The sequence below is a fragment of the Bradyrhizobium sp. GW821-FHT13H05 genome, from assembly GCF_058804065.1.
The window spans coordinates 524815-633895 of the sequence record NZ_JBXAPO010000003.1; the positions used below are offsets into that span (position 1 = coordinate 524815).

Here is a 109081-nt window from a genome sequence, read left to right on the forward strand (position 1 = left end):
GGCGATGCGCGAAGCCTAGCAGCGCGCCGCGCCTCCGAAAAGTCAGGCGACTGCGCGGCCGCCGAAGAACGGCGTCAGCGTGGCAGAAAGGCCATGCGCGCGGTTCGAGGTGAAAATCATCTCCGCGCTGGATTGCACAACGTTGCCCGTGGGCGGACCGAGCAGATCGGAGACGCGGCGGGCAATGGCGGGCGCCGGATCGATCCATTCCACCGGCCAGGGCGCGAGCTTCTTCATCCGGTCGAGCAGCAACGGGTAATGCGTGCAGGCCAGCACCACCGTGTCGGTGCGAGAGGTCGGGTCGTCGCCGACGAAGCAGGGGGTGAGCTCGGCGAGGATATCGCCGTCGCTGATCGGCGTGCCGCCGAGTTCAGCTTCAGCCAACGAGGCCAGTTCGGGCGAGCCGACCAGCGTCACCTCGCAGCCGAGTGCGAAGTCGCGGATCAGGGCCCTGGTGTATTCGCGCTTCACCGTGCCCTTGGTGCCGAGCACCGAGACGCGGCGGGTCTTCGACTGCGCGCAGGCCGGCTTGATCGCCGGCACCGTGCCGACGAAGGGCAGGGAATAAGCGGCGCGCAGATGCGATAGGACCAGGGTGGAGGCCGTGTTGCAGGCGATGACGGCGAGGTCAGGATCATGCGTACCGATCAATTCACCCATCAGCGGCACGACGCGGGCGATGATTTCGTCCTCGCCGTGGTGGCCGTAGGGGAAGAAGGCGTCGTCGGCGACGTAGACGTAATGCGCGTCCGGGCGCGCGGCCACGACCTCACGCAGCACCGTGAGCCCGCCAAGGCCGGAATCGAACACCAGGATCGTCGGGGAGTCTGTCACGTCGTTACCCTAGCCCGTCATGGTTACCATTCGGTTTTTGGGGCGGTTTTACGGCGAGGCCGCCCGACGCCAGTTTGGAACGATTCAATTTCACGATTGCCGCATGTTCCCGCTATCAGCTGGGATGTTGCAGTGCGGACGGGGACGTATCCGCAAAATTCCGGAGGGCCGACATGATCAGAAATACTGGTAACGGCTGGGGCAGCGTTTCCCGCTGGTTGCACTGGATTCTGGCGCTGGCGATCCTCGGCATGATCGGCTTCGGCTGGTGGATGAACCACATCCCGGCGCGGCCCGACCGCTTCTTCTACCGCTCGATCCATGCCGATATCGGTTATCTGATCCTGCTGCTGACCGTGCTGCGCCTGGCCTGGCGCCTCATCAACCCGACGCCGGCGCTGCCGCCTGAGACCTCTCGCTGGCAGAAGATCGCGGCCCATGTCAGCCACGGCGCACTCTATCTCATCGTGATCGTGGTCGCGATGCTGGGCTGGGCGCATTCCGGTGCGCGCACGCCCAACTATTCGGATTTCTTCGGCCTGTTCAACGTGCCTCAATTCACCTCTCCGGACAAAGCGGCGGCTGGGGCCTATGAGGACCGACACATCCTCTTTGCCTATGTGCTGCTCGCACTGATCGCGGTTCATGTCGTCGCCGCCCTCTGGCACCACTTCATCCGCCGCGACCGTGTCGTGGCGCGGATGGTGACCGACGAGGCGGGGTAGGGGGCAAGATCGATCTTGGTGTTGTGGCGGCGCGTTTCTATCGACGCTGTCATGCCCCGGCTTTGACCGGGGCATCCAGTACGCCGCAGCTTCTCCGTATCCTCGCACTGCCTCTGGAATACTGGATCGCCCGCCTTCGCGGGCGATGACAGCGAGATTGTGGTGCGCTCGCAATGACGGGGTATGATGCAGCATCGCGACTGATCCAATTTACGATCGCAAGGAGACGTCATGCTCACCGTCCATCATCTCGGTAAATCGCAGTCCGAGCGCATCGTCTGGCTGTGCGAAGAGCTCGAAATCCCCTACGAGCTGAAGCGCTACGCACGCGATCCCGTGACGATGCTGGCGCCGCCCGACTACAAGGTGCTGCATCCGATCGGGGCGGCGCCGGTCATCACCGACGGCGAGCTGGTGCTCGCGGAATCAGGCGCCGTGGTCGACTACATCGTTGCAAAATATGGCAACGGCCGACTCGCGCTCGGTCCCAATGATCCCGCCTTCGCGCAATTTCTGTACTGGCTTCATTTCGCCAATGGCACCCTGCAACCCGGCATGGGCCGGCTGATGATCCTGAACCGGCTCAAGATCGCCGAGGACAATCCGACTCTGCTCGCGATAAAGGGGCGCCTCGATCGGGCCTACGATCTTCTCGACGGAAGGCTTGGCGAGGCCGAGTATCTTGCGGGCAGCGCTTTCACGACCGCCGATATTATGACGGCGTTTTCGCTCACCACGATGCGCTACTTCCAGCCCTATGATCTCCAGCGCTGTCCGAACGTGGTGAAATATCTCGGCCGGGTCAGTGCACGGGCGGCCTATCGGCGTGCGATGGAGAAGGGCGATCCCGGCATGGCGCTGCTCCTGAGATGAGCGGGGGTCACGCGATCCTGTTCGTGCTGGGAGTCCGCGCCGCGTTCAATTGCTTCTGCAAGCGATCGATGTTCTGCAGCAGGCGCTGGCTGGTCAGCACGAGGAAGTAATAGCCGAACTGCGGGTCCTGGAAGTAGATCTCCAGCAGCCGGTCATAGGTGATCGTCAGCACCTGGCCGTCTTCGATGCATTCGATCGTGCCGGTGCGGCGGTTGTCCGGTGTGAGGAAGCCGAGCTCACCCATCAGCGCGCCGGGCTGAATCTCGACATTGATCTCCTTGACCAGGAATTTTCCGGTGACCGTGAGGAGCATCTCCTTGGCCGGATCGCCCAGCTTGAACAGCGTGTCGCCACGGCGATATTTGCGCTCGGTCATGAACGGCTTGAGCCACTCGATCGACATGTCGCCTTCGGCGGCATGGCGCGCCTTCTTGACCAGCTTCAGCATCTGCCGCAGGCGCAGGGCGTTAATCGGAAGCAGCAGCAGATAGAGCAGGAACGTTGAGACGTTGGCGGACAGCGCGCCGAACACGGCGAAGAAGGCGCAGCCGACCATGTTGGCGACGCGCAGGGGCACCATCGTCCGCATCAACAGGGTGGCAACGAAGAAGCCGGCGCCGACCGCGGCGAACATATTGGCGAGTGTGATGTTGCTGACGAAGATCTCCAGCATCCGATTGAAGATCGCGTCGTAGGTGACGTTGTTGGGATCGAGGCCCATCTGGACCAGGATCTTCGCGATCCTGAGGTTGTCCGTTGCCGCATCGAGAATGCGGTCAAGGATCGAGGAAATGTCTGCGCTGCCGGACGGCATGGTACTAACCCCGCGTAAGGCCTTCAGTCCTGGTCGATATTCGCGACACCTATAGCCGAAATCGAATGACGACCGCTTGAAATGAAGCCTTTGGCCGCCATGCCGCAAGAGGCAAATTTTAGCCTGATCGGGCGTTTCGGCAATTGCCCGTTGGTTGCGCGTATGACCTTGGTGCGCCCGTGATTCGGGGCCGCCGGGGGCGGGTTTTGGTATCGTGGGCGGACGCTGGGCGCCCCGGCGGGGCGGGGCGCGGGCCGATGTCTGCCTTACGGCTTGGTGGCGGGCTGGATCACCTGTTGCTCGACCAGGCCAAGGTGCCCGGGCAGCGAACCGGCCCGCAGCAACATGGCGATGCTGCTCGCCTCCTCCAGGGTGAAATTGCCGGAGATCTGGCCGGAGCCGCCGGTAATGGGCTCGCGGATCACGGGGGCCGAGATCACCTTGCCGTCGAGCACGATGGCGAAGGGCTTTCCGATGTTCTCCTCGGTGATGTGGGCGAAGCGCCGCGTACCACGGCCGTTGAAGCGGAACGAGGCGATCGGGTCCTTTGTGGCGCTCGCAAACCCCGGGCCGGCGTAGCTGATGTCGTCGCCGTCGAGCGCGCTGTCTTTTGCAACGAGATAGGGGCGCTTGTCCTTCAAGCCCAGCAGGACCTCCGTGCCCACGGGCGGCGTGCCGGATTGCGCCTGCTCGGCCGGCATCGAGACGTCGATCAGGCGGAAGCTGACCTTGACCTTCGTGGCGAAGATCGCGGTCACGTGTTCGGGCTCCATCATCCCAGGCAGGAAGATGCGGATGCGGTCCGTCCCGTCAGGCTGGACACTGGCGAGCTTGATACCGGCGTCCTTGAGGCGCTGCTCGATCATGACAATGGCGTCTTCGACGAGGTCGTGCAGCCGTGCGGCGGATGCGGCATCGGTCGGTTTGAGCCCGACCAGTCCGTCGCCGCCTTCGGTCGTGGCGAGCGCATGCGATGGCAATCCCTCCGCGGCCGAGGCGAGCTTGCGCTTCAGCTCTTCGCGGCCCTTGGCGTCCGCGATCTTCACCTCGACGCCGCCGTCGCGGATCGCGAGACCGGAAAAGGCGATCTTGCCCTCGCGCAGGGTCTTGTAGACGTCGTCACGCAAGTCCGTGACGACGCTCTCGCGCAAGCCGTCGCCGTCCACCTTGTAGATGATGCGCGATCCGCCCAGCTTCTCCATCTTGTCGCCGATGAAGGCCGCGATCTTGGCGCGCATTTTGTCGAGCTGGCCGTCCTCGGCGAGCGCTGCGTGGGGGAAGGCGATCGCCGATGCCATGATCATCGAAGTCATGGCGAGGACGGCGTTCAGCCGCGTGATCCGGTCCCGCAGGGGCTTGGTCATGGTGTCCTCGCACGTCGCGGCCGGGGCATGGCTGGCAATCCTGCCGCCAGTCCTTGGTCCTGTGATCGCGCGAGGAGGTTCAATCGGCCGGCCGCCGCAAGCGATCCCGGGCCGGACGGTTGCGGGACAACTGGCGCCGGTTCTCCGGCCGAAACGCCCTAGACCACCCGCTCGGTGTGAACGCAGCGGCAATCCATCTCATAGTCGAGGCCGACGACCGGGGGCCGGTTGAAATGCCAGGTCACGCCGTGGCGCGCCGCGCCACGCCGCCCCAACTCGCTGGCAAGGAACGGGTGGATGTCATGCACGGTATAGACCTGGACGCCTGTGGTATCGCGCCAGGTGCCGCCAAAGGCGCTCATCCGCCGCTCCATCTCGCCGAGGACGTATTTCGCCTTCTCCAACATGCCCTCAGGGCTGGTGTCGCCCAGCCGCACCGTGTGGTCGCGATAGTTCGCCTTGCCTTCGACGGATTCTCCGCTGCCGGCGACGACGAAGGATGGTGCTGCATCCTTGGCCGGAACGGTGAAGGAGAATGCGTGAAAGCTCGGCTCAGCGGGCGGATCGATCTCGGGACAGACATTGCTGCGCGCCACCGGATTGACGCCGTCCTTCATGATGCCCCATTCGATCAGGGTCTTGATGTAGATCTCGTTGAAGGCCTTGAACCCTTCTTCGGTGAATGGCGCGGGCGAGCGCAATTCGCAGGCGCCGAACGCGGTCAGCGGACGGCGGGCCTGTTTCAGGATTTCGGCGATGCGTTCGAAGCCCGCCTTCAGTGGAACTGGATTGGCGAAACGTACGCGCTCGATCGAGAAACCGGGCAGGGCGGCGATGCCGCAGGAATACTGGCTGACGCCCGGCATGAAACGGTAGCCGCTGTTGGGTGCTTCGACGGTGCTGATCATGATGCCTCTTTGACCTGAAGGGATCGACGGGGTGGTGGCGCGCTCACTCGCTCACTCATTCCAGGAGCACGCCGAGATAGGCGTCGCGCACGATGGGGTCTGCGAGCAGCTCGGTGCCCGATCCCTCGCGAACGATGCGCCCCATGTCCATGACGAAGGCGTGGTGACAAAGATCGAGCGCGGTGGTGACGTCCTGCTCGACCAGCAGGATCGACATGCCCTTGGCATTGAGGGCGCGGAGCGCGGCCACGAGTTGCTCGACCAGGAGCGGCGAAAGTCCGAGCGATAATTCGTCGATCATCAGCAGGAGAGGCGCGCTCATCAGGCCGCGACCGATGGCGCACATCTGCTGCTCGCCGCCCGAGAGCGTCGCGGCGGCCTGGCGACGCCGTTCGTGCAGCCGGGGGAAGGTGGCGTAGACCTGGTCGAGATCCCGCGCGACCGCGGTTCGGCCGTCCTTGCGCAGATAGGCGCCCATCAGCAGGTTTTCCTCGACGCTCATGGCGCCGAACAGCCGACGTCCTTCCGGCACATGCACGATGCCGTGGCCAAGGATATCCGCCGCGCTGTCGCCGGTGAGATCGCGGCCCTCCGAGAAGCAGTTGCCCGCGGACATCGGGATCAGGCCGGAGAGCACCCGCATCAGGGTGGTTTTGCCGGCGCCGTTGGAACCGATCAGCGCCGTGATCTCGCCGCGACGCACCGCGATGTCGATACCCCAGAGCACCTGGATCTCGCCGTAGCCGGCGCACAGCCCCTTGGTCTCCAGGATCAGCGAGCTAGCCATGGCCGGCGCTCCGCTGCGCGTATTTCTGTCCGAGATAGGCTTCGACCACGGCCGGATTGCTGATCACCTCGCGCGGTGCGCCGTCGGCGATGAGCGTTCCGTTGTGCAGGACCACGATCCTTGTGCAGACGTTGAGCACGACCTTCATGAGATGCTCGATCATCACGATGGTGATGCCGCCGGCCGCAAGCTCGTGAATCAGCCTGGTGGCGCGCTCGACCTCGGCGCTGTTGAGGCCGGCATTGACCTCGTCGAGGAACAGCAGCTTCGGCTTCATCGCCAGCGCCTTGGCGAGCTCGAGCCGCTTGCGCATCGCAAGGGTGAGCGTGGCAGCCGGCTGCGAGGCCTGCGCCTCGAGCCCGACGAAGGCAAGATGTGCGCGCGCCGCATCGCGCGCCGCTCTCAGGCTCGCGCCCGGCTGCGAAAACAGCGCGGCGGCCGCGACGTTGTCGAGCGCGGTGAATTCGGAGAAGGGCTGCACGATCTGGAAGGTGCGCGACAGGCCCAACCGGGCGGCTTGATAAGTCTTGATGCGGGTGATGTCGCTGCCGTCGAACGTCACGGTGCCGGAATTGGCGGGCGTGACACCGCAGATCGTGTTCACCAGCGTGGTCTTTCCGGCGCCGTTCGGGCCGATCAGGCCGAGGACTTCACCTGTTGCGACCGACAGCGTCACGTCGCGCAACGCCTGCAGGCCCGAGAAGTGGCGCGACACGCCATCGAGGCGGAGAAGCTCAGACATGCTTCACCTTCCGCCAGAGACGGTCGGCGCGCAGCGAGCTCAATCCGTGCGGGAGGAACAGGAGCAGGAGCACGATCAGCAGGCCGAGCACGCCGGTATGGATCTGGATGTAGTTGCGCCAGACCACCTCTTCGAGGCCAAGATAGAGGAACGCGCCGCAGGCGACGCCGAGCGGAGAGCCGAGGCCGCCCATCAGTGCCATGACGATCGGCTTGACCGAATAGAGCACGTCGAACACATCGGACGGATCGATGTAATGGACCCAGGCGGCATAGATGCCGCCGGCCGCGCCGACGAAGCAGGCCGACAGGCCGAAGGCGGCGGCCTTGTAGAGCGTGGTATTGAGCCCGACCATGCTGGAGGCGGTTTCGTTCTGCCTGATACAGGCGAGTGCGAAGCCGAGCTTCGAGCCACCAACGATGATCGCCATCAGCGCCGTCGCCAGCAGCACGCCCCACATCGCGAAGAAGAAGAAGGTCGCCTCCGCCATGACGCCGGAGCCGGCGGCGAGCGGGATGTTGAGGCCCATGCCGCCGCCGGTGAGATCGGTGGCGTTGTTGACGAGCTCGCGCAGCACTTCGGCCAGCGACAGGCTGGCGATGGCAAAATAATGCCCGCGCAATCGCAGCAGCACGGCGCCGAGCGCCGCGGCCGCGACGAGCGCACTCAGTACGGCAAACGCGACCGCCGCCCATAGCGGCCATCCCAGGCCGAGCAGGACGCCGGCGGCATAGGCGCCGTATCCGAAGAACGCGGCGGTCGCGAAGGACGGATAGCCGGCGAGCCCGCCGACGATGTTCCAGGACAGTGCCAGCACCGCATAGAGGCAGGCGATGGTCCCAAGCCGCAGTGCATAGGCACCGCCGAACAGCGGCAGCGCGGCGACGGCCGCGATCAGAACCAGCAGCGCAATGTTGCTCCGGGTCATTCAAAGCCCTTCCGGCCGACCAAGCCTTGCGGCCGCAGCACCAGGAAGACGATCAGCAGGACGAAGGACAGCGTGGTCGCATGCGACGGGCCGAGGAACGTCGATCCAACGCCCTCGACCAGCGCCAGCAACAATCCGCCGGCGAGCGCGCCGGAGACGCTGCCGAGGCCGCCGAGCACGCAGACCACGAAGGCCTTGCCGAGATAGGCCGACGACGTCAGCGGCGAGATCGGGAAGATCAGCGCCATCAGCACGCCGGCGCAGCCTGCGAGCGCAGCTCCCAGGCCGAAGGCGATGGCGTAGATCGAGGGCACGTTGACGCCCATCAGCACGGCGGCGTCGCGGTCGAGCCGTACCGCGACGATGGCACGGCCGATCCGCGAGCGGCGCAGCAGCAGATAGAGCAGGCCGGTCAGCGCGAGTGCGGCGGCGGTTGCGATCAGCCGGTCGACCGGCACGACGACGTCGAGGATCGAGACCGACCCGAGCGACGGCGTCAGCGTCAGCTTGCGGTAGTCGGCCTTGAAGAAATAGATCATCGCATTGTTGAGGATCAGGTCGAGGCCGAAGGTCAGCGTCAGCGTCACCAGCACGGGCGCCGTGATGACGCGGTTGAGGATCAATCGCTGCAGGAGATAGCCGAGTACGAAGAATAGCGGTGCCGCGACGATGACGGCGTACCAGGGCGAGATGTGCAGGGTGTTGTAGAGCCCGAGCGCCAGATAGGCGCCGAGCACGATGAAGGAGCCGTGGATCAGGTTGATGACGTTGAGAACACCCCAGACCAGCGAAAAGCCGATCGCGATGCAGGCGTAGAGACAGCCCAGAACGAGCGCGTTGATCAGGATCTGGGCGGCTTGCATGAGCGGTGGCCGGGCTCAGTTCACGCCGATTTTCAGATCGCCCTGCTGGATGGCCTGCGGAAACAGCACCACGGGCTTGCCGCCCTGAATCTGGAAGACCGGCGGATCGAGCGAGTTGATCTGGCCGTTGGCGCCGAACTTCACCGGACCGAAGAACGTGACGACATCGAGCTTGGCGAGCTCGTCGCGGACCTTGTCGCGGTCGAGCGAGCCGGCCTTTTCGATCGCCATCTGGAACAGTGCGCCGCACAGCGCGGCGGAGGCCTGGCCGTAATCGGGCTCGCTGTTGTACCTGGCCTTGAACAGCTTCACGAAATTCGCGGTCGTGCCGAAGATGTCCTTGCCGTCATATTGCTCGGCGGGATGCCACCAGGCGGCGCTGGAGACGTTCTCGGCCGCTGGCCCCAGCGCGTCGATGAATTCCTGATAGGCGGGGCCGGCAATCATCGTGACGACCGGTGCCTTCATCTGCTGGTCGACCATCTGCTTGCGCACCAGCAGCAGGTCGTTGGTGTAGCCGGTCACGAAGATCCATTGCGGCGCCAGCGACTTGATCTGCGACAGCGCGGCGGAGTGATCGAGCGTGCCGATCGCATATTTCTCGGAGTAGACGACCTCGTAGCCTTCCGCCTTCGCCGACTTCTCCATCTCCTGAGCGATCGCGAGCGGAAACAGATCGTTGCGCGCGAGGATCGCGACCTTCTTCACATCGGGGGCCTTGGTCTTGATGATCTTGGTCAGCGGGGTGGTGAGCGTGTCGTTCGGCGTGAAGGTCCCGAACAGATATTTGTAACCCTGGTCGTAAACCTGCGATGACGAGGCGGTCGCCGCGAGTGTCGGCATCTTGTATTTCTCGGACACGGTGCTGGCTGCCTTCGCAGCGCCCGAGCCGAACGGGCCGAACATGAAGTTGACGTTGTCTTGGGCGATCATCTGCTCGGTGGCCTGCACCGCGCGCGGCGTGTTCGACTGATAGTCGGCGTAGACGATCTGCACCTTGTACTTCTTGCCGCCGACCGAGATGCCGCCGGCCTTGTTGGCCTGCTCGGCCCAGAGATCGTAGCCCTGCTGCTGCTTGACCGCTTCGGGCGCCAGCGCGCCGGTGATCGGCAGCGGTGCGCCGAAGCGGATGACGTCCTCGGCGGTGGCCGGCGAAATCTGCGTTCCCAGCGCCAGCACGGCGGTGCTCAACGACACCAGGCGAACGCGGCGAGCAACCCACGACTGATTCATCTCAGGAATTCTCCATGGCGGTCTCTCTGCGACCGAGCATGGCAAATCCACCATTCGAATTAAAGCATTGAAATTAGAGGTCTTGGGTCGAATAATTAGAACGCTAGCCAGCGGTTGCTACGCCCTTGGGCACTGGTTCAGTGGGAAACCCCGTCATGATTGAGTCCGCCGCCATCCGCTATTTCCGCGAAGTGACCGAAAGCGGCTCGATCAAGCAGGCCGCAGCGGCGCTCCGGATCGCGCCGAGCGCCATCAGCCGGCAGGTCCAGGCGCTCGAGGAGGAGTTGTCGGTCAAGCTGTTCGAGCGCGGCGCGCGCGGCATGGTGCTCACTGATGCAGGCCGGCTGCTCTATCGCTATGCAGTCGAGAACCGCCACCAACTCGACGGCATCCGCGTCAAGGTGCAGGAATTCGAGTCGATGCGCCGCGGGCAGGTGAAGTTCGCGGCGGTCGAGGGCATGGTGACGAACTTCCTGTCCAATTTCGTGATCGACCTGTCTGCGGATTATCCGGGCATCTCGACGTCGATGACCGTGGTCGGTTCGCGCGCCGTCGCCGACATGGTCAGCCGCAACGAGGTCGATCTCGGCCTGGTGTTCGGACGCGCGCCGCGGCGTGAGCTGATCGAGCTTGCGCGCATGCGCCAGTCGCTGTGCCTGATCGTGTCGCCGAAACATTCCCTGGCCTATCGCGAGAGTTGTTCGGTCAAGGAGCTTGCGGGTCTTCGTGTGGTGGTGCCCGATCCATCCTTCGGCATCCGCCAGGAGATCGACCGCGCTTGCGCCAACGCAAAGGTGCGATTGGAGATCTGCAACGAGACGAACTCGCTGGCCTTTGCGCAGACATTGGCTGCGCGCACCGATCTTGCGACCTTCCTGCCACGCGACACCGCGATGTCCTCGATCGAGGCGGGGCTGCTGGTTGCCGTACCCCTGCGCGACAAGCGGCTGGAAGCGACGCAGGTGACGCTGGTTCAGCTTGCCGGCCGCAACATGTCGCCCTCGGGCCGGCTGGTGGCGGACCTGCTGGTCGGGCGGATGAAGGCCTCGCGAGACTGACGCTTCGTCGCAGGCGGGCCATGGACGAACGCCCAATCATCCATCATTGTGTCCGTGCTCGACCGGCCATCGGTCGGGGCCTCGCCTGAACCAAATGTCAAAAGACAAAGGGGCGGGGCAATGAACAGAGGGAGGACGGAATTCCATGGCGGGCATCCACGCGCTCGATCGGTTCATCGGCAGCGACTACCCCGAGCTTTTGACGGACGAAGAGGTTCGAGCCTTCGAGCAGGTCCCTTACGCCGATCGCGTCGCGGCCGAGAGCACCTATGACGCCATCAGGCTCGGTGCGGCGCGCAATCCCGACGGGGCCGCGATCCAATTCCTGCAAAATGCCGATCCGACCGATACGCCTGTCGTGGTCACCCATCGCGATTTCGTCGCCCGCGTGACACAGGCCGCCAATATGTTTCACGCGCTCGGCGTGGGCAAAGGCGACGTCATCAGCTTCATGCTGCCGCTGGTGCCCGACGCCTTCGTGACGCTGTTCGGCGCGGAAGCCGCGGGTATCGCCAATCCTGTCAATCCGCTGCTCGAGCCGCACCAGATCGCAGAGATCCTGGAGGCCGCGAACACGAAGGTCCTGGTAGTGCTTGGGCCGATGCCGGGCACCGACATCTGGCAGAAGGTCGAGCAGATTCGCCCGCAGCTGAAACATCTCAAGGCGATCGTGCAGGTCTTTGGTGGCGGAGATCCCGCGAAGGGCATTTTTGCCTTCAACGATCTCATCAAGCAGCAGCCGTCAGATCGGCTGGTCAGCGGACGCAAGATTCTCGGCAGCGACATCGCGGCTTATTTCCATACCGGCGGTACCACCGGCACGCCGAAGCTGGTGCGGCACACTCATGCCAATCAGGTCTATCAGGCCTGGGCGCTCAATCTGTTGCTGAAGTCGAAACCGGGCGCCAACATGCTGTTCGGCATGCCGCTGTTTCACGTCGGGGGATCACTGACGCAGGTGCTGCTGACGTTGTCGGCCGGCGGCTCGCTGGTCGTGCTGTCGCCGAGCGGATGGCGCAATCCCAATTCCGTCAAGAACATCTGGGGGCTGGTCGAGCGCTATAAGCCCGAAGCACTGTCGAGCGTGCCGACGGTGCTGGCCGCGACTCTCGCGGTACCGCCGGGCAACGCCGACATCTCCAGCCTGAAATATGCAGCTGGCGGTGGCTCGGCGATCCCCGTCGCCGTGGGCTCGGCGATCCAGGACAAGCTCAAGCTGCCGGTCGTCGAGGTCTACGGCATGACCGAGACCTCGAGCGTGCACACGCTGGCCTATCCGTCGCGGCCGATCCGGCTCGGCTCGGTCGGCCTTCCCATGCCTTACGCGCGCGTGCGCATCGTGCAGCTCGATGCCGACGGCCGCCTGATCCGCGACTGTAAGCCGGACGAGATCGGTGTCGTCATCATGGCCGGGCCCGGCGTGTTCGGCGGCTATCTCAACGACGAGCACAACAAGGCCGCCTTCGTCGACGAAGTCTGGGTCAATTCCGGCGATCTCGGACGTCTCGATGCCGGCGGCTACCTCTGGATCACCGGCCGTGCCAAGGACCTCGTGATCCGCGGCGGCCACAACATCGATCCGGCGCCGATCGAGGAGATCATGTTCCGCCATCCTGCCGTCGGCTTTGCCGCGGTGGTCGGCCAGCCCGACGCCTATGCCGGTGAGCTGCCGGTCGGCTACGTGCAGCTGAAGCCGGGCGCGACCGTCGAGCCGGGTGAGCTCGAGACGTGGGTGCGCGAGCGCACGCCGGAGCGTGCGGCCGTTCCGGTGCAGGTGATTCCGATCGATCCGATGCCGGTGACCGGCGTCGGCAAGGTGTTCAAGCCGCAATTGCGCTGGGACGCCGCGCAGCGCGTGTTCACAAAGGTGCTGACGCCGCTGATCGAGCGGGGCATCGACTGCAAGGTCAAGGTCGGCGCCCACGGCAGCCACGGCTCGATCGCGACCGTGACGCTGGCGGGCTTGCCCGCGGACCAGCGCGAGATCGTCGCCGGCGAGGTACACGCGTTGCTGGCACCGTTCGTGATGCGGCACGAGGTGGTGCAGGCGTAGGCGAGGGCGCGCGACACGAGGCTTGCATGCCTCGCCACAAGCGAGCATCATCCCCTCAAAAAAAGGGGGGAAATCGATGCTCCAAGTCTCGCGCCGCCGCCACCTTCAGCAATTGTCGGGTGTGTTCGGAGCCGCTGCGCTGTCGGGGTGGTCAAGGTCCGCATGGGCTTCTGAGGCGGACATCCCGCCCGAAGGCATCGGCAAGGGCATCCAGCACATCTCCTACAGCGACATCGGCGGACGTCCCGACAGCGTGCAGGTGATGTTCAACCGGCAGCACATCTATGTCGGGCACATGTTCAGCGACGGCGTGACCATCCTGGATGCGTCCGATCCGCGTGCGCTGAAGCCGGTCAGTTTCTTCACGGCGGGGCAATACACCCGCACCCACCATTTGCAGGTGGCGGAAGACATGCTGCTGCTGGCGAACGGCGCCAACATCGTCGCGATGCAGTCCTACGACAACATGCGCGGCTATTTCGAGAACACGCTGGTCGACAGCATCACCAAGGCCAAGAAATTCCGCTGCGGCCTCTCGATCCACGACATCTCGAAGCCCGGTGAGATGCGCGAGATCGCGTTCCTCGAAATGCCGGGCTTTGGCATCAACCGGCTGTGGTGGCCGGGTGGCCGCTACGCCTATGTGTCAGCGCATTTCGACGGGTTCACCGACCACATCCTCTGCGTGGTCGATCTCAAGACCATCACGAAGCCGGAGATCGTCGCGAAATGGTGGCTGCCCGGCATGAACCGCGCGGCCGGCGAGCCGGCGACGCCGAAGGGCAAGCGCTTTGCGCTGCATCACATGATCACGGCAGGGGACCGCGGCTATGCCGCCTGGCGCGATGGCGGCTTCACCATCCACGACATCAGCGATCCCGCCAATCCAAAGCTGCTGTCCCACATCAACTGGTCGCCGCCGTTCGCCGGCGGCACGCATACGCCGCTGCCGCTGCCGAAGCGGCAGCTCGCGATCGTCGCGGATGAAGCGAATGCGGATCAATGCGCCAAGGGCCTGTTCCACACCTTCGTGCTCGACGTGCGCGCGCCGCAAAACCCGGTGCCGATCGCAACCCTGCCGACCCCGCGCGACCGCGATTTCTGTACGAACGGTACTTTCGGTCCGCATAATCTGCACGAGAACCGCCCGGGCTCGTTCCAGAGCGAAGAGACGATTTTCGCGACCTACAACAACGCCGGCGTCAGGGTGTTCGATATCAGGGACGCCTTCGCCCCAAAGGAGATCGCGTACTGGGTGCCGCCGACACCGAACAAACTCATCGACCCCCGCCCGAACGTCGCACTCGCAGCCAAGACCTGTGACGCCTATGTCCGGCCCGACGGGCTGATGTTCGTGTCCGACTGGAACGCCGGCATGCACGTGCTGCAATATCAGGGATGACGGTGTCGCAGGGTGGGTTAGCCGAAGGCGTAACCCACCCTACAAGACCGGTGCTAGCCCGCCGGCATCCGCGTCTCGATCAGGCGCACCCAGAATGAGGCGCCGTGGCCCAAAATGTTGTCGTTGAAGACGTAGGACGGGTGGTGGCATTCGTTGCCGTCGCCCATGCCGACAAGGACCATTGCGCCGGGACGCGCTTCCAGCATGAACGAGAAGTCTTCGGCGCCCATCATCGGAATGAACTTGTCGTTGACGCGCTCGGCGCCGACGATGTCGCGGGCGACGTCGGCGGCGAGGCCGGCCTCGCGCGCGTGGTTCATCGTCACCGGATACATCCGCGTGTATTTCGTCTCGGCCGAGCCGCCATAGGCGCGCGCGATGCTGTCGGCGACCTCGCCGATGCGGCGCTCGACGAGATCGCGCACCTCAGGATCGAGCGTGCGCACGGTGCCGCCGAGCTCGGCTCTTTCAGGGATGATGTTGAAGGCCGTGCCGGAGTGGAATTGCGTGATCGAGATGACGGCCGATTTCAGCGGATCGACGTTGCGCGCGACGATCGACTGCAGTGCGCCCACGATCTGCGAGCCGATCAGCACGCTGTCGACCGATTTGTGCGGACCCGCGCCGGCGTGGCCGCCCTTGCCGTGGACGATGATCTGGATGTTGTCGGAGGAGGCCAGCATCGCGCCGGGGGTGGTGGCGAAATGGCCTTCGGGCAGGCCCGGCATGTTGTGCATGCCGTAGACCTCCTGGACGTTCCAGCGCGTCATCAGGCCGTCCTCGACCATCGCCTTGCCACCGCCGCCGCCTTCCTCGGCGGGCTGGAAGATCACGATCGCAGTGCCGTCGAAATTGCGCGTCTCGGCGAGATATTTGGCCGCGCCCAGCAACATCGCGGTGTGGCCGTCATGGCCGCAGGCGTGCATCTTGCCGGGGACTTTGGAGGCGTAAGGCACGCCCGAGGTCTCCATGATCGGCAGCGCGTCCATGTCGGCGCGCAGGCCAATGGTCTTGCCGGAAGCCGAGTTGCGGCCGCGGATCACGCCGACCACGCCGGTGCGGCCGATGCCCGTGACCACCTCGTCGCAGCCGAATTCGCGCAGGCGCTCGGCAACGATGCCGGCGGTGCGGTGGACCTCGTAGAGCAGCTCCGGGTTCTCGTGGAAGTCATGGCGCCACGCGGCCATTTCGTCGGAGAGAGCGGCAATGCGATTGACGATGGGCATGAGGTGGATCCGTTTCTTGTTCGTAGGGCGGGTCAGCCTAGCGTAACCCGCCGCTTCGCGGAGGGGGAGGCCGAAACAGGCGGCGGTGCGAGGTAGCGGGGAATGATGGCCTGCTATCGGCCCTGACGCGGCGGCCCGGGCCGGGACCGGAGGCGGGGGCACAAAAATTAACTGTCAATCACGGATCATTGACTGACAGATATTGAAATCTGTCAGCGAGACGTGTATATCCGTCCTCGGACGCTCCGATTGGGCGTCCCGTGGTCATCCCTCCCGGGGAGCCCGAGGTCCGTAACAAGCTGGATCGAGGGTCGTAATTTTGGGGTGGGGACCGCGGACGAATGGAGACTTAAGACTATGACGACCGAAATCATCAATCTCACCGGAACAATTGGGCATTGGCTCAATTTGCTGGTGGCGCGCCAGATCGCGGCGCAGGCTGCAAAACTGCCTCATTAAGGCGAGAGCTTTCCGAAACGACCGGTGAAGGGCGCTTCGGAGATAGCGCCATCGCCGGTGAACCCTGAACGGGAACAAGGTGCTGGCATGAATGAAGCCGTTATCCTGACGCCGGAGCGGATCCTCGAAGTCACCGAGGACGTCTTGCGGCGCTACGGACTTGCCAAGGCCACCGTGGTTGACGTTGCGCGTGCGCTCGATGTGAGCCACGGCAGCGTCTATCGCCATTTCCCGAGCAAGGCTTCGTTGCGCGAGGCCGTCGCCAAGCGCTGGCTCGACCGCATCGACGCCCCGCTCTTGGCCATCGCCAAGGAGCAGGGCGCGGCGCCTGACAGGCTCGATCGCTGGCTGCGAACGTTGTTCGCCGCCAAGCGTTCGCGCGTGCTCGACGACCCCGAAATGTTCGACACCTATCTGACCCTGGCGCGCGAGGCCTGCGCGGCGGTCAAATGTCACAAGGACACCATGATCGACCAGATCGCGGCGATCCTGACCGATGGCGTGGCGCAGGGTGTGTTCGCCGTGGACGACGTCAAGACCACCGCGCGTGCGCTGTTCGATGCGACCGTCCGCTTCCACCATCCGGCCCATGCCGACGAGTGGAAGGATGCCGATTTGCCGGCGCGCGTCGATGCGACGCTCGCCCTGGTGCTGCGCGGATTGAAGGCGTAGACCTCGGCTGTTTCCGTCATGGCCGGGCTCGTCCCGGCCATCGTCCGGCTACACTCCCACTAGATCCTCGTCAGCCCGCAACTCGCCGCCAGCCGTACCAGCTGCGCATCCGTGCGCGCGCCGGTCTTGGTCTTGATCAGATAGTGATAGTTCTGCACCGTCTTCACACTCAAATTGAGATGCGTCGCGATCTGCTCGGTGGTGGCGCCGCCTGCGAACTGGCGCAAAATCTCGATCTCGCGCTCGCCCAGCTGATCCAGTGCAGAGCCCGCTGACAAACTGTCCTCGGCCAGAATATGCGCGATGTCGTCGCTCATGGCGCGTTCGCCGCGGGCGACGCTGCGGATCGCGTTCACGACGGCTGACGGTTCGCTGCTCTTGGTAACGAAACCGCTCGCACCGGCGCCGAAGGCGGCTTTCACCAGCACCGCCTCGTTGTGCATGGTGAAGACGAGGATGCGCGCCCGTGGACTGCGCGCGCGGATGTTGCGGATCGCTTCCAGCCCGCTCGCGCCGGGCATCGAGATATCCAGCAGGACGACATCAGGGTCGTGCGCCTTGAAGGCACCATAGGCATCGGCGGCGTTGTCGGCTTCCGCCACGACATGCAGATCGCCCTGGCTCTCCAGCACGCGCCGGTAGCCTTGCCGGACGATCGGATGGTCGTCGACCAGCAGCACGGAGATGCCTGTTGCCGCGACATCGCTCATGTCGGTCTCACGCGGCAAGCGGGATGGTGGCAGCGACGCTGAGGCCACCTCGCGCGGGGAGGATCGACAGCGATCCGCCGGCCGCCGCGACGCGTTCGCGGATGCCGGTGAGCCCGAAGCCGGTCGACTGTGCGACGCGCTCCGCATCGCCGCCACCGTCGTCCTCGACGCGGATCAGAAGCGCATCGTCTTCGCCCGCGCGCCGCTCGACGCGCAACGAGATTTCGCGCGCCGTGCCGTGCCGGACCGCATTGGTCAGGCATTCCTGCGCGACGCGATAGGCGGTCGTGGCAGCCGGTCCGCTGATGTCGGTGAGATCGCCCCTGAGATCGAGCTGAATCGTCGGCCGCGCCGCGCTCTGCGAGCGCCAGCTGTCGACGAGATTGACGAGGCTGGCCTCGAGCCCGAGCTCCTCGGGCAGGGGATTGCGCAGGCGCTTGAGCGCATCGCGTAGCGAGGCCATCAGATGATGGGTGGCCTGTGAGATCATGCGCGCGTCCTGCGCGATGCCGCTGTCTTTACTCTCCTTGGTGCTCGCCGTCTCGATCGTGTTGGCGAAGGCGAGGATGGCGGAGAGGTTTTGCCCGAACTCGTCGTGCAGCTCGCGGGCGAGCGCGCGGCGTTCATCGCCGCGGATCTCGATCAGGCGCCGCGTCAGCGCCGCGCGCTGTTCGGTCGCTTCCTCCAGCCGGCCGCCGAGTTCACCAACGGCGTTGCCGATCATCGCAAGCTCCATCGAACGGAAGCGCGGCAGTTTTGTGCGATATTGCCCGCGCGCCATGCGCTGGAGCGCGGCGACGATGGTGCGCGCCGGAGCCAGCGCATGGGCGATGGCGAGCGAGGCCAGCAGGGCGATCGCCGCCGCCATCAAAAGCGCGACGTCGATGACGTTGAGGATGTATTCCCAGGCGAGCGAGATCGCCGCTGTGGCATCCGGCGTCGCGACGACGGTCCCGGCCGTTGCGGCGCGCGGACTGACCGGCCGCACCACCTCGGCGTGGCTGCCGAGGAAGATCGGCACGATGGAGGCGAACCAGCGCGGCGGTGCCTTGCCCAGCCCCTCGCTCTGGCCGCAGAGCGGCTTTTCGAATGCGATGGCCGGCTGGAACTCGACGCAGACGCCGGGCGAGATCAGCTTCATCGTCTCCAGCGTGCGCCACTCCGGAACCGGCAAGAGCTGCTCGCGCGTCCTGCTGCTGCGCAACAAGAACTCGTGCCAATACAGCGCCTGAAGCGCCTGCGCGACCCGCTGCGCCGAGGCCGCGGTCGCCCGGTCGACGCTGCGATAGGCGTCGAACGTGGCCCACACGGTCGCTGCTCCCAGGCACAGCACCACGATGAGAAGCAGACGGGCGACAAGCTGAAGCACGAGGCGCATGCGATCACCCTCAACGTTTGCTAAGGTCAGCCTAACAACGCCGCCGCGCCTTGCCAATTGCAGGGAATGGCAGGATTGCAGCTCGGGCAAATTTCCCAAGCCGGATTGGGCATGGGTCTTTGGACCGGGCGTGGCGGCTTTGATCTAATCGGGGTGGAATAAGGCCAGGAGCAGCGCAGCATGAGTTCGATGACGATTGGACCGATGGCCCGGCAACCAGCCGACCCGTCCGAGCGCAGCGCATTGCTGTTCTGGATGATCTTCACCGGGCTTTCGGTCTTCGCCGTCGTGCTGCTGTGGCGCTTCGGCCTGATCCGTCTGATGCTGACCTCGGACCGGACCTACATTTCCAGCGTGATCGCGCTGCTGTATGTGCTTACCTGCGGCCACTGCTTCCTGCGCACGCGGGCGATTGCGCGTGAAGGCGCGGCGGCCCAGCGCTGCCGGGCAGTCCTTGCGGCGCCCGACGGCAGCAAGGTGCTCGATGCAAGCGCGACCGCGCTGCCGCGCGGGCTGGTGCGGGATCATATCGACAGCCTGGTGACCAAGGCCGCTGCGCAGGATTACCGGCCGGTCGACCAGACGCTGCTGCTGCGAACGCTGGCCGACCGTCTGCGCGGCTCCAACGGCTTCGGCGCCTTCGTCTCGGATACGCTGATGAAGCTCGGCCTGCTCGGCACCATCATCGGCTTCATCATCATGCTGGCGCCGATCGCGGGGCTGGATGCCGCCGACAAGGTCGCGATGCGCTCTTCGATGGGGCTGATGAGCGACGGCATGGCGGTCGCCATGTACACGACGCTGGCGGGCCTGGTCGGCTCGATTCTGGTCCGCATCCAGTACTACATGCTGGATGCCGCGACCCAGAGGGTGTTTTCGGATGCGGTGGTCCTGACCGAGACCTATGTGACGCCGGTCCTGGAGCGCAAAGGCGCCGGAACCCCGTCATGATGGATGATTTCGGTCTCTACCCGCGCGAGGAGCCGTTCGATCCGCTAGGCGTGATGCTGTTCAAGGCGCTCCAGGTGATCGCTTTCCTGTTCTTTCTCGCGCTGCTCGCGATCTCCCCGGATGCGAAAGACGGCAAGATCGACTCCAAGGCGGAGTTCATGATCACGCTGGACTGGCCGGACAATCACCCTGACGATCTCGACCTGTTCGTGCAGGACCCCGCCGGCAACATCGCCTGGTATCGCCACCGCGAGGCCGGCTTCCTGACGCTCGACCGCGACGACCGCGGCGGGGCCAACGACTTCATCATGGTCAACGGCAAAAAGATCGCCTCGCCCATCCGCGAGGAGATCGTCACCGTGCGCGGCATCGTCGCCGGCGAATACACCGTCAACGTCTCGCATTTCGTGGCCACGACCGGCGAGCCGGTGACGGCCAATGTGAAGGTGCAAAAGCTCAATCCGACCGCGCAGGTGGTCTTCGACAACAAGTTCACGCTCGACCACACCGGCGACGAGAAGACGGCGGTGCGGTTCCGGCTCGATGCGGAAGGCAAGGTCGTCAACGTAGACCAGCGGCCGAAATCGCTGCTTGAGACGTTCCGCAGCAGCTGGCGCAACGGCGCCGATCTCGACCCAAGGACCGGTGTGAGCAAGAACGCTGCGAGGGTGCGCCGTGACTAGCCTGCAAACCGTCATCCTCACGCTGTCGGTGGCCTATGCCGTAATCGGCGCGCTGCTGCTGGTCGTGCTGGTCTATGCGCGTCTGCACTGGTCGTTCAAGGCGGTCGCGGTGGTCGTGACCAGCGCCTTCTATGTCGTCAGTTTCTCGGAGATGCGCGGGCTGCTCGGCTGGGCCAGCACGGATAGATTGCCCGCGTCCTTCAAGCTGCTGAAGGCCCGCATCGTCGAGCCGCATTCGCTGGAGGGCGATCCCGGCTCGATCTATCTCTGGGTCGAGCAGCTGGATGAGGACAATCGCCCGAGCGGCATCCCCCGGGCGTTCCGCGTGCCCTACAATGACAGGCTGGCCGACAAGACCCATGCCGCGGAGAACGAGATCGCGCTCGGACATCCGCAGGGCGGCCGCGCCGCGGATTTTGGCGGCGGCGACGGCAGTCTCATCGACATGGTCCGGGAATATGTGACGCCCAAGACGATCATGGAGACCACCGGCGGCGATTCCTCGACCGGCGAGTTCGTGGCTCCACCGGCCGGCGCGCAAGGCGCGGTGTTCACCCCGATTCCGCCGCCCCGGATGCCGCCGAAGGACGAGCAATAGGGTCTTCACCATCGCGGCAGAGCCGTGCTGGTAAACCGTCCCACGCTGGCGCATCTTCTTGACCTCCCTCAATTTGGCCTTATCGGCTTCCAATAAGAATTTGAGGGTGGAGGGTGCGTGCTTCTCGCGGTTTTCTCGGATATCCACGGCAACCGGCAGGCGTTCGAGGCCTGCCTGAAGCTTGCCCGTGCGAAAGGCGCGGAGCGGTTCATCCTGCTCGGCGACTTCGTCGGTTATGGTGCCGATCCGGAATGGGTCGTGGATACCGCGATGGAGCTGGTCGCCCAGGGAGCCGTTGCGGTGCGCGGCAACCATGATGAGGCGGTCAACAACACGACCGAAAGCATGAATGCCGAGGCGCAGATCGCAATCGAATGGACCCGCGGCCGGCTCGACATTGCGCAGCGGCGGTTCCTGGCCGAATTGCCGATGCTGGTGCAGGACAGCGATCGCCTGTTCGTGCATTCGGAGGCCTCCAGCCCCCAGCGCTGGACCTATGTTCGTTCGACCGCGGACGCCGCCAAGAGTCTGATATCGACGCCCGCCCACGTCACCTTCTGCGGCCACATCCACCGGCCCGCGCTCTATTCGATGTCGGTGACGGCGAAGATGACGAGCCTCGTGCCCAAGACCGATGTCTCTGTCCCGCTGCTGCGCGGGCGGCAATGGCTTGCGGTGCTCGGCTCGGTCGGCCAGCCCCGCGACGGCGATCCCTCCGCGGCCTTCGTGCTGTTCGACACGGTCTCGTGCCAGATCACCTATTGCCGCGTGCCCTATGACATCGCGGGCGCGGCGAACAAGATACGTGAGAACGGCCTGCCACCCTGGCTCGCCGACCGGCTGTCGCAGGGGCGCTAGAGGCCGATGCCGAAACCCCTGGTCAAGTCAGGCGCGCAGATCGACGGCTACACCATCGGCGAATGCGTCCATGCCGGCGGCATGGCGACGTTGTGGACGGTGACCCATCCCGGCATCGACGTGCCGCTGCTGATGAAGATTCCGCGGGTGTCTGAGGGCGAGGACCCCGCCGCGATCGTCTCTTTCGAGATGGAGATGATGATCCTGCCGCGGATCGCAGGCCCGCACATACCCTCGTGTTTCGGCACCGGCGATTTCGCTCACCAGGCCTATGTCGTGATCGAGCGCATTCCGGGCACCACGCTCTACAAGCGGTTGCCGGATTTGCCGCTGCCTTACGAGGAGGCGCGGCTGCTGGTGTCGAAGATCGCCGCCGCGCTGGCCGATCTGCACCGGCAGAACGTGATCCATCACGACATCAAGCCGAGTAGCATCATGTTCCGCGAGAGCGGCGAGGCGGTGCTGATCGACTACGGCCTGTCGCATCACAACCATCTGCCTGATCTGTTGCAGGAGGAGTTTCGCCTGCCTTACGGCACCGCGCCTTACATGGCGCCGGAACGGCTCTTGGGCGTGCGCGACGATCCGCGCAGCGACCTGTTCTCGCTCGGCGTGCTGCTCTATTTCTTCACCACAGGCGAGCGTCCGTTCGGCGAGGGCGAGACGTTGCGCGCGATGCGGCGCAGACTGTGGCGCGATCCGCATCCGCCGCGCAAGCTTCGCGCCGACTATCCGCTCTGGCTCCAGGAGGTGGTGCTGCGCTGCCTCGAGATCGAGCCGGAGTGGCGCTATCCGACCGCGTCCCAGCTCGCCTTCGATCTCGCCCATCCGGACCAGGTCAGGCTCACGACGCGCTCGGAGCGGATGAAGCGCGATCCGCTCGGCATCGCCTGGCGGCGCCGCTTCAACCAGGGCGTCATGCAGCCGCGCGCGAAGGCCGATGTCGCGGCTCAAATCGCATCGAGCCCGATCATTGCGGTTGCGCTCGACACGGTGGAAGGTGCGGCGGAACTGAACGAGGCGCTGCGCGTCACCACCGAGCGCATTCTGGCGACGCTGCCCTCGGCACGGCTCGCCTGCGTCAACGTGCTGAAGCTGAACCGTATCGCCATCGACAAGACGCTGGACGAGGAGGGCTCCAACAAGCATATCGACCGCCTGGTCGCGCTCCGGCATTGGGCGACGCCGCTCAAATTGGATGAGAGCCGGCTGACGGTTCATGTGCTGGAGGCGATTGATCCCGCGGCGGCGCTGCTGGAGTTTGCCGAGATGAACTCGGTCGACCATCTCATCGTCGGGGCGCGGCAAAATTCGTTCAGGCGTACCTGGCTCGGCAGCGTCTCGGCGAAGGTGGCCGCAGAGGCGACCTGCACCGTCACCGTGGTGCGGCCGCCGCGGATGGCTGCGGCGAAACCAGACGCCGGCGTGGTGTGGGGCTAGAGCGTTTTCGAGCGAAGTGGAAACCGGTTCGCGTAAAGAAAACGCGTCAAAACAAAAACCTGGAGCCTTTCCCGTTCCGATTCTATCGGGACGGGAAAGGCTCCAGGAAAGATCAGGCCGCGTGCGCGGTGTGGCCGGTGCGCTTGCGGCGGATGGGCCAGGAGAATTGCGGCCCGGGCTCGCCGTGATCCGCGCTGCCGCCGAAATACTGGATGATCTCGCGGCAGGGCTCGCAGTTGAACAGGTTACGCGACGCGGATGCCTTGGTCATTTCCTTCAGGCAGTTCGGGCAGTGCGGTTTCATCAGCTCAAGTCCGGAAAAGAATTTCAATGCCGGCGCGGTGACCGGAACGGGTGATCCAGGTCCGCCGTCTCGGCGCCGGGATCGTCGCGCATCTCGCCTTCGGTCCGTTCGAGCCGGCCGAAGAAATAGTCGAGGTCCGGATGCGGGCGCCGCGGGATGCGGCACCTGCGCTTCGGCTGACGTTTCACGATTGCGATCCGCATGGGCGTCAAGCCCGGAAGCGGTCGCGACGGAGGTTACGCGCCGAACGCGCCGGGACCTGCACCGGTCCGGTCGATGGGCCAAACACAACAAACGCACAAAAACCGATCCACAACGCCACGCCAGTCCAAACCAGGGTCGTCGTCATGATGTGCTCCCGCGAAAACAGGCAGGAATCACTTGCAGTGATTTGCGCGAATCAGGGAAGCCCGGAGGAGTACGGACCTACGTTGCAATTTTAGGCATTGCGCGGCGAAACGCCCCGTAAGAACCGCAGATTTGCGGGCGCCGATGTGGCCTTCAGATCGCTTCGCCGCGTGCGCCCGCGGCGGCGTTGCGGATCGCGGCAATATTGTTCTTGTAGGCTTCCTGCGTGCCGCCTTTGAACACGGAGGTGCCGGCGACGAAGGCGTTCGCACCGGCCGCGGCCAGGGGACCCGCGACGTCGGGGCCGACGCCACCATCGACCTCGATGTCGATCGGACGTCCCGCCGTCATCGCGCGAATGTCGCGGATCTTGCCGATCGCGGAGGGGATGAAGGCCTGGCCGCCGAAGCCGGGATTGACCGACATCACCAGCACGAGGTCGACGAGGTCGATGACGTATTCGAGCACGCTGATCGGCGTGCCCGGATTGAGCGAGACGCCGGCCTTCTTGCCGAGTGCGCGGATCGCCTGGAGCGAGCGGTGCAAATGGGGACCCGCCTCCGCATGGACCGTGATGTGGTCGCAGCCGGCCTTCGCGAAGGCCTCGAGATAGGGGTCGCAGGGCGAGATCATCAGATGTGCGTCGAAGATCTTCTTGGTGTGCGGGCGCATCGCCTTGATGACGTCGGGGCCGTAGGAAATGTTCGGGACAAAATGCCCGTCCATCACGTCGAGATGGATCCAGTCGGCGCCGGCGGCATCCACCGCGCGCACCTCTTCGCCGAGCCTGGAGAAATCCGAAGCCAGGATCGAGGGCGCGATGGCCAGGGGGCGGGGGGCGAAGGCTTGGGTCATGGCGCTGTTTCCCGTGGCGGCCGAACGACGACTGGGCCTCGCCTAACATGGGCCTCCGTGGCGGGCAATGCAGGAGCGGCGCGCTTCCTGTGGGCGGAAATTTCTGCCGCGACCGGCATGAATTGCCGGTGTTCCCGAGCCCGGCAAAGCGCGGCGAATGCGGATTTCATTGAGCTTTTCGCGCTGGCACGTCGCTTGCTGACTTCACTCCCAGAGCATTGACCGCGGCATGCCGCATCGGTTGGAGTTGTGCAATGTTGTTCGCCCTTGGTGCCGTCTCGAGCGCACTTGATGCGATCCAGTCGCTGACGAACTCGAAATCGTCCTCGTCGACCCAGAAGACGGGGTCTTCGCAAAGCGCGCCGACCAATCCGTTTGCGATCGACAGCAGCAGCAACAGCACGAGCGGCGGCGCGACCTCGTCGGTCAATTCAGGCAATTGCGCGCAGATTGCGCCGGAGACGATGAGCGCGTTGATCGCCGCGCAGAGCCAGTCGTCGGACGCGACCGGCAGCGCCACGACCTCGACCTCGTCGAGTTCGACCTCCTCGACGTCGACGAGCCGGGACGCGGCGCTGAAGGACCTGTTCTCGCAGATCGATGCGGACGGCGACGGCAACATCACCAAGTCCGAATTCGAGAACGCGCTCGGCGCCGGCGGCACCAACACCGCGCAGGCCGACGACGTGTTCTCGAAGATGGATTCGAATTCCGACGGCAGCGTCAGCCTCGACGAGATGTCGAAGGCGCTGAAGAGCGGTCACCACGGCCACCATGCTCATAGCGCGAGCGGTTCGGGCGATACCTCTGGCAGCGGCTCGGATTCGTCCTCGTCGTCGTCGAGCGGCGGGTCGACCTCGACCACGACGACCGCCGCAGACGGCTCGACCACCACCACCGTCACCTATGCGGACGGTTTCAAGATGTCGACCACGGTCCCCGGAGCCTCCAGCTCTTCGAACGGATCGGGCGCCGGCAATTCGGCCTACGATCTGTTTGCGCAGTTGATGCAGCGGCAAGGCGGGCAGGGGCAAGGCGCCTCAGCGGCTGCCGGCTCGTCCATGTCGATGAGCGTGTGACGCCTAACCTCTCCCGGCGAATGAAGCTGTCATGCCCCGGCTTGTCCGGGGTATCGACTACGCCGCGGCCTCTCGGTCCAATCAGGTCTGTCTCTGGACTACTGGATCGCCCGGTCTTCGCCGGGCGATGACAGCCGACGTGTGGTAGGAGGCGCGCTCACGCCGCCCCGAACCGGTCCTTCCACGACGGCAGTGCACCGGGGAACGGCAACGCCGTTGCGTTGTAGACGCCCCGCGCGATCGCGCGCGCGACCACGTTGGCGGCGATCGTGCCGAGCTCGGTGAGGCCGACCAGCGGCTCGATCGGCTTCTCGCAGGTCGCAGCCGCAAACAGCACGTCGCCGTCGGTCGGTGCATGCACCGGATAGATCGCGCGGGCGAAGCCGGTGTGGGCGATCATCGCCAGCCGCTTGGCCTGGGGTTTGGTCAGCACCGCATCGGTGACGACGGCGCCGATAGTGGTGTTTTCGCGTGCGCTCGCCGCGGGACCACCCTTGATGCGCATGCGCAGCATGTCCTCGGTGAATTTGTCAGGCAGGCCGCGTCCGCCGAATTCGCCGTCCAGCTCGAACGGCGCTGCCCAGAACCACGGCCCGTTGCCGACGGTGACACTGCCGACCGCGTTGACAGCGACGATTGCCGCGACCTTCACGCCATCAGGCGTCACCGCCGAGGCCGAGCCGAGCCCGCCCTTGCACGTCGCGGTGGTGGCGCCGAGGCCGGCGCCGACGCTGCCGATCGCGAAGTCCGTGCCGGCGGCGGCGGCCGCGGCGTAGCCGAGGTCGCGATAGGGCGAGAAGCGTCCCCACGCCTTGTCGCCGCCATTGAGGAGATCGAACAGGATCGCGCCCGGCACGATCGGGATCAGCGCTTCGCGAACCCGGTAGCCGCGGCCCTGCTCGGCGAGCCAGGCCTGCACACCGCCGCCGGTATCGAGGCCAAAGGCGGAGCCGCCCGACAGCGCGATCGCATCGACCCGCTCGACCGTGTTGGCGAGGTCGAGCAGGGCGTCTTCGCGGGTGCCCGGTCCACCGCCGCGCACGTCGATTGCCGCGACGGCCGGCTGGTCGAACACGATCGCGGTCGCGCCGGTACCGATTTTCGCATCTTCGGCATGGCCGACGCGGACGCCGGCGATATCGGTCAGCAGGTTCTTCACGGCGACGATTCCTTCACGCTCGGTTTGCGATGCGACGGGCTGCATTATCCGTCGGCGGATGTGCCCGTCAACGGCGACGGCTGAACGCGCAATCCTGGCTTGACGCTGCAGTCAGGCTCGAACAATCTAAGGATGTTGCGAGACGACTGCGCCAGCCGTCCATGGGATGGAGTCTTCAGGATGCTGACTTGTCTGGTCGATGCACTGCGCTATTTGTTGCCTGCGATCAGCTTCATCGGCCTCGTGGTCGGGGGCATCGCCTACGTCACGAACCAGCCTTATCGCGACGAGATCGACCATGCGCTCAAGGGTGGTGTCAAAGTTCCGGAGCGAATGCTGCCGCGGGGCTATAATGCCGAGCAGTTTCGGGAGGTGAAGGAGCAGCTCCGCAACGCGCCCGCCGGTGATCGGCAGACGCTGCTCGATGTCTATGTCAGCCCGGTCCTGTACTGGAACGATATCGTGTTCGCAGTGGCGATAGCGGTGTTCTCGGCCTCGCTCTGGCTGTGGGCCCTGCTGCAGTTCGAGCCAGCAGGCTTTGTGAAGTGGCTCGTGATCGTCTTCGCCGTCAGCAGCGTGGTGTACGGCATTGTCGATGTGGCCGAGGATGTCATGCTCGCCCGGTTGTTCGGCCAGTCCACGGTCTCCGACAATGAGGTAGGCCTTGCGAGTGCGCTGACGCAGGCCAAGATGGTCAGCATGGTCGTTTCCGCCGCCGGTGGGCTTGCCTTTTCCGTGCTGCAAGTATTGACGCCGCACAAGACGTTCGAGCGGGTCAACTCGCCAGCGCCGTCCTGAGCATCTTGGCGAGCTCGGACTTGCGGTAGGGCTTTGCCAGCAGCAGCACGCCGGAATCGAGCCGGCCGTGATGGACGATGGCATTTTCCGTGTAGCCCGAGGTGAACAGCGTCTTCAGGTCGGGGCGCCGCCGGGCCGCCTCGTCGGCGAGCTGGCGGCCGTTCATGGCGCCCGGCATGATGACATCGGTGAAGAGCAGATCGATTTCCCTGTCGGCATCGATTATGACGAGGGCTTCGGCCGCATTGGCGGCTTCGAGTGCGGCGTAGCCGAGGCTCTTGACCTGGGTCACGACATACTGCCGCACCAAAGCGTCGTCCTCGACGATGAGGATCTTCTCGTCGCCGCCAGTGACGGGCGCGTTCTGGAGCGCCTCGTACTCGGTCTCTTGCACGCCCGTCGAGCGCGGAAGGTAGATCTTCACGCTCGTGCCGTGGCCTTCCTCGCTGTAGATCTTGATGTGCCCACCGGATTGCTTGACGAAGCCGAACACCATGCTGAGGCCGAGGCCGGTACCCTTGCCGACCTCCTTGGTGGTGAAGAACGGATCGAACACCCGGTCGATCAGCTCAGCGGGAATTCCGCTGCCGGTGTCGCTGACCGCGATCATCACGTAATTGCCGGCGACGACGTCGGGGTTCATGCTGGCATAGCCGTCGTCGAGGAAGACGTTGCGGGTCTCCAGCACCAGGGTGCCGCCGTCGGGCATGGCGTCGCGCGCGTTGAGCGCGAGATTGAGGATCGCGGTGGAGAGCTGGCCCGGGTCGACCAGGGTCGGCCAGGCGTCCTCGGTCAGCTGCGGCATGATGGTGATCTGCTCGCCCAGCGTCGGATGCAGCAGCTTGGCGGCCTCGAGCGCCAGCGCATTGACGTCGATCTCGCGCGGCTGGAGCGGTTGCTTGCGGGCGAAGGCAAGCAGATGCTTGGTCAGCTGCGCGCCGCGCTCGGCGGCATCGTCGATCAGCTTGGTGATGGCGGCAAGCTCGGGCCGGTCGGCCACGGCATCCGCCAAGATGCCGATCGTGCCGGTGATGACGGTCAGCACGTTGTTGAAGTCGTGGGCGACACCGCCGGTCAACTGGCCGATCGAGTCCATTTTCTGGACCTGCCTGAGCTGGGCCTCGGCGGCCTGCTTTTCGGTCAGGTCGCGGCCGATGAAGAAGTGGCGCTTCACGGGCTCCGACCAGGTGCCCATCCAGTTCAGTGTCACCTCATGCCCGTCGCGGTGGTAGTAGCGCGCCTCGAAGCTGCGCTTGACCGCGCCGCGCCGCGCCGCGCGCATCTCGCCCCGGGTCTTCTCGAGATCGTCGGAGTGAATGAACTCGGTCGCGCTGTGCCCAACCATGTCGTCCGGACTATAGCCGAGAATGGCGGTGACGCTGGGGCTGACCTGGATGAAATTGCCAAATCCGTCGGTGACAAGGATCAGGTCCTGCGAGGTCTCGAAGATGCGTTGGCGCTCCTCGATCTCGCGATTAAGCGCCGATTCCGTTCGCTTGCGTTCGGTGATGTCGCGGGCCACCTTGGACGCGCCGATGATCTTGCCGTCGGTCGCCCGCAGCGGCACCTGGCTCAGCACGACGTCGATGGGCTGACCGTTCTTGTGCAGCCGTATCGCCTCCTGCTGGTCGATGACCTCGCCGTTGCGGGTGCGGGCCAGATTCTCGGCAACGTCGTCACGCTGATCGTCCGGCATGATGATGTCGATGGGGCGGCCGACTGCCTCGTCGGCCGAGTAGCCGAAGACGCGCTCGGCCGCGCTGTTCCAGGTCGTAATGGTGCCGTCGAGCGACTTGGTGATGATGGCATCGTTGGAGGATTCGACGACGGCGGTGAACAGCCGCTCGCGCTGGACATGATAATCCCGTTCCGCGTCAGATCGGCGCTTCAATGCGTCGACCATGCCCGCCGTCTGCGCCTGCAGGCGGACATTCTCGATCAGCAGCACCGCGAGCACGAAGGTCGCCGCGCAGAGGCCGTAGAGGCGGCCGGCATAGAAGCCGAGATCGAAGCGGGCGACGTTGACGATCGCCGAGAGCGCGATGTCGAACAGCCAGGCGCACATCACCACCATGAGCCAGACGTCGATCACCGAATGCGGCTTGCGGAACCAGAGCGAGACGAGCGCGGCAAAGCTCAGCGACCAGACAAAGGAGACGACGCCGATCATGGTCGGCGAGTAGTGGCCGTCGCGCAGCAGGACCGGAAGCAGATCGTGCTGGGCGGTGACGATCCAGGCGAAGATGGCCATGGCAACGATGACGCCGCACACGCTGGCATAGATTGCCTTCGTCGTCGTGCCGCGGATCCTGGCGCCACCATCGGCCTCCTTCTGCCAGGCATAGCCCAGCACGAACAGCGGGAAGCCGGTGTGCCAGATCATGTAGAGCCAGACCGTGGTCTGCCGGCCCGCGCCGAAAAGCCCGGCTGGCGTGAAGAGACCGGGGAAGGTGAGAGCATGAACCACCGCCGCCGCGGCGGTGAACAGATAGCCGGTCGCGAGCCACAGCAACGCCCGGGTCCGCAGGACCGCAAACTGCGACAGCAGCAGCACCGCGGTCACGATATCGCTCACGGCGAGGGCCGCTTGATAGCTCGCGACGAAGGCGGGGACGGGCGGGAGCGGGGTACCGGCGAAGGGAACGGCGAATGCGAACAGGAGCGAGGACAGGCCGACGATCGCCAATGCCGCAGTGCGGTCGGTCGCGGTGGCCGGCAGGGTCGAAAGGAAAGTGCTTCGGTCGATCGTCGCGGGCACGTCCACCTCTTGCAGGCCGGTCTTCGCCATCTTTGCAGACTTCATCGGGATCCCCGCCGTCCTTGCTCCATGGTAGCGGGTTCTGGGCTCGCATCCTGAACGCTGCGGCCGCGACTCAACCGAAGGTTACAGCTTACTTAATTTTGGTGGGAACACGGAATAGGGATCGGGTAAGATGCGCTTTACTGGACGGTGCCATAATGCCCTTCCGCCGTCGTGGGTTCCAGGTTTGAATCATCCGATTTTGATATCAATATCCGGGAGTTGTTCCCAATGCCCCGCGTTCTCATCATCGACGACCAGAAGGACGTCCGCGCGATGGTCGCGATTGTGCTTCGGGTCAATCATTTCGAAGTCGTAGAGGCGGAAAGCGGCGCCGCCGGGCTGAAAGCCTTCGACGACGGCCCGTTTGACGCGGCGATCGTTGATATTTTCCTTGGCGACACCAGCGGCGTCGACGTCATCGCGAGCCTGCGCGAACTCGCGCCGGCGCTTCCTGTCATTGCGGTGTCCGGAATGACAACACTGGATTTCATGGAACAATCGCCTCACCTCGCCAACGTGGTGTGCCTGCAAAAGCCGTTTCGGCCGAACGATCTGCTGCAAGCGCTCCGGAAGGCCCAGGCCGCTGCAGGCGGCGAGCTGCCCGCAGCCGTCTGACCCTTGCCGCAAGACAAAACGCCCCGGGGCATGCCCGGGGCGTGGTGATGATTGGATCGCAGCTGAGGCCCGCAAGCGTCAGGTGCCGTTGCCCTTGATCTCCGCGTAGCCGCCCTTGGCGTCCCATTTGTAGACGACGTAGTCGAGCTGCTTGATGTCGCCCTTGGCGTCATACTCGATCGGGCCGATCACGGTGTCCCACTTGCCGGCCTTGATCGCCGCCATGACCTTCTTGGCGTCGGTGGTGCCGGCCTTCTTGGCCGCCTGCGACCAGACCTGCATCGCCGCATAGGTGTAGAGCGTGTAGCCTTCGGGGTCGATGTTCTTGGCCTTGAAGGCGTCGACGATCTTCTTCGCGGTCGGCTTGTTGCGCGGATCGGGGCCGAAGGTGAACAGCGTGCCTTCGCCGGCGGGGCCGGTGATGGAGGCGTACTCCTTGTCGGCGAGTGCGTCGCCGGCCATCAGGATGGTCTTGAGGCCCTGGTCGCGCATCTGACGCAGGATCAGGCCGCTCTCCTGATGGTAGCCGCCGACATAGACGAGATCGATATTGTCACGCTTCAGGCGCGAGACGATCGCGTTGAAGTCCTTGTCGCCCTTGTTATAGGACTCGTACATCTTCTCGGTGATGCCGGCCTTGTTGAGCGCCTTCTTGGTCTCGTCCGCAAGACCCTTGCCGTAGGTGGTCTTGTCGTTGAGGATCGCGATGTTCTTGCCCTTGAAGTTCTTGGCGATGTACTGCGCCGCGACCAGGCCCTGCTGATCGTCGCGGCCGCAGACGCGCGCCACGTTCCAAAGCCCGCTGTCGGTGAACTTCGGGTTGGTCGAGGCCGGGGTAATCTGGAGCACGTTGCCGTCGGCATAGGCCTCCGAGGCGGGGATCGACGACGACGAGCAATAGTGCCCGGCGACGAACGGCATCTTCGCGCTGGCGATCTTCTCGGCGACCGAGCGTGCCTGCTTCGGATCGCAGGCATCGTCCTCGACGGAGAGCGCGAGCTTCTTGCCGTTGACGCCGCCGGCGGTGTTGATGTCAGCCACGGCCATCTCGGCGCCGTTCTTCATCTGGCGGCCGAAGGCGGATTCGCCGCCGGTCATCGGGCCTGCGACTGCGATCGTGACATCCTGCGCGAATGCCGCGCTCGACAGCGCGATCGACGCGCCGAATGCCAGACCGATGAGCTTCAGTGATTTCATGAGATACCTCGCGGGTGGTCGCCTGTGGACGTTGCCGGGCATGCCCGGTTCAAACCGGCGCCATTCTTGAATGAATTCGAGGAGAAGTCACCGGCAAAATACGGGCATTGGCGGAGATATCTCGCCACATTCCGCCGCATATGGCCCCACTCAGCCGTGCCGGCCGCCTTCCAGATAGGCGGCGCGAATCTCGGGGCGCTGCAGCAACTCGGCGCCGGTGCCGGCCAGCGTGATCAGGCCATTGACCATGACATAGCCGCGATGGGCGAGCTTGAGCGCGTGGTTGGCGTTCTGCTCGACGATCAGCACGGTCAGGCCGTCCTGCCGGTTCAGGGCGCGGATCGCATCGAAAATCTGGCGCGCGATCAGCGGTGCGAGCCCGAGCGAGGGCTCGTCCAGCAGGAGCAGGCGGGGACGGCTCATCAAGGCGCGGCCGATCGCCAGCATCTGCTGCTCGCCGCCGGAAAGCGTTCCGCCGCGCTGGGCGAAGCGTTCCTTCAGCCGCGGAAACAGCGAGAACACACGCTGGAGCGTCGCTTCGCGTTCCGCATCCGTGCATTCGGTGGCGTCCGCCCCCATCTGGAGGTTTTCCGCCACGCTCATGCGCGGGAAGATGCGCCGGCCCTCCGGCGATTGCGCGATGCGCAGATGCGCGATCTCGTGGGTGGGAACATCGGTGATGTCGCGGCCTTCGTACAGGATCTGGCCGGCACGGGCGCGCGGCTTGCCGAAGATCGTCATCATCAGCGTCGACTTGCCGGCGCCGTTGGCGCCGATCAGCGCCACGATCTCGCCGGCATTGATCTCGACGTCGACGCCCTTCAGCGCCTCGATCTTGCCGTAGGCGGCGCGAAGGCCGCGGATCGCGAGCAGGGGATTGGGCGACGTCACGACCCGCTCTCCATCACGGCCACGGCTTCGTCCTCGTCGGTGCCGAGATAGGCGGCGATCACCTTGGGATCGTCGCGGACCGCGCGCGGTGATCCTTCCGAGATCTTGACGCCATGGTCCATCACCACGATGTGGTCGGAGATCTCCATCACCACCGACATGTCGTGTTCGATCAAAAGGATCGAGGTGCCGAGCTCGTTGCGGATCGAGAGCAGCAGCTCGCTCAGAGCGGCGCTCTCGCGCGCGTTGAGGCCGGCGGCGGGCTCGTCCAGGCACAGCAGCGCAGGTTCGGTGCACATCGCGCGCGCGATTTCGAGCCGGCGCTGGTCGCCATAGGCGAAATTGCCGGCGGCATCGTCGGCGCGGTCGAGCAGGTTGACCCGCCTGAGCCAGTCGGTGGCGAGATCGATCGCGCGCTGCTCGGCATCGCGATAGCTGGGCGCGCCGATCAGGCCGAGGAAGGTGAGGCCGGAGGCCCGCATCAGGGCGTTGTGCTGCGCCACCATCAGGTTTTCCAGCGCGGTCATGCCTGGAAACAGGCGGATGTTCTGGAAGGTGCGCGCCACCTTGGCCTGCTTGGCGATACGAAAATCGTTCAGCTTCTCCAAGGCGATCGTCCGGCCGTCGTCATGGGTCAGGCGAATGGTGCCGCCGCTCGGCTTGTAGAAGCCGGTGATGCAGTTGAAGACCGTGGTCTTGCCGGCGCCGTTCGGCCCGATCAGCGCGGTGATCTTCTTTCGCTCGGCCGAGAGCGACAGGTCCTGCACGGCGACGATGCCGCCGAAGCGCATGGTCAGCCGGTCGACGCTGAGAATGGTGTCGCCGCTCATCCGTGCCCTTCCTTGACGAGGTCGGAGGAGATCGCCTGCGCCTTGGTCAGATACACGGTGGGGGCACGGTGGCCGATCAGGCCGCGCGGCCGCCAGATCATGATCAGCACCATCGCCATGCCGAACACCAGCATGCGGTAGGTCTCGAGGCTGCGGAACAGCTCGAAGCCGCCGATCATGGCGAGTGCGGCGAGCGCCACGCCGAGCTGCGAGCCCATGCCGCCGAGCACGACGATGGCGAGCACCAGCGCCGATTCCTGGAAGGTGAAGGATTCCGGGCTGATGAAGCCCTGGCGGGTCGCGAAGAACGCGCCGGCAAAGCCGCCGAACATCGCGCCGGTCGCAAACGCCGTGAGCTTCGTCGTCGTGGTGTTGATACCGAGCGCGCGGCAGGCGACCTCGTCTTCGCGCAGCGCCTCCCAGGCGCGGCCGATCGGCAGGCGGCGCAGGCGGATCGTCACCCAGTTGGTGAGCAGCGCCAGCGCCAGGATCAGATAGAACAGGAAGACGATGCGGTGGGTCGGCGAGTACTCGATGCCGAGTTTTGCGGCCAGCCCGTCGTCGCTGTTGTCGAGCGGGATGCCGAAGAAGGAGGGGCGGGGTATGCTGGAGACGCCGTTGGGACCGCCGGTGAGCTCCTGCCAGTTGATGATGACGAGGCGGATGATCTCGCCGAAGGCGAGCGTCACGATAGCGAGGTAGTCGCCGCGCAGGCGCAGGACGGGGAAGCCGAGCAGAACGCCCCAGAACGCGGCGAGGATGCCCGCCAGCGGCAGGCAGACCCAGAACGACCAGCCGAAATTGGTGGCGAGCAGCGCGTAGGAATAAGCACCCACCGCGTAGAATGCGACGTAGCCGAGATCGAGCAGGCCGGCGAGCCCGACCACCACGTTCAATCCCCAGCCCAGCATGACATAGGTGAGCACGAGGATCGCGAGATCGAGGATGTAGCGCTGGTCGTAGAAGATGACAGGCACCAGCAGCGTGAAGACCAGAAGGGCCGGCGCGAGATAGCGGCCGACGAACGACATGCCGCTCTGCACCGCCGGCGGAATGAGCTTCTCGGTGCCGGTCGGGCCGATCCATTGCCGCAACAGCTCGATCACGATCGAGCCGCCGAACACTGCGGCGACGAGAGCTGCGACCTCGCCGAAGCGGGTCCAATAGGTGAGCTGGCCGTCCGAGCCCGCCTCGGTGCGGATGCCGACCATCAGCGAGAACAGCACCAGCGCGATCAGGGCGTTGATGAAGGCGGTCTTCAGGAGGGCGGGAATGCCCGTTGCAGGTTTGGCCGTATTGGTCGGGGGAGCTGTCACGCGCGACCGTCAGACTTTTTCGACTTCGGGACGGCCGAGCAGGCCGGTCGGCATGAAGATCAGCACGACGATCAGGATCGAGAACGCGGCGACATCCTTGTACTCGACCGAGAAATAGGCCGACCAGAACGTCTCGATCAGGCCGATCGCAAGCCCGCCGAGCATGGCGCCCGGCAGCGAGCCGATGCCGCCGAGCACGGCCGCGGTGAAGGCCTTGATGCCGGCGACGAAGCCCATGAAGAAGTCGACCAGGCCGTAATAGAGCAGGTACATCAGGCCGGCGACCGCGGCGAGTGCCGCGCCGATCACGAAGGTCATGGAGATGGTGCGGTCGACGTCGACGCCGAGCAGCGCGGCCATGGTCTGGTCCTGCTCGCAGGCGCGCATGTCGCGCCCGAGCCGTGTGCGCGAGACCAGCCAGGTGAAGATCGCCAGCAGCACGATGGTGGTGATCACCACCATGATCTGAATGTTGGAGAGCTGGATCACGAAGCCGTCGGCGCTCTCATGCAGCGTATAGCCGCCGGTGATGAGGGGCGGGATCGGCTTGACCCGGGCGCCTTGCGCCACCTGCGAATAGTTGGTCAGCACGAAGGACATGCCGATCGCCGACAGCATCGGGGCAAGGCGGAAGGAATGCCGCAGCGGCCGGTAGGCGATCCGTTCGATGGTCCAGCCATAGAGCGCAGTGATCGCCATCGAGACCAGCAGCACCACGAGCAGGATCACCGGGATCGCGGTGAGGCCGGTCGAGATCAGGAGCAGGAAGGTGATCAGCGCAATGAAGCCGCCGATCATGAAGACGTCGCCATGGGCGAAGTTGATCATGCCGACGATGCCGTAGACCATCGTGTAGCCGATCGCGATCAGGCCGTAGATGGAGCCGAGCACGAGGCCGTTGATGAGCTGCTGGGCGAAATAATCCATAGACTGCCGTTACCCAAACTTGACGCGGCTCAAAGGGAGCTCTTGAGAGAGAGTTCTTGGGCCCCGGCAGCCCTTGAGCGTTCTCCTTGTTTTGTAACAGGAGGGAACTGGCGGCTGCAACTGGCCATGCCTCGGCATAATGGCTTGTACAGAACTCATTTGGTTACGGAGGTCATGTCGGGGTTCCGCAGGCGCGAGGAACCGGGTTCCGCGTAGCAACCAAATCCGATGCCGGTCGTTAGCTCCCCTCTGACGTCCAACAAGGGAGTTTCCCGAAATGACGAAGCAGCAGAACCAGAATCCGGGCCAGCAGACTCAGACCCCCGGCCAACAGCGCCCAAGTCAGCAGCCAGGGCAGCAGCAGGGCGGCGGCCAGAAGCCCGGACAGCAGCAGCAGAACGATCCGATGCGCCAGGGCGACCGGCCCGGCCATCAGCAGGGCGGCCAGCGCGGCCAGGACGACTAGTTAGGGAACCCAGGCGTGAAGAGTGAGCGGGCCCCGCCGAGAGGCGGGGCCTTTATCCTGGGCAACTGCTTTGACCGCGCCGCCGCCGGGGCGGTTAACGTAAACAAAGGGTTTAAATTGCCGCCACAGTCTGATGCGAGTTAGCTCCCCGCAAAGCCTTCCCTGGAAGGCGCGTGGCAGGCGAAGCGGGAAGCGGCATGTTCAGGAATTGGCGGATCGGCTCGGTCAACGGCGTGCTGCTGGCGGCCTATTTCATCCCGGTCTGGACGCTTGTGGCCTTCAACATCTTTGTCGCACCGGTGCACGGCCTCTACGAGCGCCCGAGCGTCGCCGTGGCGCTGTTCCTCAGTGATGATCTCCAGATGGCAGGGATGGACACGGTGCGTGCCGCCTGGCTGCTGGCCCTGGGCCGGCTGACCGTGGTGGCATTCTTTGCGATCTACCTCGCACTTCTGTGCCTTCCCCGAACCCGCAAGGGTGGCGGCAGCGACGAGGCGCTCGGCATTGCGCTGGCGATCGGCAGTGCGATCTCGTTTGCCAGCATGGTGATGGCCTCCAAGGTCGGCGAGATGGCCGCGCTCCGGCTGCACGCCACCGAGCTGCTGCTCCTGCTCGGGGCCGCCATCGTCGTGGTGATCGAGAAGCCCGCGGCGGCGCCCAAGATCATCCAGACGACCGTCGACGCCACCGCGCCGCTAGCTCTTGAGCAGGCCGAGCTCCTGCACAATCGCTGAGGCTTCCTTGACGGCGTGGTTCGCCGCCGGCACGCCGCAATAGATCGCCTGCTGGAGCAGGATTTCCTTGATGTCGTCGGGCGTGAAGCCGCCCTCGGCCAGCGCCGCGCGCACGTGCAGGCGGAATTCGTCCCATTGCCCTAGCGCGACCATGGTGCCGATGACGAGCACTCGCCGCGTGCGCTCGTCGAAATGCGGCCGCGTCCAGATCTCGCCCCAGGCGTAGCGGGTGATCATGTCCTGAAAATCGGTGTTGAACGCATTGCGGCCCGCGATCGACTTGTCGACCCAGGCATTGCCCAGCACCTTTCGGCGTACGTTCATGCCGGCGTCACGGCGCTTCTGGTCGTCCATGGGCATCCTCTGGTCAAAATGACGGTCACGCCAATCTAGCGTACCCCCGCCGCAGCCGACAGCCCGTTGAGGCGAGGCTCACGTCTTTCGGTGCCGTTCTATCTGCGGTAGTATCGGCCATTGCACGCGCCTGAGGCCTTCATTGCGAGGGAGTGAATTGCCATGGTCGAGACCGTCCCCGGCTATACTGTCATGTTCAACACGGCCGACGATTATCACGAGCTGAACGCGGGTGCGCACCGCAAGCCGCCAAAGGTGCTGAGCGCACCTGCGCTGGTGTGGCATCTGGCCTTCTGGACCAACTTTCAGGAGCCTGGGCGTGGTCGGGAACAGCCGGTCAATCCGGAATGGGCGCCGAACAAGCGGCCCAGGGAGATCAACAAGGCCCTCGACGGCTTCGTCCGGCAGCTCTGGATCGGGCTGGAAGCAAAGCTCGGCAGGCCGGTCGAGGTCACGCCTCGGATTGACGGCGTCAACCTGCTGTTCGGCAGCGCCTACCGCAAGCCACTGGACGACGACGTCAAAAAGGAGCTCACGCGGCGCCAGAACGACATCTTCGCGAGTACCAACCGCGTCGTCAGCCTGCAATTCGTCTGGCGATCGCTCGACGTCACGATCCGCTTCGAGACCCGGGACGAGTATTTCACGATGTCGGTCTTCGTCGAGCTCGATCGGCTGCGCAGCGGCAAGTCCACCGACATCGACGAGCTGAACGAGACGGTGGACCAGATCAAGGCCTATCTAAATCCGAGCCTGGCTCCCGTCCCGGCCCCCGCTAGCGGCGACCCGGCGTCGCCACCGCAGCCGGTCGACGATCTCATCAGGGACATCAACCGCTATGCGTTCCACAAATTCTGGCGCGACTTCGATGATGAGGTGCTGTCGCTTGGCGGAGCCTTCCGCGACGACGCTGTCTTTCAGAGGGTCTGCGCGGACTTTCGTGGCTTGATCGCCTCCGAGCAAACCGTGCGCTTTGCGGATGATCGCTTCTTCAAGTTCAACGGACCGCCGAGCTGGGGCGCCGAGGCCAAGCAGATGCTGCTGCCCCTGATCCAGCACCGCGTCCGTGCCGATCACACGCGCTACGAATGTGCCGTCAACTACATGCTCGACGGCCGCGCGCTGTATCTGAGCACGCTTGGTCCGCAATTGCCCGGGATTGCGGACGACGAGCGGATTCCCGTCGAGTTCATCGTCTATGCGCACCAGTGGGTCGACAACAGGACCGTGGTCAACAAGTGGCAGCTCGGGCGCCTGGTCAGCCAGATCCTCCAGCTTGGCACGTTCCGGCTATGTGCCCTCAAGGACGTCAAATGGCTGCACAATGCCGGGCTCGAGCTGGCCGCTCTGGAGGAGGCCACCCAGAGGGCGCGCCGCGCGATCGCGCGAACGGAGACATACGAGACGCGCGCGAGCCAGAACGCCCAGGTGACCGCGGCCGAGCGGAATCGTGCGGCCATGAACGAGATCGCCATGGCCCATAAACGGCTCAACAACATCACGGGCAGATTTCTGAGAAAGACCGGCAGCGGTCCGCTCTACCGGATTGAACGGTCCCGCTACTACGTGCGGCAGTTCGAGGACAATGTGAAGCTGTTGCGCATTCTGCGTCTCGAGGGCGATCAGCCCTATGACCAGTTCATCCGGCGCCGGCTGGGCCCCGAGTTCGATTTCATCGACCGGCTCGGTGTCCGCTACGAACGGGCAACGGCGAGCATTGTCAGTCTCGACCAGAACTACCTCTCGATCACGCAGAACTCGCTGGTGGAACGCGCCACCAAGATTGACGAGGACACGAATTCGATTCAGTCAGAGATCGGAGAAATCCAGCGTTGGGGTGAGTTCATCCTGCTCGCCGCCCTGGTGCCATATTATGTCTCCCACCTGTTCGTCTTGATCAAAGGCGAGCAATGGGCGGCAGCTTCGTCAGCGACTGAGCTGATCTGGTATTTCTTCATTTTGGTCGCAGCGCTTCGCATTGCCGTGCAGGTCCTGAAAACCTGGCTGTTGATTCCGGTCGCGGTCGTCCTTTGCAGCGCGGGGCTGACTTTGTCGGGCTTCTTCCTGATCGAACTCCGCAAGCCAGGGGCACACGCACCACCGAGCTCGGAGATTTCAACACATTCTGCTCCGAAATCGGCAGATCAAGACGTCGGGACGCGCGATCTGTTGCAGAATATCCTCGACGCTCAGCGAGAGCAGAAGCAGCTCACCAGTGAACAGCTAGACGTTCTCCGGCGGCTGCTGGCACCAGCGCAGGCGGACAATCCGGCAGAACCAAAGCCCGCGCCGTCGCAGCTTCCAGCGCAGCAGCCTTCCACCGAGCCGCGTTAGGAAAAATCAGCGCTGCGTCAGGAAGCCCACCACCGCGTCGGTGAATGCGTGTGGTTGCTCGACGTTCGAAATGTGGGCGGCGTCGATGATGGTCATGCTGGCGCCGGGAATGCTGGAGCGGATCAGCTCGCCTGCCGAGATCGGCGTCGCCATGTCGTGGCGGCCGGCGATGACCAGGGTCGGGCTCTTGATCTTGGGGAGCAGCTCGCGCTGGTCGAGCGTCGAGAGCGCCTCGCAGCAGGCGAGATACCCCTCGACGGGGGAGGCGAGCAGCATCGCCTTCATCTTCGCTGTGATGTCAGGTTCGCGCTCGCGGAAATCCTGCGTGAGCCAGCCTGCGATCACGGCATCGGCCACCGCGGCGATGCCGCCCTTCTTCACCGCGTCGATGCGTTCCAGCCATTTGGTCGGCTCGGCATAGTAGCAGGAGGTGTTGGCGAGGATGAGCTTGCCGAACCTTTCAGGCGCATTGGCGCCCAGCCATTGCCCGACCATGCCGCCCATCGACAGGCCGCACCAATGCACCTTCTCGATGTTGAGGTCGTCGAGGATCGCCAGCACGTCGCGGCCGAAGCGCTCCATCGTGTAGGGGGCGGGCGGCACGTTCGACTTGCCGTGGCCGCGGCGGTCGTAGCGGATGACGCGGAAGATCTGCGTCAGCGCCTTCATCTGCGGCTCCCACATCTGCAGCGTGCAGCCGAGCGAGTTGGAGAGCATCAAGGTCGGCCCGCCGTCGCGGCCCTCGACGGAGACGTTGATCAGGCAACCGTCGGCATCGATCATGGGCATGCTGGCGTCTCCGTTTTATTTCCGCTCAAGGCTGCTTTATTCGCGGTCGAGGCTGTCGAGCAGCCGGTTGATCAGGGCCTGGGAAGCCCCTTGATAGGCCATCGGCTCGAACAATGCCGCAATTTTCTCCGGCGGAAGATGCGCAGTGACCTGCGAATCGGCTGCGAGAATTTCGCGCAGATGCTTTTTCTCGGCAACCGCACGCTTGCTCGCGGCCTCGACCAGATGATGCGCATCGCTCTTGCCGATCTTATCGGCCAGCGCAAAGGTGACCGCTTCCGCCATGATCAGCCCATGCGTCGCATCGAGATTGCTGCGCATGCGCGCGGCGTCGACATCGAGCCCCTCGGCGATGTCGACGATGGCGGCAAGCGCGCCGGAGGTGACCAGCATCAATTGCGGCAGCGTCGGCCATTCCGCGTGCCAGGGGCCGGCGCTGCGCTCATGGTCCTGCACCTGGGCTGCAAAAATCGTCGCGGCGAGCTGCGGCGCCATGGTTGCACAGCCCAAAGCGCTCGCGGCTGCGACCGGATTGCGCTTGTGCGGCATGGTCGAGGAGCCGCCGCGGCCTTCGCCGGCGGGCTCGAACGCTTCGCCGACATCTGTCTGCATCATCAGCGAGACGTCGCGGGCGATCTTGCCGCAGCTGCCGGCGAGGATCGCGAAGGCCGAGGCTGCGTCGGCGATGCGGTCGCGGTGGGTGTGCCAGGGGGCCTCCGGCAGCGGCAAGTCGAGCTCCTGCGCCAATCGCTCGGCGACCGCGAGCCCCTTATCGCCAAGGGCCGCGAGCGTACCGGCCGCACCGCCGAATTGCAGTGCGAGGCCCTCGCGGCGTATCCGCCGCAGGCGGCAGCGTGCACGCGCAAGACTTGAGGCATATTCGGCGGCCTTCAGGCCGAACGGCATCGGCAGCGCATGCTGGAGCCAAGTCCGCGCCACCATCGCGGTGTTGCGATGGGCGCGCGCCAGTGCGGCAAAGCCCTTGATGGCGCGGCTGAGGTCGGCGTCCAGCGCATCGATGCCGGCGCGAAGGGTGAGCATGGTCGCGGTGTCGATGACGTCCTGGCTGGTCGCCCCCCAATGCACGTAGCGCGCAGCCTCCGCATTGGCCTTCGCGACGTTGGCGGTCAGCGCCTTGACCAGCGGAATGGCCAGGTTGCCCGATCGCGTCGCGGCCTCGGCCAGCGCGGCCAGGTCAAAGCTATCAGCCTTGCAGGCAGCCTCGACCGGGCCCACCGCGGACGCGGGAATCACACCAACGGCGGCCTCGGCCCGGGCCAGAGCTGCCTCGAAATCGAGCATGTTCTGGAGGGTGGACCAGTCGTCGCAGACGGCGCGCATGGCCGCGCTCGAGAGCATCGGCGCGAGCAGGGGGGAGAGGGCTGTGCTCATGTTGCGCGCGACCTAACCACCATGCCCCGGCTGTGCCAATCCCAAACCGTCCGCACAAGACTTTTTGCAGGTGCGAATATGCATTGCACGTGACCCGGGCCTGCCCTTTCCTTTGCGGCTCCCGTGCGTTACTTGAGCATCCCCACCTTTTACGATCCCCGGAGGCACCCCATGGCCATGACAATGAACGGCGAAGTCCAGCTTGCGGCGCCGCGCGAGGCCGTGTGGGAGAAGCTCAACGACCCCGCGGTGCTGAAGGCCTGCATCCCCGGCTGCGAGGAGCTGGAGAGGACCGAGGATGGCGGCTTCCGCGCAACGGCAAAAATGAAGGTCGGGCCGGTGTCGGCGCGCTTCAAGGGCAAGGTCACGCTCTCTGATCTCGACCCGCCGAATGGCTACAAGATCTCCGGCGAGGGCGAGGGCGGCGTGGCCGGCTTCGCCAAGGGCGGCGCGGTGGTCAAGCTCGCGGAGAAGGACGGCGGCACGCTCTTGTCCTACGAGGTCGAGGCGCAGATCGGCGGCAAGTTGGCGCAGCTCGGACAGCGCCTGATCAACGGCACCGCCAAGAAGCTGGCCGACGAGTTTTTCGCGAACTTCGCCAAAGCTGTACAAGGCTAGCGGTACAGGGCTGAAACCTATCGCCTTTCGGCATGGCGCCTTGCGTCCGAGGTGATGTTGCCCCGAGCCATAATGGCCCATATGATGGGTTGGAATAATTATAAGAACCGCTTCGACGGGACCCGTCGGGGCGCTGATAGAGAGTGCTTATGGCAAAAATCTCCCTCATCGTGAACGGCAATCCTGTGACGGCCAACGTCGATCCCCGCACGCTTCTGGTGCAGTTTCTGCGCGAGAATCTGCGGCTGACCGGCACCCATGTCGGCTGCGACACCTCGCAGTGCGGCGCCTGTGTCGTGCATCTCGACGGCAAGGCCGTGAAGTCCTGCACCACGCTGGCCGTGATGGCCGACGGCCACGAGGTCAAGACGATAGAAGGGCTGGCCGCCGACGGCGCGCCGCTGCATCCGATGCAGGAAGCCTTCCGCGAGCACCATGGTCTGCAGTGCGGCTTCTGCACGCCCGGCATGATCATGACCGCGATCGACATCGTCCATCGCAAGGGCAATGAGCTCGACGACCATACGATCCGGGAAGAACTAGAAGGCAATCTCTGCCGCTGCACCGGCTACCAGAACATCGTCGCCTCGATCTCCGCCGGTGCCAAGGCGATGGCGAAATCCGATCTCGCCTAAACCGCGCGCGCATTCTGCGATCAGGACATTCAGATGTACGAATTCAAATATCATCGCCCCGGGACCGTGCGGCAGGCTGCCAACCTCCTGGTGAAGAACGAAGACGCCAAGCTGGTCGCCGGCGGTCACACGCTGATTCCGGTCATGAAGCAGCGCCTCGCCAGCCCCCCGCATCTGGTCGACCTCTCCCATATCGAGGGGCTCAACGCGATCGAGATGAAGGGCCGTGCGCTGGTGATCGGTGCCACCGCCAAGCACGCTGAGGTCGCGACCTCCGCCATCGTCGGTGAGGCGATCCCGGCGCTAGCAAGTCTTGCCGGCGGCATCGGCGATCCGGCCGTGCGCCACAAGGGCACGATTGGCGGCTCGCTCGCCAACAACGATCCAACCGCCGACTATCCGGCTGCGGTGCTCGCGCTCGGCGCCACCATCGTCACCAACAAGCGCCGCCTCAAGGCCGAGGAGTATTTCCAGGGCCTGTTCACGACCGCGCTGGAAGCCGACGAGATCATCACCAAGGTGATGTTCCCGCTGCCGAAGAAGGCGGCCTACATCAAGTTCCGCAACCAGGCCTCGCGTTACGCTCTGGTCGGCGTGTTCGTGGCACGGCGTCCGTCGGACGTGCGGGTCGCCGTAACAGGCGCCGGCTCGGAAGGCGTGTTCCGCGTCACCGCGTTCGAGGAGGCCCTGAAGAAGCGCTTCGCCGCGAAGGCGCTCGACGGCATCGAGGTGCCCGCGGACGGCCTGAACAGCGACATCCACGGCAGCGCGGAATACCGCGCGCACCTCATCGGGGTGCTGACCCGGCGCGCCCTCGACGCCGCCAATGCCAAGGAATGACTGGGCCTGACCAACTGGCCCATTACCTGCCCCCGGTGAGGGCGTAGCGAGACTGGCTCTTTCATGACTCTCACGGCCTTGCCGGCATCGGTCGATGCGATGCTCGAACTCCTGACGTCGCGCGGCTATCTGGCCGAGCGGTCGCTGGCGACGGTGACGTATCTCTCGCTGCGCATGGGGCGGCCGCTGTTTCTCGAAGGGGAGGCCGGCGTCGGCAAGACCGAGATCGCAAAGGTGCTGTCGGCGGCGCTGGGGCGAAAGCTGATCCGCCTGCAATGCTACGAAGGCCTCGACGTCTCCTCCGCGGTCTACGAGTGGAACAGCGCGGCGCAGATGATCGCGATCCGGATGGCGGAAGCCGCCGGGGACACCGATCGCGATCAGCTCTCCAGCGACATCTTCGCCGACCGCTACATGATCAAGCGACCGCTGCTCCAGGCGCTGGAGCCTGATGTCGCCGGGCCGCCGGTGCTGCTGATCGACGAGCTCGACCGCGCCGACGAGGCGTTCGAGGCGTATCTCCTGGAAATCCTCAGCGACTTCCAGGTGACCATTCCGGAATTTGGCACCGTGAAGGCGCCGCATCCGCCGATCGTTATCATCACCTCCAACCGCACCCGCGAGATCCACGACGCACTGAAGCGGCGCTGTCTCTACCATTGGGTCGACTATCCCGCAGCCGAGCGCGAGCTCGCCATCGTCAAGTCACGCGTGCCCGGCATCTCCGCAAAGCTGTCGCAGCAGGTCGTGCGCTTCGTGCAGGCGCTGCGCAACCAGGACTTCTACAAATCGCCTGGCGTCGCCGAGACCATCGACTGGGCCACCGCGCTGTCGGAGTTAGATGCCCGCTCGCTGACCCCGCAAGTGGTCGGCGACACGCTGGGCGCGCTGCTCAAGTACCAGGACGACATCACCCGCATGCAGGGCGACACCTTGCAGAAGGTGCTGAAGGAAGCGACGAGCGATTAGCCGTCATTCCGGGGCGCGCGTAGCGCGAACCCGGAATCCATTGTGCAGCGATGGTGGATGAATAGATTCCGGGCTCGCGCCCAAGAGGCGCATCCCGGAATGACGACCGAGAGTGTTGAACCATGGCCATCAACCACCTGGCGCCCGAGCAGACCGAGCAGTTCGCCGACAACATCGTCGGCTTCGCTCGCGCGCTGCGTGCGTCGGGCATGCCGGTCGGGCCGGGTGCCGTCATCGATGCCATGAGCGCGCTGCAGGTGATCGACATCGGCAACCGCGCCGATGTCTTCACCACGCTGGAGGCGATCTTCGTCAAGCGCCACGAGCATGCGCTGATCTTCAAGCAGGCCTTCAACCTGTTCTTCCGGGCCTCGGAAGAGTGGAAGCACATGCTGGATTCGGTGCCGCTGCCGGAGCAGGCCAAGAAGAAGCCGCAGGCCGGCTCCCGCCGCGTGCAGGAGGCGATGTCGCAGCCGCGCATGACGGAGACGCCGCAGCACCAGGAGCAGGATCTGCGCCTGTCGGTCTCCGACAAGGAGATCCTTCAGAAAAAGGATTTTGCCCAGATGAGCGCGGCGGAGATCACGGAGGCGCTCCGCGCCATCGAGCGGATGCGCCTGCCGCAGGCCGAGCTTCTGACGCGCCGGCATCGACCCGATCCCCATGGCCTGCGCATCGATTTGCGCCGCACGCTGCGGGCATCCTTGCGCACCGGCGGCGACATCATCGACATCCATCGCCTCGGTCGCATCGAGAAGCCGGCGCCGATCGTGGCGCTGCTCGACATCTCGGGTTCGATGAGCGAATACACCCGCCTGTTCCTGCATTTCCTCCATGCCGTAGGGGACGCTCGCAAACGCGTCTCGGTGTTCCTGTTCGGCACCCGTCTCACCAACGTCACCCGGGCGCTGCGCCAGCGCGATCCCGACGAGGCGCTGGCGAGCTGCTCGGCCTCGGTCGAGGACTGGGCCGGCGGTACACGAATCTCGGCCTCGCTGCACAACTTCAACAAATTGTGGGCGCGGCGCGTGCTGAGCCAGGGTGCCATCGTGCTCCTGATCTCCGACGGGCTGGAGCGGGAGGCCGATTCCAAGCTCGCTTTCGAGATGGACCGGCTGCATCGGTCCTGCCGGCGGCTGATCTGGCTCAACCCCTTGCTGCGGTTCGGCGGCTTCGAGGCCAAGGCCCAGGGTATCAAAATGATGCTCCCGCACGTTGACGAATTCCGCCCGGTACATAATTTGAGTTCGATCCAGGAGCTGATCACGACGCTCTCCCGTCCGCTGCCGCCGCATCACCGCAGCCTGATCCGTTCCGCAGCCTGAGAGGCTTTAACCATGCTCGATCGCGACGAGGATATCCTGAAGGCGGCGGAGGACTGGCAGAAGGCCGGCCGTGGCGTCGCACTGGCGACGGTTGTCGAGACCTGGGGCTCGGCGCCGCGCCCGGCGGGCTCGAGCCTCGTCATCAACGACCAGGGCACTTTCTTAGGGTCGGTCTCCGGCGGCTGCGTCGAGGGTGCTGTGGTCACCGAGGCCATGGACGTGATCGAGAGCGGCAAGCCAAAGATGCTGGAGTTCGGCGTCGCCGACGAGACCGCCTGGAATGTCGGGCTGTCCTGCGGCGGCACTATCCGCGTCTTCGTCGAGAAGGTCGGCTAGCCGTGAAGCTCGCGATTTTGCACGAACTCAATGCCGAACGCGTCGCGCGCCGGCCGGCGATCCTGGTGACCGACACCGAGAATGGGGAGCAGCGCCTGGTGAAGGCTGCGGATTTCGCCAAGGACCCACTGCGCGCCGAGCTGGAAAAGCAGCTTCGCATGGGCAAGAGCGCCAATGTCGAGGCCGGCGGCAAGAAGCTGTTCCTCAACGTCTACGCGCCGACCGCAAAGCTCGTCATCATCGGCGCGGTCCATATCAGCCAGGCCCTGGCGCCGCTGGCGCGCTCGCTCGGCTATGACGTCACAGTCGTCGATCCCCGGACGGCCTTTGCGAGCCCGGAGCGCTTCCCTGATATTCCGCTCGTTGCCGAATGGCCCGACACCGCGCTGCCGCCGCTCAACGTCGATGCCTACACCGCCTTCGTCGCGGTGACCCACGATCCCAAGATCGACGATCCCGCGCTGCTGCATGCCTTCGAGCGCGGATGCTTCTATATCGGCGCGCTCGGCTCACGGAAGACGCATGCCAAGCGCGGCGACCGGCTGCGGGCGCAGGGAGCGAAGGATACCGACATCGCGCGCATCCACGCGCCCATCGGCCTTGCGATCGGCGCGGTCTCGCCGTCCGAGATCGCGGTGTCGATCATGGCCGAGATCACGGCGGTGCTCCGCCTGCCTCCCAAAGAAAAAGAAGAAGCGGCATGAAGTTCGGACCGGCGAGCCCCAAGGATGCGATCGGCGGGGTGACCGTCCACACTCTGCGCCAGGGAGCGCTGGTGCTGAAGAAAGGCACGACGATCGGTCCCGCCGAGGTCGAGGCGCTGACGCGGGCCGGCATCAAGGATGTCGTGGTGGTGCGGATGGAGGAGGGCGACGTCTCCGAGGACGTCGCAGCCGCCAGCATCGCGCTGGCCGTCGGCGGCGAGGGCATCCATGTCGAGCGCGCCTTCACCGGCCGCGCCAATCTGTTTGCCGCGCGTCCGGGCGTGCTGGTGATCGACCGGGCCGCGGTGGACCGCATCAACAATATCGACGAAGCCATCACCTTTGCCACGCTCACCGCCTACAAGCCGGTGGTCGAGGGCGAGATGGTCGGCACCGTCAAGATCATCCCGTTTGGTGTTGAAGGACGTCTGCGCGATGCCGCGGTAGAGACGGCGGGCCGCGACGTGTTGAAGATCGCGCCTTACGTAATCAAGCGCGTCGGCATCGTCTCGACCCTGCTGCCGGGCCTCTCGTCCAAGGTAATCGACAAGACGCTGCGCGTCACCGCCGAGCGGCTCGCACCGGCCGGCGCCGAGATCATCGCGGAGCGGCGGGTCCAGCACGAGGAACGCGCGCTGTCGGCCGCGATCAAGGAATTGCTCGGCCTCGGCGCCGAACTCGTCATCGTGTTCGGGGCGTCCGCGATCGCCGACCGCCGCGACGTGATTCCGGCTGCGGTCACCGGGATCGGTGGCGAGATCGAGCATTTCGGCATGCCGGTCGACCCCGGCAATCTGCTGCTGATTGCCCGCGCCGGCGGCGTGCCGGTGCTGGGCGCGCCGGGCTGCGCGCGCTCGCCGGTCGAGAACGGGTTTGACTGGGTGCTGATGCGGCTCCTGGCCGGCATCAAGGTGACGCGTGCCGAACTGATGGGCATGGGCGTCGGCGGCCTGCTGATGGAGATCGTGACGCGCCCGCAGCCCCGCGCGACGCCCGAGATCGAGGGCAACAGCCGGGTCGCGGCCATCGTGCTCGCGGCGGGCCGTTCGACCCGCATGGGCGGGCCGAACAAGCTGCTCGCCGAGCTCGACGGCAAGAAGCTGGTGCGGATCGCGACCGAGCAGGCGCTGGCCTCCAAGGCATCCGAGGTGATCGTCGTCACCGGCCACCAGACCGAGCTGGTCGAGCAGGCGCTTGCAGGGCTGAAGGCGCGTTTCGTCAAGAATCCGGACTTCGCCGGCGGTATCGCAAGTTCAGTCAAGGCCGGCATTGCGGCCGTGTCTGAAGCGTGCGACGGCGCCGTGGTATGTCTCGGTGACATGCCGCTGATCGACGCCGGCCTGATCGATCGTCTCATCGACGGCTTTGCGCCGGATCGCGGCAACCTCATCGTCGTGCCCGTCAGCGACGGCCGCCGGGGCAATCCCGTGCTGTGGTCGCGGCGCTTCTTCAAGGAGTTGATGACGCTCGACGGCGATGTCGGTGCGCGGCATTTGATCGCCAGGCACACCGAAGCGGTCGCCGAAGTGCCCGTCGACGGCGAGGACGCCTTCCTCGACATCGACACGCCGCAGGCGCTGGAAGCGGCACGGCGGGGATGACGTGTCGTAGCTCGGGGTGGACAAAGGCTCGTAGCGCCGTGCCCGCCCTACGAACCGATGTCTGCCGCTCGACTATTTCTTGGTATTCGACAGTTTCTCGCTGGCGGCCTTCAGATTGACGCCGCTCTTCGTCAGCAAGGCCTTGTCGCCCGTGGTGAAGGTGAACGTGTCGGCGCCGACGCTGACACCATTCCATGCGATCTCTTCGGCGAGCGACAGGTACCACATCCCCTGAAAGCCGGAATTGTTGTTGAGCTGCCCGGTCCAGACGGCCGTCGAACCGCAGCCGACGAAGTTGACGCTGAAGCTGATCGCCGTGCCCGTATTGCTGGATGCGAGCCAACCCGTCGCGCCCTGCGGCTGGCCCTGGTCGCAGCTGTTCGCCGCGTTGTTGGTGTAGGTCCCGGAAAGCGCTCCCGTATTCGAATTGTAGCTGGTGATGGCCAGCTTCGAGCCGTACTGGTTCGTCCAGATCCAGCTGACTGACTGCGCCTGAGCCGATCCGACCAGGCACGTCGATATGAGCATTCCCAAGAGCATTCCGTTGCTGTGACGCATGGTCGTTGCCTCCGGCTCTTCGCTTGGAGCTGATACCCCGTAACCACTCTAAATAAAGCGATTGAAAAATACAACTAAAAGATGCATTCGATCGCACATTCGACGGAGCGCGCTTTTCAATCACTCGTTCACCAAGTGGAAACGGTCCCGCACTTAGAGTTCCCTCCACCTGCCTTGGGGGGAGGGGTTTTCCATGACGTCGAACGTCGTCGCGCGCCGTTGCGCGATGTTTTTCTTTGCACTGTCCATTTGTGTCGCGGGCGCTCGCCACATCACCGAAGCGCATGCCGCCGGTGCCTTTGCGGTCGGCAAGTGCGGCGCCTATGGCCAGGCGTTTGATTACGGCGCCGAGCACGAGGCCCGTGCCGCGGCGCAGAAGCAGTGCAAGGGTGATTGCACCACCGTCACGATGAAGCGCGCCTGCGCCGCGATGTCGGTCGATCTGTCCAATCCTTGCGGTGCCTATGGCTATGCGGTCAAGCCGAAGATCTCCGCCACGCTCAATGCCGCCACGCGCGAATGCTACAAATATGGCGGCAAGGAATGCGTGATCCGCGCCTGGGCCTGCGACGCCAAGGGCTGATTCCTCTTGCCGTCATTCCGGGGCGTCGCGTAGCGCCGAACCCGGAATCTCGTGCAATAATCTCCAGATTCCGGGTCTGCGCCTGACGGCGCATCCCGGAATGACAGTTTGTGGAGACATGCATGCAGTTCGACACCAAGATCGCCGTGGTGATCCGCACCGATCTTCAGGCCTGGCAGAAGCTCAACGTTGCGTCCTTTCTCACCAGCGGCATTGCGGCCGCGTTTCCCGAATGCATCGGCGATCCCTATGAGGACGCCTCGGGCACGCAATATCTCTCGCTGATCGGCCAGCCGATCCTGATCTATGGTGCCGATGGTCCGGCGCTGACGCGCGCACTCGACCGTGCGCTCACGCGTAGCGTCAAGCCGGCGGTCTATACCGAGGACATGTTCAGGACCACGCATGACGCTGCCAATCGTGAGGCGGTGAGGGCGGTGGCGCGCGCTGACCTCAATCTCGTCGGTCTTGCGATGCGCGCCGAGCGCAAGGTGATCGACAAGATCGTTGACGGCCTCAAGTTCCACGGCTGACGCGTCTTCGCGCCTGGCGCCACGTCGTCATCGCGATGTCACGATCGCGCGAGCGCTGCGCAAACATTGTGCGGTTTGATTCCAATCAAGGGTGCTTCGCGCGGCCTCGCTAGTCTGCCTTGCGTAATGCAAAGGAGCAGACCGATGCCGACCATGAAAGCCGCAATCGTCAGACAATTCGGCAAGCCGCTGGTGATCGAGGACGTGCCGGTGCCGCAGCCCGGACCCGGCGAGGTCCTGGTCAAGGTGAAGGCGTGCGGCGTCTGCCACACCGATCTGCACGCGGCCTCCGGCGACTGGCCGGTGAAGCCGGTACCGCCCTTCATCCCCGGCCATGAGGTTGCCGGCATCGTTGCCGCGCTCGGATCCGGCGTGAAGAATCTGAAGGTGGGCGATGCCGTCGGCGTCGCCTGGCTGCACGATGCCTGCATGGCTTGCGAATATTGCGAGACCGGCTGGGAGACGCTGTGCGAGCACCAGCACAACACCGGCTACAGCGTGAACGGCGGCTTCGCCGAATATGTCATTGCCTCGGCCGCCTTCGCCGCAAAACTGCCGGCGACGATCGATTTTGCCGGCATCGCGCCGATCCTGTGCGCGGGGGTGACCACCTACAAGGGCCTGAAGGAGACGGAGGCAAAGCCCGGCGAATGGGTCGTGATCTCAGGCGTCGGCGGGCTCGGCCACGTCGCCATCCAGTACGCCAAGGCGATGGGGCTCAAGGTTGTGGCCGTTGATATCGCCGAGGACAAGCTCGCGCTCGCGCGCGAGACCGGCGCCGATCTCGCGGTCAACGCGCTCGCGGCCGATGCCGTGGACAAGGTCCTGGCGGCAACGGGAGGCGGGGCGCACGGCGTGCTGGTGACGGCGGTCTCGACCGCTGCGTTCGCACAGGCGCTGAAGATGGTCCGGCGCAAGGGCACTGTCAGCCTCGTCGGCCTGCCGCCTGGCGAATTCCCGACGCCGATCTTCGACGTCGTGCTCAAGCGCATCACCGTGCGCGGCTCCATCGTCGGCACAAGGCGCGATCTGGACGAAGCCATCGCATTCGCCGCCGACGGCAAGGTCAAGGCCGAGGTGACCAAGGTGCCGCTCGCCGAGATCAATAACGTTTTCGACCGGATGAAGGCCGGCAAGATTGACGGCCGCATGGTGCTGGACTTTGGCTAGCGCGTCACGAAGGCGGCATGCCCGCGAATTTCGGTAAGCTTGGATCGAGGCGATCCCACTCATGTCCGCGCGCGGCGTAGGTGACCACTTGCGGCTTGTAGCGGGCGGGCTCGTCGAGGCTTGCGGCGCGGATCGTGAAGATGTCGGGCATCGCCGCGAAGGTCAGGTAAACCGGCAAGCCGCACTGCGCGCAGAAGCCGCGCGTCTTCACGTTGCCGCTATCGCCGACCATGTCCCAGTGTTTTGCGTCGCCCGTCACGGTGACGCCGGCGCGTGCGAAGGTCATGTAAGAGCCATGGCCGCTGCCGCTTTCCCGCTGGCAGTCCCGGCACTGGCAGTGGTTGCTGAACAGGGGCTCACTGGCAATCGAATAGCGGATCGCACCGCAGGCGCAGCCGCCGGTATAGGGCTTGTCCATCGCGATAACTCCTCAGCTGTCTTCGCCGCTGATTTCGTCGAGCTGGCGGACCACCTTCTTCCAGCCGCCGCTCATGACCGTGTAGGCCGACTCGTTCCTGGGCAGGACGAAGCCGGCATGAACCAGCTGAATTCGCGTGCCGGCCTCGACCGGGGTGAGGGACCACGTCACGATCGTGTCGAGCGGCGCGCCGTAGCCGGCGTTGCGCGCGTCTCCGCCCTTCCAGGCGTAGACGAGGCGCCTGTTGGCCACGACTTCCAGAACCCGGCAATGAATTACGCCATCCCAGTGACCGCCCGGTTTGGTCTGGAACGTGAAGTCCTTGCCTTCGACGGCTTCAAAGCCAGTCGGCTGCATCAACCAGCGCGCAATCAGCTGCGCACTGGTCAGCGCCTTCCAGATCGTCTCGGCGGTGTGAGGGAAGACCTCGTCGATGACGATGTCTCTGGTTTCAGCGTTCAACGCGGCAGCACTCACGGATCGATCTCCTTCAAGAGGTCACGCAGGTTCTGGAAGCGCTCGCGCCAGAAGACGCCGTAATGATCCATCCAGCTCACCAGCGGCTCGAGTCCTTCAGGCGCAGCGCGGTAATAGACGTTGCGGCCCTCGGCGCGCTCGGCGACGAGGCCGGCCTGCTTGAGCGACTTCAGGTGCTGCGAGATCGCGCCCTGTGTGACGCCGCTGCCGCGGGTCAGCTCGGCGACGCTGATCTCCTTGCTCTCGAACACGCGCTCGAATACGGCGCGGCGGGTCGGATCGGCGAGAGCACGCATCACGGTGGTGACGGGATTTGCGGCGGTTTCGATCATGTCGATAAATTAGTGGTAGCTAATGCATTAGTCAAGACTAATTCAACAGGCCGGCTTTGCGTGCTCGCTTCTCGATTGACTATGACTGACTGGTCAGTCATAAATTTATCATGACCAAGAAGCCAACCAAGTCCGTGACGTCATCCGCCAGCAGCGAGGGAGCGCCCGTCTCGAACCGAGCAACGCGCGCGGCCGAGCGGCGCGCGGCGATCGTGGAGGCTGCGATGGAGGAATTCATCGCGCGCGGCTTTGCCGCGACGCGGCTTGATGACATCGCCAAGCGCGCGGGCGTCGCGAAGGGCACGATCTACCTGCACTTCAAGGACAAGGAATCGATGTTCGAGGAGCTTGTGCGCATCGTCATCGTGCCCGTGGTGGCGCGGCTGACTGAACTGCCGCCGCCGGCGGGCTCGGTGCGCGACCTCGTTGAGGCATTTGCCGGCAACTTCCTGAGAGAGGTCATCGGCACCAGGCGCGGCGATCTCGTGCGCCTGATCGTGGCGGAGGGGCCGCGCTTTCCCTCTGTCGCTGATTTCTATTACCGCGAGGTCGTCTCGCGCGGGATCGCCGCCATGCGCGCGCTGATCGAGCTCGGCATTGCCCGCGGCGAGATCCGCGAAAAGGACCTTGCCCGCTATCCGCAGATCCTGGTCGCGCCGGCGATGATCGCGGTGATCTGGCAGAGCCTGTTTGCGCGGCACGCGCCGCTCGACGCGCAGGACATGCTGCGCGTCCATCTCGATTTGATCTTTGGCGAACGGAGGACGACATGAGGTCGTCGCGAATAATTTCTGCATTTCTACTGGTCGCTGTGCTGGCAACCGGTCTGGCCGGCTGCAACGAGAAGCGCGATCCCGGCTTCCAAGGTTGGGTCGAAGCCGACATGATCTTCGTGAGCCCGGATGAGGCGGGCCGGGTGACCAAGCTCAGCATCCGCGAGGGCGACGAGGTCAAGGTTGGCGACGCCCTCTATTCCGTCGACGACGACCTCCAGCTTGCCGATCTCAACCAAAACAAGGCGACGCTCGCCAACGCGCAGCAGACCTATGACCGCGCGGCTTCGCTGAGCAAGACCGGTTCGGGCACGCAAGCCAATCTCGACTCGGCCGTCTCCGCCTTGCGCGTCGCGGAAGCGCGGGTGGCGACGTCGGAGACGCGGATGGCGCGGCGCAAGGGCTTTGCGCCAGTGGCCGGCACCATCCAGCAGATCTATTTCCGCGAGGGCGAGATGGTGGCGGCGCAGCGGCCGGTGCTCTCGATCATGCCGCCCGGCAACATGAAGCTGCGCTTCTTCGTGCCGGAGACCGAGCTGCCCAAGCTTGCGATCGGGGACACCGTGCGGATCGCCTGCGACAATTGCGCGGCCGATCTCACCGCGAAGATCTATTTCATCGCGACTTCGGCCGAATACACCCCGCCGGTCATCTACAGCCTCGATGAACGCAACAAGCTGGTCTACCTGATCCAGGCGCGGCCCTCGCGTCCCGACGCCTTGCGCGTCGGGCAGCCGATCGACGTCTATCTCAATCCAAAGACACCGGTGGCGGACAAGCGATGAACGGCGGCGGCAACGACATCGCGATCGACGTCAAGGGCCTGACCAAGTCGTTCGGTGGCCGCGAGGTCGTGCACGATCTGTCAATGCAGGTGAAGCGCGGCTCGATCTATGGCTTCCTCGGGCCGAACGGCTCGGGCAAGACCACCACCATCCGCATCCTCTGCGGCCTGCTCACACCCGACAGCGGCGAGGGCACCTGTCTCGGTTATGACATCCGGCGCGATGCCGACAAGATCAAGCGCCAGGTCGGTTACATGACCCAGCGCTTCAGCCTGTACCAGGACCTGTCGGTGCGCGAAAACCTCGAATTCGTCGCACGCCTCTACGGCCTCTCCGACGCGCGCGGCGCCGCGCGCGACATGATCAAGCGGCTCGGGCTCTCGGGCCGTGAGGAGCAGCTCGCTGGCGAACTCTCGGGCGGCTGGAAGCAGCGGCTGGCGCTCGGGGCCTGCACGTTGCCCAATCCGAAATTGCTGCTGCTGGACGAGCCGACCGCCGGCGTCGATCCCAAGGCGCGACGCGATTTCTGGAACGAGATCCATGCGCTCGCCGCGGACGGTCTCACCGTGCTGGTCTCGACCCACTACATGGACGAGGCCGAACGCTGTCACGAGATCGCCTACATCGCCTATGGCCATCTGCTGGCACACGGCACGGTGGAGGACGTGATCGCGAAATCCTCGCTCTCGACCTACACTGTCACGGGCGAGGACCTCAACGAGCTTGCGGCCGCGCTCACCGGCAAGCCCGGTGTAGACATGGTGGCACCGTTCGGCACCTCGCTGCATGTCTCCGGGCGCGACGTTGCCGCGCTCGAAGCCAGCATCGCGCCGTGGCGTGAGAAGAGCAGCCTGCATTGGCAGAAATCGCATCCTTCGCTCGAAGACGTGTTCATCGAATTGATGGGGCGGTCCAAGGACAACTTCAAATGAGCGCCGTCGATCGTCCGAGCATTGCATACGAAATCCGGGAACGCTTCGGTTTCTGGAAGCGCTCCTATGCGATGCTGATCAAGGAGTTCATCCAGCTCAGGCGCGATCGCGTCTCGTTCGCGATGATCGTGATGCTGCCGGTGATGCAGCTGATGCTGTTCGGCTTTGCCATCAACACCACGCCGCATCATCTGCCGAGCGCGGTGCTGCTCCAGGAGGACTCGGATCTCGCCCGCTCGATCCTGAAGGCGCTGGAGAACACCGCCTACTTCCACTTCATCTACGAGGTCCACGACGTCGACGATTTCGACAATCTGCTGAAGTCGGGCAAGGTGCTGTTCGGCGTCGAGATCCCGCGCGGCTTCGAACGGGCGGTGCGGCGCGGCGACAAGCCGGCGCTGCTGGTCGCGGCCGATGCGACCGACCCCGTGGCGGCCAGCGCGGCGATCGGTTCGCTCGGGATGGTCGTGCAGACCGCGCTCAAGCACGATCTCTACATCGGCAATCCCCCGGAGATGCCGTTCGAGATCCGCGCGCATGCGCGCTACAACCCGGCTGCGGTCTCCAGCCTCAATATCGTGCCGGGTCTCGTCGGCACCATCCTTACCATGACCATGCTGATCTTCACCGCGCTCTCGGTCACGCGCGAGGTCGAGCGTGGCACCATGGAGGCCCTTTTGTCGATGCCGATCAGGCCGGTCGAGGTGATGTTCGGCAAGATCATTCCCTATGTGCTGGTCGGCTTCGTCCAGGCCTTCCTGATCATCAGCATCGGCGTGTTCCTGTTCGGCGTGCCCGTGCTCGGCAATCTGTTCCTGCTGGCGCTGCTCTCGACGCTGTTCATCACCACCAATCTGTCGATCGGCTACACCATCTCGACGCTGGTGCAGAACCAGCTCCAGGCCATGCAGATGTCGATGATGTTCTTCCTGCCGAGCATTCTGCTCTCCGGCTTCATGTTCCCGTTCGCCGGCATGCCGGCCTGGGCGCAATATCTCGGCGAGGCACTGCCGCTGACGCATTATCTGCGCATCGTCCGCGCCATCATGCTGAAGGGCGCCGGCATGCACAATTTGCACTTCGACGCGCTGGCGCTGGCGGCCCTGATGCTGGTCGCCATGACCATCGCCGTGACGCGCTTCCGCCGCACGCTGGATTGAGGCAAGATGCCCCGGAATCGAGGGGTGGAATGGTCAGTTTTGCGAGCAGGAAGGCCCGGCAGCATGCCGCCTTGTCGGAGGATTTCGAGCGCGAGCTGACGCGGGAAGTGCTGCGCACCGAGCTGTTGCGGGTGAGGGCGCTGATCATGACGGGCTGCGTCATCATCATATTCCTCACCGCAACGTACACGATCGACCCTGCCATCGTGAACCGGGTCTGGCGCGGGACGGGGGGCCTGGTCCGCGAATACATCCTCTTGGGGGGCTTCATCCTCTTCGAGGTCTGGGTCCACAGCCAGATCAGGCGGAACCTCAAGCTCGACCGCGACCTGCCGGTGATCAGGCGCTATATCGGCGCCCTTATCGAAACGTCGCTGCCGACGATCATCCTGATCCTGCAGATTCGCAGCATGGGCGCTGGGCCCGCGCTCGGTTTCGTGCTGCCGCTGGTCTATTTCATCTTCGTCATTCTTTCGACGCTGCGGCTCGATTTCTGGCTGTCCACCTTCACGGGATTTGTGGCCGCGGCCGAACTTCTGGTCGTCGCGCTGTATTACAATTCGGCGAGCGACGCCGGTGAACCCCTGATCTACTTTCACGCGGTGCGCAGCACGATCATCCTGATTTGCGGCGTGCTCGCGGGCGCCGTCGGCGGGCGGTTGCGGCGACAGTTTGCCGCGAGCATCGCGGCGGCCACCGCCCGCGACCGGGTGACGAACCTGTTCGGCCAGCACGTCTCGCCGCAGGTGGTGGAGCGGCTGATGGCGGCGGGACCGAGCGCGGGCGGTGACGTCCGCCGCGTCGCCGTGATGTTCGTCGATTTCCGCGGCTTCACCGCCGGCGCGCAGTCGCGCACCCCGCAGGAGGTGGTCGACCGGCTCGATGGTGCCTTCGCCGTACTGGTCGACATCCTCGACCGCGAGGGCGGCATCGTGAACAAGTTCTTGGGCGACGGCTTTCTCGCGCTGTTTGGCGCGCCGCTGGAGGCTTCCGACGCCGCGCACCGCGCTGTCGCCGCGGGCCGCGAGATGCTGACTGCGATGGACCGCATCAACGCAGAGACGAGCTGGCCGCTGCGGATCGGCATCGGCATCCATTTCGGCGAGGTCGTCGCCGGCAATATCGGCTCGCCCCGGCGCAAGGAGTACACGGTGATCGGCGACACCGTGAACTTCGCCTCGCGGCTGGAGGCGCTCAACAAGGAGTTCGGCTCCCAGCTGTTGATCTCCGCGTCGGTGCGTGAGGCGCTGGGCGACGACGGCAAGGATGCGGTTGCGCTCGGCGAGGTCACGGTGCGCGGTTACGAACAGAAGGTGGCTGTGTTTCAACTGGGGTGAGGGGCTGCTCGCGTTTCGTTGAAGGCGCGTGATGAAATATCGCGCGGGAATATCCGCTCTCATACTCAGGAGGTCGAACCTCTCGGCTTCCGTTTGTCACGCGGAGAAAATCCATGACCCGATTGCCCCTTGTTGCGGCCGCGCTGATCGCTGCCGCCGTCTACCAGACCCAGGCCGCTGCCGCCCGCGACGCCGCCCCGCGGCGTGCTCCTGCGCAGGCGACTGCGGATTGCGTGAGGGCTCCGGCAGAGGGCGCGTATGCCTCTGCGCCCTATACGCAGCCGCCCTGCATGCCGAAGACCACGAACTGACGATCAAAGCGGGCGTGGCCGGGCTGGAGAAGGCCTCCAGCCCGGCCACGCGTCCTGCAAGATTGCAGTATTCTGGTAGTGCTTGACTCCCGTTTCATCTAGTCATCTATATGACTAGATGAATTCAGCCCCGCGCGATGAGCGCCTGCCACGCTACCAGCGCCTGCGCGACGACCTCGCCGCGCGGATCAACCGCAATGAATGGCGGCCGGGCGAACCGATCCCGTCTGAAGCCGAGCTCGGGGCGCATTACGGCGTTGCCATCGGCACCGTGCGCAAGGCGATCGACCAGCTCGTCAGCGACTACGTTCTGGAGCGGCAGCAGGGCCGCGGTACTTTCGTGCGCCGCGCGCGCTTCAACTCGTCGCTGTTCCGCTTCTTCCGCTTCCAGTCCGAGAGCGGCGAGCGGCGCGTGCCGAAGAGCCGCATCATCCGCCGCAAGAGCATTCCGGCCACCTCCGCCGTCGCATCTGCGCTGCGCATTCCCGTCGGCGAGCCCGTGATTAGCCTGTCGCGCCTGCGCCTGATCGACGACGTGCCGCTGCTCGCCGAAGAGATCTGGCTCCAGCAATCGCGCTTCGCGCCGATCCTTCAGATCGACACCGCCGAGTTCGGCGACCTGCTTTATCCGCTCTACGAGGAGCGCTGCGGCGAGGTCGTGGTCTCTGCCGAGGAAATCCTGACGGTCGAGACCGCCAACGAGATGCAGGCGCGCCTGCTCGGGCTCGAGGCCCGCGCACCGCTGATCGTGATCGAGCGCCTCGCGCTCGACCTCGAACGGCGGCCGATCGAATGGCGCCGCTCGCGCGGGCCGGCGGACCGCTTCCGCTACCACGCCGAGATCAGGTGAGCGCGGACTTCGACGACATCAAACAATAACGCGTACAGGGGTAGGAAACATGTCAAATTGGTACAGCGAATGCTCGCCGCTCGAGAAGCGGACGTTCTGGGCAAGCTTTGGCGGCTGGGCGCTGGATGCGCTCGACGTCCAGATGTTTGGCCTTGCCATCCCCGCGTTGATCGCGGCCTTCGGCATCAGCAAGGCCGATGCCGGCCTGCTCGGCTCGGTCACGCTGTTCTTCGGCGCGTTCGGCGGCTGGCTCGGTGGTGCGCTCGGCGACCGCTATGGCCGCGTCAAGGCGCTTCAGATCACGGTTGCGACCTTCGCGCTCGCGACCTTCGCCTGCGCGTTCGCGATGACCTACACCCAGCTCGTGATCCTGAAGGCGATCCAGGGCCTCGGTTTCGGCGCCGAATGGGCCTGCGGCGCGGTGCTGATGGCCGAGATCATCCGCGCCGAGCACCGCGGCAAGGCGCTCGGCTCGGTGCAGAGCGCCTGGGCCGTGGGCTGGGGCGCGGCCGTGCTGCTCTCGGCGCTGGTCTTCACCTATGCGCCGGCCGACATCGCCTGGCGGCTGCTGTTCGCGCTCGGGCTGTTGCCCGCGCTCCTCATCATTTTCATCCGCCGCGGCTTGAAGGAGCCGCCGCGCGCGGCAGCAAGCGAGAAGACGCCGTTCTTCGCGACGCTCTCCGGCATCTTCCACCGCGACGTGCTGCGCGCGACGCTGATCGGCGGCCTGTTCGGAATCGGCGCGCACGGCGGCTACGCCGCGCTGACCACCTTCCTGCCGACGTACTTACGCGAGGTGCGCCACCTCTCGGTGCTGGGCTCCAGCGGCTATCTCGCTGTCATCATCGTCGCGTTCTTCTGCGGCTGCGTGGCGAGCGGCATCATCAGCGATCGTATCGGCCGGAGAGCCAATGTCGCTTTGTTCGCCAGCGCGTGCATCGTCACGGTGCTGATCTACATCTTCGCGCCGCTGACCAATGGCGAGATGCTGGTGCTCGGCTTTCCGCTCGGCTTCTTCTCGGCCGGCATTCCCGCCAGCATGGCGGCGCTGTTCAGCGAGCTCTATCCTGCGGGCGTGCGCGGCACCGGTGTCGGCTTCTGCTACAATTTCGGCCGCATCGTCTCCGCCGCGTTTCCGTTCCTGGTCGGCTTCCTCAGCGATCATATCGGGCTTGGGCCGGCGATTGGCATCGATGCGGCCTTCGCCTATTCGCTGGTGTTGATCGCCGTGCTGTTGCTTCCCGAAACCCGCGGCAAGGTCTTTGAACAGACCGCTGCGACGCGCGCCTGACCGGGATGGGGAGGAGCTGCCATGACATGTTCCCGGCGCGGCCTGACGCGCCGCCAGTTTGGCGCGGGTCTCGCATCGCTCGCCACAGTGGCCGCGACCACAGCCAGCAGTGAGGCGGCCTTGCCTGTTATCGATACCCACGCCCATGTCTTTCACCGCGGCCTCAAGCTCGCGTCGGGCCGGCGCTATGCGCCGGACTACGACGCGCCGCTGGCCCTCTATCTGGAGCAGCTCGACCGCAACGGCATGACCCATGGCGTGCTGGTGCAGCCGAGCTTTCTCGGCACCGACAATTCCTATCTGGTCGAGTGTTTGAAGACAGTCGGGACGCGCCTGCGCGGCATTGCCGTGGTCGATCCCGCTGTGTCAGCGGACGAGCTGCGCGCGCTCGATCGCGCTGGCGTGGTCGGCATTCGCCTCAATCTCGTCGGCCAAGCTCTGCCCGATCTTGGTGCCGGCGAATGGAAGGTATTGCTGGCGAGCGTGAAGGCGCTGAGTTGGCAGGTCGAGGTCCAGCGCAATGCGGCCGATCTCGCTGTGCTCGCGCCGCAGCTGCTCGACCACGGCGTCGCCGTCGTGCTCGATCACTACGCGCTGCCGGATCCCAAGCTCGGCGTCGCCGATCCAGGCTTCCAGTCCGTGCTCAAGCTCGGCGCAACGCGGAGCGTCTGGGTCAAGATCTCGGCGCCATATCGCAACGGCGCGGCCGGCGAAGATTTTGCGAAGGCGGCCTATCCGCTGCTGCGCAACGCTTACGGCCTCGATCGTCTGTTGTGGGGCAGCGACTGGCCGCACACGCAGTTCGAGACGTCGCAGACTTACGCAAAGAGCCGGCAGTTTCTTGACACACTGATCGTCGATCCGGGCGAGCGTGCGCAAGTGTTGGCATCGCCACGGCAGCTCTTCCGCTTCTGATTCGTCATTCGCGATTGCTCCGATTGCACTCAATTTTGGGGCATGACGGGCGATGTCGCCCGCTTGTAGAGTGCTGCGCGAAGCGGCCGGTTGCGGCCGCCATTTGCGTGAGGACCAGCCATGCAGCGCCGCTACATCACCGTCGACGTGTTTACAGATCGCGCCTTCGGCGGCAACCAGCTCGCCGTGGTGCTGGATGCCGGCGGGCTGTCCACGCAGCAGATGCAGTCGATCGCAACCGAGTTCAACTATTCCGAGACGACCTTCGTGCTGCCGCCGCGCGACAAGGCCAATGACGCGGAGGTGCGCATCTTCACGCCGGTGAGGGAAATGCCTTTCGCGGGCCATCCCAATGTCGGCACTTCTTTTGTGCTCGCGAGCCTTGCGAAGGAGCCGAAGCCGCGCTTGTTGTTCGAGGAGAAGGCGGGCCTCGTGCCGGTCGATATCTCGCGTGAGCAGGGAAGGGTGGTCAGCACCGAGCTCACCGCGCCGCAGCCGCTCTCGCGACTTGCGCAGCTTTCCGCCGAGGACGTCGCGGCCTGCATCTCCTTGACGGCAGATGACATCAGGACCGAGCGCCACGCTCCACAGGTCGTCGGGGTCGGAACGCCCTTCGTGGTGGCGGAAGTACGTTCGCGCGATGCGCTGAAGCGGGCGAGGCCCGATGCAGCGGCCTTCGGCAGGGTCTTGCCGCGCGACGACGCCCGCTCGTTGTGGTTCTATACACGCGATGTGCCTGCGGCGGAGGCGCCTAGCGAAATCCAGGCGCGGATGTTCATGCGCGGCGCCGGCGGCCTCGCCGAGGACCCCGCCACCGGCAGCGCGACCGTCGCCGCGGCGGCGCTGTTCGCTGATCTCGATCCCGTGTGCGACGGTGAGTTGAAGCTCACGGTCGGCCAGGGCTTTGACATGGGCCGGCCGAGCCTTTTGCTAACGCGCGTGCGCAAGCAGGACGGCAAGATCGTCTCCGCCCATGTCGGCGGGCAATGCGTGCAGATGATGGAAGGGACGTTCCGGTTGGCTGGGGAGGGGTAGCTCTCTATTCAATCGTCATGCCCGGGCTTGTCCCGGGCATCCACGTTCTTCGTGCCGCGTGGCAAGGCGTGGATGGCCGGGACAAGCCCGGCCATGACGGAGAGAGTCGTTCAGACCTGCCGCCCCGCCAAATTCTTCACCGCGACGCCATCGCGCTCCTCGATGATCTCCGCAATCATCTGGCGGTGGCAGTGCGTGTGGTCGCGCTCATAGCAGAGCAGGCAGACGGGACCGGCCTTCTTCACCAGCGCCGAGAGCTCGTCCATCTCTTCCCGTGCCTGCGGTGTCATCAGATGCTTCGCGTAGATCTTCTCCAGCACATCATATTGCCCGCTGCGGGCGGCGAGGCGCCCCTCCTTGGGCGTGCCGAGGGCTGCGAGATGGACATAGGCGATGCCGCGTTCGTCGAGGCCTGAGGACAGCTGCTTCTTGGAAAAGCCCGGCCGGCGCGATGACGTCACCGCGCGCACGTCGACCACGAGCTTGACGCCGGCCTGCTCCAGCTCGTCCAGCACGGCCTTGGGCGGTGTCTGCTCATAACCGATGGTGAAGAGCTTCTTCGCCTTTGCCATGGGCCGCCTCAGCTCACCCGCGCGATCAGTTCCATGGCGCCGTGCGGTGCACGCACCTTGCCCTCATGGATGACATAGGCGAACACGTCGCGCGGCTCCTTCTTCGGCTTGGCCTTGTCGACCTTCGGCAAATCGTCGGGCTCGCCGCCCGAAGCCCAGGCCTGAAAGCGCTCGGCCCAGGCATCGAGCTGCTTCGGCGGATAGCAGGTCTTGATCTCGTCATCACCTTTCTGGAGCCTGGCATAGACGAAATCGCCGGCGACATCGGCGATGGCGGGATATTTGCCGTGCTCTGCGAACACGACCGGTGTCTCGAATTCGCGGATGAGCGTAATGAAATCGGGCGTGCAGAAACTATCGTGGCGCACCTCGACGACATGGCGCAGCGCGCGTCCGTCCAGCTTGCGCGGCAGCAGCTCGAGGAACTTGCCGAAATCGGCACCGTCGAACTTCTTGGTCGGCGCGAACTGCCACAGCACGGGACCGAGATGATCGCCGAGCTCCAATACGCCGGAATCATAGAACCGCTTGACGGAGTCGCCGGCCTCGGCCAGCACGCGTCGGTTGGTGGCGAAGCGCGGTCCCTTCACCGAGAAGACGAAACCCTCAGGCACTTCGCCGGCCCATTTGCGAAAGCTCTCCGGTTTCTGTGATCCGTAATAGGTGCCGTTGATCTCGATCGAGGTCAGCTTCGAGGCGGCGTAGGACAGCTCCTTCGCCTGCGTCAGCTTCTCCGGATAGAACACCCCGCGCCAGGGCTCGAAGGTCCAGCCGCCGATGCCGATGAAGATGTTGCCGGATTTTTTGGACACGGTTTTTGCTTTGGCCACGGAAGGATCTCGCATCGACGTGGAGGGAAGGCCTGCATCCTAGTCAAACGAGTTGTGATTGGCCAGTTGCCGCGTCCCGTTTAAGGTCACCAGGAAATCTGCACAAACAGGAGAACAAGATGCGGATGCTGATGGTGGGAGCGGCGCTCGTGATGATGACATCTGCTGCCATGACATATTCAGCCTTGGCTGACGATGACGATGCCAAGGGCGCGCAGAAGCAGGCCATGCAGGGCCGCGACGATTACTGGCATTGCCTGGCGCGGGAATATTCGCGCGACTCTAATCAGGGCCTCTCGGAACAGGCCTTTGGCCGCTCGGTGGCGGGCGCCTGTCCGTCGGAGCGGCAATATTATCGTGTAGCCTTGCTGGACTATCTCACCACGCAATATCCGAACATTGATGCCGGCGCCCATCTCGCGACTGCGAACAGGGCGGTCGAATCGGCGCAGAAGGACATTGTGACGGCCTTCGTGAAGCACAGGCCGCCGCAGAAATAGACCATTCACCGATGCCGTCCGGGAGCCCTTCCGGCGCCGCGCTCATCCATGGTATCACTGGGCCTATCTGTGGAGCAGGGATGGGTTTCCATGTCGTCTGAGTCGGTGGGTGGCATTCTGGGCGCGATCGTCGCGGCGATCGTGCTGGCGGTCGCCGTCGTCCTCGGGCCGATCGGCCAGTACGGCAAGCTGCCCAAGCCGGCCAGGGTCGAGCCGGCCCCGGCCGCCATGGCGCCGGTAGCCCCCGCCGCGCCCGCACCGCGCGGCCCGGTGATCAAGGAAGTCCCGAACTAGTCTGAAAGGGGGGCTTTTTGCCCCCTTGAAATGCCGGTTTGTCATCCCCATTTAGCTTGTAACGGCGACGTTGAGAGAAAAACTCCGGCGCTGGGACGACCTTGGAATAGCTTGGGCCTGCGCCGGATGTACGCGCGGTCCGCCGTTCCGGGGTCGTTGGCATTTTAGGGCCCTTTTGGCCCGCTCCCCCAGAGAAACCCCGGCTTTCTAGCCCAAGAACTTGGTCGCACAAGAACTTGGCAGCGCAGGACGCGGCGGATATACGCTGCCGTCATGAATGAAGCGATCAGACCGGGCTCCGACAATCCGACCCAGGCTCAAGAGGGGCCGGAACTGTCGGTCATCGTCCCGACCTTCAACGAGCGCGACAACGTCACCGTGCTGTACCGGCGGCTGGAGGCGACACTCGCCAACGTCGCCTGGGAGGTCGTGTTCGTCGACGACAATTCGCCTGACGGCACCTGGGACGTCGTGCGCGCGCTGGCGCAGCGCGACAGCCGCGTGCGCTGCGTCCGCCGTATCGGCCGCCGCGGCCTGTCGGGGGCCTGCATCGAGGGCATCCTAGCCTCCAGCGCGCCCTATGCGGCCGTGATCGATGCCGACCTCCAGCACGACGAGACGCAACTGCCGAAGATGCTGTTGCTGCTCGCGAGCGACCAGGCCGATCTCGTGGTCGGCAGCCGCTACATCGAGGGCTACAAGAGCGAAGGTTTCAACAAGCAGCGCGCCGGCGCCAGCGCGCTGGCGACCGAGCTTGCCAGGAAGGCGCTGCGGGTCGAGATCGCCGATCCCATGAGCGGCTTCTTCATGGTCCGGCGCGACCGTTTCGAAGAGTTGGCGCCGAAATTGTCGGTGCACGGCTTCAAGATCCTGCTCGACCTCGTCGCCAGCGCGCACGGCAGTTTGCGCGCCGTCGAAATTCCCTACACGTTCGGTGAGCGCCAGCACGGCGAGAGCAAGCTCGATTCCATGGTTGCGCTGGATTTTCTCGGCCTGGTGCTGGCCAAGTTCACCCACGACGCCGTCTCGCTGCGCTTTATCCTGTTCGCGATGGTTGGCGGCATCGGCCTCGTGGTGCATCTCACCACGCTGTTCATCGGCCTTCAGTTGTTCAAGGCGCCGTTCGCGGAGGCGCAGGCCGCCGGTGCCATCGTCGCCATGACCAGCAATTTCGTCCTCAACAACTTTCTCACCTATCGCGACCAGCGGCTGAAGGGCTTTGCGCTGCTACGTGGCCTGATCGCGTTCTACATCGTGTGCAGCGTCGGCCTGCTCGCCAATGTTGGCGTTGCCTTCTCGGTCTATGACCAGGAGCCGATCTGGTGGCTTGCAGGTGCGGCTGGCGCGCTGATGGGCGTGGTGTGGAACTACGCGATGTCCGGACTGTTCGTCTGGCGCAAGAAATAGCGCACGATGGGCGGAGCTGACGCGCGGATCGTCCGCAATACCGCGCTGGTGATCCTCGCGTTGGTGGCCTTGCGGCTGGTGGCGGCTGCGTTCACGCCGATCACCTTCGACGAAGCCTATTACTGGATGTGGTCGAAGCATCTGGCGGGCGGTTATTACGACCACCCGCCGATGGTCGCCTACGTCATCCGCGCCGGCACCATGATAGCCGGCGATACCGAGCTCGGCGTCCGCCTCGTCTCGATCCTGCTCGCACTGCCGATGAGCTATGCGATTTATCGCTCCGCCGCGATCCTGTTCGGCGGCGCGCGTGTGGCCGCGACCAGCGCCATCCTGCTCAACGTCACCATGATGGCCTCTGTCGGCACGTTGATCGTGACGCCGGATGCGCCGCTGCTGGTCGCCTCCAGCTTCGTGCTGTTCTTCCTGGCAAAGGTGCTGGAGACCGGCCGTGGCGTCTGGTGGCTCGCGGTCGGCGCGGCCGTCGGCGCGGCGCTGCTGTCGAAATACACCGCGATGTTCTTTGGCGCTGCGATCCTGATCTGGCTCGCGTCCGTACCGAAACTGCGGCGCTGGTTTCTCTCGCCCTGGCCCTATCTCGGCGGCCTCGTCGCGCTCGCGCTGTTCTCGCCGGTGATCCTCTGGAATGCGGATCACCAATGGGTTTCGTTCGTAAAACAGCTTGGGCGGGCGAAGATCGAGGATTTCCGTCCGGTCTTCATCGCCGAGCTGATCCCGACCCAGATCGCGTTCGCAACCCCGCTGGTCTTCATCCTCGGTGCGATGGGCCTGCATGCGCTGGCCTGGCGCCGGGCCGCCGCGCTGGCCTCGCGCGTGCTGATCGAGACGCTGTTCTGGACCATCGTCGCCTATTTCGTCTGGCATTCGCTGCATGCCCGCGTCGAGGCCAACTGGTTCGCGCCGGTTTATCCGCCCTTCGTCGTTGCGGCGGCGGCTGCCGCCAACCTCGTGCAGTGGCAGCCGCGTGCGCGACGCCTGGTCGACTTCTGCCTGCGCTGGGCTGCGCCCACCGGTATCGTGATGTTTGCCGCCCTCATCGTGCAGGCCAATACCGGCTGGCTGTCCGGCTATCGCCGCGATGCCACCGTGCGCAGCGTTGGCGTCGGCTGGCGCGAGCTCGCCGCCGAGATCGACGCCGTACGCGCCCGCACTGGGGCGACCTGCGTGCTTGCGCCGGATTACGGCACCACCGGCTGGCTCGCCTTCTACCTGCCGCGCGGCACCTGCGTGGTGCAGCAGAACCAACGCATCCGCTGGGTCAACATGCCCGATCCCGATCCGAAGCTGCTCGCAGGCAAGTTGATCTATGTCGACGAGCTGCACGCGGACGGCCATCCCGCCCTCAAGGATCTCTTCACGCAGGTGACGCAAGTCGCGCAATTGCAGCGCAAGCGCGGGCCGCTGGTCGTCGAAACCTACGGCATCGATCTTCTGGATGGCGCCAAGGGCGACGTGCTGGACCGCTCGCCGCCGCCCGAGCTCGTGCCTTGAGCGGTCACAGGATCTTGCCGTTGATCGACAGCTCCTTGATCCTCTTGTCCCAGTCGATCAGGGAACGGTACCATCCCAGCGTATGGGTTGTGGGATCGTCGCCACTCACCGTGCCCCGCTCCAGAGCCTGCTTTATCTCAACGATACCTTCATGCACGCGTGAGGACGGATCGAATTTCAGGCGTTGTATGATCTTGCCGAAGGACAGATTGTAGGTTCGCTTGTCCGTCGCATCCGGGATCGTGTGGGTGACGATGTTCGGAATGATGTCTTTGACGAAGTTCGCGAGCTGTTTGATCTGATAATTGAGATCGTCTCCGCCGACATTGAAGGTTTCCCCGGACACGACCGATGCGTCGCTCTCGATGCCCAGCATCAGGGCGCGGCAGACATCGTGAACGTGGATGAACGGCCGCCACTGCTCGCCGCCTCCCATGACGTAGATGACCCGCTCTTTCCAGGCGCGCAATGTCATGACGTTGATGGCGAGGTCGAAGCGCATGCGCGGAGCCAGCCCGAACACGGTGCTGTTGCGGAGTATGACCGTTTCGAACGTGTCGCTCTGCAGCTTGCGCAACTCGTCCTCGACGTGAAGCTTGCTTTCGGCATACAGCGTCTGTGGGCGACAGACCGCGTGCTCGTCGAGCGACACTTCCTGGCCGTGGCCGTAGACCGATGCCGAGCTCGAATAGACATAGCGACGTACGCCGGCCCGTTTGGCCGCGCGGGCCACACGAACGCCGCCCTGATGGTTGATCGAGACCGTCAGTTCGGGGTCGATTTCCGCGGAGGCGTCGTTGCTCAGTCCGGCCAGATCGATGACGGCGTCCATGCCCTCGAACTGCTGGGGATCCACGGTGCGGATGTCGTCGACCAGCATCTTGATATTCGGGTGGGATGCCGCCTGCATGAATCGATCCCGACCGAAGAAACATCGATCGAGTGCAGTCACCGAATAGCCCTTTTGGGCCAGCATCTGGCACAGGGGAATGCCGATATAGCCTCCCGCTCCAGTCACGAGAACTTTCTGCATGTCCTAGACTTCTATGTTCTTGAGGGCATCGGGCTGGTCTGATTTTGCGACCAGGACGTCGTTCCGTTTCGCGCGGATTGGTGCGCGTACTGGATGGCGGCAACGATGAGATCGCATTCTTCCTCGGTCATGTCGTTGTAGACCGGAAGCGCGAGGACGTTGTAAGCGACCCTTTCCGTCACCTCCAACTTCACCTTTTTCTGGGTGTTGTAAGCCGTCATGTGGTGGCAGGGCGGGCTGTAATACTTCCGGACGAAAACGTCGTGCTTCTCGAGCGCCGCGGCCAGCGCATCCCGGTCGAGTCCGAACTCCTCGGCGGCGACGACGACGGGCAGATACAGCCAGTTCGTCTCTACGCCTGCGGGCTCCTGCCCCACGAGCAGGCCGGGAATTCCGGATAGTCCGGTCCGCATGCGCGCCACAGCCTGGCGGCGCGTCGCAATGGCCAGCTCGAACGTCTTGAGTTGCTCGAGGCCGATGATGGCCGATATCTCCAGCATCTTGCCGTTCAAACCCGGCTCGTGACAGTCGGCGCCGTCGATCTGCCCGAAATTGCGCAGCGCCTTGACGCGCGCGAGCAACTCCGCGTCGTGGCTGCAGACGCAACCGCCTTCCATCGTTGCGAAGGCCTTGGTGGCGTGGAAGCTGAACATCTGCGCATCTGCGCAGCCACCCACCAACTTGCCATCGACGCGCGTACCGAACGAGGGCGCGCTGTCGACGAGAAATTTCAGCCCGTGGCGCTCGGCGATGCGAGCAAGCGAAACGTACTCGCTGGCGACCCCATAAGCGTCGACGGCAAGGATGGCGACCGTCCGGTCGGTGATCCTGCGCTCGACATCATCAGGATCGAGGCGCATGGTCATGTCGTCGAGGATGTCCGCGAACACCGGTTCGGCGCCGACCCACCTGACGGCATGCGGAGTGGCGCTGAACGTGAATGACGGCACGATCACTTCGCCGCCGGAGATTCCCGCCGCCCTCAGCATGGCCATCATGCCGATCTGGCCATTGCAGAAAACCAGTGTGGGGACGCCGAGATACTCGCTCAAGCGAGTCTCGAATTCGACGACCCAGCGCGAGTTGTTCGTGACCTGGCCGGTCTCCAGCGCTGTCTCGAAGGCGGCCAGGAACTGCTCCGTTCTTGGAAACCTCGGACGCACGATATGGAGCGGGCTCCTGGCCAGCGGCGTTAGCGAGTCAAGAGGGACTGCGGCAGTCATCTCGAGTCCTGGTTATCGGTACGGTCTGTGACTGGTTACCGATATAGGCCGAGACTTGTGCGGAGCATTCGTGTGCGACGGGGGGCGCGATTGACAGGGTGTTTTGGGCTAGCCGCGACTGACGAATCAATATTCTAGTGAAGCTCACCGCTGTCCCATCGCTCACGGTCTTTCTCGCATATGAAGAACTTCGTCATCAATCTCGATCGCCATCCGGAGAAATACGAGAGATTTCTGAAGCGGAATGCAGGTTGTGGAATCGCCTTCGAGCGCTTCTCCGCGTCCAACGGGCTGGAGATGACCGATCAGGAGGTGATGGAGATGCGCCTTGTGGCTCCTGGCTCGCAGTTCACCAGGGGAGCCGTTGGCAGTGCCGCTTCATTGTGGCGGATATTGAATTGGATCGCCAAGCAGAACGATCCCGCCCTCGTGTTCGAGGACGATTGCACCATCCGCCACGACATCATCGCCCGCTTGGCGACGCTGCTTCCGTCCCTCGAAAAGTGGGATATTCTGGTGCTTGGCTGCAACACGGATTCGATACTCGATCTCGAGCTGGCGCCAGGCATGAAATCGATGATGATCTTCAGGCCCCAGCACCCGGATGACCAGACCGACGCTGCTTTCCAGAGGGCGAATTCCCAGGTCGCGGCGCTGCGGCTCAACAGCTGCTTTGGCCCGGCCGGGACGGTGATATCTCCCGCGGGAGCGGAGAGGCTCCTGGAGTTCTGCTACCCGATGGACAATCGGCCGGTCAAAATCGAGGCGCTCGGCAATCGCGTGCTGCCGACGACAGGTCTGGATGGGATGGGGAACAGCATCTACCGCTTCATCAAAGCGTATGCTTGCTTCGCACCACTCGTGGTGCCGCGCAATAATAACGCGACCTCGACGACCTTTACCCACGATGCACGGGTTTGGGGTTAGGCGCACACTGCCCGGAACGACCTACAGAGCGACGATTAACGCAAATTGAATTCCGTCCGTCATGGCTCAAGGGGCGCTTTCCGCAGCCGGCCATCATGGATGAAGTTAGCGAACGAAGTTCTTCACATTAGCAGGGCGTCGCACACGATGAAACTCGCGATCATGCAGCCGTACTTTCTTCCCTACATCGGCTACTATCAGCTCATTGGTGCGGTCGATCTCTTCATCGTTTACGACAACATCAAATATGTGAAAAAGGGCTGGATCAACCGCAACCGGATGCTGGTCAACGGAAAAGACGCTTTGTTTTCACTGCCGTTGAGAAAGGATTCGGATGCCCTGGATGTTCGCGACAGGGAGTTGGCGGCCGATTTCGACCGCGCAAAGCTGCTCAATCAATGGCGGGGGGGCTATCGCACCGCGCCCTTCTTCAATGAAACCTTTCCGCTCCTGGAAGAGATTGTCGGCTTTCCGGACCCCAATCTATTTCGCTATATCTTCAATTCGCTGCGGCTGACCTGCGCGCATCTGGGGTTGAAGACCGCCTTCAAGATCTCGTCCGAGGTTCCGATCGACCATTCGCTCAAGTTTCAGGACAAGGTCCTCGCATTGTGCCAGGCGGAGGGCGCGCAAAGGTACATCAATGCGATCGGCGGCCTGGAACTCTACGACTCCGATGCCTTTAGTGCCCGCGGAATCGAATTCAAGGCGCTTCGGGCGCGGCCGTTCCCCTATGAGCAGTTCGGTCAGGCCCATGTGCCATATCTTTCGATCGTGGACTTGATGATGTTCAATCCGGTTTCGAAGCTGCATGACGTCATCATCCAAAACTATGACTTGGTTGGTCACGAGGGAATGTGACGACGCTCCCTCCCGGTTATCGGGGGGAGCGTGGACGCGGCCCATGCGATATCCCTCGGTGCCTTACGCCGCGCGCAATGCCAGGTTTTTCCGGGATTCTCGGCCACGACCAATTCATCAAGCCCGACGCGCTGTTCTTCGCCGGATAGGGGCGAATGAGCTCAAGGCATCTTTTCGTCGCCCTGCTATCGTGACGTGACCAGGTCGTGGATGGATACTCTCGTGAAAGAAGCGAGATCTTGCCTCGAAACGAAAGCTCCGAGCGCGGCTGCCACCATTGTCGCTGAAAGAAGTTGCCCGTCCTTCTTGAAGGTGACGAAGCTTGCGACTTCATCAAAATCAGCCGGATCGGCATTTCGAATCAGCGCCTGCATCTCCGTGTCGACGATGCCCGGCTCGAAGACGATGGTTTTCACACGGCTATCGTCCGCAAGGTCTTTGGCGAGAGCCATCGAGAAGCATTCGAGGCCAGCCTTCGCCGACGAATAAGTCGCCCAGCTTCCCTTTGGTCGGCTTGCAGCGCCGGTGGAGACATTGGCAATGACCCTGGGCCCGTTGAAGCCGGCGGAAAGCTTCAGGAATGCGGACGTCAACGCGATAGGCGCGGTCAGGTTGATTGCAATATTCCTCGCGATGGACGCTTCATCCAGATCCGCGACATGCTTGATCGGATCGACCATCCCCGCATTGTTGATCAGGGTAAGGCGATCATACTGCTCTATCGGAAATGCCTCGAACACGCTTTGAATCACGCGTTCCTTGGATACTGCAGTCGCCAGATCGCAGTTGAAAGAACGACTCTTCGGGCAAGAGGTCCCCGATCTGGAAATTTCGGCGACGTCATCGCCTGTCTCGGTCAGGAAATCGACCAGCGCCTGACCGAGGCCGCGAGACCCGCCCGTCACGATGTGTAGGTTCATGCCTTTGGTCTACCTTTCCAAGCCGGTTCTTCAATACGCATCGAAACAGGCGTGAGGATGTTGCGCGGGTGGATCACGTCGGAGCCAAGGTCAAGCGAATCTCATTCATCGAGCCGTCTGAGGTTCTTCGCGCCGGTTTTCAGTCCGCCATAGTAGTAGTCGTTGAAGCCTGCAGCTTCCATCAAGGCAAATACGTTTCGCATGTTGTATTCGATCCGATGCAACTCGAAAGTCCTGCCGTCAAAAATTGCGAAGGCAGCCCGTGGATCACCGTCGCGCGGCTGCCCGACCGAGCCCGGATTGCAATAGGTCCTTTCGCCGAAGCGATGGACACTCTGCACGTGGGTATGGCCGCTTACGAAATTGATGCCGGACAGTCGTGCGAAATAGGCTTCGTCGGGGTCCCTGATGTATTCATCGATCGGATCCGACCATCCACCATGCACGGCTTGAACGTCCCCCACCTGCATGTGCACCCGAAACGTCCTCAGCCAGTTCAGATTTTCGGACGTGATCACCTTCCTCTGATAGGCGAGGCAATCGTTTACACTCCTGGATCTGGTGCAAAAGCCGCCGAAGCCCAGGTACCAGTCATGGTTGCCGAGAAGACTTTGGACTCCGCGCCTTCGCAGTTCATCGCAGCATTCGTTCACCTGGGAATAGTAGCCGACCACGTCACCCACGCAGACGATTTCGGTGACGCGCATCCGATCGAGCTCGGCGAGGACGGCCTTCAGCGCCTCGAAATTCCCATGAATGTCAGAAATGAACGCTATTTTCATAGAAGATGAAATCCTCCGTAAAGCGCACCGCTCTGCCGCGCTTTATTTCGGGTTGGACGGGCATTCGATCTTCGAGGGCCTTTTCAACCGCCATCAGGCTTTCGTTGTATCCAAAGGCAGCGCGAATCGACGTGGATGACGAAATTCGCGGATTGATCTCGAGTAGTTTCAGGCCGTGGTCGGTCCTGCGAAATTGAAAGTTCGTCGGCCCAACGGGAGAAAACGCCTGGCATAGATCCCGAACCGCTTCGGAAAAGTCGGCCTCGTCGACGACCTCGGCTTTCTCCGTGAAGCCGTCCTTCGAGAGTTTTCGCCGAAGCGCCATGGTGGCCGAATAGCTCCCGAGACCGTCGCAAAATGCGGACACCGTGAATTCCTCATCATCGTGTCCGACGACGGGTTGGGCCATCAGCGTCGCTCTTGTAGCGGAATCGATCCCGGCAAATTGCTCCGCAGTCGTGACCACCACGATTCCCTTGGATCCAAAACCCCGGCGAGGCTTCAGCAAGAACGGCAGGCCGCATTTCTCCTTGAGAAAATCGAAGTCCATCTCCAGGTAGCTCGGGATGGCATAAGGCAGCATCAGCTCCAGTTGCCGTTGATAGAATTCCCATTTGTCGGAGCATCTGGATATCAGGTCGGGCGAATTGATAACGACCCTGGTTCGGGTCGATTCAATCTCAGCCAGCCGATCCGCCCACTTGTACATGTCGGCATCGATGCCGGGGATCGCCACATCGACGTGATGCTTGCGGAGCAGCGTAAGAAGCCAATCAAGGTAGTCCGGCGCATCCGTCCTGGGCACTCGTTCAAAGACGTCGCAGAACCCCGGTGCTACCGAGTCGGGGTATATCGAGGTGCCGATGAGTTTCATTGGCCCGTTCGACCTTTTCAGGGAGCGCAGGATTCCGTAGCCGACGATTCCGGCGGCGCCGGAAACCAATATCGTTCTCACGGCGCCTGCCTTCGATGAGCCGCTTCCATCTGGGTGCCGGCCCTCGACAATCCGTTTCGTTTACGGAGCAACGGCATGGGCGCCTGCGCTGGCGAACGGGTTTCCCCGATGATCAACACGCTCATGATCGGGCCGAACCGTCCGGCGTGAGCTGAACGAGAATCCCGCAGGACAATTCTGGATATTCAATTCCCATCTCGCACATGGCCCGAATGATCTTGGTGTCGAGCGTCAACGACAGGATCTGACTCGTCGCGAAGGGCTTGAGGTAGAGACCTTCGAGCCCTTCAATTCTGTAGCCGGCTTCGCTCACCAACTTAGTGAGTGAGGCGACCGTGAAATACCGCTTATGCCCGAGGACCAGATCGTGTTCTGAAAGCGCCTCCATGTCGGGAAGCATCCCCGCAAGATGTCCAAGCCGTCGGTTCATGACCTCGGCATTCGGCACCGCAACGAAAAGTCTGCCTGCGGGCGCGAGGAACTTCCTGAATCGATTCAGAATCAGAAGGGGATCGTCGACATGCTCGAGGACGAACCCCATGACGATGAGGTCAAATCTTTCGTCCGTCTCGAACTCCTCGAAGTAGGTTTCGATGACCTCGCTTCTGTTGTCCGGAAATCTCAGCTTGAAGTTCTGGATGACTGCGGGAGAGCCTTCGAGAACCACATGGCGCGCACATCCATCCGAAAAAATCTCGGTGGCAAAACCGTGCCCCAGTCCCAAATCCAGAACGGAGCGCGGATCCTTGACGGCGTGAGCAATGCGTTTCGGATACCAGGTCAATAAGATCTCGTTGTCGAAATCGTAGATGTTCTTGCCTTGATAGGCGGCGACATGGACATCCAGTTGATTGTTCGTGACCAAGTGACCGTCCTCTCGACCGAACACCATATCGGAAGACCGGACAGAAGTGCGCCGGTCGCTGTTTGCTGCCATATCAGCGGCCCCCCTGATTCGCCACGCGGCGGCGCGGCGCGCCGAATGCCGAGTCCAGCTTCGTGCAAGCTCCAGGGAATAGTTGTGGAATGGCAACCTTCCTGAAATGTCAGGAGGCGGGTTGCCGCCTACTGGCCCATGATCTGGAAGGTCTCCGATGAATTATCATGACGGCACTCTCGCAATCGCAAACGAGATCTCGACAGAGCCGTCGCCGCTGACGCGGGATGAATATTATCAGATCTGCCTGCGGCACCTAAAGACAGGCGAGTTCGCGCAGGCCGAAGCGCGTTGTCGGGAAGGGTTGGCCGCAGACGCAAACCATGCTGGCTTGCTTCATTTGATGGCCGGTGTGTCTCTGCTCAATGGGGACTACGATGCCGCCATCCAGTGGGCCGGCCGTGCTCTCTCGAACGAAATGAAGGCGACCTATCTCGCGACGTTCGGCACAGCCCTGCAAGGCAAGGGGATGCAGGAGCAGGCGCTGGAAGCGTTTCAGCGCGCGGTCGAGCTTGATCCCGTCGACCCCTCAATCTGGGAGAATTTTGGCAATGCTCTGGGCAGGGCGGGGCATGTCAACCAAGCCAGCCATTGCTTCCTGATCGCCCGGGCTTATCGGAAACTGCCGTTCCTCGCGGAATGCCGTTCTGCGCCGCGAAACGTCTGGAACGCTCTGACGCAGCAATTCAACGCGCATCTTCAAAACCGCGCGAGTCTCGATGAGGCCCGCGATCCCATTCATTGCTTCTGGTCGGACGCGCTGCCGAACGAGATGTCGCATCTCGCGCTTCGGTCGATGATCCGCCAGGGCCATCCGGTCAAGCTGTACACCTACGATGACGTGGCTACCATGCAGGCGCTTGTGCCGCCCGGAGTCGTTGTGGCCGACGCCGGAGGCGTGGTGCCGCATTCGATCTACCAGCATGCCGTCGTGCACAGTGAAATCCGCTACTTCAGCGACATCTTCCGCTATGCCGTCCTTCACGAATTCGGCGGGTGGTGGCTCGACGCGGACATCGTCCTCGTGAAGCCTCTGAACTTTCCGTCCGAGCATGTGTTCTCCACGCAATGGTCGGGAGTCGAGGACGGGCACGTCTGCGTCGGTGGTGTGATGCGCGCCCCCAAGGGCTCGCTTCACATGGCCAATCTTTATGCCCTGTCGCTGCAGCGTCTGATCAGCGAAAAGCGCGTCGAATTCGGCGCGGTGGGGCCGCTGCTATTGAGTGAATATCTGCTTTTGTCGGACGACGAGATGCTCCGGTCCTCGATCCTGCCGCCGACGGCCTTCAACGCGATCGACTGGTGTGAAGTCGACTTGCTGGCCTCCGAAAGCCGGGACGGCTTCGAGATCTTGAGCGATCCGCGTGTCACGGGCATCCATCTCTGGGGCAGGATATGGGCCGAGAGAGGGCTGCACTTCGATACCGTCCCCGACGGAAGCGTGGCGGGTTATCTCAAGAAGCTGGTTCTCGAACCGAACTGGTTGACGCAGCTCGCGGCGAAGTACGATTCGGACAAGGGCGCAGTCTGCAAAGGCCAGCCCGCCCATCACTATACGCGCGTCTATCACGAACTCTTCCGATCGAAGGCCCTCGAACCCATCCGCATCCTGGAAATCGGCCTGCGCCGGGCCGGGGTCGACGGAGGGGCTCAGGATCATGTGCCGTCGCTGCAAATGTGGCTGGACTACTTTCCGAATGCCGAAGTCATCGGCGCCGACATCGAGGATTTCAGCTGGTTCTCGCATCCACGGGTCAGGATCCATCGCGTCGATCAGGGCGACCGGGGCATGCTGGCGGAGCTCGGTGCCACTGAACAGTCGCTGGACATCATCATCGACGACGGCTCTCACGCCTCGGTGCACCAGCATCTGACGCTCGGCGTGCTGTTCCCCTCCCTGAAGCCGGGCGGCCTGTTCGTCATCGAGGATCTGGATTGGCAGCCGCCGGAGATCCCGTCCAACGGGGCGCCGTTGGTCAAGGATGTGCTCAACGCCATGAAGCAGAGCGGCTCGTTCGTTTCCAACATCATGACCGAGGCGGAAGCGAAGCTGATCTCGGAAGAAGTCGACGAGATCCTCCTCAATGACAGTTTTCGCGAGTTGATGAGGCGCGGCAAGCTGGGCGGTGTGGGGGTGCTGAGGCGCAAGGCGCATCCGACGGACGCGCGGTAGCGGGCTCAGTCGATCATCTCGGCCCTGGTGGTGGTCTGGCTCGGCTTGTCGTGGTCGCGCCAGAACCAGACGGTCACGACGCCTGAGCGGCCGCGGACCTGCGTGAGCAGGGGGCCGGACAGGACGCCGTCGGGCGCGCCGTGAAAGTCTGCTGCCTCCAGCAGCGTGTCGGTCAGCGCGAGCCGCGCGTCGTTCTGCGCAGCGACCTCCATCAGCCGGCTTGCCAGATTGACGGTGTCGCCGTTCGCCGTGATGTGCTGGTGGCTCTCGCCGAGACGGGAGGCGACGATCGGACCGAAATGCGCTCCGATCTTGAAACCGAGCCGGCCGCCGATCGCTGATGGCAGTGACGCGAGCCAGCGCTCGACGCCGCGATGCAGGTCAATCGAACATTTCAGCGCGCGCGCCGCGTCATCCGGCATGGCACGCGGCAGGCCGAACAGGATCATGGCACCGTCGCCGAGAAAGCTGGTGATCATGCCGTCGCAATCGACCGCCGCCTTGTCGATCAGTGCGTGGAACGACTTCAGGATACCCTGGAGCTCGTCCGGATCAATCCGTTGGCTCAGTGCGGTGAAATCGGAGAGATCGATGAAGACGATGGCGGCATCCTGCCGGACGGGCGTCGCCAGAAAATTGGGATCGCGGGCCAGCCACTCCTGCACGGCGGGTGCCTGGAATTGCGCAAGCGATCGACTCTTGTCGACAAAGTATTGCGTGCGGCGGCCTCCCGCCCATAACTGCACGCCGGCAAAAGCCACGACCGGCGGCAGCGTCGCTGCGAGCGTGGTCGCGGCGTTCAGCCAGACGCCGTGCGTGAAGGCGAACAGATTGAACCCGGCCCAGGCGACCATCACCGCGGCGGCCGCGACGATGCCGAGCGCGCTGCGCCGCCAGGCGAGCAGGCCGACCAGCAGCATCGGCAGCAGGATAGCAGCGAGCGCGTCGGCGACGTGAACCCTGCGGTCGCGCACGATGCTGTCGCCGGCGACGAGATGGGTGATCGCGGTGGACATCACCTCGACGCCCGGCATCAGGGAATCGAACGGCGTCGGGTAGAAGTCGCCGCCGCCGGCGACAGAAGCGCCGATCACGACGATGCGGTTCTCGATCGCCGAACGCTTGAGCGTGCCGTCGAAGATGCTCTGCGCGCTGACGGTGCGGATGGTGCGGCGCGGGCCGTAATAGGTGATCGGCAGCGCGAAGTCGGTATCGGTCGGAACCGCGAGATCGCCGAGTGTGAGATGATCGGGCGCGATCGTCAGCGGCTTGTCGAGTGCGCGCGTTGCAACGCGCAAGGGGAATGACAGTTCGACCTTGTCGCGCGTCCGGAACAGCATCGGTACCGAGAGCGGCGAGCCCGATTGTCCCGTCGCGACGTTGACGACGCCGACCTCGGCGTGATCGGCGAATGCGGACAGCGGCAGCAGGAAGCGTTCGGCCTGCGGCAGGCTGGCGAGGGGCCCCTGGCTGCCCGGCTCTATGGTCTCGCTGGCGGACGGAAAGATCGCCGCGGCGGCGAGCACCATGGGACCGGTCGCGAGCGTGTTGGCCAGCGTCGCATCGCCGATCGCAGCGCTGCGGTCGACCAGCAACAGGTCGATCGCAACGACCTTCGGCTTGAACTGCACGATTGTGTCGACGACACGGGCAAGATCGGCGCGCGGCAGCGGATAGCTGCCGCCGCGTTTGACGACGGTGTCGTCGATCGCGACGATGGTGACGAGATCGGGCGGAGCCTGCACGCCGCGGACCTGCGTCCGCAAATCGGTCAGCGTTGCTTCGAGGCGGTCGAGAAAGCGCAGTTGGCCGTTGGCGTGGGCAGCATAGATGCCCGCGCCCCATAGCGCGGTGAGGACGAGTGCCACCAGGATCTGAACGCGTCTAGTCATTAGTACTGCAATCTTCTTCTTTGTCATCGGAGGCCTGACTGATCAGGCCGTGTTGACCAGGTCTTATTGACCCAGTCTTGCCATCAGCGCGTCGACGCGCGGCTGGCCCCATGTCTTGACCGTCAATGGACCGGTTGCCTCGACGTCGACGCCTTCGCCGGGACCCAGCACGACGCCGCGTCCACGGCTCCTGCGGGTGACGCCGACACGGCCATCGGCGACGAAGACCGAGGTTTTTGCATCGGCGACATCGACGGCCCATTTGGTGCCGCGCACCGCCGCGATCGCCTGCGGCGTCAGCACCTTGAAGGGATTGCCGCCGGGCTTCTTGGGCACCTCGACCAGCAGCGCTTTGCTGCTCAACTCCACGGAGTCTATATGTCCGTCGCGGTTGGCGTCCTTAAGTTCAAATCTGGCACCACTTTCGGCGACGATCGTGATGCCGTTGTCGCAGCGCCAGACCTGCGTGCCCGCGGCCGAAGGCGATGCCGTGCAGCCCGCATTGGCGGCAGGCTGTGCATTCGCAGACCCGATCAATTGAAACAACCACGCCAGAGCGAAAATACCGGCGCCCGCGATCCCTCTCATGCCAGCCTCCGTTTGCGTGCTTGGCACAGTTCAAGGCGATGTTGATACGGTACCGTATCACACGCAGAGGCTGCTGAAAAGTGCCGTAACCGGAGCTATTTCCTTGGTGCGGTCTTTTCCAGCCCGGCGTGATCAACTTTCAGTCAGGGTGCCGTGCCGCGTGAGCGCTCCGTGAGCTGTGTGATGTGGGATCAGCTCTACCGCCATTCTGCTGACACCCGCGCTCCGGCTGGCGGGGAGGGGGCGCACGCGCACCAGCCTCGCACAACGCTTCCCCGCTATCTTGCGGGCATTGAAGACCACGAAAATGACTTGGTTGGATGGCCTTAGAGAAGCGGCCGCAAGGGTCTGCCAATCGCGCCGATCCGGTCGAGAATTATAGTTAACAGGCGCGTCTAAGTCCGTAGTTCTGCGGGCTTTTTTCTCAGAATGAGACAGCGTTAACGCGTTGCCCTACATCTGCCCGAACTTAATCCGCATTTAACTAAAAGTCGCCTTAATGACGCTCCGACCCTCTGCGAGATGCTGTTCCCGGAACGTGACCAGCGGCACTTCGAAGGGGGACTGAGTGACACCGTCCTGGACGCAAGGCGAATGAGTACGAGTATCGCTGCGCAGAGTAACGCGGCACGTAAGTCCAAAAATCCTGGCAAGAATTCACATCGGAAGCCTTCCCGGAAAATGACCACCCAAAACGTGCTTGGCGCGGCCGTGATCGGCTGTGTCGTGCTTGCCGGCTGGACCGTCTACAACAACATCTTCGCCGCCAGCGTCTTCCCGTCCGTCGGCAGCGCCGGTTACGACGAGCCCGTGGTCAAGCGCGCGCCCAAGGTCGCGCTGCGCGAGGCGGGCGACGCCATCAAGGAAGCCTTTGCGCTGCTGCCCGACCGCTTGCAGGTCGCAGCCCCGATCTCGCGCGAGATGTTCAACGAGCGCTTTGCCGCGGCAGCGACGCAAGGGGTGGAGCCCAGTGCGGCCGGCGCCGTGCCCGCCGCTCCTGCGACGAAGACGGCCGAGGCTGCGAAGCCGACCATCATCGCGAAGGTCGCGGAAGCATTGAAGCCGGCGACGCCCGCCAAGGCCACTGACAAGAGCGCGGATGCGGCAAAGGCCAAGCGTTCCGATGCGCCGGTTCAGCTCGCGTCGGCCGATCCGGCCGAGATCGTGCCCGCGCCCGAGGCAAAGCCAAAATCCTTCGCCGATCGCGCCAAGGCCGCGGTGATGTCGATCACCGGGCCGCGCCCGTCGATGGTGGAAAAACTCTGGGGCAAGCGCGAGCCGTCCGGCGGACTGCTCGCCTATGCCTCGGCCGACGCCAGCATCACCGCGAGCATCGCGCCGAAGGAGCAGAACCCCATGCTCGGCGGTTCCGCTCCCTATGAGCGCGACACCGCAGTCTACGACATCACCGCCAAGACGGTTTACCTGCCTGATGGCACCAGGCTCGAGGCCCATTCCGGTCTCGGCTCCAATCTCGATGATCCGCGTTCCTCGCGCGTCCGCATGCGCGGCGTGACGCCGCCGCACATCTACACGCTGAAGCCACGCGAGGCGCTGTTCCACGGCGTGCCGGCGCTGCGGCTGACCCCGATCGGCGGCGAGAGCGCGATCTACGGCCGCGACGGCCTGCTCGCGCACACCTTCATGCTCGGACCGAACGGCGACTCCAACGGCTGTGTGTCGTTCAAGGACTATTACGCGTTCCTCGACGCCTACCGCAACAAGGGCATCCGCAAGCTCGCGGTGCTGTCGCGGGTGGATTGATTCGGACTCATTCTCGATGATGCAAAAAGGGCCGCTCGCAGCGGCCCTTTTTCTTTTTGCGCCTGGTTTCAACCCGGCCAGCACTGTCCGCCGCCGTCGATCCTGAGCACCTGGCCGGAGACGAAGACGCCCATGGGGCCGGCAAAGAATTCGACGACGCGCGCGACCTCGTCGACGGTCGCAATGCGGTCGAGCGTGCCGGTCTCGACCATCCTGTCAGGATCCACCGCGCGCGTGCCGAGGAAGCGGCCGGTGCGGGTATCGCCGGGCGCGATGCAATTGACGGCGATGTCGTAGGGGCGGAGCTGGTCGGCCAGGCATCGCGTGTAATGGGTCACGCCGGCCTTCGACACCGCATAGATCGCGCCGTTGGTGCGTCCCTTGAATGCGGCGACCGAGCCGAGCGTGACGATGCGGCCATACCGCCGCTCCATCATGCCGCGCGCGACCGCCTGGCAGGTCAGGATGGTCGAGAGCAGGTTGCGCTCCAGCACCGCGCGCACATCGGCTTCCTTGATGTTCACGGCGTCGTTCGGGTCGGGCTTGCCGCCGGCGGCTGCGATATCACCGCCGGCATTGTGCACGAGAATGTCGATCGGGCCGAGCGAGCCTTCCGTCTCCGCAATCACGCGCGCGATGTCCTCGCCCTTGGTGAGATCGCCGAGCACGCGCTGGCTGCGGATGCCGAATTGCTGGCCGATCTCAGCGGCGACCGCGGTCAGGGTAGTGCCTTCGCCATATTCCGCCGGCCCGTTCTCGCGCATGCCGTGGATGGCGACATCGGCGCCGAGCGCGGCGAGTTTTTCTGCAAAGGCGCGGCCGAGCCCGCGCCCCGCGCCAGTCACCAGCGCCACCTTGCCTGCCAGAATCTTCGTCGTGTCATGTGAGGTCATGATCTTGTTCCTGTCGTGAGATGTCAGCGCGCCACGGGATCGAGGCCGATCGCCGCCGCTCCGGCGTGATATCGCACGATCAGCGCTTGACGAAAACCAGATTGCAGGCGCGCGCCTCGTTGCGCTTGCCGCTGCCGCGGGTCCGATCGAACTGCGCGTCGACCGTGAAGGCATAGGGAGAGCCCGGCGGCAGATTGTTGAGCGTGTAGGTGCTCGCTCCTGTTGTGCCACGCGCACTCAGCGTCGTCTTGCCGTCTGCCGGGATCTGGCCATCGATCTCCAGCCGGTTGACGCCGCTCTGGCTCTGCGCCTCGGCGTGGAATACGCCGTTCGTCACGGTGGCTGCCAGTGGCCTCGTGAAGCCCTGCGCCTTGCCGGTCGCCGCGCAGTTCAGCGTCACGTCCCAGTTGCCGTCAAAATCCTTGCTGCCGGTGGTTCTGGCGTTACCACTTGGTGCCACCGCCACCTTCTGCTTCAGGCCTTCAATTCGTGCCTTGGCGAGGGTTGCGAAGATGCAGTTCGGAAATCTGGCGAGGTGGTCTTCGTAGGCACCCAGCGTGCCGATGCCGTCCGCAGCCTTCCAATGCGCCTCTGCGGCCGCGCAGGGGTCCGCGCGCGGCGCAGCTTGCGGAGCTGATGGCGCGACCGTGACCGTGACAGGTCCGTTCAGATAGAACTTGCCGATGATCGAGAGCGACAGCTCCGGGAGCTGGCTCTTGCCGCTGGCGTCATAGACGTCGCTGCTGATGTCGCGAAAGACGTCGCCGATCTCCTGCGGCTCCTCGATGTGCTTCAGGAACGCGGTCGTGTAGGGGCTGTTGCGCCCGGCGCCGTCGGCGGCGACCTGTCCAGATTGCGTCGAGAACGACACGATCGTGCCGCGCGGTGCCTCGACCTTCGACAGGCCGCGCCCGATCGAGGCGGCGCGCGTCGCGGAACGCTTGAGGGTTTCGGCGAGGGGATTGTCGCGGCAGGAATCCAGCACGAGGATGCGCAGGTTCTTGGCCTGCTGGAGGTCGTTCACGATATCGTCGACCCGCACGAAGCGCTTGAGGTCGGCTTCATCGGTGAGCACGGCGTCGACCGGCATCAGATAGTTGACGCCGTTATACTGCATCGCATGGCCGCTGTAGTAGAACAGGGCGACATCGGCTCTGCTTGCGGCGCGCGCGAAGCGGATGGTCAGGTCCTGCATGTCGGCCTGGCGCAGGTCGATGCCTTGCAGCACCTCGAAACCGCTGCGCTTGAGCGAGGCCGCGACGTCCTCGGCATCGTGCGAGGGGTTGGGAAGCTGCGCCGTAGAGGCATAGGCGCCGTTGCCGATCACCAGTGCGACGCGGGTGTCCGCTGAAGCGGGGGCAAAGCTCAGCGAGAGGGCGAAAAGAGCCAGGGAAATCTGACGCAAAATTCCAGAAGGAACACGCATGAATGCCTTCCAGGGAAATATCGAAAAATATCCCCCAGATTAGCGCATGCCGCGCCGGCATCAATGGCCTCGCTGTGGAACCGCCGGGCCGGGTGGCCGTGACATCCTGTCACGCCGCCAGGGTCTTACGTAACGCCAGTTCGGTGGCGATCGCTTCCCGCACGGTCGGCCGTGCCTGCATGCGTTCGAGATAGGCCGACAGCGATGGCCATTGCGCGATGTCGACGCCCGCGGGACGGAGCAGCAGCAGGGCCCAGGCGAGATGGGCATCCGCAACGGTGAAGCTGTTGCCGACCAGGAATTCACGGTCCGCCAGATGCGCTGCGGGCACCGACAATGTCTCTGTGATCCTCGCGCGCGGCTTGGCGAGTGAGCCATCGTCCTTGTACCAGAAGGTCGGAAACAGGAACGCCTTGTGGATCTCGGCACCGACGAAGCTCAGCCATTCCTGCAGGCGATAACGGTCAGAATCGCCGAAGCGGGGTGCAAGGCCCGTCTCCGGCTTGAGATCGGCGATGTATTGCAGCACCGCCGCGCACTCGGTCAGCCGCTCGCCGTTCTCCAGCACCAGGACCGGCACCGCGCCCTTTGGTGACACGCCGCGGAAATCGCTGTCGTCGTCCACGACCTGTTTGGTCCGGAGATGCACCATATGATAGCGCGCATCCAGGCCCGCTTCCATCAGCGCGATGCGGCTCGCAAGCGAGCAGGCCATCGGCGAGAAATAAAGCTGCAGCATCGCATTGCTCCGTTATTTCAGGGCATCGCCGCGCGCGATGATCGCGAAGCGGTCGGATAGCTCGGCGAGTGCAACCTCGTGGATGGTCCGGGCGTCGAGCGTGCCGCCGCGGCCGTCGGGCAGGTCGCGCGTGGCGCAGGAATCGGCATCGATCGTGGTGCGAAAGCCGAGGTCGAGCGCGGCGCGCGCCGTGGAGCTGACGCACATATGCGTCATGAAGCCGGCCAGTACGAGGTTCTTCCTGTCGGTCGCCGCAAGGCGCGCCTGCAAATCAGTGCCGGCAAACGCATTCGGCAACTCCTTCTCGATCACCAGCTCGCCGGCACGGGGCTGAAGCTCGGCGACGATGGCGCCGCGCTCAGTGCCGCGATCGAACAGGCCCCCGGCCTTGCCGCGATGGGCGATATGGATGATCGCGGCTCCGCTGTCGCGGGCCCGTGCCAGCAGCGCGGCCGCCCGGGCGATGGCGGGCCCCGCGTCGGGCAAGGCGAGAGGGCCTGCGAGATATTCGTTCTGGATATCGATCAGCACCAGCGCGGCGGCGCCAAGACGCGGCGGGGTGAGATCGGCGCCGGCGAGCTGCAGCAGGGTCTTTGCGGTCGTCATGGTCTTGGACATCTCCGGGCAAAAGGTGCCGCAAACATAGCCCCGGGAGTGCCTGCCGATATGCAGGGATATTGCAGCGGGTGGCTGCAATATTGCAGGCATCTGCCGGCCGGTATAACCTCACGCCATGAACTGGGACGATCTGCGCATCATCGCTGCCGTCAGGGACGAGGGCACCTATGCCGGCGCCAGCGCGCGGCTGCGCATCGACGAGACCACGGTCGGGCGCAGGCTGTCGCGCATCGAGCGTGCGCTTGGTTTGCGTCTGTTCGAGGCCGCCGACGGTGTCCGCAGGCCGACGCGGAGTTGCGAAGCGGTGCTGGCGCATGTCGAGGCGATGGCCGAGCATGCCGCCGAGATCGGTCGCGTTGGCGCGAGCCTGGCAGGTCTGGTGGGACGCCTGCGCATCGCCTCGACCAACACGGTCGCCGAGGAGGTGCTGTCGCCGCGCGCGAGCGACTTCCTGCGCGCTCATCCCGGCCTGACGCTGCAATTCCTCACCTCGAGCGAGAACGTCAGATTCTCGCGCTGGGAGGCCGATCTCGCCATCCGCCTGCGCAAGCCCGACAAGGGCGACTTCGCGATCTCCAGGCTCGGTGACATCAAGCTCTATTATTTCGAGCCCGTTGCGACCGAAGGCGAGCCGATGCTGTGCGCCTATCCGGACGAGCTCGGCGCCATTCCCGAGATGCAGTTCCTGCGCACGATGAAAGCGCGCGCACGCTGCGTCACCGACAATGTTCGCGTCATCCGTAGCCTGATCCGCGCGCATCAGGCCGCCGGCGTGTTGCCGGAGCATGTTTGCGCGGACTTGCTCGGCGATCGCCGCCTGCGCGCCATGTTGCTGCCGAAGCGGCGCGATGCCTGGCTGCTCGTGCAAAACCACCTCAAGCGCGACGCGGCAACGCGCGTGACGATCGACTGGGTGAGGGCGTGTTTCCAGGACATGTCGCGGAATTGACGTCGCGACTCAGTCGTCCGAAACTCCATGACGATTTTCGTCGCCCGGCCGATCGAGAGGGGCCCAGAGGGGATTGCGCGCGCGCAAAGGTTGCGTAAGCTCGCGATGACGATCATGGTTTCGATCAGGCAGGCGCATGACCACTCTTGAGCAAACGAGCCGCCCCTCGGCGCAATCGCGGGAATGGAAGGCGATCGTCATCCTGATCCTGCTGGTGCCGGTGCTGTGGTCGCCGCCGTTCCTGTTTCGCTCCTTCCTGTATCAGCCGTTCAACATCCCCTCGAACTCGATGGTGCCGACGCTGATGGTCGGCGACTATGTCTTTGCCGCGAAATATGCCTACGGCTACGACCGCTATTCCTTCCCGCTCGCGCCGTCCTGGATGTCGGGCCGCATCTTTGCCGCCGATCCTGATTACGGCGACGTCGTCGTGTTCCGACTGCCGAAGGACATTTCGGTCGACTACGTCAAGCGTGTGGTCGGCCTGCCTGGCGACCGCATCCAGATGCGGCAGGGGCAGCTCATCCTCAACGACCGGCCGGTGACGCGCGTGGCTCTGAAGGACGTCTACGCCGGCTCGGCCTGCGGGGCGGACGACGGCGCAAAGGCGAAGCGCTGGCGCGAGACGCTGCCGAACGGCGCGAGCTACTTGACGTACGACTGCATCGATAACGGCTTTCTCGACAACACCAGCGTCTTCACGGTGCCGCCGGGGCATTTCTTCGCGCTCGGCGACAACCGCGACAACTCCACCGACAGCCGCCTGATGTCCGCGGTCGGCTTCATCCCGATGGACAATCTCGTCGGCAAGGTGACGCGGATCTTCTGGTCGCTCGATCCCGACGGCCGGCTGCGCGGCGAGCGGATGGGGAAGGTGTGGTGAAGGCGGCACCGTCATTCCGGGCTACGAAGTTGATGAACAAAACAAAAACCCCGGCATCGCTGCCGGGGTTTCGTAGTCCTTGAGGTCGTTGGACCTTAGAAGTCCATGCCGCCCATGCCGCCGCCCGGGGGCATCGCGGGGCCGGCGCCGCCCTTCTTGGGCAGCTCGGCAACCATGGCTTCCGTGGTGATCAGGAGCGCGGCAACCGAGGCTGCGTTCTGGATCGCGGTACGGACCACCTTGGTCGGGTCGATGATGCCCTTCTTGACGAGGTCGCCGTATTCACCGGTCTGGGAGTCGAAGCCGTAGGCGTACGACTTGTTCTCCAGCACCTTGCCGACGATCACGGAGCCGTCTTCGCCGGCATTGATCGCGATCTGGCGAGCGGGAGCCGACAGCGCCTTGCGCACGATCTCGACGCCGGTCTTCTGGTCGTCGTTCTTGGTGCGCAGGCCCTTGAGCTGCTCGGAAGCACGGAGCAGGGCGACGCCGCCGCCCGGGACGATGCCTTCCTCGACCGCAGCGCGGGTCGCGTGCATCGCGTCATCAACGCGATCCTTGCGCTCCTTCACCTCGACCTCGGTCGCGCCGCCGACGCGGATCACCGCGACGCCGCCTGCGAGCTTGGCGAGACGCTCCTGGAGCTTCTCACGGTCGTAGTCCGAGGTGGTTTCCTCGATCTGCGCCTTGATCTGCGACACGCGCGCCTCGATGTCGGCCTTCTTGCCGGCGCCGTTGACGATCGTGGTGTTCTCCTTGTCGATCATCACCTTCTTGGCGCGACCGAGCATGTTGAGCGTGACGTTCTCGAGCTTGATGCCGAGATCTTCCGAGATCGCCTGGCCGCCGGTCAGGATCGCGATGTCCTGCAGCATGGCCTTGCGGCGATCGCCGAAGCCCGGAGCCTTGACGGCCGCGACCTTCAGGCCGCCACGGAGGCGGTTGACGACGAGGGTGGCGAGGGCTTCGCCTTCGACGTCCTCGGCGACGATGACCAGCGGCTTGCCGGTCTGCACCACGGCCTCGAGCAGCGGAAGCAGCTCGTTCAGCGAGGAGAGCTTCTTCTCGTTGATGAGGATGTAGGCGTCGTCCATCTCAACGCGCATCTTGTCGGCGTTGGTGACGAAGTAGGGCGAGATGTAGCCGCGGTCGAACTGCATGCCCTCGACGACGTCGAGTTCGGTCTCGAGCGACTTGGCTTCCTCGACGGTGATGACACCCTCGTTGCCGACCTTCTTCATGGCGTCGGACAGGAACTTGCCGATCTCCTGGTCGCCGTTCGCCGAGATGGTGCCGACCTGGGCGATCTCTTCGTTCGAGGTGACCTTCTTGGAGTTCTTGACGAGGTCCGCAACGACGGCCTCGACCGCGAGGTCGATACCGCGCTTGAGGTCCATCGGGTTCATGCCGGCGGCAACTGACTTGGCGCCTTCGCGCACGATCGCCTGGGCCAGCACGGTGGCGGTGGTGGTGCCGTCGCCGGCCGCGTCAGCGGACTTGGAGGCGACTTCGCGCACCATCTGCGCGCCCATGTTCTCGAACTTGTCCTCGAGCTCGATCTCCTTGGCGACGGTGACGCCGTCCTTGGTGATGCGGGGAGCGCCGAACGACTTGTCGAGCACGACGTTGCGGCCCTTCGGGCCGAGCGTGACCTTCACCGCATTGGCGAGGATGTCGACGCCGCGAAGCATCTTGTCGCGCGCATCGACGGAGAATTTGACTTCTTTAGCTGCCATCTGGATTTTTCCTTAGGTGTTAGCTGGGAGAGAGAGGGGGCTCTTAGGCCGCCTTCTTCTTGGAAGCGGGGACGTCGAGGACGCCCATGATGTCGCTTTCCTTCATGATCAAGAGATCGACGCTGTCGATCTTGACCTCAGTGCCGGACCACTTGCCGAACAGCACGCGGTCGCCGACCTTCAGGTCGATCGGGATCAGCTTGCCGGCTTCGTCGCGGCCACCAGGGCCGACGGCGACGACTTCGCCCTGCGAAGGCTTTTCCTTGGCAGTGTCGGGAATGATGATGCCGCCAGCGGTCTTCTCTTCTGCGTCGATGCGCTTGACCACGACGCGGTCGTGAAGCGGACGGAATTTCATGCAGTCCTCCTAAGCATTTGCTCAGATTGATGTTTTAAGGGTGTTAGCAATCGATACCCGCGAGTGCCAATGCGGGTGAAGCTCAAATAAGCCAGGATATTTGCGGGGGCAAGGGCTTCTAGCAGAAAAATAAGCACTCGAAAGCGCCGTCTGCCAGTTTCCTTTACCATCGTTAACCGCCTCGGAGGGCCTCTTCGAGGCCCCCTTGGGGGACCGTATTAGCACGGAGTCATGTCTGCTGCTAACGCATTGAATTTCAACAGCTTGTTAAACTTTTGGGCTTGAGATGGATTGTCAGTTTGCGTCACATTTCTCTCATGTGAGCGCATCTCCACCGGGTGGCTCGTAAGCAGCGTACCGGAAAGCCACCCCTTGAATATGCGCTCCTGCAAAGGAGGTTGGCATGGTCTCGCGGGTTGGGGTTGTTTCCGACGACTTCCGGAAACAGGTGTTGGGTTACGGGCTGACGACGGCGGAAATCCTCTACCGGATGCCGGATCATCCCTCGCTGCTTCAGACCTATGTCTGGCAGAACTACGATCTCTTCCCGAAATTTCCGGCGCTGAAGGATTTCCTGGCGTTCTGGCAGGAGAAGCTCGACGGTCCGCTCTACTCGGTGACCGTCGCGCACTCCAAGCTGATCAAGCCGGCCGAGCTGCGCGCCGTGGATGGCGTGTTCCGGCTGCATTGAGGCGGGATTTCGTGGGGTGGATTAGCCCCGCGGATTGCGCGAAGCGCAAACCGCTGGGCGCAATCCACCAACTTCGCTCCGCGCTTGCGGATGCATGGTGGGTTACGCTGACGCTAACCCACCCTACGAACGCGCATTCCGTGCTAGCCTCCTCCCATAACAACAGGGGAGGCCGCGCATGGCCAAGAAGGTGAAATCGCGCAGCGCAGTGCAAGTCGCGGTGAAGAAGCGGAGCGGAGCCAAGGTCGCCGTGCGACCCGTTGCGCGCAAGGTCGTGAAATCGAAGGCAAGCAAAACGCCGGCCAAATCAGCGGCGAAAAAGCCCGCCCGTCCCAGGCAGCGCATCGCCATCAGCCATCACCGCGAGGAAGACTTCAAGGCCGACGGTCTTCGCACGTACGCAAAATACCGCGACCTCGGTATTGCCGAAGCTTCGCATGGCTTGGCACAGGCCCACGTGATCCGCCTGCAAGGCCCCTGCGATCCGCATGAAGTGTCGAAGCTGCACTTCCATGATGTCGACTTCCAGATGGTCTACGTCCTCAAGGGCTGGGTGAAGACCTACATGGACGGGCAGGGCGAGACGCTGATGAAAGAAGGCAGCGCCTGGACCCAGCCGCCGAAGATCAAGCACATGATCCTGGACTATTCGGATGACGTCGAACTGCTGGAAGTGATTTTGCCGGCGGAGTTCAAGACGGTTGAGTTGAAGGCGTAGGTGATCTCGCCGTCGGCAATGCGAGCGCAGCAAAGCAATCCAGGCTGTCACTGGGGAAAGATTCTGGATTGCTCTGCTGCGCTCGCAATGACGGGCTCCTGTAGCCCGGATTGCGCTTCGCTCCATCCGGGCTACGGCAGCCAACAGCCCCCGGATTGCACTGGCCGATTACCGCTCGAGATAGCCCAGTTCTTCGCTCATGATCTTGCGAGCATATTCGCCAAAGACATCGATCAACCGGCCGCGCGCCGCGTAGGGTGGATAGAGCAGCGCGATCGTGACGGGGACAGCCGGATTGAAGGGACGCGTGATCAGAGCCGCGCCGGTGCTTTCGTCATGCGCGGCGATCGGGTTGATAATGCTGATGCCGAGATCCGCCGCGACCAGGGCGCAGACCGATGCGCCAAGATCGGTCTCGGCAACGATGCGGCGCGTGACGCCCGCCTGCGCGAAGATGGTATCGATACGATCGTAGAGCGGGCTGCCGGTGGCGAAGGAGATGAAGGCCTCGTCGGCAAAATCGGCAGCGCGCAGCGTCTTCTTCTGCGCAAGACGATGCCCCTTTGGCATGATCGCGACGCAGCGTGTCTTGAGCACCGGCTCGACATGCACCCCCGCAACCTCGTCGTAGAGCATGGCCAGCCCCATGTCGCAAAGCCCGGAACTGACCCAGTCGTGCACGGCGCTCGCCGTGCCGGATCGGATCGAGACCATCACATGCGGATAGTCCACTTTGAAGCGCGCCGCGATGCGCGTCAGCAGGCCGCCAGCCAGGCGCGGCATCGCCGCAACGCTTAGCCGCCCCATGCCGAACGAGCGGATGCTGGCTGCGCTGGCCTCCAGTCCGGCCAGGCCGATGAAAGTCTTCTCGACCTCCTGGAAGAAGCGCGATCCGTCCACGGTCGGGCGGAGGCGGCCGCCACTGCGGTCGAACAGCGGGAATTGCGTGATCGCCTCCAGCTGTCCGATCAGGCGGCTGATCTGGGGCTGCGAGGTGTGCATGCGCTGAGCCGCCTGCGTCATCGATCCCGTCACGAAGACTGCGCGAAAAGCCTCCACATGCTTCAAGCCCATGCGTCTGGTGGCCATATCAAATCCGTATAGGAGAGTGTGAAACTGGAATTTCCATCTGATCGGGCTTTTGGACGATAGTCCAGAGCATCAATCCGTTCGCATCGAGGTGTCCCGTCGTTGCTCACCCGCCGCGGATGGCGTCACGGACATTTGCCAAGAGATTCGTCAAGAGATTCGCCAAGAGAGGGACGACATGAAAGCGACAACGATCAAGGCACTCGCCAAGCTATTCGCCAAGGCGACCGTCGCTGTCGTTCTTCTGTCCAGCGAGGCCGTGGCCCAGGGGGCGGGCAGGCTGGACAAGATCCGTGAGAACGGCTCGATCACATTGGGATACCCCGAGACCTCGGTGCCCTTCGCCTATCTTGACGCCAACCAGAAGCCCATCGGCTACAGCGTGGAAATCTGCGAACAGGTGGTGCAGTCGATCAAGGCGGCCCTCAAGCTCCCCAAGCTCGAGATTCGCTATGCTCCCATAACTTCGGCCACACGTATTCAGCTGCTCGCCAACGGCACGATCGATCTCGAATGCGGCAACACGACCAATAATATCGAGCGCCATAAACTCGTCGCCTTTGCTCCGACCACTTTCGTTGCGCAGGTCGTTCTCGTCGCGCGGAGGGATGGCGGGGTCGATGTCAACGACCCGAATTCGTTTCGCGGCAAGGCGATCGCCGCCCAGGCCGGCGGCCAGACTTTCAAGGTGATTACGCTGATCAACGCCAAGAACAATCTTGGTATCACGGTCGTGCCGGGCAAGGACACCGCCGAGACCTTCCTGATGCTGTCGACCGGCCGGGTGGCCGGCACCGCCAACGATGACGGTCTCGCCTACGCCACGGTTGCCACGTCAAGGACGCCGGATGACTTCGTGATCGGCAGCAAGGGGCTCGAGACGGCGCCTTACGGCATCGTCGAACCCAAGGATGATCCTGCTTTCAAGAAGGTCGTCGACGAGGCCGTGATCGACATGATGAAGAGCGGACAGATTGCGGCGCTCTACGACAAATATTTCAATTCACCGATCCCGCCGCATGGTCTCAACCTGAAATTTCCGATGAGCGCCGCCCTCAAGCGGGCGCTGGCCAACCCGACCGATTCCGGCGATCCCGCAGCCTACGAATGAAGCGCCAGGCGCTTGAGAGGGTCCGCAATGGCACATCAACACGAGACGAACCCGGCAGGCGCCGGGTTGCCGCCCATCGACCTTCGCAGCGATACGGTGACCAAGCCGACCGAGGCGATGTATGCCCGCATGGCTTCGGCGCCGCTTGGTGATGACGGGCTGGACGGTGACCCCACGGCAAGGGAGCTGGAGGCCGTCGCGGCCGCGGCGTTGGGCAAGGACGCCGGCTTGTTTGTGCCGAGCTGCACCATGGCCAATCTGCTCGCGACGCTGGCGCAGTCGCAGCGCAGTGAACAGATCGCGTTGGAAGCGAATGCCCATATGTACGTCTCCGAACGAGGGGCGGCGACGTTTACAGGACAGTTCTACCTCGCCATTGCCGGCACCGACGGCGCGATGGACCTGAATTTGCTGGAAGACGCCTTGCAGGGCGAAGGGCTCAAGCTCAGGACCGCCATGGTCGCGATGGAAACCTCGCACAACAACGCGAGCGGCGCCGTGCTGCCGTTGGCGCATATGCAGGCCGTGCACGCCATGGCTGCGGCCCGCGGCATCCCGGTGCATCTCGACGGCGCGCGGCTCTTCAACGCCGCGGTCGCCCTTGAAACGACGCCGGCGGAGGTCGCGAGCCATTGCGACACGGTCTCCCTGTGTCTGTCGAAGGGCCTGAGCGCACCCGCCGGGGCCGTGCTCGCCGGGCCGCGCGCCGTGATCGACCGGAGCCGCAGGTTTCGCCGCATGCTGGGAGGCACGCAGCGCCAGATCGGCGTCCTGGCCGCCGCCGGCCTTGAGGCCGTTCAGGTCATGGGTGCGCGTCTGGGCGAGGACCACCGGCGTGCACGAGCCCTGAGTGATGCATTGAACGGGATGCATCCAAAGCTGAGCGCGACAATCCCGCGGACGAATATCGTGCAGGTCGACGTCTCACTCTCCGGACGCGACAGCACCAAATGGTCGGAGGCTCTGGAGAGGGCAGGCGTGAAGGCGAGACCCTGGGGCAAGCAGCGATTGCGCTGCGTGACCCATCGCCATATCGACGATGCGGATATTGATCGTGCGATCGTGGCATTTCGGACCGTGGCTGCAGATTTGGCTCAGGGCATCCGCTGACTTGGCGAGGGGGCTACGGCTCTCTCCCCGTCATTGCGAGCGTAGCGAAGCAATCCAGATTGTCTCCGCGAATGTATTTCTGGATTGCTTCGCTGCGCTCGCAATGACGGCGGAGAGATTTACGTCAACACCCCCACCACCGCCCCCATCAAACACGTCGTCAGCGTGCCCGACACGATCGACTTCAGCCCCAGCGCGTTGATCTCCTCGCGCCGCTCCGGCGCCATGACGCCGAGGCCGCCGATCATGATGCCGAGGCTGGCGAAGTTGGCGAAGCCGCACATCGCGTAGAGCATGATCAGGCGCGAGCGCGGATCGAGCGTATCGGGCGGCAGCTTTGAGAAGTCGACATAGGCGATCAATTCGTTGAGGACGGTTTTCGTGCCCATCAGGCTGCCGGCAGTGACTGCCTGATCCCAGGGCAATCCCATCAGCCAGCATACCGGCGCCATCACCAGCCCAAGCAGGCGCTGTAGCGAGATCGCCGCGCCGCCAATGTTCGGCAGCAAGCCCAGCATGGCGTTGACGAGATAGACCAGCGCCACCAGCACCAGCAGCATCGCGACGATGTTGATCAGCAGCTCGATCCCCGCACCGGTGCCTTTCACGATCGCGTCCATCGTGCCGGAGACCTCCATCTCGGGATCCTCCAGCGCGCCGCCGGTGCGCTTGTCACTCGTCTCGGGCACCATGATCAGGCTGACGAGGATCGCAGCCGGTGCGCCCAGCACCGAAGCGATGACGAAATGCGCGGCGGCATCGGGGATGAGGGGCGCAAGCAGCGTCGCATAGAGCACCAGCACGGTGCCGGCGATGCCGGCCATGCCGCCGGTCATCACCAGAAACAATTCGCTGCGGGACATCTGTGCCAGATACGGCCGCACGAACAGCGGCGCCTCGACCATGCCGAGAAAGATGTTGGCGGCGGTCGAGAGCCCGACCGCGCCGCCGACGCCGAGCGTGCGCTCCAGCAGCCAGGCCATGCCGCGCACGATCGGCGGCAACACGCGCCAATAGAACAGCAGTGTCGTCAGCACGCTCATGACCAGCACGATCGGCAGCGCCTGGAAGGCCAGGATGAAATCGGCGCCCGGCACCTTCAGATCGAAGGGCAGGGCGCCGCCGCCGATATAGCCGAACACGAAGGAGGAGCCGGCGCGCGAGGCCGCGGAGATGGCGCCGACCGCGTCGTTGATGGCGCCGAAGGCACGCGCGACGACGGGCACTTTCAACAGCACGATCGCGGTGACGAAGGTCGCAACGAGGCCGGTCGCGGCCTGGCGAGCCGAGACCGCGCGGCGATTCTCGCTCAGCACCCAGGCGATCAACAGCAATGCGAAAACGCCGAGTGCCGATTGCAGTCGCAGCATGATGTCCCCAAACCCCCAATGATTATGGCCGCGCGTGCGTTGCAAACGCAATGCCGGAAGAGCGCCGGAGCCGCCCGCTGTTGACAAGAAGGTCCGCGTCAGCCACGCGGGGCTCGGCGACATCCAGGAGGCGGACGGTCCGAGCGTGACCCAAGAGGCGATGACAGAGCAGCCAGTTTCAGCGAATCCGCCGGTCAGCGCCCGTGCGCTCCTCTCACACCGTGCCTTCCTGTTCTTCCTGCTCTCGCGCAGCCTGTCGCGCTTTTCCAGCCAGATTGCGGCGGTCGCGATCGGCTGGCAGATCTACGACCTGACCGGCTCGGCTTTCGATCTCGGCATGGTTGGCCTCGTCCAGTTCCTGCCCACCGCGCTTTTGGTGTTCGTCGCCGGCCACGCCGCCGACCGGTTTGAGCGCAAGCGCGTGGTCCAGCTCTGCCAGCTCGTGGAGGCGGCAACAGCCCTTTATCTCGCAATCATCACCTATCTCGGCGCGGTCAGCGAGGTGCAGATCTTCATCGCAACCTTCGTGCTCGGCATTGCCGGCGCCTTCGAGAGCCCGACCACGGCGGCACTGTTGCCGCTGATCGCGCCGCAGGGCTCGCTCCAGCGCGCAACCGCGGTCGCGAGCGGCGCGGGGCAGGTCGCGACCATCACCGGACCCGCGCTCGGCGGTTTTGCCTATGCGATCGCGCCGCATCTTGCCTATGCCGCGATGCTGCTGTTCTGGATTTTTGGGATGATTTTGACGGGCTTCATCCGGCCCCGTCCGCAGGCGGTCGCGAAAGAGGGAACGGACTCGGACAATATCTTTGCCGGCGTCCGCTTCATCCGCCGCAATCCCGCCATCCTCGGCACTATCTCGCTCGATCTGTTCGCGGTGCTGTTTGGCGGCGTCACCGCGCTCTTGCCGATCTATGCCCGCGACATCCTTCAGACCGGTCCGGTCGGGCTCGGTGTGTTGCGCGCAGCGCCCGCGGTCGGCGCGCTCTTGATGACCATGGTGCTGGCGCGCCACGCCATCTCCAGGCATGTGGGCCTGCGCATGTTCCAGGCGGTGATCGTGTTTGGCCTTGCCACGATCGTGTTCGCGCTGTCGTCATGGATGTGGCTGTCGGTGCTCTCGCTCGCCATTCTCGGCGCCGCCGACACGATCAGCGTCGTGATCCGCTTCTCGCTGGTGCAGCTCTCCACCCCCGACGAGATGCGCGGCCGCGTCGGCGCGGTGAACTTCCTCTTCATCAACGCCTCGAACCAGCTCGGCCAGTTCGAAAGCGGCGTGGCCGCCGCGTTGCTCGGCGCCATGCCGGCGGCGGTGCTCGGCGGCGTCTGCACGGTCGCGGTCGCGCTGCTGTGGATGAAGCTGTTCCCCAGCCTGCGGCAGGTGGAGAGTCTGGAGTAGGCCACCGCTCTCTCCCCGTCATTGCGAGGAGCGAAGCGACGAAGCAATCCAGAATCTCGCCACAGTTGACAGTCTGGATTGTTTCGCTGCGCTCGCAATGACGATTGTTGAGATAGCGGGCGGACTTAACTCGCGTCACCCCGGCGGCCGGCAACAATAGGCGTCCCCTTGACGCCTACTGTGCATGGGGTTGTTTTCGCAGTTTTCAGTTCAGCCGCGTCCGACGAACGGCATCTTGGTCGCCATCACCGTCATGGTCAGCACGTTGGCATCGAGCGGCAGGCCGGCCATGTAGGCCACCGCATCGCCGACCGCCTTGGCGTTCATGCGCGGCTCATGCTTGGTGGTGCCGTCGGGCTGCAGCACGCCGGGGCCGTTGGCCATGCGGTCGGTCATGGGGGTCGCGGCATTGCCGATGTCGACCTGGCCGACCGCGATGTCGTACATACGGCCGTCAAGGTTCGATGCCTTGGTCAGGCCCGTGATCGCATGCTTGGTCGAGGTGTAGGCTGCCGAGAACGGCCGCGGCGCGTGCGCCGAGATCGAGCCGTTGTTGATGATGCGACCGCCGCGCGGACTCTGGTCCTTCATGATGCGGAAGGCGTGCTGGGTGCAGAGGAACGGGCCGGTGAGGTTGGTGTTCACCACAGCCTGCCACTGCTCGAGGCTGAGATCCTCGAAGTTGATGGCGGGCGCGCCCATGCCGGCATTGTTGAAGAGCACGTCGAGGCGGCCATAGGTCGCCTTCACCTTGTCGAACAGCGCGGCGATCTGGTCCGGCTTGGTCATGTCGGCGGTGACGCACAGGCTCCTGCCGGCAGGGCCGAGCTTCGCGGTCTCCTCGAGCATCTCCATCCGGCGTCCGACCAGCACCACGGTGAAGCCGGTGTTCATCAGCGCCAGCGATGCCGCGCGCCCGACACCGGTGCCGGCGCCCGTCACCACTGCGATCTTTTTTGCTTCACTCATCGTTTCCTGCCTTTTCTCTCTTCAAGTTCTTGGTCAAGTTTTTGGCTGTCAGGTTTTAGGTTCTTTTTCGTTCTTGTAGGGTGGCCGCGGAATGTTCTGATGCGCGGCGCGCAACGCCGCCGACCAGCGCGAACGCAGATCGTGGAAATAGGGCTCGCCGGCCTCGATGCGGTGGTTGAGGTCGGCATCGCAGGCGTCGGCCCGTACCACCAGCACGTCGATCGGCAGGCCGACGCCGAGATTGGAGCGCATGGTCGAGTCCATCGAGATCAGGCCGGTCTTCAGCGCCTCGTAGAGCTCGACATCGTAATGCATGGCGCGGTCGAGCACCGGCTTGCCGTATTTGTGCTCGCCGATCTGCAGGTAAGGCGTGTCGGTGGTGCACTCGATGAAGTTGCCTGCCGTGTAGACCATGAACAGGCGCATCCGCGCGCCCTTGATCTGGCCGCCGAACAGGAAGGACACGTCGAACGAGACGTCCTCGGATTTCAGCGCGGGGCCCTCGGTCGCATGCACCGCCCGGATCGCCCGGCCGATGCGCTGGGCGGCCTGGAACATGGTTGGCGCGTTCATCAGCGTCTCGATGTCGCCCGTGTTGGGGTCCTCCAAGCCTTCAGTCAGGGTGGAGAGCACCGACTGGCTGATGGCCAGGTTGCCGGCGCTGGCGATCGCCATGATGCGGTCGCCGGGCTTGGAGAAGATGTGCAGCTTGCGGAAGGTCGAGACATTGTCGAGGCCGGCATTGGTGCGGGTATCGGCGATCATCACCAGACCGTCCCGAACCAGGATTCCGCAACAATAGGTCATTTCCCATCCCCGAACGCGAGCGCTTTTATCGGCGCCAAACTAGTAGCCAATTTCGGGGAGGCATGAAACCCCCGATTGCCGGGGGAGGTCGTCATTCCCGGGCGCTCCGCGGCTGCGATTGCCACCTCAATCGGAGGCATCGACGAGAAACGCCTGATCGACGGGGACGCCGAGCGTCGTGACCAGGCGGTTCGTCTCCGCGGCCATGCCGATGATGGCGAGCATCTCGCCATATTCGGCCTCGGTCATGCCCTTGGCCCGTGCGGCGGCGGTGTGCGAATGGATGCAGTAGTTGCAGCCATGCGCCACCGAAACCGCGACATAGAGCATTTCCTTGACCTTGGGATCGAGCGCGCCTGGCGCCATCACCTGCTTGATGCTCTCCCAGGTCCGCCGCAGCGTCTTCGGATCATGCGCCAGCGCGCGCCAGAAATTGTTGACGAAATCCGACTGCCGCACCTTGCGGATGTCGTCGAAAACGGCGCGCGCCTCGCTGGAGAGTTCTTCGTCCGAAAGCAGCTTCACGGTCGCCATGGTGGGGTACCTCGCAGGGTCTGATCGGATCCTGCGATTGTAGCACGGCTCATGCGTCAGGCCGGTAGCGCCTCGTGGCGCGATGCGGCTGCGCCTAGCTCTGCCGCTGCGATTGTGATTGCCCGCCGCGGCCGGCCTGCTCGACCTTGACGGCCACCGACAGCGTCTCGGCGCCGCCGCCATAGCGGGTTCCGCGCACCGGGGCTGCACCGAGATAATCGAGCCCGATCGCGACGCGGACATGGGCATCGGTGGTGCAGATGCAATTGGCGGGGTCGAAGCCGACCCAGCCGAGACCGTCGACATAAGCCTCCGCCCAGGCATGGCCTGCGTCCTGATGCACCGTGCCGTCCGAGCGCAGGAAATGACCGGAGACGAAGCGCGCCGGCACGCCGCCGGTGCGGGCGCAGGCAATGAAAATGTGCGCGTAGTCCTGGCAGACGCCCCGCTTGAGCGTGAACGCTTCGGCCGCCGAGGTGCCGCTGTTGGTTGGATCCTCGTCGAACGTCATGTGCTCGCTGATCTGCGTCATCAGCGTGTGCAGGAAACCGAGCGTGTCGCTCTCGGCCTCGCTGCGCAGCTGGCGCGCCACTGCGGCCATCGCCGGATTGACTTCGGTCAGCTCCGTCGTGCGCAGGAACATGCCGGCCGGAAAGCGCTCGTCGGCGCCGCGCAGCACGCCGCCGGTATCGTGGGTCTCGATCAGTCCCTCGGCCGTGATCTTGATGTCGCCGACGGGGCCGCAGGACAGCACATGAGTGACGTTGCCGAACGCGTCCTCGTGGGTGTCGAGCCTGGTGTCGGTCGAGACGTCGATTTGCCATTCCGCTACATACTGCCCGTCATGGCTGCACGGCGTCATGCGCAGGATCTGGATCACGCTGGTGGCCGGCGGCTCGTAGCGATAGGTCGTGGTGTGCTGGATTCGCAGGCGCATGGTGGACCGTTGTTCTGGCGTCGTCATTCCGGGCTCGCCCGGCGGGCGCACCGGAATGACGGCAGTATCAGATCAAATACTGCTTCGTGATGATTTCGCCCAGTCTTGAATTGTCCGCGATGAATTCCTGAATGAATTCATGCACGCCATGCTGGAAAATGTCGTTCATATTGCTGTGTTCGAGCCGGTTGCGGATGCCGCGGGCGTGGCGCTGGGCGGGACCCTGGCGGCCATAGGCGACGCCGATCTGGTCGAGATTGCGCGTGAGATTGTCGTAGCAGCTCGCCAGCGAGCGCGGCAGCGTCCCGTTGAGAATGAGCAGATCCGCGACCAGCCACGGCTTCAGCGTCTCGCGATAGACCCAGTGATAGGCCGTCAGCGCCGAGACCGAGCGCAGGATCGAGCTCCACTGATAGAAGTCGAGCGGGCCGCCGACATGCTCCTCCTCGGGCAGCAGCACGTGGTACTTCACGTCGAGAATACGCGCAGTGTTGTCGGCGCGCTCCAGATGCAGGCCGAGGCGCGAGAACCAGTAGGCGTCGTTGCGCAGCATGGTCCGGTAGGCCGAGCCGTCGAAACGCAGCGAGGTCTCCTGCACGAAGCGCAGGAACTTTGCGAGATCCTCGCGGGTCGAGGTGCCCTTGTTCCAGACCTCCTGCAATTCGATCCAGGCCGAGTTGATGGTGTCCCACATCTCGCTGGTGAGCGCGGTGCGCACCGAGCGCGAGTTCAGCCGCGCCGCCTCGATGCAGTTCCTGATCGAGGACGGGTTGTCGGCAGAGAACGAGAGGTAGTCGACGACGTTGTGCTCGTTGGCTTCTTCATATTGCTGATAGAAGCTCGCGGCCACGCCGGCGGTCAGGAGCGCCGAGTCCCATTCATTGGTCTTGCCGATATAGGCGGCGGGAAGCGCGGTGACGCGCAGCGTCGCATCGATGGTGCGCGCGAGATATTCGGCCCGTTCGACGTAGCGGGCGAGCCAGTAGAGGTTTTCGGCGGTACGCGACAGCATCTCTCTACTCGTCCAGGATCCAGGTGTCTTTGGTGCCGCCGCCCTGGCTCGAATTCACCACCAGGGAGCCTTCCTTCAGCGCGACGCGTGTCAGTCCGCCCGGCACGATCGTGGTGCTCTTGCTGCCGGTCAGCACGAACGGCCGCAGGTCCACGTGACGCGGCGCAAGGCCGGAGGCCGTGCAGGTCGGGCAGGTCGAGAGCGCCAGCGTCGGCTGCGCGATGAAGCCCTCCGGCTCGCGCTTGAGCTTTTCGCGGAACGCCTCGATGGTCGCTTTCGTCGCCGCGGGGCCGATCAGCATGCCGTAGCCGCCGGAGCCGTGCACTTCCTTCACGACGAGATCGCCGAGATGGTCGAGCACATAGGCAAGGTCCTTCGGCTCGCGGCAGCGCCAGGTCTGGACGTTCTTCAGGATCGGCTCCTCGCCGAGGTAGAATTTCACGATCTCCGGCATGTAGGAGTAGATCGCCTTGTCGTCGGCGATGCCGGTGCCGACGGCGTTGGCGAGCGTGATGTTGCCGGCGGCATAGGCCGACATCAGCCCGGGCACGCCGAGCGCCGAGTCGGGCCGGAAGGTAAGGGGGTCCAGGAAGTCGTCGTCGACGCGGCGGTAGATCACGTCGACCCGTTTCACCCCTTCCGTCGTGCGCATGAAGACTTCGTTGTTCTTGACGATGAGGTCGCGGCCCTCAACGAGCTCGATGCCGAGCTTGTCGGCGAGGAAGGAGTGCTCGTAATAGGCGGAGTTGTAGACGCCGGGCGTGAGGAGAGCGACCGTCGGCTCGCCCGAAGCGCCCTGCGGCGCCACCGAGCGCAAGGCGGAAAGCAGTTCGTCCGGATACCGCTCGACCGGCGCCACCCTGTGGCGGGCGAACAGATCCGGAAACAGCCGCATCATGATCTCGCGGTTCTCCAGCATGTAGGACACGCCGGACGGCGTACGCGCATTGTCCTCCAGCACGATGAAGTCCTCGGCGTCGACCCGGATGATGTCGATGCCGGCGATGTGCACGTAGACATCGTGCGGCACCTGCTGACCGTTCATCTCCGGGCGGAATACCGGGTTCTGGAAGATCAGATCGGCGGGCACGATCTCGGCGCGGAGGATGTCGCGGCCATGGTAGATGTCGCGCAGGAACATGTTGAGCGCGCGGACGCGCTGCTTCAGGCCCTTCTCCAGCAGCGCCCATTCCTTGCCCGACATGATCCGCGGGATCACGTCGAAGGGGATCAGGCGCTCGGTGGACTCGGAATCACCATAGACGGCGAAGGTGATGCCGATCCGGCGGAACAGGAGCTCGGCCTCCTGGCGGCGATATTCGAGCGCCTCGGGAGGCGTCTCCTTAAGCCAGCGCGCCAGCTCCTGATAGGCGGGGCGAAGGTCCCCACCGGGAATATTCATTTCATCAAACGCGACTGCCATAGATGCCGACTGTTCTCCGTGGCCATGCGGCAAGAGTGCATGACTTTCATGTGGTAGCAAGGGCCGGGCCAGCGCGATAAGCATGGACTGGCAGGATTTACCGGGGATGGCCGGCGGCTTGCCTGAAAAAATGGCTGAGGACTGCTTATTTCGGCAGCAAAACCGCGTGACTTCAACGCGTTACCTCGGCAAAGTCGGCGCGAGAGGTGAGGGACTTAAGGCATGAGCGAGATCGTCACGGCGGGCATTCTGGTCATTGGGGACGAAATCCTGTCCGGCCGGACCAAGGACAAGAATATCGGCTTCATCGCCGAATACCTGACCAATATCGGCATCGACCTGAAGGAAGTCCGGGTCGTCTCCGACGACGAGGCCGACATCATCGCCGCCTTGGATGCACTGCGGCATCGCTACACCTACGTCTTCACCACCGGCGGCATCGGGCCGACCCATGACGACATTACCGCTGACAGCGTCGCCAAGGCGTTCGGCGTCGGCATCGACCACCATCCGGAGGTGGTCGCCCGCTTCCGCGAGCGCTGGAGCGAGCAGGACCTCAACGAGGCCCGCCTGCGCATGGCCCGCATCCCCGACGGCGCCGAGCTGATCCAGAGCGCCACCATCCTCGCCCCCGGCTTCAAGATCGGCAATGTCATCGTGATGGCGGGGGTGCCTTCGATCATGCAGGCGATGATGGACATCGTCTCGCCCAAGCTGAAATCGGGCGTGCGCATGCTCTCCGAATCGGTCCGCGCCAATGCGCGGGAGGGCGACATCGGCAGCCCGCTGCGGGCGATCGCCGCCGCCCATCCCGATACCATCATCGGCAGCTATCCCTTCATGGACGAAGAGCAGAAGCCCAACACCAATCTGGTGGTGCGCTCGCGCGATGCGGACAAGCTTGCGGCGGCGATGGCGGCGGTGAAGGAAATGCTGGCAGGATTGAACATCACCCGGTAGCTAGGAAAGCTGCCGGACGACGATTGGCAGGAGAGGACGATGAGCGGCGAAGCACCGGAACTGAGCGCACAGGAGCGGGCAGGCAAGGCCTTTCCGGTCTCGTGGGACCAGTTCCACCGGGATTGCCGGGCGCTGACCTGGCGGCTCAACGAGGTTGGCCCGTTTCACGCGGTGATCGCGATCACCCGCGGTGGGCTTGTGCCGGCGGCGATCGTGGCGCGCGAGCTCGGCGTGCGCGTGATCGATACGGTCTGCATCGCCAGCTACGACCACAACAAGCAGGGCGAGCTTCAGGTCCTGAAGGGCATTTCAGAACAGGCGATGAAGCTCGGCGGCGGCACCGGCAAGGGGCTGCTGATCGTCGACGACCTCGTCGACACCGGCAAGACCGGCAGACTGGTGCGCGAGATGCTGCCCGACGCACATTTCGCCACCGTCTACGCGAAGCCGAAGGGACGCCCGCTGGTCGACACCTTCATCACGGAAGTGTCGCAGGACACCTGGATCTTCTTCCCCTGGGACACCGCACTGTCCTACCACCCGCCGTTGCGCGACGGGGCGGCGTGATTTCCTCCGTCATTGCGAGGAGCGAAGCGACGAAGCAATCCAGAAATGCGTCTGCGGAGGCAGTCTGGATTGCTTCGCTTCGCTCGCAATGACGGGCGGAGGCAGTCATGCCCCTGCAAAACCGCGTCACGCCGACCGGCGACATCATCGCCACGCCGCACCGCGGCACGTTCACCGGCAATCGCGGCATCATCCATGATCCCACGACGAAGACGCTGTTAAACAAGCGTTGGTCGTCACCAGCCTGGATCACGTGTCTCTGCGAATTCCGCGGCTGGCGGCGACCGGTGATGGCGCGGCGGAGCTGGACCGAGCTGTTCTTCCTCGACGAGGCCACCGCCTTCGCGGCAGGACATCGGCCCTGCTTCTTCTGCCGACGCGATGATGCCAAGCGCTTTCGCGCGGCTTGGGAGACGGGCAATGGTGTCAGCGGCGTCAGTGCCAAGGCAATGGACGCCGTGCTGCATCGCGAGCGCCTTGAACGCGGCAAGAAACGGCTGCATGCGCTGCCGATGCCGCTGGCCGAACTGCCCGATGGCGCGATGGTGCAACAGGATGATGAATGCTTCCTGATCGCACAGGGCAGGACGTTGCTGTGGTCGTTCGCGGGCTATGTCCCGCAGACGCGCGCCCTCGATCGCCCGATGCTGCTGACGCCGCCGTCCACGCTGCGCGCGATCATCGCCGGATATCAGCCGGTGCTGCACCCGACCGCGCGCGGCTAGCGCAGCGGTTTTCCCTCTTCATCGACGGTCGTCCGCGCATCGCGCAGCGCCCATTCGCGGATCACCTGGCGGCAGCGGGTCAGCTCGGCCTCGCTGGCGGCATTCATATCCTTCGACGCCCGCTCGACCATGGCCTTGCAGTTGACGAGCACGGAGCGATCCTCTGCGCGTGCCAATGCCGTGGTTGCGACGAGTGCCGTGATGACGATGGCCGGTCGGATCACCACAGTTACCCCAGCTTCTCGCGTGCCAGCGCCGCGCCGGCGCCGAGCGCCATCAGCTTGGCTTCGGCAATGTCGCGCCGCATCGGGGCCATGCCGCAATTGGTGGTGGCGATGATGTTGCTCTTGGGCACGAATTTCGAGACCGCGTCGATGACCTTGACGACGTCCTCGGCCGTCTCGACCGTGTCGCTGGCGACGTCGATCACGCCCGCCTGCACGATCTTGTTCTTGAGCAGCGCGAGCAGGTCGAGCGGCACCTTCGAATTGCGGCACTCGATCGCGACCTGCTGGATCGGGCTCGCGTCGATCGCCGGAAAGATCTGCTCATACTGCCGCCATTGCGCGCCGAGGGTTTCCTTCCAGTCGGTGTTGGCCTTGATGCCGTAGCCGTAGCAGATGTGCACGGCGGTGGCGCAGGTGAGGCCTTGGGCAGCGCGCTCCAGCGCCTTGATGCCCCAATCGTTGACCTCGTCCATGTAGACGTTGAAGGCGGGCTCGTCGAACTGCACGAGATCGACGCCATCTGCCTGGAGCGCCTTGGCCTCCTCGTTCAACAATTCGGCGAAGGCAAACGCCATCTTGACGCGGTCGCCATAGTAGCGATCCGCGATGGTGTCGATGATGGTCATCGGGCCGGGCAGGGTGAATTTCAACTTCTTCTTCGTGTGGGTGCGGGCGACACGCGCCTCATCGGCATGGACGCGTCCCCTGAGGCGGAGCGGGGCGACCACTTGCGGCACCATCGCCTTGTAGCGGTCCTTGCGGATGCCCATCTCGACCTTGTGGGCGAAATCGATACCCTCGATCTTCTCCAGAAAGCCGTGCACGAAATGCTGCCGGGCCTGCTCACCCTCGGTGACGATATCGATGCCGGCGTCCTCCTGGACTTTCACGGCGAGCATCGTGGCGTCGCGCTTGGCGCGCAGGAGCTCGTCGCCCCCAGACTTCCAGGGTGCCCAGAGCATGTTGGGCTCGGCGAGCCATTCCGGCTTCGGCAAGGAGCCGGCGATCGTGGTTGGAAACAGCATGGCGGCCCTCCCGGCAGGTTATGTTGCGCCCCTTCCTGCCATGTCCTAACGTCAAGGTACAGAACAACAAAAGTCGCTCTCTATTCCAGCGACGCGAGCAGGGAAGGCCCAAAGGAAAGGCCAAAGGAAGGGTCATGATCGACCTCTATTACGCGCCGACGCCGAATGGCTGGAAAATCTCGATCATGCTGGAGGAACTCGGGCTTCCCTATCGCGTGAAGCCCGTCAACATCCGCGCCGGCGAGCAGTTCAGCCCCGAGTTTCTGGCGATCTCCCCGAACAACCGCATTCCCGCGATCGTCGATCATGATCCTGCCGACGGCGGTGCTCCTTTTTCAGCGTTCGAGACCGGCGCGATCCTGATTTATCTCGCGGAAAAGACCGGTCGCTTTCTGCCCAAAGATCTGCGCGGCCGCTCCACCACGATCCAGTGGGTGATGTGGCAGATGGCCGGCCTCGGCCCGATGCTCGGCCAGCACGGCCATTTCGCGCTCTATGCGGCGGAAAAGATCCCCTACGCGATCGAGCGCTATCGCGACGAGGCGGCGCGGCTCTATGGCGTGCTCGACCGGCAGCTCGGCAAGACGGGCGCTTACGTCGCCGGCGATTATTCCATCGCCGACATCGCCTGCTTCCCCTGGACCATGACCCACAAGGCGCAGGGCTTTACGTTAGAGGACTATCCGAACGTCAAGCGCTGGTATGCCGAGGTGCGGGCAAGGCCGCAGGTGCAGGCGGGGCTCGCGATCGGAAAATTTGTGAAAGAGCCGTTCGACGAGGAATCACGCAAGATCATGTTCGGCCAGCGTGCGAAGGAAGTGTTGGGAAAGAAGTGAGCCTCCGCTCTCTCCACGTCAGCGAGCGAAGCGAAGCAATCCAGAATTTTTCCGCGGAGGGACTCTGGATTGCTTCGTCGCTTCCGCCTTCGCCCTTCGAGCTACGGCGGACAAGTCGCTCCTCGCAATGACGGAGGAGAGAGCCGAATAAAATATCAAAGGAAACGCCATGATCGAGTTCTTCTTCGACTGTTCCAGCCCCTGGACCTATCTCGCCTTCCACAACATCCAGCCACTGGCCAAGGAATTCGGCGCCGAGATCAGCTGGCGGCCGATCCTGGTTGGCGGCATCTTCAATACGGTCAACCCCAGCGTCTACGCGCAACGCGAGACGCCGGTGCCGCTGAAGGCGCGCTACATGAAGAAGGATCTCGCCGACTGGGCGCGCTCGGCGGGCCTTAAAATCAAGATGCCGCCGACGGTGTTTCCCGTGAACAGCGTGAAGGCGATGCGCGGCTGCATTTGGTTGGGTAAGGAGATGGTGCCGTTCGCGACTGCCGTGTTCGAGGCCTATTGGGGCGACGACAAGGACATCTCGCAGGACGCGGTGCTGACCGAGATCTGCAAGAAGGTCGGCATCGACGAGCAGAAATTCTTTGCGGGAATTTCGGAGCAGGGCATCAAGGACCAGCTCAAGGCCAATACGGAAGAAGTGGTCGCGCGCGGCGGCTTTGGTTCGCCGACGATCTTCGTCGGCAAGACCGACATGTATTTCGGCAACGACCGCCTGCCGCTGATCCGCGAGGCGCTACAGCGCAGCAAGGCGAGCGCGGCCTGATGGTGCGCGCTGTCGTCTGCCGCGCGCTCGGCGCGCCTGAAACGCTGCGGCTGGAAGAGTTTCTCTCGCGCGCGCTGAAGTCCGGCGAGGTGCGCGTCGCGATCCGCGCCGCGGGCCTCAATTTCCCTGACGTGCTGATGGCGGCCGGGGAATATCAGCTCAAGCCGGAGTTGCCGTTCACGCCCGGCATGGAGGCGGCTGGCGATGTCACCGAAGTGGGGGCAGAGGTGAGGGGCGTCGCAGTCGGTGACAAGGTCATCGTCAAGATGCGCCACGGCGCCTTTACGGACGAAGCCGTGGTGACGCCGTCGCAGCTCACGCCGATGCCGTCCACCTTCGATTACGCGGAGGCCGCGACCTATCTCGCCGGCCACGGCACCGCCTATCATGCGCTGATCGATCGCGGCCGGGTCGAGCCGGGCGAGGTGCTGCTGGTGCATGGCGCCGGTGGCGGCGTTGGCCTCGCCGCCGTCGAGATCGGCAAGATGCTTGGTGCGACAGTGATTGCAACCGCGTCCAGCGACGAGAAGCTCGCGATTGCGAAGGCGCGCGGCGCCGACCATCTCGTGCGCTACGACCGCGAGCCGTTTCGCGATGCCGTCAAGCGCATCACCGACGGCCGCGGCGCCGACGTCGTGTTCGATCCCGTCGGCGGCGAGGTCTTTGAGAATTCGATGCGTTGCATCGCCTGGGGCGCGCGGCTGCTGGTGATCGGCTTTACCGGCGGCATCGGATCGGCCAAGACCAATCTCCTGCTGATCAAGGGCGCCAGCGTTCTCGGCG

At 64.1% G+C, this 109081-nt stretch carries 114 protein-coding genes (1 of these 114 cut by a window edge); 59 read left to right on the forward strand and 55 right to left on the reverse strand.

The features are described 5' to 3' along the window. Positions 1 to 42: 42 nt before the first annotated feature. Complete coding sequence (gene murI / locus AC1RR3_RS11355) at positions 43 to 834, reverse strand: glutamate racemase (RefSeq protein ID WP_492822406.1); 792 nt, start codon at positions 832 to 834, stop codon at positions 43 to 45. 173 nt (positions 835 to 1007) lie between these two features. Here murI and AC1RR3_RS11360 point away from each other — a divergent pair, with 173 nt between their 5' ends. Then, a complete protein-coding gene (locus AC1RR3_RS11360; protein ID WP_492822408.1) occupies positions 1008 to 1559 on the forward strand; it encodes a cytochrome b in 552 nt (183 codons plus the stop codon). A 231-nt stretch (positions 1560 to 1790) separates the two neighbouring features. Continuing rightward, positions 1791 to 2432 (forward strand): glutathione S-transferase family protein, encoded by a 642-nt coding sequence (locus AC1RR3_RS11365; protein WP_492822410.1) that lies wholly within the window; start codon positions 1791 to 1793, stop codon positions 2430 to 2432. A gap of 7 nt (positions 2433 to 2439) precedes the next feature. Here the strand turns inward: AC1RR3_RS11365 and AC1RR3_RS11370 are convergent, their stop codons facing one another. The 8 genes from AC1RR3_RS11370 to AC1RR3_RS11405 form a co-directional block, all read right to left on the reverse strand. Continuing rightward, positions 2440 to 3246, reverse strand: a complete 807-nt coding sequence (locus AC1RR3_RS11370) for a Crp/Fnr family transcriptional regulator (RefSeq protein ID WP_492822412.1) — start codon at positions 3244 to 3246, stop codon at positions 2440 to 2442. Between the two features lie 266 nt (positions 3247 to 3512). After that, the gene (locus AC1RR3_RS11375) at positions 3513 to 4610 is read right to left on the reverse strand and encodes a SecDF P1 head subdomain-containing protein (RefSeq protein ID WP_492822414.1); all 1098 of its coding nucleotides are present in this window, start codon (positions 4608 to 4610) and stop codon (positions 3513 to 3515) included. Between the two features lie 158 nt (positions 4611 to 4768). Next, the gene (gene cnbZ, locus AC1RR3_RS11380; RefSeq protein WP_492822416.1) at positions 4769 to 5518 is read right to left on the reverse strand and encodes a 2-amino-5-chloromuconate deaminase CnbZ; all 750 of its coding nucleotides are present in this window, start codon (positions 5516 to 5518) and stop codon (positions 4769 to 4771) included. Between the two features lie 55 nt (positions 5519 to 5573). Beyond that, positions 5574 to 6305 carry an ABC transporter ATP-binding protein gene (locus AC1RR3_RS11385; RefSeq protein WP_492822418.1) on the reverse strand — a complete coding sequence of 244 codons (732 nt, stop codon included), beginning with the start codon at positions 6303 to 6305 and terminating at the stop codon, positions 5574 to 5576. Then, on the reverse strand, positions 6298 to 7047 hold the full coding sequence (locus tag AC1RR3_RS11390) for an ABC transporter ATP-binding protein (protein WP_492822420.1): 750 nt from the start codon (positions 7045 to 7047) through the stop codon (positions 6298 to 6300). Before AC1RR3_RS11390 ends, AC1RR3_RS11385 begins: the two co-directional genes overlap by 8 nt. Continuing rightward, positions 7040 to 7975: a branched-chain amino acid ABC transporter permease gene (locus AC1RR3_RS11395; protein WP_492822422.1), complete on the reverse strand. Its 936-nt coding sequence runs from the start codon at positions 7973 to 7975 to the stop codon at positions 7040 to 7042. Before AC1RR3_RS11395 ends, AC1RR3_RS11390 begins: the two co-directional genes overlap by 8 nt. Beyond that, entirely contained in the window at positions 7972 to 8838 is an 867-nt protein-coding gene (locus AC1RR3_RS11400; protein WP_492822424.1) for a branched-chain amino acid ABC transporter permease, read from the reverse strand. Before AC1RR3_RS11400 ends, AC1RR3_RS11395 begins: the two co-directional genes overlap by 4 nt. A gap of 15 nt (positions 8839 to 8853) precedes the next feature. Continuing rightward, the gene (locus AC1RR3_RS11405) at positions 8854 to 10071 is read right to left on the reverse strand and encodes an amino acid ABC transporter substrate-binding protein (protein WP_492822426.1); all 1218 of its coding nucleotides are present in this window, start codon (positions 10069 to 10071) and stop codon (positions 8854 to 8856) included. Positions 10072 to 10226: 155 nt separating this feature from the next. Between AC1RR3_RS11405 and AC1RR3_RS11410 the strand changes: the two genes are divergently transcribed. The 3 genes from AC1RR3_RS11410 to AC1RR3_RS11420 all read left to right on the forward strand — a co-directional run bounded on the left by AC1RR3_RS11410 (position 10227) and on the right by AC1RR3_RS11420 (position 14584). Then, positions 10227 to 11129: a LysR family transcriptional regulator gene (locus tag AC1RR3_RS11410; protein ID WP_492822428.1), complete on the forward strand. Its 903-nt coding sequence runs from the start codon at positions 10227 to 10229 to the stop codon at positions 11127 to 11129. Positions 11130 to 11274: 145 nt separating this feature from the next. Further along, positions 11275 to 13182 (forward strand): acyl-CoA synthetase, encoded by a 1908-nt coding sequence (locus AC1RR3_RS11415; protein WP_492822430.1) that lies wholly within the window; start codon positions 11275 to 11277, stop codon positions 13180 to 13182. A 76-nt stretch (positions 13183 to 13258) separates the two neighbouring features. Further along, positions 13259 to 14584 (forward strand): LVIVD repeat-containing protein, encoded by a 1326-nt coding sequence (locus AC1RR3_RS11420; protein WP_492822432.1) that lies wholly within the window; start codon positions 13259 to 13261, stop codon positions 14582 to 14584. A gap of 53 nt (positions 14585 to 14637) precedes the next feature. Here AC1RR3_RS11420 and AC1RR3_RS11425 read toward each other — a convergent pair whose 3' ends face one another. Then, positions 14638 to 15810, reverse strand: a complete 1173-nt coding sequence (locus AC1RR3_RS11425; protein WP_492822434.1) for a M20 aminoacylase family protein — start codon at positions 15808 to 15810, stop codon at positions 14638 to 14640. A 546-nt stretch (positions 15811 to 16356) separates the two neighbouring features. Here AC1RR3_RS11425 and AC1RR3_RS11430 point away from each other — a divergent pair. After that, on the forward strand, positions 16357 to 16941 hold the full coding sequence (locus AC1RR3_RS11430) for a TetR/AcrR family transcriptional regulator (RefSeq protein WP_492822436.1): 585 nt from the start codon (positions 16357 to 16359) through the stop codon (positions 16939 to 16941). A 59-nt stretch (positions 16942 to 17000) separates the two neighbouring features. Here the strand turns inward: AC1RR3_RS11430 and AC1RR3_RS11435 are convergent, their stop codons facing one another. Beyond that, positions 17001 to 17651, reverse strand: coding sequence for a response regulator (locus AC1RR3_RS11435; protein WP_492822438.1), 651 nt, complete (start codon positions 17649 to 17651; stop codon positions 17001 to 17003). Positions 17652 to 17658: 7 nt separating this feature from the next. Then, on the reverse strand, positions 17659 to 19029 hold the full coding sequence (locus tag AC1RR3_RS11440; RefSeq protein ID WP_492822440.1) for a sensor histidine kinase: 1371 nt from the start codon (positions 19027 to 19029) through the stop codon (positions 17659 to 17661). A 180-nt stretch (positions 19030 to 19209) separates the two neighbouring features. Here AC1RR3_RS11440 and AC1RR3_RS11445 point away from each other — a divergent pair, with 180 nt between their 5' ends. From AC1RR3_RS11445 to AC1RR3_RS11465, 5 genes are all read left to right on the forward strand, one after another. Further along, complete coding sequence (locus tag AC1RR3_RS11445; RefSeq protein ID WP_492822441.1) at positions 19210 to 19980, forward strand: MotA/TolQ/ExbB proton channel family protein; 771 nt, start codon at positions 19210 to 19212, stop codon at positions 19978 to 19980. Continuing rightward, the gene (locus tag AC1RR3_RS11450; RefSeq protein WP_492822444.1) at positions 19977 to 20663 is read left to right on the forward strand and encodes a DUF2135 domain-containing protein; all 687 of its coding nucleotides are present in this window, start codon (positions 19977 to 19979) and stop codon (positions 20661 to 20663) included. Before AC1RR3_RS11445 ends, AC1RR3_RS11450 begins: the two co-directional genes overlap by 4 nt. Next, positions 20656 to 21261 (forward strand): hypothetical protein, encoded by a 606-nt coding sequence (locus AC1RR3_RS11455; protein ID WP_492822445.1) that lies wholly within the window; start codon positions 20656 to 20658, stop codon positions 21259 to 21261. The genes AC1RR3_RS11450 and AC1RR3_RS11455 overlap by 8 nt, the downstream gene beginning before the upstream one ends. A 117-nt stretch (positions 21262 to 21378) precedes the next feature. Further along, positions 21379 to 22119, forward strand: a complete 741-nt coding sequence (locus AC1RR3_RS11460) for a metallophosphoesterase family protein (RefSeq protein WP_492822448.1) — start codon at positions 21379 to 21381, stop codon at positions 22117 to 22119. Positions 22120 to 22125: 6 nt separating this feature from the next. Then, entirely contained in the window at positions 22126 to 23559 is a 1434-nt protein-coding gene (locus tag AC1RR3_RS11465) for a serine/threonine protein kinase (protein ID WP_492822449.1), read from the forward strand. A 112-nt stretch (positions 23560 to 23671) separates the two neighbouring features. Here the strand turns inward: AC1RR3_RS11465 and AC1RR3_RS11470 are convergent, their stop codons facing one another. The 3 genes from AC1RR3_RS11470 to rpe form a co-directional block, all read right to left on the reverse strand. Then, complete coding sequence (locus tag AC1RR3_RS11470; protein WP_008137570.1) at positions 23672 to 23863, reverse strand: hypothetical protein; 192 nt, start codon at positions 23861 to 23863, stop codon at positions 23672 to 23674. A gap of 23 nt (positions 23864 to 23886) precedes the next feature. Next, positions 23887 to 24051, reverse strand: a complete 165-nt coding sequence (locus AC1RR3_RS11475) for a hypothetical protein (protein WP_492822452.1) — start codon at positions 24049 to 24051, stop codon at positions 23887 to 23889. A 313-nt stretch (positions 24052 to 24364) separates the two neighbouring features. Beyond that, positions 24365 to 25066 (reverse strand): ribulose-phosphate 3-epimerase, encoded by a 702-nt coding sequence (gene rpe / locus AC1RR3_RS11480; RefSeq protein ID WP_492822454.1) that lies wholly within the window; start codon positions 25064 to 25066, stop codon positions 24365 to 24367. 254 nt (positions 25067 to 25320) lie between these two features. Here rpe and AC1RR3_RS11485 point away from each other — a divergent pair, with 254 nt between their 5' ends. Next, positions 25321 to 26145 carry an EF-hand domain-containing protein gene (locus AC1RR3_RS11485; protein WP_492822456.1) on the forward strand — a complete coding sequence of 275 codons (825 nt, stop codon included), beginning with the start codon at positions 25321 to 25323 and terminating at the stop codon, positions 26143 to 26145. A 157-nt stretch (positions 26146 to 26302) separates the two neighbouring features. Here the strand turns inward: AC1RR3_RS11485 and AC1RR3_RS11490 are convergent, their stop codons facing one another. Further along, positions 26303 to 27304, reverse strand: coding sequence for a P1 family peptidase (locus tag AC1RR3_RS11490; protein ID WP_492822458.1), 1002 nt, complete (start codon positions 27302 to 27304; stop codon positions 26303 to 26305). 180 nt (positions 27305 to 27484) lie between these two features. Here AC1RR3_RS11490 and AC1RR3_RS11495 point away from each other — a divergent pair, with 180 nt between their 5' ends. Then, positions 27485 to 28102 (forward strand): hypothetical protein, encoded by a 618-nt coding sequence (locus AC1RR3_RS11495; RefSeq protein ID WP_492822460.1) that lies wholly within the window; start codon positions 27485 to 27487, stop codon positions 28100 to 28102. Here AC1RR3_RS11495 and AC1RR3_RS11500 read toward each other — a convergent pair. After that, positions 28080 to 30905 (reverse strand): PAS domain S-box protein, encoded by a 2826-nt coding sequence (locus AC1RR3_RS11500; protein ID WP_492822462.1) that lies wholly within the window; start codon positions 30903 to 30905, stop codon positions 28080 to 28082. The genes AC1RR3_RS11495 and AC1RR3_RS11500 overlap by 23 nt on opposite strands. A 228-nt stretch (positions 30906 to 31133) precedes the next feature. Here AC1RR3_RS11500 and AC1RR3_RS11505 point away from each other — a divergent pair, with 228 nt between their 5' ends. After that, positions 31134 to 31520: a response regulator gene (locus AC1RR3_RS11505; protein ID WP_492823147.1), complete on the forward strand. Its 387-nt coding sequence runs from the start codon at positions 31134 to 31136 to the stop codon at positions 31518 to 31520. A gap of 78 nt (positions 31521 to 31598) precedes the next feature. Here the strand turns inward: AC1RR3_RS11505 and AC1RR3_RS11510 are convergent, their stop codons facing one another. The 5 genes from AC1RR3_RS11510 to AC1RR3_RS11530 form a co-directional block, all read right to left on the reverse strand. Then, on the reverse strand, positions 31599 to 32717 hold the full coding sequence (locus AC1RR3_RS11510) for a branched-chain amino acid ABC transporter substrate-binding protein (RefSeq protein ID WP_492822464.1): 1119 nt from the start codon (positions 32715 to 32717) through the stop codon (positions 31599 to 31601). Positions 32718 to 32867: 150 nt separating this feature from the next. Continuing rightward, a complete protein-coding gene (locus AC1RR3_RS11515) occupies positions 32868 to 33608 on the reverse strand; it encodes an ABC transporter ATP-binding protein (RefSeq protein ID WP_492822466.1) in 741 nt (246 codons plus the stop codon). After that, positions 33605 to 34438, reverse strand: a complete 834-nt coding sequence (locus AC1RR3_RS11520; protein WP_492822468.1) for an ABC transporter ATP-binding protein — start codon at positions 34436 to 34438, stop codon at positions 33605 to 33607. Before AC1RR3_RS11520 ends, AC1RR3_RS11515 begins: the two co-directional genes overlap by 4 nt. Continuing rightward, positions 34435 to 35754: a high-affinity branched-chain amino acid ABC transporter permease LivM gene (livM, locus tag AC1RR3_RS11525; protein WP_492822470.1), complete on the reverse strand. Its 1320-nt coding sequence runs from the start codon at positions 35752 to 35754 to the stop codon at positions 34435 to 34437. Before livM ends, AC1RR3_RS11520 begins: the two co-directional genes overlap by 4 nt. A 9-nt stretch (positions 35755 to 35763) precedes the next feature. Next, a complete protein-coding gene (locus tag AC1RR3_RS11530) occupies positions 35764 to 36681 on the reverse strand; it encodes an ABC transporter permease subunit (protein WP_492822472.1) in 918 nt (305 codons plus the stop codon). A 277-nt stretch (positions 36682 to 36958) separates the two neighbouring features. On the opposite strand from AC1RR3_RS11530, the gene AC1RR3_RS11535 reads away from it, so the two are divergent. Then, complete coding sequence (locus AC1RR3_RS11535) at positions 36959 to 37147, forward strand: hypothetical protein (RefSeq protein WP_492822474.1); 189 nt, start codon at positions 36959 to 36961, stop codon at positions 37145 to 37147. A gap of 197 nt (positions 37148 to 37344) precedes the next feature. After that, the gene (locus AC1RR3_RS11540) at positions 37345 to 37881 is read left to right on the forward strand and encodes a hypothetical protein (RefSeq protein ID WP_492822476.1); all 537 of its coding nucleotides are present in this window, start codon (positions 37345 to 37347) and stop codon (positions 37879 to 37881) included. On the opposite strand, the gene AC1RR3_RS11545 is transcribed toward AC1RR3_RS11540, so the two are convergent. Beyond that, complete coding sequence (locus AC1RR3_RS11545; RefSeq protein ID WP_039152041.1) at positions 37843 to 38235, reverse strand: carboxymuconolactone decarboxylase family protein; 393 nt, start codon at positions 38233 to 38235, stop codon at positions 37843 to 37845. The genes AC1RR3_RS11540 and AC1RR3_RS11545 overlap by 39 nt on opposite strands. 162 nt (positions 38236 to 38397) lie before the next feature. Between AC1RR3_RS11545 and AC1RR3_RS11550 the strand changes: the two genes are divergently transcribed. Beyond that, positions 38398 to 40569, forward strand: a complete 2172-nt coding sequence (locus tag AC1RR3_RS11550) for a hypothetical protein (protein ID WP_492822479.1) — start codon at positions 38398 to 38400, stop codon at positions 40567 to 40569. Between the two features lie 6 nt (positions 40570 to 40575). Here the strand turns inward: AC1RR3_RS11550 and pcaD are convergent, their stop codons facing one another. Then, a complete protein-coding gene (gene pcaD, locus AC1RR3_RS11555) occupies positions 40576 to 41358 on the reverse strand; it encodes a 3-oxoadipate enol-lactonase (protein ID WP_492822481.1) in 783 nt (260 codons plus the stop codon). Between the two features lie 36 nt (positions 41359 to 41394). Continuing rightward, entirely contained in the window at positions 41395 to 42750 is a 1356-nt protein-coding gene (locus AC1RR3_RS11560) for a 3-carboxy-cis,cis-muconate cycloisomerase (protein ID WP_492822482.1), read from the reverse strand. 171 nt (positions 42751 to 42921) lie between these two features. Here AC1RR3_RS11560 and AC1RR3_RS11565 point away from each other — a divergent pair, with 171 nt between their 5' ends. The 8 genes from AC1RR3_RS11565 (at position 42922) to AC1RR3_RS11600 (ending at position 49778) form a co-directional block, all read left to right on the forward strand. Further along, positions 42922 to 43368: an SRPBCC family protein gene (locus tag AC1RR3_RS11565; RefSeq protein ID WP_008137529.1), complete on the forward strand. Its 447-nt coding sequence runs from the start codon at positions 42922 to 42924 to the stop codon at positions 43366 to 43368. Positions 43369 to 43517: 149 nt separating this feature from the next. Continuing rightward, positions 43518 to 44003: a (2Fe-2S)-binding protein gene (locus tag AC1RR3_RS11570; protein WP_008137528.1), complete on the forward strand. Its 486-nt coding sequence runs from the start codon at positions 43518 to 43520 to the stop codon at positions 44001 to 44003. A gap of 33 nt (positions 44004 to 44036) precedes the next feature. Next, a complete protein-coding gene (locus AC1RR3_RS11575; RefSeq protein WP_492822487.1) occupies positions 44037 to 44843 on the forward strand; it encodes an FAD binding domain-containing protein in 807 nt (268 codons plus the stop codon). Between the two features lie 63 nt (positions 44844 to 44906). Further along, the gene (locus AC1RR3_RS11580; protein ID WP_492822489.1) at positions 44907 to 45812 is read left to right on the forward strand and encodes an AAA family ATPase; all 906 of its coding nucleotides are present in this window, start codon (positions 44907 to 44909) and stop codon (positions 45810 to 45812) included. 122 nt (positions 45813 to 45934) lie between these two features. Beyond that, complete coding sequence (locus AC1RR3_RS11585) at positions 45935 to 47137, forward strand: vWA domain-containing protein (protein WP_492822491.1); 1203 nt, start codon at positions 45935 to 45937, stop codon at positions 47135 to 47137. 12 nt (positions 47138 to 47149) lie between these two features. Next, on the forward strand, positions 47150 to 47473 hold the full coding sequence (locus AC1RR3_RS11590; RefSeq protein WP_008137521.1) for an XdhC family protein: 324 nt from the start codon (positions 47150 to 47152) through the stop codon (positions 47471 to 47473). Between the two features lie 2 nt (positions 47474 to 47475). Next, positions 47476 to 48177, forward strand: a complete 702-nt coding sequence (locus tag AC1RR3_RS11595) for an XdhC family protein (protein WP_492822494.1) — start codon at positions 47476 to 47478, stop codon at positions 48175 to 48177. Further along, on the forward strand, positions 48174 to 49778 hold the full coding sequence (locus AC1RR3_RS11600) for an NTP transferase domain-containing protein (protein ID WP_492822496.1): 1605 nt from the start codon (positions 48174 to 48176) through the stop codon (positions 49776 to 49778). The genes AC1RR3_RS11595 and AC1RR3_RS11600 overlap by 4 nt, the downstream gene beginning before the upstream one ends. Before the next feature lie 72 nt (positions 49779 to 49850). Here AC1RR3_RS11600 and AC1RR3_RS11605 read toward each other — a convergent pair whose 3' ends face one another. After that, a complete protein-coding gene (locus AC1RR3_RS11605; protein ID WP_492822497.1) occupies positions 49851 to 50306 on the reverse strand; it encodes an avidin/streptavidin family protein in 456 nt (151 codons plus the stop codon). Between the two features lie 223 nt (positions 50307 to 50529). On the opposite strand from AC1RR3_RS11605, the gene AC1RR3_RS11610 reads away from it, so the two are divergent. The 3 genes from AC1RR3_RS11610 to adhP all read left to right on the forward strand — a co-directional run bounded on the left by AC1RR3_RS11610 (position 50530) and on the right by adhP (position 52622). Further along, the gene (locus AC1RR3_RS11610; protein WP_492822499.1) at positions 50530 to 50919 is read left to right on the forward strand and encodes a DUF4189 domain-containing protein; all 390 of its coding nucleotides are present in this window, start codon (positions 50530 to 50532) and stop codon (positions 50917 to 50919) included. A gap of 122 nt (positions 50920 to 51041) precedes the next feature. Further along, positions 51042 to 51452, forward strand: a complete 411-nt coding sequence (locus AC1RR3_RS11615; protein ID WP_492822501.1) for a DUF2000 family protein — start codon at positions 51042 to 51044, stop codon at positions 51450 to 51452. 144 nt (positions 51453 to 51596) lie between these two features. Beyond that, positions 51597 to 52622 carry an alcohol dehydrogenase AdhP gene (adhP, locus tag AC1RR3_RS11620; RefSeq protein ID WP_492822503.1) on the forward strand — a complete coding sequence of 342 codons (1026 nt, stop codon included), beginning with the start codon at positions 51597 to 51599 and terminating at the stop codon, positions 52620 to 52622. A gap of 4 nt (positions 52623 to 52626) precedes the next feature. On the opposite strand, the gene AC1RR3_RS11625 is transcribed toward adhP, so the two are convergent. Genes AC1RR3_RS11625 through AC1RR3_RS11635 form a run of 3 tightly spaced genes read right to left on the reverse strand, consistent with a single transcriptional unit; the run spans position 52627 to position 53849 of the window. After that, on the reverse strand, positions 52627 to 53040 hold the full coding sequence (locus AC1RR3_RS11625; RefSeq protein WP_492822505.1) for a GFA family protein: 414 nt from the start codon (positions 53038 to 53040) through the stop codon (positions 52627 to 52629). A gap of 12 nt (positions 53041 to 53052) precedes the next feature. Beyond that, positions 53053 to 53517 carry an SRPBCC family protein gene (locus AC1RR3_RS11630; RefSeq protein WP_492822507.1) on the reverse strand — a complete coding sequence of 155 codons (465 nt, stop codon included), beginning with the start codon at positions 53515 to 53517 and terminating at the stop codon, positions 53053 to 53055. Next, on the reverse strand, positions 53514 to 53849 hold the full coding sequence (locus AC1RR3_RS11635) for an ArsR/SmtB family transcription factor (protein ID WP_492822509.1): 336 nt from the start codon (positions 53847 to 53849) through the stop codon (positions 53514 to 53516). Before AC1RR3_RS11635 ends, AC1RR3_RS11630 begins: the two co-directional genes overlap by 4 nt. A gap of 110 nt (positions 53850 to 53959) precedes the next feature. Between AC1RR3_RS11635 and AC1RR3_RS11640 the strand changes: the two genes are divergently transcribed. From AC1RR3_RS11640 to AC1RR3_RS11685, 10 genes are all read left to right on the forward strand, one after another. Further along, on the forward strand, positions 53960 to 54622 hold the full coding sequence (locus AC1RR3_RS11640) for a TetR/AcrR family transcriptional regulator (protein ID WP_492822511.1): 663 nt from the start codon (positions 53960 to 53962) through the stop codon (positions 54620 to 54622). Next, complete coding sequence (locus tag AC1RR3_RS11645) at positions 54619 to 55407, forward strand: HlyD family secretion protein (RefSeq protein WP_492822513.1); 789 nt, start codon at positions 54619 to 54621, stop codon at positions 55405 to 55407. The genes AC1RR3_RS11640 and AC1RR3_RS11645 overlap by 4 nt, the downstream gene beginning before the upstream one ends. Beyond that, positions 55404 to 56339 (forward strand): ABC transporter ATP-binding protein, encoded by a 936-nt coding sequence (locus AC1RR3_RS11650; RefSeq protein WP_492822515.1) that lies wholly within the window; start codon positions 55404 to 55406, stop codon positions 56337 to 56339. The genes AC1RR3_RS11645 and AC1RR3_RS11650 overlap by 4 nt, the downstream gene beginning before the upstream one ends. Next, positions 56336 to 57499, forward strand: coding sequence for an ABC transporter permease (locus AC1RR3_RS11655; protein WP_492822517.1), 1164 nt, complete (start codon positions 56336 to 56338; stop codon positions 57497 to 57499). The genes AC1RR3_RS11650 and AC1RR3_RS11655 overlap by 4 nt, the downstream gene beginning before the upstream one ends. A gap of 29 nt (positions 57500 to 57528) precedes the next feature. Further along, positions 57529 to 58836: an adenylate/guanylate cyclase domain-containing protein gene (locus tag AC1RR3_RS11660; protein WP_492822519.1), complete on the forward strand. Its 1308-nt coding sequence runs from the start codon at positions 57529 to 57531 to the stop codon at positions 58834 to 58836. 113 nt (positions 58837 to 58949) lie between these two features. Further along, the gene (locus AC1RR3_RS11665; protein ID WP_492822521.1) at positions 58950 to 59147 is read left to right on the forward strand and encodes a hypothetical protein; all 198 of its coding nucleotides are present in this window, start codon (positions 58950 to 58952) and stop codon (positions 59145 to 59147) included. A gap of 118 nt (positions 59148 to 59265) precedes the next feature. Beyond that, entirely contained in the window at positions 59266 to 59997 is a 732-nt protein-coding gene (locus AC1RR3_RS11670; RefSeq protein ID WP_492822522.1) for a GntR family transcriptional regulator, read from the forward strand. A 49-nt stretch (positions 59998 to 60046) separates the two neighbouring features. Next, entirely contained in the window at positions 60047 to 61288 is a 1242-nt protein-coding gene (locus AC1RR3_RS11675) for an MFS transporter (RefSeq protein ID WP_492822524.1), read from the forward strand. Positions 61289 to 61309: 21 nt separating this feature from the next. Then, entirely contained in the window at positions 61310 to 62203 is an 894-nt protein-coding gene (locus tag AC1RR3_RS11680) for an amidohydrolase family protein (RefSeq protein ID WP_492822526.1), read from the forward strand. Between the two features lie 120 nt (positions 62204 to 62323). Next, complete coding sequence (locus AC1RR3_RS11685) at positions 62324 to 63238, forward strand: PhzF family phenazine biosynthesis protein (protein WP_492822529.1); 915 nt, start codon at positions 62324 to 62326, stop codon at positions 63236 to 63238. Positions 63239 to 63348: 110 nt separating this feature from the next. Here the strand turns inward: AC1RR3_RS11685 and AC1RR3_RS11690 are convergent, their stop codons facing one another. Together AC1RR3_RS11690 and AC1RR3_RS11695 are read right to left on the reverse strand one after the other, a co-directional pair. After that, entirely contained in the window at positions 63349 to 63810 is a 462-nt protein-coding gene (locus AC1RR3_RS11690; protein WP_492822531.1) for a DUF488 domain-containing protein, read from the reverse strand. 8 nt (positions 63811 to 63818) lie between these two features. After that, positions 63819 to 64655: a DUF72 domain-containing protein gene (locus AC1RR3_RS11695; RefSeq protein ID WP_492822533.1), complete on the reverse strand. Its 837-nt coding sequence runs from the start codon at positions 64653 to 64655 to the stop codon at positions 63819 to 63821. Positions 64656 to 64759: 104 nt separating this feature from the next. Between AC1RR3_RS11695 and AC1RR3_RS11700 the strand changes: the two genes are divergently transcribed. The 4 genes from AC1RR3_RS11700 (at position 64760) to AC1RR3_RS11715 (ending at position 68353) form a co-directional block, all read left to right on the forward strand. Then, complete coding sequence (locus AC1RR3_RS11700; RefSeq protein ID WP_492822535.1) at positions 64760 to 65140, forward strand: hypothetical protein; 381 nt, start codon at positions 64760 to 64762, stop codon at positions 65138 to 65140. A 90-nt stretch (positions 65141 to 65230) separates the two neighbouring features. Next, complete coding sequence (locus AC1RR3_RS11705; RefSeq protein WP_492822536.1) at positions 65231 to 65434, forward strand: hypothetical protein; 204 nt, start codon at positions 65231 to 65233, stop codon at positions 65432 to 65434. A gap of 273 nt (positions 65435 to 65707) precedes the next feature. Then, the gene (locus AC1RR3_RS11710) at positions 65708 to 66841 is read left to right on the forward strand and encodes a glycosyltransferase family 2 protein (RefSeq protein WP_492822538.1); all 1134 of its coding nucleotides are present in this window, start codon (positions 65708 to 65710) and stop codon (positions 66839 to 66841) included. Between the two features lie 6 nt (positions 66842 to 66847). Further along, positions 66848 to 68353 carry a glycosyltransferase family 39 protein gene (locus tag AC1RR3_RS11715; RefSeq protein WP_492822540.1) on the forward strand — a complete coding sequence of 502 codons (1506 nt, stop codon included), beginning with the start codon at positions 66848 to 66850 and terminating at the stop codon, positions 68351 to 68353. A 4-nt stretch (positions 68354 to 68357) separates the two neighbouring features. Here the strand turns inward: AC1RR3_RS11715 and AC1RR3_RS11720 are convergent, their stop codons facing one another. Both AC1RR3_RS11720 and AC1RR3_RS11725 read right to left on the reverse strand, forming a co-directional pair. Then, a complete protein-coding gene (locus AC1RR3_RS11720; protein ID WP_492822542.1) occupies positions 68358 to 69386 on the reverse strand; it encodes an NAD-dependent epimerase/dehydratase family protein in 1029 nt (342 codons plus the stop codon). Between the two features lie 11 nt (positions 69387 to 69397). Then, positions 69398 to 70609 (reverse strand): DegT/DnrJ/EryC1/StrS family aminotransferase, encoded by a 1212-nt coding sequence (locus tag AC1RR3_RS11725; RefSeq protein ID WP_492822544.1) that lies wholly within the window; start codon positions 70607 to 70609, stop codon positions 69398 to 69400. Positions 70610 to 70789: 180 nt separating this feature from the next. Here AC1RR3_RS11725 and AC1RR3_RS11730 point away from each other — a divergent pair, with 180 nt between their 5' ends. Further along, entirely contained in the window at positions 70790 to 71536 is a 747-nt protein-coding gene (locus AC1RR3_RS11730; protein WP_492822546.1) for a glycosyltransferase family 25 protein, read from the forward strand. A gap of 147 nt (positions 71537 to 71683) precedes the next feature. Next, on the forward strand, positions 71684 to 72397 hold the full coding sequence (locus AC1RR3_RS11735) for a WbqC family protein (protein ID WP_492822548.1): 714 nt from the start codon (positions 71684 to 71686) through the stop codon (positions 72395 to 72397). Between the two features lie 185 nt (positions 72398 to 72582). Here the strand turns inward: AC1RR3_RS11735 and AC1RR3_RS11740 are convergent, their stop codons facing one another. From AC1RR3_RS11740 to AC1RR3_RS11755, 4 genes are all read right to left on the reverse strand, one after another. Continuing rightward, on the reverse strand, positions 72583 to 73317 hold the full coding sequence (locus AC1RR3_RS11740; RefSeq protein WP_492822549.1) for an SDR family NAD(P)-dependent oxidoreductase: 735 nt from the start codon (positions 73315 to 73317) through the stop codon (positions 72583 to 72585). A 101-nt stretch (positions 73318 to 73418) separates the two neighbouring features. Then, a complete protein-coding gene (locus AC1RR3_RS11745) occupies positions 73419 to 74099 on the reverse strand; it encodes a metallophosphoesterase family protein (protein ID WP_492822551.1) in 681 nt (226 codons plus the stop codon). After that, positions 74077 to 75054: an ATP-grasp domain-containing protein gene (locus AC1RR3_RS11750; protein WP_492822553.1), complete on the reverse strand. Its 978-nt coding sequence runs from the start codon at positions 75052 to 75054 to the stop codon at positions 74077 to 74079. The genes AC1RR3_RS11745 and AC1RR3_RS11750 overlap by 23 nt, the downstream gene beginning before the upstream one ends. A gap of 121 nt (positions 75055 to 75175) precedes the next feature. After that, positions 75176 to 75991 (reverse strand): class I SAM-dependent methyltransferase, encoded by an 816-nt coding sequence (locus tag AC1RR3_RS11755; RefSeq protein WP_492822555.1) that lies wholly within the window; start codon positions 75989 to 75991, stop codon positions 75176 to 75178. A gap of 157 nt (positions 75992 to 76148) precedes the next feature. On the opposite strand from AC1RR3_RS11755, the gene AC1RR3_RS11760 reads away from it, so the two are divergent. Then, positions 76149 to 78164, forward strand: a complete 2016-nt coding sequence (locus AC1RR3_RS11760; protein WP_492822557.1) for a tetratricopeptide repeat protein — start codon at positions 76149 to 76151, stop codon at positions 78162 to 78164. A 5-nt stretch (positions 78165 to 78169) separates the two neighbouring features. On the opposite strand, the gene AC1RR3_RS11765 is transcribed toward AC1RR3_RS11760, so the two are convergent. Continuing rightward, on the reverse strand, positions 78170 to 80056 hold the full coding sequence (locus tag AC1RR3_RS11765) for a CHASE2 domain-containing protein (protein WP_492822558.1): 1887 nt from the start codon (positions 80054 to 80056) through the stop codon (positions 78170 to 78172). 63 nt (positions 80057 to 80119) lie between these two features. Further along, entirely contained in the window at positions 80120 to 80644 is a 525-nt protein-coding gene (locus AC1RR3_RS11770; protein WP_492822560.1) for a FecR domain-containing protein, read from the reverse strand. Positions 80645 to 81325: 681 nt separating this feature from the next. Here AC1RR3_RS11770 and AC1RR3_RS11775 point away from each other — a divergent pair. Further along, positions 81326 to 82408: a DUF2778 domain-containing protein gene (locus AC1RR3_RS11775; protein WP_492822562.1), complete on the forward strand. Its 1083-nt coding sequence runs from the start codon at positions 81326 to 81328 to the stop codon at positions 82406 to 82408. Positions 82409 to 82476: 68 nt separating this feature from the next. On the opposite strand, the gene AC1RR3_RS11780 is transcribed toward AC1RR3_RS11775, so the two are convergent. From AC1RR3_RS11780 to AC1RR3_RS11795, 4 genes are all read right to left on the reverse strand, one after another. Continuing rightward, on the reverse strand, positions 82477 to 83301 hold the full coding sequence (locus AC1RR3_RS11780) for an SDR family NAD(P)-dependent oxidoreductase (RefSeq protein WP_492822564.1): 825 nt from the start codon (positions 83299 to 83301) through the stop codon (positions 82477 to 82479). Between the two features lie 79 nt (positions 83302 to 83380). Next, entirely contained in the window at positions 83381 to 84727 is a 1347-nt protein-coding gene (locus AC1RR3_RS11785; RefSeq protein ID WP_492822566.1) for a caspase family protein, read from the reverse strand. A 109-nt stretch (positions 84728 to 84836) separates the two neighbouring features. Beyond that, the gene (locus AC1RR3_RS11790) at positions 84837 to 85466 is read right to left on the reverse strand and encodes a glutathione binding-like protein (protein ID WP_492822569.1); all 630 of its coding nucleotides are present in this window, start codon (positions 85464 to 85466) and stop codon (positions 84837 to 84839) included. 12 nt (positions 85467 to 85478) lie between these two features. Then, positions 85479 to 86072: a cysteine hydrolase family protein gene (locus AC1RR3_RS11795; RefSeq protein WP_492822572.1), complete on the reverse strand. Its 594-nt coding sequence runs from the start codon at positions 86070 to 86072 to the stop codon at positions 85479 to 85481. A 127-nt stretch (positions 86073 to 86199) separates the two neighbouring features. Here AC1RR3_RS11795 and AC1RR3_RS11800 point away from each other — a divergent pair, with 127 nt between their 5' ends. Beyond that, positions 86200 to 87033: a LysR family transcriptional regulator gene (locus tag AC1RR3_RS11800; protein ID WP_492822574.1), complete on the forward strand. Its 834-nt coding sequence runs from the start codon at positions 86200 to 86202 to the stop codon at positions 87031 to 87033. Positions 87034 to 87169: 136 nt separating this feature from the next. After that, complete coding sequence (lepB, locus tag AC1RR3_RS11805; protein WP_492822576.1) at positions 87170 to 87916, forward strand: signal peptidase I; 747 nt, start codon at positions 87170 to 87172, stop codon at positions 87914 to 87916. Between the two features lie 95 nt (positions 87917 to 88011). Here lepB and groL read toward each other — a convergent pair whose 3' ends face one another. Together groL and AC1RR3_RS11815 are read right to left on the reverse strand one after the other, a co-directional pair. Then, entirely contained in the window at positions 88012 to 89652 is a 1641-nt protein-coding gene (gene groL, locus AC1RR3_RS11810) for a chaperonin GroEL (RefSeq protein WP_492822578.1), read from the reverse strand. 43 nt (positions 89653 to 89695) lie between these two features. Next, a complete protein-coding gene (locus AC1RR3_RS11815) occupies positions 89696 to 90010 on the reverse strand; it encodes a co-chaperone GroES (protein WP_011088371.1) in 315 nt (104 codons plus the stop codon). Between the two features lie 403 nt (positions 90011 to 90413). On the opposite strand from AC1RR3_RS11815, the gene AC1RR3_RS11820 reads away from it, so the two are divergent. Beyond that, positions 90414 to 90701: an usg protein gene (locus AC1RR3_RS11820; RefSeq protein WP_008139212.1), complete on the forward strand. Its 288-nt coding sequence runs from the start codon at positions 90414 to 90416 to the stop codon at positions 90699 to 90701. A gap of 178 nt (positions 90702 to 90879) precedes the next feature. Next, entirely contained in the window at positions 90880 to 91419 is a 540-nt protein-coding gene (locus AC1RR3_RS11825) for a cupin domain-containing protein (protein ID WP_492822583.1), read from the forward strand. A 168-nt stretch (positions 91420 to 91587) separates the two neighbouring features. Here AC1RR3_RS11825 and AC1RR3_RS11830 read toward each other — a convergent pair whose 3' ends face one another. Continuing rightward, complete coding sequence (locus tag AC1RR3_RS11830) at positions 91588 to 92508, reverse strand: LysR substrate-binding domain-containing protein (protein ID WP_492822585.1); 921 nt, start codon at positions 92506 to 92508, stop codon at positions 91588 to 91590. A gap of 178 nt (positions 92509 to 92686) precedes the next feature. Between AC1RR3_RS11830 and AC1RR3_RS11835 the strand changes: the two genes are divergently transcribed. Next, positions 92687 to 93619 (forward strand): amino acid ABC transporter substrate-binding protein, encoded by a 933-nt coding sequence (locus AC1RR3_RS11835; protein WP_492822587.1) that lies wholly within the window; start codon positions 92687 to 92689, stop codon positions 93617 to 93619. A 27-nt stretch (positions 93620 to 93646) separates the two neighbouring features. Next, positions 93647 to 94729 (forward strand): threonine aldolase family protein, encoded by a 1083-nt coding sequence (locus tag AC1RR3_RS11840; protein ID WP_492822589.1) that lies wholly within the window; start codon positions 93647 to 93649, stop codon positions 94727 to 94729. Positions 94730 to 94848: 119 nt separating this feature from the next. Here AC1RR3_RS11840 and AC1RR3_RS11845 read toward each other — a convergent pair whose 3' ends face one another. Beyond that, positions 94849 to 96099 carry a NupC/NupG family nucleoside CNT transporter gene (locus AC1RR3_RS11845; RefSeq protein ID WP_492822591.1) on the reverse strand — a complete coding sequence of 417 codons (1251 nt, stop codon included), beginning with the start codon at positions 96097 to 96099 and terminating at the stop codon, positions 94849 to 94851. Between the two features lie 160 nt (positions 96100 to 96259). Between AC1RR3_RS11845 and AC1RR3_RS11850 the strand changes: the two genes are divergently transcribed. Then, positions 96260 to 97498 carry an MFS transporter gene (locus AC1RR3_RS11850; protein ID WP_492822593.1) on the forward strand — a complete coding sequence of 413 codons (1239 nt, stop codon included), beginning with the start codon at positions 96260 to 96262 and terminating at the stop codon, positions 97496 to 97498. A 210-nt stretch (positions 97499 to 97708) separates the two neighbouring features. On the opposite strand, the gene AC1RR3_RS11855 is transcribed toward AC1RR3_RS11850, so the two are convergent. The 6 genes from AC1RR3_RS11855 to AC1RR3_RS11880 all read right to left on the reverse strand — a co-directional run bounded on the left by AC1RR3_RS11855 (position 97709) and on the right by AC1RR3_RS11880 (position 103180). Beyond that, positions 97709 to 98467, reverse strand: coding sequence for an SDR family oxidoreductase (locus tag AC1RR3_RS11855; RefSeq protein WP_492822595.1), 759 nt, complete (start codon positions 98465 to 98467; stop codon positions 97709 to 97711). Positions 98468 to 98515: 48 nt separating this feature from the next. Continuing rightward, on the reverse strand, positions 98516 to 99274 hold the full coding sequence (locus AC1RR3_RS11860; protein WP_008143132.1) for a proteasome-type protease: 759 nt from the start codon (positions 99272 to 99274) through the stop codon (positions 98516 to 98518). Between the two features lie 126 nt (positions 99275 to 99400). Continuing rightward, positions 99401 to 99808 (reverse strand): carboxymuconolactone decarboxylase family protein, encoded by a 408-nt coding sequence (locus AC1RR3_RS11865; protein ID WP_492822597.1) that lies wholly within the window; start codon positions 99806 to 99808, stop codon positions 99401 to 99403. A gap of 94 nt (positions 99809 to 99902) precedes the next feature. Beyond that, positions 99903 to 100745, reverse strand: coding sequence for a transglutaminase family protein (locus tag AC1RR3_RS11870; protein WP_492823148.1), 843 nt, complete (start codon positions 100743 to 100745; stop codon positions 99903 to 99905). A gap of 67 nt (positions 100746 to 100812) precedes the next feature. Beyond that, positions 100813 to 101757: an alpha-E domain-containing protein gene (locus tag AC1RR3_RS11875; protein ID WP_492822599.1), complete on the reverse strand. Its 945-nt coding sequence runs from the start codon at positions 101755 to 101757 to the stop codon at positions 100813 to 100815. Between the two features lie 4 nt (positions 101758 to 101761). Continuing rightward, complete coding sequence (locus AC1RR3_RS11880; RefSeq protein ID WP_492822601.1) at positions 101762 to 103180, reverse strand: circularly permuted type 2 ATP-grasp protein; 1419 nt, start codon at positions 103178 to 103180, stop codon at positions 101762 to 101764. A 222-nt stretch (positions 103181 to 103402) separates the two neighbouring features. Here AC1RR3_RS11880 and AC1RR3_RS11885 point away from each other — a divergent pair, with 222 nt between their 5' ends. The 3 genes from AC1RR3_RS11885 to AC1RR3_RS11895 all read left to right on the forward strand — a co-directional run bounded on the left by AC1RR3_RS11885 (position 103403) and on the right by AC1RR3_RS11895 (position 105432). Next, complete coding sequence (locus AC1RR3_RS11885) at positions 103403 to 104140, forward strand: competence/damage-inducible protein A (protein WP_130369341.1); 738 nt, start codon at positions 103403 to 103405, stop codon at positions 104138 to 104140. A 39-nt stretch (positions 104141 to 104179) separates the two neighbouring features. Then, a complete protein-coding gene (gene gpt, locus AC1RR3_RS11890; protein ID WP_492822603.1) occupies positions 104180 to 104707 on the forward strand; it encodes a xanthine phosphoribosyltransferase in 528 nt (175 codons plus the stop codon). 107 nt (positions 104708 to 104814) lie between these two features. Continuing rightward, entirely contained in the window at positions 104815 to 105432 is a 618-nt protein-coding gene (locus AC1RR3_RS11895; RefSeq protein ID WP_492822605.1) for a hypothetical protein, read from the forward strand. Here the strand turns inward: AC1RR3_RS11895 and AC1RR3_RS11900 are convergent. Beyond that, positions 105429 to 105656, reverse strand: a complete 228-nt coding sequence (locus AC1RR3_RS11900) for a hypothetical protein (RefSeq protein WP_492822607.1) — start codon at positions 105654 to 105656, stop codon at positions 105429 to 105431. The two genes, AC1RR3_RS11895 and AC1RR3_RS11900, sit on opposite strands and share 4 nt — an antisense overlap. Before the next feature lie 5 nt (positions 105657 to 105661). After that, entirely contained in the window at positions 105662 to 106684 is a 1023-nt protein-coding gene (locus AC1RR3_RS11905; protein ID WP_492822609.1) for a methionine synthase, read from the reverse strand. Between the two features lie 134 nt (positions 106685 to 106818). On the opposite strand from AC1RR3_RS11905, the gene AC1RR3_RS11910 reads away from it, so the two are divergent. From AC1RR3_RS11910 to AC1RR3_RS11920, 3 genes are all read left to right on the forward strand, one after another. Next, positions 106819 to 107520: a glutathione S-transferase N-terminal domain-containing protein gene (locus tag AC1RR3_RS11910; protein WP_492822611.1), complete on the forward strand. Its 702-nt coding sequence runs from the start codon at positions 106819 to 106821 to the stop codon at positions 107518 to 107520. A gap of 169 nt (positions 107521 to 107689) precedes the next feature. After that, positions 107690 to 108298 (forward strand): 2-hydroxychromene-2-carboxylate isomerase, encoded by a 609-nt coding sequence (locus tag AC1RR3_RS11915; protein WP_492822613.1) that lies wholly within the window; start codon positions 107690 to 107692, stop codon positions 108296 to 108298. Beyond that, on the forward strand, positions 108298 to 109081 hold the 5' portion of the coding sequence (locus tag AC1RR3_RS11920; RefSeq protein WP_492822615.1) for an NADPH:quinone oxidoreductase family protein. The gene runs 194 nt beyond the window's last position; only the first 784 of its 978 coding nucleotides appear in the window; the start codon lies at positions 108298 to 108300; its stop codon lies beyond the right edge, outside the window. Before AC1RR3_RS11915 ends, AC1RR3_RS11920 begins: the two co-directional genes overlap by 1 nt.

What these genes read in the sequence shown, in the direction of transcription:
- AC1RR3_RS11360 (WP_492822408.1), top strand. Translation starts at nt 1,008, where the DNA reads ATGATCAGAAATACTGGTAACGGCTGGGGCAGCGTTTCCCGCTGGTTG.
- AC1RR3_RS11365 (WP_492822410.1), top strand. Translation starts at nt 1,791, where the DNA reads ATGCTCACCGTCCATCATCTCGGTAAATCGCAGTCCGAGCGCATCGTC.
- AC1RR3_RS11370 (WP_492822412.1), bottom strand. Translation starts at nt 3,246, where the DNA reads ATGCCGTCCGGCAGCGCAGACATTTCCTCGATCCTTGACCGCATTCTC.
- AC1RR3_RS11375 (WP_492822414.1), bottom strand. Translation starts at nt 4,610, where the DNA reads ATGACCAAGCCCCTGCGGGACCGGATCACGCGGCTGAACGCCGTCCTC.
- cnbZ (WP_492822416.1), bottom strand. Translation starts at nt 5,518, where the DNA reads ATGATCAGCACCGTCGAAGCACCCAACAGCGGCTACCGTTTCATGCCG.
- AC1RR3_RS11385 (WP_492822418.1), bottom strand. Translation starts at nt 6,305, where the DNA reads ATGGCTAGCTCGCTGATCCTGGAGACCAAGGGGCTGTGCGCCGGCTAC.
- AC1RR3_RS11390 (WP_492822420.1), bottom strand. Translation starts at nt 7,047, where the DNA reads ATGTCTGAGCTTCTCCGCCTCGATGGCGTGTCGCGCCACTTCTCGGGC.
- AC1RR3_RS11395 (WP_492822422.1), bottom strand. Translation starts at nt 7,975, where the DNA reads ATGACCCGGAGCAACATTGCGCTGCTGGTTCTGATCGCGGCCGTCGCC.
- AC1RR3_RS11400 (WP_492822424.1), bottom strand. Translation starts at nt 8,838, where the DNA reads ATGCAAGCCGCCCAGATCCTGATCAACGCGCTCGTTCTGGGCTGTCTC.
- AC1RR3_RS11405 (WP_492822426.1), bottom strand. Translation starts at nt 10,071, where the DNA reads ATGAATCAGTCGTGGGTTGCTCGCCGCGTTCGCCTGGTGTCGTTGAGC.
- AC1RR3_RS11410 (WP_492822428.1), top strand. Translation starts at nt 10,227, where the DNA reads ATGATTGAGTCCGCCGCCATCCGCTATTTCCGCGAAGTGACCGAAAGC.
- AC1RR3_RS11415 (WP_492822430.1), top strand. Translation starts at nt 11,275, where the DNA reads ATGGCGGGCATCCACGCGCTCGATCGGTTCATCGGCAGCGACTACCCC.
- AC1RR3_RS11420 (WP_492822432.1), top strand. Translation starts at nt 13,259, where the DNA reads ATGCTCCAAGTCTCGCGCCGCCGCCACCTTCAGCAATTGTCGGGTGTG.
- AC1RR3_RS11425 (WP_492822434.1), bottom strand. Translation starts at nt 15,810, where the DNA reads ATGCCCATCGTCAATCGCATTGCCGCTCTCTCCGACGAAATGGCCGCG.
- AC1RR3_RS11430 (WP_492822436.1), top strand. Translation starts at nt 16,357, where the DNA reads ATGAATGAAGCCGTTATCCTGACGCCGGAGCGGATCCTCGAAGTCACC.
- AC1RR3_RS11435 (WP_492822438.1), bottom strand. Translation starts at nt 17,651, where the DNA reads ATGAGCGATGTCGCGGCAACAGGCATCTCCGTGCTGCTGGTCGACGAC.
- AC1RR3_RS11440 (WP_492822440.1), bottom strand. Translation starts at nt 19,029, where the DNA reads ATGCGCCTCGTGCTTCAGCTTGTCGCCCGTCTGCTTCTCATCGTGGTG.
- AC1RR3_RS11445 (WP_492822441.1), top strand. Translation starts at nt 19,210, where the DNA reads ATGAGTTCGATGACGATTGGACCGATGGCCCGGCAACCAGCCGACCCG.
- AC1RR3_RS11450 (WP_492822444.1), top strand. Translation starts at nt 19,977, where the DNA reads ATGATGGATGATTTCGGTCTCTACCCGCGCGAGGAGCCGTTCGATCCG.
- AC1RR3_RS11465 (WP_492822449.1), top strand. Translation starts at nt 22,126, where the DNA reads ATGCCGAAACCCCTGGTCAAGTCAGGCGCGCAGATCGACGGCTACACC.
- AC1RR3_RS11470 (WP_008137570.1), bottom strand. Translation starts at nt 23,863, where the DNA reads ATGAAACCGCACTGCCCGAACTGCCTGAAGGAAATGACCAAGGCATCC.
- rpe (WP_492822454.1), bottom strand. Translation starts at nt 25,066, where the DNA reads ATGACCCAAGCCTTCGCCCCCCGCCCCCTGGCCATCGCGCCCTCGATC.
- AC1RR3_RS11485 (WP_492822456.1), top strand. Translation starts at nt 25,321, where the DNA reads ATGTTGTTCGCCCTTGGTGCCGTCTCGAGCGCACTTGATGCGATCCAG.
- AC1RR3_RS11495 (WP_492822460.1), top strand. Translation starts at nt 27,485, where the DNA reads ATGCTGACTTGTCTGGTCGATGCACTGCGCTATTTGTTGCCTGCGATC.
- AC1RR3_RS11500 (WP_492822462.1), bottom strand. Translation starts at nt 30,905, where the DNA reads ATGAAGTCTGCAAAGATGGCGAAGACCGGCCTGCAAGAGGTGGACGTG.
- AC1RR3_RS11505 (WP_492823147.1), top strand. Translation starts at nt 31,134, where the DNA reads ATGCCCCGCGTTCTCATCATCGACGACCAGAAGGACGTCCGCGCGATG.
- AC1RR3_RS11510 (WP_492822464.1), bottom strand. Translation starts at nt 32,717, where the DNA reads ATGAAATCACTGAAGCTCATCGGTCTGGCATTCGGCGCGTCGATCGCG.
- AC1RR3_RS11520 (WP_492822468.1), bottom strand. Translation starts at nt 34,438, where the DNA reads ATGAGCGGCGACACCATTCTCAGCGTCGACCGGCTGACCATGCGCTTC.
- AC1RR3_RS11530 (WP_492822472.1), bottom strand. Translation starts at nt 36,681, where the DNA reads ATGGATTATTTCGCCCAGCAGCTCATCAACGGCCTCGTGCTCGGCTCC.
- AC1RR3_RS11535 (WP_492822474.1), top strand. Translation starts at nt 36,959, where the DNA reads ATGACGAAGCAGCAGAACCAGAATCCGGGCCAGCAGACTCAGACCCCC.
- AC1RR3_RS11540 (WP_492822476.1), top strand. Translation starts at nt 37,345, where the DNA reads ATGTTCAGGAATTGGCGGATCGGCTCGGTCAACGGCGTGCTGCTGGCG.
- AC1RR3_RS11545 (WP_039152041.1), bottom strand. Translation starts at nt 38,235, where the DNA reads ATGGACGACCAGAAGCGCCGTGACGCCGGCATGAACGTACGCCGAAAG.
- AC1RR3_RS11550 (WP_492822479.1), top strand. Translation starts at nt 38,398, where the DNA reads ATGGTCGAGACCGTCCCCGGCTATACTGTCATGTTCAACACGGCCGAC.
- pcaD (WP_492822481.1), bottom strand. Translation starts at nt 41,358, where the DNA reads ATGCCCATGATCGATGCCGACGGTTGCCTGATCAACGTCTCCGTCGAG.
- AC1RR3_RS11560 (WP_492822482.1), bottom strand. Translation starts at nt 42,750, where the DNA reads ATGAGCACAGCCCTCTCCCCCCTGCTCGCGCCGATGCTCTCGAGCGCG.
- AC1RR3_RS11565 (WP_008137529.1), top strand. Translation starts at nt 42,922, where the DNA reads ATGGCCATGACAATGAACGGCGAAGTCCAGCTTGCGGCGCCGCGCGAG.
- AC1RR3_RS11570 (WP_008137528.1), top strand. Translation starts at nt 43,518, where the DNA reads ATGGCAAAAATCTCCCTCATCGTGAACGGCAATCCTGTGACGGCCAAC.
- AC1RR3_RS11575 (WP_492822487.1), top strand. Translation starts at nt 44,037, where the DNA reads ATGTACGAATTCAAATATCATCGCCCCGGGACCGTGCGGCAGGCTGCC.
- AC1RR3_RS11580 (WP_492822489.1), top strand. Translation starts at nt 44,907, where the DNA reads ATGACTCTCACGGCCTTGCCGGCATCGGTCGATGCGATGCTCGAACTC.
- AC1RR3_RS11585 (WP_492822491.1), top strand. Translation starts at nt 45,935, where the DNA reads ATGGCCATCAACCACCTGGCGCCCGAGCAGACCGAGCAGTTCGCCGAC.
- AC1RR3_RS11590 (WP_008137521.1), top strand. Translation starts at nt 47,150, where the DNA reads ATGCTCGATCGCGACGAGGATATCCTGAAGGCGGCGGAGGACTGGCAG.
- AC1RR3_RS11600 (WP_492822496.1), top strand. Translation starts at nt 48,174, where the DNA reads ATGAAGTTCGGACCGGCGAGCCCCAAGGATGCGATCGGCGGGGTGACC.
- AC1RR3_RS11605 (WP_492822497.1), bottom strand. Translation starts at nt 50,306, where the DNA reads ATGCTCATATCGACGTGCCTGGTCGGATCGGCTCAGGCGCAGTCAGTC.
- AC1RR3_RS11610 (WP_492822499.1), top strand. Translation starts at nt 50,530, where the DNA reads ATGACGTCGAACGTCGTCGCGCGCCGTTGCGCGATGTTTTTCTTTGCA.
- AC1RR3_RS11615 (WP_492822501.1), top strand. Translation starts at nt 51,042, where the DNA reads ATGCAGTTCGACACCAAGATCGCCGTGGTGATCCGCACCGATCTTCAG.
- adhP (WP_492822503.1), top strand. Translation starts at nt 51,597, where the DNA reads ATGCCGACCATGAAAGCCGCAATCGTCAGACAATTCGGCAAGCCGCTG.
- AC1RR3_RS11625 (WP_492822505.1), bottom strand. Translation starts at nt 53,040, where the DNA reads ATGGACAAGCCCTATACCGGCGGCTGCGCCTGCGGTGCGATCCGCTAT.
- AC1RR3_RS11635 (WP_492822509.1), bottom strand. Translation starts at nt 53,849, where the DNA reads ATGATCGAAACCGCCGCAAATCCCGTCACCACCGTGATGCGTGCTCTC.
- AC1RR3_RS11640 (WP_492822511.1), top strand. Translation starts at nt 53,960, where the DNA reads ATGACCAAGAAGCCAACCAAGTCCGTGACGTCATCCGCCAGCAGCGAG.
- AC1RR3_RS11645 (WP_492822513.1), top strand. Translation starts at nt 54,619, where the DNA reads ATGAGGTCGTCGCGAATAATTTCTGCATTTCTACTGGTCGCTGTGCTG.
- AC1RR3_RS11650 (WP_492822515.1), top strand. Translation starts at nt 55,404, where the DNA reads ATGAACGGCGGCGGCAACGACATCGCGATCGACGTCAAGGGCCTGACC.
- AC1RR3_RS11655 (WP_492822517.1), top strand. Translation starts at nt 56,336, where the DNA reads ATGAGCGCCGTCGATCGTCCGAGCATTGCATACGAAATCCGGGAACGC.
- AC1RR3_RS11660 (WP_492822519.1), top strand. Translation starts at nt 57,529, where the DNA reads ATGGTCAGTTTTGCGAGCAGGAAGGCCCGGCAGCATGCCGCCTTGTCG.
- AC1RR3_RS11665 (WP_492822521.1), top strand. Translation starts at nt 58,950, where the DNA reads ATGACCCGATTGCCCCTTGTTGCGGCCGCGCTGATCGCTGCCGCCGTC.
- AC1RR3_RS11670 (WP_492822522.1), top strand. Translation starts at nt 59,266, where the DNA reads ATGAATTCAGCCCCGCGCGATGAGCGCCTGCCACGCTACCAGCGCCTG.
- AC1RR3_RS11675 (WP_492822524.1), top strand. Translation starts at nt 60,047, where the DNA reads ATGTCAAATTGGTACAGCGAATGCTCGCCGCTCGAGAAGCGGACGTTC.
- AC1RR3_RS11680 (WP_492822526.1), top strand. Translation starts at nt 61,310, where the DNA reads ATGACATGTTCCCGGCGCGGCCTGACGCGCCGCCAGTTTGGCGCGGGT.
- AC1RR3_RS11685 (WP_492822529.1), top strand. Translation starts at nt 62,324, where the DNA reads ATGCAGCGCCGCTACATCACCGTCGACGTGTTTACAGATCGCGCCTTC.
- AC1RR3_RS11690 (WP_492822531.1), bottom strand. Translation starts at nt 63,810, where the DNA reads ATGGCAAAGGCGAAGAAGCTCTTCACCATCGGTTATGAGCAGACACCG.
- AC1RR3_RS11695 (WP_492822533.1), bottom strand. Translation starts at nt 64,655, where the DNA reads ATGCGAGATCCTTCCGTGGCCAAAGCAAAAACCGTGTCCAAAAAATCC.
- AC1RR3_RS11700 (WP_492822535.1), top strand. Translation starts at nt 64,760, where the DNA reads ATGCGGATGCTGATGGTGGGAGCGGCGCTCGTGATGATGACATCTGCT.
- AC1RR3_RS11705 (WP_492822536.1), top strand. Translation starts at nt 65,231, where the DNA reads ATGTCGTCTGAGTCGGTGGGTGGCATTCTGGGCGCGATCGTCGCGGCG.
- AC1RR3_RS11710 (WP_492822538.1), top strand. Translation starts at nt 65,708, where the DNA reads ATGAATGAAGCGATCAGACCGGGCTCCGACAATCCGACCCAGGCTCAA.
- AC1RR3_RS11715 (WP_492822540.1), top strand. Translation starts at nt 66,848, where the DNA reads ATGGGCGGAGCTGACGCGCGGATCGTCCGCAATACCGCGCTGGTGATC.
- AC1RR3_RS11720 (WP_492822542.1), bottom strand. Translation starts at nt 69,386, where the DNA reads ATGCAGAAAGTTCTCGTGACTGGAGCGGGAGGCTATATCGGCATTCCC.
- AC1RR3_RS11725 (WP_492822544.1), bottom strand. Translation starts at nt 70,609, where the DNA reads ATGACTGCCGCAGTCCCTCTTGACTCGCTAACGCCGCTGGCCAGGAGC.
- AC1RR3_RS11730 (WP_492822546.1), top strand. Translation starts at nt 70,790, where the DNA reads ATGAAGAACTTCGTCATCAATCTCGATCGCCATCCGGAGAAATACGAG.
- AC1RR3_RS11735 (WP_492822548.1), top strand. Translation starts at nt 71,684, where the DNA reads ATGAAACTCGCGATCATGCAGCCGTACTTTCTTCCCTACATCGGCTAC.
- AC1RR3_RS11740 (WP_492822549.1), bottom strand. Translation starts at nt 73,317, where the DNA reads ATGAACCTACACATCGTGACGGGCGGGTCTCGCGGCCTCGGTCAGGCG.
- AC1RR3_RS11745 (WP_492822551.1), bottom strand. Translation starts at nt 74,099, where the DNA reads ATGAAAATAGCGTTCATTTCTGACATTCATGGGAATTTCGAGGCGCTG.
- AC1RR3_RS11755 (WP_492822555.1), bottom strand. Translation starts at nt 75,991, where the DNA reads ATGGCAGCAAACAGCGACCGGCGCACTTCTGTCCGGTCTTCCGATATG.
- AC1RR3_RS11760 (WP_492822557.1), top strand. Translation starts at nt 76,149, where the DNA reads ATGAATTATCATGACGGCACTCTCGCAATCGCAAACGAGATCTCGACA.
- AC1RR3_RS11765 (WP_492822558.1), bottom strand. Translation starts at nt 80,056, where the DNA reads ATGACTAGACGCGTTCAGATCCTGGTGGCACTCGTCCTCACCGCGCTA.
- AC1RR3_RS11770 (WP_492822560.1), bottom strand. Translation starts at nt 80,644, where the DNA reads ATGAGAGGGATCGCGGGCGCCGGTATTTTCGCTCTGGCGTGGTTGTTT.
- AC1RR3_RS11775 (WP_492822562.1), top strand. Translation starts at nt 81,326, where the DNA reads ATGACCACCCAAAACGTGCTTGGCGCGGCCGTGATCGGCTGTGTCGTG.
- AC1RR3_RS11780 (WP_492822564.1), bottom strand. Translation starts at nt 83,301, where the DNA reads ATGACCTCACATGACACGACGAAGATTCTGGCAGGCAAGGTGGCGCTG.
- AC1RR3_RS11785 (WP_492822566.1), bottom strand. Translation starts at nt 84,727, where the DNA reads ATGCGTGTTCCTTCTGGAATTTTGCGTCAGATTTCCCTGGCTCTTTTC.
- AC1RR3_RS11790 (WP_492822569.1), bottom strand. Translation starts at nt 85,466, where the DNA reads ATGCTGCAGCTTTATTTCTCGCCGATGGCCTGCTCGCTTGCGAGCCGC.
- AC1RR3_RS11795 (WP_492822572.1), bottom strand. Translation starts at nt 86,072, where the DNA reads ATGACGACCGCAAAGACCCTGCTGCAGCTCGCCGGCGCCGATCTCACC.
- AC1RR3_RS11800 (WP_492822574.1), top strand. Translation starts at nt 86,200, where the DNA reads ATGAACTGGGACGATCTGCGCATCATCGCTGCCGTCAGGGACGAGGGC.
- lepB (WP_492822576.1), top strand. Translation starts at nt 87,170, where the DNA reads ATGACCACTCTTGAGCAAACGAGCCGCCCCTCGGCGCAATCGCGGGAA.
- groL (WP_492822578.1), bottom strand. Translation starts at nt 89,652, where the DNA reads ATGGCAGCTAAAGAAGTCAAATTCTCCGTCGATGCGCGCGACAAGATG.
- AC1RR3_RS11815 (WP_011088371.1), bottom strand. Translation starts at nt 90,010, where the DNA reads ATGAAATTCCGTCCGCTTCACGACCGCGTCGTGGTCAAGCGCATCGAC.
- AC1RR3_RS11820 (WP_008139212.1), top strand. Translation starts at nt 90,414, where the DNA reads ATGGTCTCGCGGGTTGGGGTTGTTTCCGACGACTTCCGGAAACAGGTG.
- AC1RR3_RS11825 (WP_492822583.1), top strand. Translation starts at nt 90,880, where the DNA reads ATGGCCAAGAAGGTGAAATCGCGCAGCGCAGTGCAAGTCGCGGTGAAG.
- AC1RR3_RS11830 (WP_492822585.1), bottom strand. Translation starts at nt 92,508, where the DNA reads ATGGCCACCAGACGCATGGGCTTGAAGCATGTGGAGGCTTTTCGCGCA.
- AC1RR3_RS11835 (WP_492822587.1), top strand. Translation starts at nt 92,687, where the DNA reads ATGAAAGCGACAACGATCAAGGCACTCGCCAAGCTATTCGCCAAGGCG.
- AC1RR3_RS11840 (WP_492822589.1), top strand. Translation starts at nt 93,647, where the DNA reads ATGGCACATCAACACGAGACGAACCCGGCAGGCGCCGGGTTGCCGCCC.
- AC1RR3_RS11845 (WP_492822591.1), bottom strand. Translation starts at nt 96,099, where the DNA reads ATGCTGCGACTGCAATCGGCACTCGGCGTTTTCGCATTGCTGTTGATC.
- AC1RR3_RS11850 (WP_492822593.1), top strand. Translation starts at nt 96,260, where the DNA reads ATGACAGAGCAGCCAGTTTCAGCGAATCCGCCGGTCAGCGCCCGTGCG.
- AC1RR3_RS11855 (WP_492822595.1), bottom strand. Translation starts at nt 98,467, where the DNA reads ATGAGTGAAGCAAAAAAGATCGCAGTGGTGACGGGCGCCGGCACCGGT.
- AC1RR3_RS11860 (WP_008143132.1), bottom strand. Translation starts at nt 99,274, where the DNA reads ATGACCTATTGTTGCGGAATCCTGGTTCGGGACGGTCTGGTGATGATC.
- AC1RR3_RS11865 (WP_492822597.1), bottom strand. Translation starts at nt 99,808, where the DNA reads ATGGCGACCGTGAAGCTGCTTTCGGACGAAGAACTCTCCAGCGAGGCG.
- AC1RR3_RS11870 (WP_492823148.1), bottom strand. Translation starts at nt 100,745, where the DNA reads ATGCGCCTGCGAATCCAGCACACCACGACCTATCGCTACGAGCCGCCG.
- AC1RR3_RS11875 (WP_492822599.1), bottom strand. Translation starts at nt 101,757, where the DNA reads ATGCTGTCGCGTACCGCCGAAAACCTCTACTGGCTCGCCCGCTACGTC.
- AC1RR3_RS11880 (WP_492822601.1), bottom strand. Translation starts at nt 103,180, where the DNA reads ATGGCAGTCGCGTTTGATGAAATGAATATTCCCGGTGGGGACCTTCGC.
- AC1RR3_RS11885 (WP_130369341.1), top strand. Translation starts at nt 103,403, where the DNA reads ATGAGCGAGATCGTCACGGCGGGCATTCTGGTCATTGGGGACGAAATC.
- gpt (WP_492822603.1), top strand. Translation starts at nt 104,180, where the DNA reads ATGAGCGGCGAAGCACCGGAACTGAGCGCACAGGAGCGGGCAGGCAAG.
- AC1RR3_RS11895 (WP_492822605.1), top strand. Translation starts at nt 104,815, where the DNA reads ATGCCCCTGCAAAACCGCGTCACGCCGACCGGCGACATCATCGCCACG.
- AC1RR3_RS11905 (WP_492822609.1), bottom strand. Translation starts at nt 106,684, where the DNA reads ATGCTGTTTCCAACCACGATCGCCGGCTCCTTGCCGAAGCCGGAATGG.
- AC1RR3_RS11910 (WP_492822611.1), top strand. Translation starts at nt 106,819, where the DNA reads ATGATCGACCTCTATTACGCGCCGACGCCGAATGGCTGGAAAATCTCG.
- AC1RR3_RS11915 (WP_492822613.1), top strand. Translation starts at nt 107,690, where the DNA reads ATGATCGAGTTCTTCTTCGACTGTTCCAGCCCCTGGACCTATCTCGCC.